The sequence below is a fragment of the Streptomyces sp. NBC_00461 genome (assembly GCF_036013935.1).
Lineage (GTDB): Bacteria > Actinomycetota > Actinomycetes > Streptomycetales > Streptomycetaceae > Streptomyces.
Map to the genome: position 1 here is coordinate 1,645,001 of NZ_CP107902.1, position 115,343 is coordinate 1,760,343.

At 71.2% G+C, this 115,343-nt stretch carries 97 protein-coding genes and 1 riboswitch (2 of these 98 running past the window's edge); of the genes, 32 read left to right on the forward strand and 65 right to left on the reverse strand.

All coding sequences use genetic code 11. The features are described 5' to 3' along the window. Positions 1–712 carry the final stretch of a phosphoenolpyruvate--protein phosphotransferase gene (gene ptsP, locus OG870_RS08035; RefSeq protein ID WP_266586124.1) on the forward strand. Its footprint begins 959 nt before the window's first position, so the window shows 712 of its 1,671 coding nt (coding positions 960–1,671); the start codon falls outside the window, past its left edge; the stop codon is at positions 710–712. Between the two features lie 76 nt (positions 713–788). Here the strand turns inward: ptsP and OG870_RS08040 are convergent, their stop codons facing one another. Both OG870_RS08040 and OG870_RS08045 read right to left on the reverse strand, forming a co-directional pair. After that, positions 789–1,682, reverse strand: coding sequence for a hypothetical protein (locus OG870_RS08040; protein ID WP_266530647.1), 894 nt, complete (start codon positions 1,680–1,682; stop codon positions 789–791). A gap of 22 nt (positions 1,683–1,704) precedes the next feature. Next, on the reverse strand, positions 1,705–2,919 hold the full coding sequence (locus OG870_RS08045) for an MFS transporter (RefSeq protein ID WP_327690790.1): 1,215 nt from the start codon (positions 2,917–2,919) through the stop codon (positions 1,705–1,707). Between the two features lie 111 nt (positions 2,920–3,030). Here OG870_RS08045 and OG870_RS08050 point away from each other — a divergent pair, with 111 nt between their 5' ends. Next, a complete protein-coding gene (locus OG870_RS08050) occupies positions 3,031–4,350 on the forward strand; it encodes an aminotransferase class I/II-fold pyridoxal phosphate-dependent enzyme (RefSeq protein WP_266530651.1) in 1,320 nt (439 codons plus the stop codon). 9 nt (positions 4,351–4,359) lie between these two features. On the opposite strand, the gene OG870_RS08055 is transcribed toward OG870_RS08050, so the two are convergent. After that, a complete protein-coding gene (locus OG870_RS08055; RefSeq protein WP_266586120.1) occupies positions 4,360–6,336 on the reverse strand; it encodes an acetoacetate--CoA ligase in 1,977 nt (658 codons plus the stop codon). 213 nt (positions 6,337–6,549) lie between these two features. Between OG870_RS08055 and OG870_RS08060 the strand changes: the two genes are divergently transcribed. Next, entirely contained in the window at positions 6,550–8,916 is a 2,367-nt protein-coding gene (locus OG870_RS08060; protein ID WP_266586118.1) for a glycoside hydrolase family 31 protein, read from the forward strand. A 1-nt stretch (position 8,917) separates the two neighbouring features. On the opposite strand, the gene OG870_RS08065 is transcribed toward OG870_RS08060, so the two are convergent. After that, on the reverse strand, positions 8,918–9,454 hold the full coding sequence (locus OG870_RS08065) for an NUDIX domain-containing protein (RefSeq protein WP_266530657.1): 537 nt from the start codon (positions 9,452–9,454) through the stop codon (positions 8,918–8,920). A gap of 47 nt (positions 9,455–9,501) precedes the next feature. Next, the gene (locus OG870_RS08070) at positions 9,502–10,314 is read right to left on the reverse strand and encodes a M15 family metallopeptidase (protein ID WP_266841463.1); all 813 of its coding nucleotides are present in this window, start codon (positions 10,312–10,314) and stop codon (positions 9,502–9,504) included. A gap of 245 nt (positions 10,315–10,559) precedes the next feature. Here OG870_RS08070 and OG870_RS08075 point away from each other — a divergent pair, with 245 nt between their 5' ends. From OG870_RS08075 to glpK, 4 genes are all read left to right on the forward strand, one after another. Then, complete coding sequence (locus OG870_RS08075) at positions 10,560–10,985, forward strand: Zn-ribbon domain-containing OB-fold protein (protein ID WP_266842254.1); 426 nt, start codon at positions 10,560–10,562, stop codon at positions 10,983–10,985. Continuing rightward, complete coding sequence (locus OG870_RS08080) at positions 10,982–12,172, forward strand: lipid-transfer protein (protein WP_266530660.1); 1,191 nt, start codon at positions 10,982–10,984, stop codon at positions 12,170–12,172. The genes OG870_RS08075 and OG870_RS08080 overlap by 4 nt, the downstream gene beginning before the upstream one ends. Before the next feature lie 199 nt (positions 12,173–12,371). After that, positions 12,372–14,024, forward strand: coding sequence for a GGDEF domain-containing protein (locus OG870_RS08085; RefSeq protein WP_266586112.1), 1,653 nt, complete (start codon positions 12,372–12,374; stop codon positions 14,022–14,024). Positions 14,025–14,597: 573 nt separating this feature from the next. Further along, positions 14,598–16,109 carry a glycerol kinase GlpK gene (gene glpK, locus OG870_RS08090; protein WP_266530663.1) on the forward strand — a complete coding sequence of 504 codons (1,512 nt, stop codon included), beginning with the start codon at positions 14,598–14,600 and terminating at the stop codon, positions 16,107–16,109. Between the two features lie 77 nt (positions 16,110–16,186). Here the strand turns inward: glpK and OG870_RS08095 are convergent, their stop codons facing one another. From OG870_RS08095 to OG870_RS08115, 5 genes are read right to left on the reverse strand one after another with little or no spacing between them, the layout of a single operon-like run. Next, the gene (locus tag OG870_RS08095; protein ID WP_266586110.1) at positions 16,187–16,792 is read right to left on the reverse strand and encodes a GTP-binding protein; all 606 of its coding nucleotides are present in this window, start codon (positions 16,790–16,792) and stop codon (positions 16,187–16,189) included. After that, positions 16,773–20,396: a hydantoinase B/oxoprolinase family protein gene (locus tag OG870_RS08100; RefSeq protein ID WP_266530667.1), complete on the reverse strand. Its 3,624-nt coding sequence runs from the start codon at positions 20,394–20,396 to the stop codon at positions 16,773–16,775. The genes OG870_RS08095 and OG870_RS08100 overlap by 20 nt, the downstream gene beginning before the upstream one ends. 24 nt (positions 20,397–20,420) lie before the next feature. After that, the gene (locus tag OG870_RS08105) at positions 20,421–20,816 is read right to left on the reverse strand and encodes a DUF742 domain-containing protein (RefSeq protein ID WP_266530668.1); all 396 of its coding nucleotides are present in this window, start codon (positions 20,814–20,816) and stop codon (positions 20,421–20,423) included. A gap of 9 nt (positions 20,817–20,825) precedes the next feature. Next, positions 20,826–21,263, reverse strand: coding sequence for a roadblock/LC7 domain-containing protein (locus tag OG870_RS08110; RefSeq protein ID WP_266530669.1), 438 nt, complete (start codon positions 21,261–21,263; stop codon positions 20,826–20,828). Then, complete coding sequence (locus OG870_RS08115) at positions 21,260–24,187, reverse strand: nitrate- and nitrite sensing domain-containing protein (protein ID WP_327692300.1); 2,928 nt, start codon at positions 24,185–24,187, stop codon at positions 21,260–21,262. The genes OG870_RS08110 and OG870_RS08115 overlap by 4 nt, the downstream gene beginning before the upstream one ends. Positions 24,188–24,606: 419 nt before the next feature. Here OG870_RS08115 and OG870_RS08120 point away from each other — a divergent pair, with 419 nt between their 5' ends. Next, positions 24,607–25,209, forward strand: a complete 603-nt coding sequence (locus tag OG870_RS08120) for a hypothetical protein (RefSeq protein WP_327690791.1) — start codon at positions 24,607–24,609, stop codon at positions 25,207–25,209. A 61-nt stretch (positions 25,210–25,270) separates the two neighbouring features. Here OG870_RS08120 and OG870_RS08125 read toward each other — a convergent pair whose 3' ends face one another. From OG870_RS08125 to OG870_RS08140, 4 genes are all read right to left on the reverse strand, one after another. Further along, the gene (locus tag OG870_RS08125; RefSeq protein WP_327690792.1) at positions 25,271–29,893 is read right to left on the reverse strand and encodes a hypothetical protein; all 4,623 of its coding nucleotides are present in this window, start codon (positions 29,891–29,893) and stop codon (positions 25,271–25,273) included. Positions 29,894–29,930: 37 nt separating this feature from the next. Next, the gene (locus tag OG870_RS08130; RefSeq protein WP_266530674.1) at positions 29,931–30,818 is read right to left on the reverse strand and encodes a hypothetical protein; all 888 of its coding nucleotides are present in this window, start codon (positions 30,816–30,818) and stop codon (positions 29,931–29,933) included. A gap of 106 nt (positions 30,819–30,924) precedes the next feature. Then, positions 30,925–32,451, reverse strand: coding sequence for a hypothetical protein (locus OG870_RS08135; protein ID WP_266530676.1), 1,527 nt, complete (start codon positions 32,449–32,451; stop codon positions 30,925–30,927). A 132-nt stretch (positions 32,452–32,583) separates the two neighbouring features. Then, complete coding sequence (locus tag OG870_RS08140; protein WP_266841452.1) at positions 32,584–33,285, reverse strand: GntR family transcriptional regulator; 702 nt, start codon at positions 33,283–33,285, stop codon at positions 32,584–32,586. A gap of 173 nt (positions 33,286–33,458) precedes the next feature. Here OG870_RS08140 and OG870_RS08145 point away from each other — a divergent pair, with 173 nt between their 5' ends. The 5 genes from OG870_RS08145 to OG870_RS08165 are packed head-to-tail and all read left to right on the forward strand — an operon-like array spanning position 33,459 to position 37,826. Next, positions 33,459–34,754, forward strand: coding sequence for an MFS transporter (locus OG870_RS08145; protein WP_266586102.1), 1,296 nt, complete (start codon positions 33,459–33,461; stop codon positions 34,752–34,754). Beyond that, the gene (locus tag OG870_RS08150; protein WP_266530682.1) at positions 34,751–35,572 is read left to right on the forward strand and encodes a putative hydro-lyase; all 822 of its coding nucleotides are present in this window, start codon (positions 34,751–34,753) and stop codon (positions 35,570–35,572) included. The genes OG870_RS08145 and OG870_RS08150 overlap by 4 nt, the downstream gene beginning before the upstream one ends. A gap of 18 nt (positions 35,573–35,590) precedes the next feature. Continuing rightward, positions 35,591–36,349: a LamB/YcsF family protein gene (locus tag OG870_RS08155; RefSeq protein ID WP_266530684.1), complete on the forward strand. Its 759-nt coding sequence runs from the start codon at positions 35,591–35,593 to the stop codon at positions 36,347–36,349. Next, positions 36,346–36,963, forward strand: coding sequence for a 5-oxoprolinase subunit B family protein (locus OG870_RS08160; protein ID WP_266530686.1), 618 nt, complete (start codon positions 36,346–36,348; stop codon positions 36,961–36,963). The genes OG870_RS08155 and OG870_RS08160 overlap by 4 nt, the downstream gene beginning before the upstream one ends. Further along, entirely contained in the window at positions 36,960–37,826 is an 867-nt protein-coding gene (locus OG870_RS08165; protein ID WP_266586100.1) for a biotin-dependent carboxyltransferase family protein, read from the forward strand. Before OG870_RS08160 ends, OG870_RS08165 begins: the two co-directional genes overlap by 4 nt. 90 nt (positions 37,827–37,916) lie before the next feature. Here the strand turns inward: OG870_RS08165 and OG870_RS08170 are convergent, their stop codons facing one another. From OG870_RS08170 to OG870_RS08190, 5 genes are all read right to left on the reverse strand, one after another. Beyond that, complete coding sequence (locus OG870_RS08170; RefSeq protein WP_266841448.1) at positions 37,917–38,765, reverse strand: SGNH/GDSL hydrolase family protein; 849 nt, start codon at positions 38,763–38,765, stop codon at positions 37,917–37,919. Then, positions 38,762–39,919, reverse strand: coding sequence for a glycosyltransferase (locus OG870_RS08175; protein WP_266530691.1), 1,158 nt, complete (start codon positions 39,917–39,919; stop codon positions 38,762–38,764). Before OG870_RS08175 ends, OG870_RS08170 begins: the two co-directional genes overlap by 4 nt. Next, complete coding sequence (locus OG870_RS08180) at positions 39,916–41,061, reverse strand: glycosyltransferase family 4 protein (RefSeq protein WP_266586096.1); 1,146 nt, start codon at positions 41,059–41,061, stop codon at positions 39,916–39,918. Before OG870_RS08180 ends, OG870_RS08175 begins: the two co-directional genes overlap by 4 nt. 186 nt (positions 41,062–41,247) lie before the next feature. Continuing rightward, positions 41,248–42,666 (reverse strand): HEAT repeat domain-containing protein, encoded by a 1,419-nt coding sequence (locus OG870_RS08185; protein ID WP_266530693.1) that lies wholly within the window; start codon positions 42,664–42,666, stop codon positions 41,248–41,250. Positions 42,667–42,967: 301 nt separating this feature from the next. Continuing rightward, positions 42,968–43,360 (reverse strand): ankyrin repeat domain-containing protein, encoded by a 393-nt coding sequence (locus OG870_RS08190; protein ID WP_266586094.1) that lies wholly within the window; start codon positions 43,358–43,360, stop codon positions 42,968–42,970. A 259-nt stretch (positions 43,361–43,619) separates the two neighbouring features. On the opposite strand from OG870_RS08190, the gene OG870_RS08195 reads away from it, so the two are divergent. Together OG870_RS08195 and OG870_RS08200 are read left to right on the forward strand one after the other, a co-directional pair. Continuing rightward, entirely contained in the window at positions 43,620–43,814 is a 195-nt protein-coding gene (locus OG870_RS08195) for a hypothetical protein (protein ID WP_037742059.1), read from the forward strand. A 40-nt stretch (positions 43,815–43,854) separates the two neighbouring features. Continuing rightward, positions 43,855–45,507 carry an ATP-binding protein gene (locus OG870_RS08200; RefSeq protein WP_266586092.1) on the forward strand — a complete coding sequence of 551 codons (1,653 nt, stop codon included), beginning with the start codon at positions 43,855–43,857 and terminating at the stop codon, positions 45,505–45,507. Between the two features lie 918 nt (positions 45,508–46,425). Here the strand turns inward: OG870_RS08200 and OG870_RS08205 are convergent. Next, positions 46,426–47,934, reverse strand: coding sequence for an SCO1417 family MocR-like transcription factor (locus OG870_RS08205; protein ID WP_266586090.1), 1,509 nt, complete (start codon positions 47,932–47,934; stop codon positions 46,426–46,428). Positions 47,935–48,033: 99 nt separating this feature from the next. Between OG870_RS08205 and yczE the strand changes: the two genes are divergently transcribed. The 4 genes from yczE to OG870_RS08225 all read left to right on the forward strand — a co-directional run bounded on the left by yczE (position 48,034) and on the right by OG870_RS08225 (position 51,492). After that, a complete protein-coding gene (gene yczE / locus OG870_RS08210; RefSeq protein ID WP_266530702.1) occupies positions 48,034–48,687 on the forward strand; it encodes a membrane protein YczE in 654 nt (217 codons plus the stop codon). Then, positions 48,684–49,451, forward strand: a complete 768-nt coding sequence (locus tag OG870_RS08215; RefSeq protein WP_266530704.1) for a glycerophosphodiester phosphodiesterase — start codon at positions 48,684–48,686, stop codon at positions 49,449–49,451. The genes yczE and OG870_RS08215 overlap by 4 nt, the downstream gene beginning before the upstream one ends. A gap of 64 nt (positions 49,452–49,515) precedes the next feature. Continuing rightward, positions 49,516–50,850 (forward strand): MFS transporter, encoded by a 1,335-nt coding sequence (locus tag OG870_RS08220; RefSeq protein WP_266586088.1) that lies wholly within the window; start codon positions 49,516–49,518, stop codon positions 50,848–50,850. 267 nt (positions 50,851–51,117) lie between these two features. Continuing rightward, positions 51,118–51,492, forward strand: coding sequence for an RNA polymerase-binding protein RbpA (locus tag OG870_RS08225; RefSeq protein WP_003977404.1), 375 nt, complete (start codon positions 51,118–51,120; stop codon positions 51,490–51,492). Positions 51,493–51,722: 230 nt separating this feature from the next. On the opposite strand, the gene fxsA is transcribed toward OG870_RS08225, so the two are convergent. The 4 genes from fxsA to OG870_RS08245 form a co-directional block, all read right to left on the reverse strand. Continuing rightward, the gene (gene fxsA, locus OG870_RS08230; RefSeq protein WP_266586086.1) at positions 51,723–52,280 is read right to left on the reverse strand and encodes an FxsA family membrane protein; all 558 of its coding nucleotides are present in this window, start codon (positions 52,278–52,280) and stop codon (positions 51,723–51,725) included. Positions 52,281–52,382: 102 nt separating this feature from the next. Then, positions 52,383–53,177 (reverse strand): polyprenol monophosphomannose synthase, encoded by a 795-nt coding sequence (locus tag OG870_RS08235; protein WP_266530713.1) that lies wholly within the window; start codon positions 53,175–53,177, stop codon positions 52,383–52,385. Positions 53,178–53,713: 536 nt separating this feature from the next. Further along, positions 53,714–55,327, reverse strand: a complete 1,614-nt coding sequence (locus tag OG870_RS08240) for an amidohydrolase (protein ID WP_266586084.1) — start codon at positions 55,325–55,327, stop codon at positions 53,714–53,716. A 47-nt stretch (positions 55,328–55,374) separates the two neighbouring features. After that, positions 55,375–55,815, reverse strand: coding sequence for an Lrp/AsnC family transcriptional regulator (locus OG870_RS08245; RefSeq protein WP_039932055.1), 441 nt, complete (start codon positions 55,813–55,815; stop codon positions 55,375–55,377). Between the two features lie 268 nt (positions 55,816–56,083). Here OG870_RS08245 and OG870_RS08250 point away from each other — a divergent pair, with 268 nt between their 5' ends. Beyond that, the gene (locus OG870_RS08250; RefSeq protein WP_266530720.1) at positions 56,084–56,518 is read left to right on the forward strand and encodes a hypothetical protein; all 435 of its coding nucleotides are present in this window, start codon (positions 56,084–56,086) and stop codon (positions 56,516–56,518) included. Between the two features lie 21 nt (positions 56,519–56,539). Here the strand turns inward: OG870_RS08250 and OG870_RS08255 are convergent, their stop codons facing one another. Then, positions 56,540–57,646 carry a phosphotransferase family protein gene (locus OG870_RS08255; protein ID WP_266586080.1) on the reverse strand — a complete coding sequence of 369 codons (1,107 nt, stop codon included), beginning with the start codon at positions 57,644–57,646 and terminating at the stop codon, positions 56,540–56,542. 12 nt (positions 57,647–57,658) lie between these two features. Continuing rightward, entirely contained in the window at positions 57,659–58,759 is a 1,101-nt protein-coding gene (locus OG870_RS08260; protein WP_266586078.1) for a hypothetical protein, read from the reverse strand. Between the two features lie 139 nt (positions 58,760–58,898). Here OG870_RS08260 and OG870_RS48130 point away from each other — a divergent pair, with 139 nt between their 5' ends. Continuing rightward, positions 58,899–59,144, forward strand: a complete 246-nt coding sequence (locus tag OG870_RS48130; protein WP_266586076.1) for a hypothetical protein — start codon at positions 58,899–58,901, stop codon at positions 59,142–59,144. Here OG870_RS48130 and OG870_RS08265 read toward each other — a convergent pair. Beyond that, positions 59,107–60,279: an acyl-CoA dehydrogenase gene (locus OG870_RS08265; protein WP_266530725.1), complete on the reverse strand. Its 1,173-nt coding sequence runs from the start codon at positions 60,277–60,279 to the stop codon at positions 59,107–59,109. The two genes, OG870_RS48130 and OG870_RS08265, sit on opposite strands and share 38 nt — an antisense overlap. Positions 60,280–60,628: 349 nt before the next feature. Here OG870_RS08265 and OG870_RS08270 point away from each other — a divergent pair, with 349 nt between their 5' ends. Beyond that, entirely contained in the window at positions 60,629–61,861 is a 1,233-nt protein-coding gene (locus OG870_RS08270) for a glycoside hydrolase family 18 protein (RefSeq protein WP_266923413.1), read from the forward strand. Positions 61,862–61,912: 51 nt separating this feature from the next. Here the strand turns inward: OG870_RS08270 and OG870_RS08275 are convergent, their stop codons facing one another. The 5 genes from OG870_RS08275 to OG870_RS08295 all read right to left on the reverse strand — a co-directional run bounded on the left by OG870_RS08275 (position 61,913) and on the right by OG870_RS08295 (position 67,016). Beyond that, positions 61,913–62,572, reverse strand: a complete 660-nt coding sequence (locus tag OG870_RS08275) for a TetR/AcrR family transcriptional regulator (protein ID WP_266530729.1) — start codon at positions 62,570–62,572, stop codon at positions 61,913–61,915. Positions 62,573–62,694: 122 nt separating this feature from the next. Next, a complete protein-coding gene (locus OG870_RS08280; protein WP_266586070.1) occupies positions 62,695–62,835 on the reverse strand; it encodes an SCO1431 family membrane protein in 141 nt (46 codons plus the stop codon). Positions 62,836–62,978: 143 nt separating this feature from the next. Next, a complete protein-coding gene (locus OG870_RS08285) occupies positions 62,979–64,322 on the reverse strand; it encodes a peptidase C39 family protein (protein ID WP_327690793.1) in 1,344 nt (447 codons plus the stop codon). Between the two features lie 214 nt (positions 64,323–64,536). Then, positions 64,537–66,048 carry an amino acid permease gene (locus OG870_RS08290; protein WP_327690794.1) on the reverse strand — a complete coding sequence of 504 codons (1,512 nt, stop codon included), beginning with the start codon at positions 66,046–66,048 and terminating at the stop codon, positions 64,537–64,539. Positions 66,049–66,065: 17 nt separating this feature from the next. Beyond that, entirely contained in the window at positions 66,066–67,016 is a 951-nt protein-coding gene (locus OG870_RS08295; protein ID WP_266586064.1) for a hypothetical protein, read from the reverse strand. A gap of 285 nt (positions 67,017–67,301) precedes the next feature. Here OG870_RS08295 and OG870_RS08300 point away from each other — a divergent pair, with 285 nt between their 5' ends. Further along, on the forward strand, positions 67,302–67,922 hold the full coding sequence (locus OG870_RS08300; protein WP_266588518.1) for a uridine kinase family protein: 621 nt from the start codon (positions 67,302–67,304) through the stop codon (positions 67,920–67,922). A 426-nt stretch (positions 67,923–68,348) separates the two neighbouring features. Continuing rightward, on the forward strand, positions 68,349–70,214 hold the full coding sequence (locus OG870_RS08305) for an AAA family ATPase (RefSeq protein WP_266841438.1): 1,866 nt from the start codon (positions 68,349–68,351) through the stop codon (positions 70,212–70,214). 128 nt (positions 70,215–70,342) lie between these two features. Here the strand turns inward: OG870_RS08305 and OG870_RS08310 are convergent, their stop codons facing one another. The 9 genes from OG870_RS08310 to OG870_RS08350 all read right to left on the reverse strand — a co-directional run bounded on the left by OG870_RS08310 (position 70,343) and on the right by OG870_RS08350 (position 77,674). Continuing rightward, the gene (locus OG870_RS08310; protein ID WP_266586060.1) at positions 70,343–71,428 is read right to left on the reverse strand and encodes a hemolysin family protein; all 1,086 of its coding nucleotides are present in this window, start codon (positions 71,426–71,428) and stop codon (positions 70,343–70,345) included. After that, a complete protein-coding gene (locus OG870_RS08315) occupies positions 71,425–72,750 on the reverse strand; it encodes a hemolysin family protein (protein ID WP_266530742.1) in 1,326 nt (441 codons plus the stop codon). The genes OG870_RS08310 and OG870_RS08315 overlap by 4 nt, the downstream gene beginning before the upstream one ends. A 188-nt stretch (positions 72,751–72,938) precedes the next feature. Continuing rightward, positions 72,939–73,382 (reverse strand): PH domain-containing protein, encoded by a 444-nt coding sequence (locus tag OG870_RS08320; protein WP_266530744.1) that lies wholly within the window; start codon positions 73,380–73,382, stop codon positions 72,939–72,941. A gap of 27 nt (positions 73,383–73,409) precedes the next feature. After that, complete coding sequence (gene hisG, locus OG870_RS08325; RefSeq protein ID WP_266530746.1) at positions 73,410–74,267, reverse strand: ATP phosphoribosyltransferase; 858 nt, start codon at positions 74,265–74,267, stop codon at positions 73,410–73,412. 49 nt (positions 74,268–74,316) lie between these two features. Further along, positions 74,317–74,589, reverse strand: coding sequence for a phosphoribosyl-ATP diphosphatase (locus tag OG870_RS08330; RefSeq protein ID WP_266530748.1), 273 nt, complete (start codon positions 74,587–74,589; stop codon positions 74,317–74,319). A 34-nt stretch (positions 74,590–74,623) separates the two neighbouring features. After that, a complete protein-coding gene (ribH, locus tag OG870_RS08335) occupies positions 74,624–75,109 on the reverse strand; it encodes a 6,7-dimethyl-8-ribityllumazine synthase (RefSeq protein ID WP_266530750.1) in 486 nt (161 codons plus the stop codon). A gap of 35 nt (positions 75,110–75,144) precedes the next feature. Further along, the gene (locus OG870_RS08340) at positions 75,145–76,434 is read right to left on the reverse strand and encodes a bifunctional 3,4-dihydroxy-2-butanone-4-phosphate synthase/GTP cyclohydrolase II (protein WP_327690795.1); all 1,290 of its coding nucleotides are present in this window, start codon (positions 76,432–76,434) and stop codon (positions 75,145–75,147) included. Further along, positions 76,431–77,072, reverse strand: coding sequence for a nicotinamide mononucleotide transporter family protein (locus OG870_RS08345; RefSeq protein WP_266586055.1), 642 nt, complete (start codon positions 77,070–77,072; stop codon positions 76,431–76,433). The genes OG870_RS08340 and OG870_RS08345 overlap by 4 nt, the downstream gene beginning before the upstream one ends. After that, on the reverse strand, positions 77,069–77,674 hold the full coding sequence (locus OG870_RS08350) for a riboflavin synthase (RefSeq protein ID WP_266586053.1): 606 nt from the start codon (positions 77,672–77,674) through the stop codon (positions 77,069–77,071). The genes OG870_RS08345 and OG870_RS08350 overlap by 4 nt, the downstream gene beginning before the upstream one ends. Positions 77,675–77,819: 145 nt before the next feature. After that, positions 77,820–77,950: riboswitch (FMN riboswitch) on the reverse strand. Between the two features lie 249 nt (positions 77,951–78,199). Between OG870_RS08350 and OG870_RS08355 the strand changes: the two genes are divergently transcribed. Together OG870_RS08355 and OG870_RS08360 are read left to right on the forward strand one after the other, a co-directional pair. Then, on the forward strand, positions 78,200–79,087 hold the full coding sequence (locus OG870_RS08355; RefSeq protein WP_266586051.1) for an RNA polymerase sigma-70 factor: 888 nt from the start codon (positions 78,200–78,202) through the stop codon (positions 79,085–79,087). Between the two features lie 91 nt (positions 79,088–79,178). Further along, a complete protein-coding gene (locus tag OG870_RS08360; protein WP_266586049.1) occupies positions 79,179–79,919 on the forward strand; it encodes an SDR family oxidoreductase in 741 nt (246 codons plus the stop codon). Positions 79,920–80,046: 127 nt separating this feature from the next. On the opposite strand, the gene OG870_RS08365 is transcribed toward OG870_RS08360, so the two are convergent. Next, positions 80,047–81,294, reverse strand: a complete 1,248-nt coding sequence (locus OG870_RS08365; protein WP_266586047.1) for an ROK family transcriptional regulator — start codon at positions 81,292–81,294, stop codon at positions 80,047–80,049. Between the two features lie 153 nt (positions 81,295–81,447). Between OG870_RS08365 and OG870_RS08370 the strand changes: the two genes are divergently transcribed. Then, positions 81,448–82,659, forward strand: coding sequence for an MFS transporter (locus OG870_RS08370; protein WP_266586045.1), 1,212 nt, complete (start codon positions 81,448–81,450; stop codon positions 82,657–82,659). A 186-nt stretch (positions 82,660–82,845) separates the two neighbouring features. Here the strand turns inward: OG870_RS08370 and OG870_RS08375 are convergent, their stop codons facing one another. Beyond that, complete coding sequence (locus tag OG870_RS08375) at positions 82,846–84,105, reverse strand: alginate lyase family protein (protein WP_266586043.1); 1,260 nt, start codon at positions 84,103–84,105, stop codon at positions 82,846–82,848. Between the two features lie 138 nt (positions 84,106–84,243). On the opposite strand from OG870_RS08375, the gene OG870_RS08380 reads away from it, so the two are divergent. Continuing rightward, on the forward strand, positions 84,244–85,623 hold the full coding sequence (locus OG870_RS08380; protein ID WP_266586041.1) for a uracil-xanthine permease family protein: 1,380 nt from the start codon (positions 84,244–84,246) through the stop codon (positions 85,621–85,623). On the opposite strand, the gene OG870_RS08385 is transcribed toward OG870_RS08380, so the two are convergent. Beyond that, a complete protein-coding gene (locus tag OG870_RS08385) occupies positions 85,602–86,717 on the reverse strand; it encodes a glycoside hydrolase family 6 protein (RefSeq protein WP_266588516.1) in 1,116 nt (371 codons plus the stop codon). The genes OG870_RS08380 and OG870_RS08385 overlap by 22 nt on opposite strands. A 174-nt stretch (positions 86,718–86,891) precedes the next feature. Between OG870_RS08385 and OG870_RS08390 the strand changes: the two genes are divergently transcribed. Together OG870_RS08390 and OG870_RS08395 are read left to right on the forward strand one after the other, a co-directional pair. Beyond that, entirely contained in the window at positions 86,892–87,578 is a 687-nt protein-coding gene (locus OG870_RS08390; protein ID WP_266586039.1) for a DUF5995 family protein, read from the forward strand. 62 nt (positions 87,579–87,640) lie between these two features. Further along, the gene (locus OG870_RS08395; protein ID WP_266510588.1) at positions 87,641–88,570 is read left to right on the forward strand and encodes an LLM class F420-dependent oxidoreductase; all 930 of its coding nucleotides are present in this window, start codon (positions 87,641–87,643) and stop codon (positions 88,568–88,570) included. A gap of 56 nt (positions 88,571–88,626) precedes the next feature. On the opposite strand, the gene OG870_RS08400 is transcribed toward OG870_RS08395, so the two are convergent. The 12 genes from OG870_RS08400 to rpe all read right to left on the reverse strand — a co-directional run bounded on the left by OG870_RS08400 (position 88,627) and on the right by rpe (position 102,276). Then, positions 88,627–90,327, reverse strand: a complete 1,701-nt coding sequence (locus OG870_RS08400) for a flavin monoamine oxidase family protein (protein WP_266510590.1) — start codon at positions 90,325–90,327, stop codon at positions 88,627–88,629. A 74-nt stretch (positions 90,328–90,401) separates the two neighbouring features. Then, a complete protein-coding gene (locus OG870_RS08405) occupies positions 90,402–91,190 on the reverse strand; it encodes a carbon-nitrogen hydrolase family protein (RefSeq protein WP_266510592.1) in 789 nt (262 codons plus the stop codon). A 535-nt stretch (positions 91,191–91,725) separates the two neighbouring features. Continuing rightward, on the reverse strand, positions 91,726–92,106 hold the full coding sequence (locus tag OG870_RS08410) for a DUF742 domain-containing protein (RefSeq protein ID WP_266586037.1): 381 nt from the start codon (positions 92,104–92,106) through the stop codon (positions 91,726–91,728). Continuing rightward, complete coding sequence (locus OG870_RS08415) at positions 92,103–94,064, reverse strand: sensor histidine kinase (RefSeq protein ID WP_266586035.1); 1,962 nt, start codon at positions 94,062–94,064, stop codon at positions 92,103–92,105. The genes OG870_RS08410 and OG870_RS08415 overlap by 4 nt, the downstream gene beginning before the upstream one ends. 59 nt (positions 94,065–94,123) lie before the next feature. Continuing rightward, a complete protein-coding gene (locus OG870_RS08420; RefSeq protein WP_266586033.1) occupies positions 94,124–95,332 on the reverse strand; it encodes an MFS transporter in 1,209 nt (402 codons plus the stop codon). Positions 95,333–95,478: 146 nt separating this feature from the next. Then, positions 95,479–95,931 carry an Lrp/AsnC family transcriptional regulator gene (locus tag OG870_RS08425; protein WP_099927428.1) on the reverse strand — a complete coding sequence of 151 codons (453 nt, stop codon included), beginning with the start codon at positions 95,929–95,931 and terminating at the stop codon, positions 95,479–95,481. A 10-nt stretch (positions 95,932–95,941) separates the two neighbouring features. Then, complete coding sequence (locus OG870_RS08430) at positions 95,942–97,441, reverse strand: amino acid permease (RefSeq protein WP_266586031.1); 1,500 nt, start codon at positions 97,439–97,441, stop codon at positions 95,942–95,944. A 637-nt stretch (positions 97,442–98,078) separates the two neighbouring features. Further along, positions 98,079–99,521 carry a GuaB1 family IMP dehydrogenase-related protein gene (locus OG870_RS08435; protein WP_266520108.1) on the reverse strand — a complete coding sequence of 481 codons (1,443 nt, stop codon included), beginning with the start codon at positions 99,519–99,521 and terminating at the stop codon, positions 98,079–98,081. A 151-nt stretch (positions 99,522–99,672) separates the two neighbouring features. After that, a complete protein-coding gene (locus tag OG870_RS08440) occupies positions 99,673–99,990 on the reverse strand; it encodes a barstar family protein (RefSeq protein WP_266510605.1) in 318 nt (105 codons plus the stop codon). Beyond that, complete coding sequence (locus tag OG870_RS08445; protein WP_266586029.1) at positions 99,987–100,415, reverse strand: ribonuclease; 429 nt, start codon at positions 100,413–100,415, stop codon at positions 99,987–99,989. Before OG870_RS08445 ends, OG870_RS08440 begins: the two co-directional genes overlap by 4 nt. Before the next feature lie 40 nt (positions 100,416–100,455). Next, on the reverse strand, positions 100,456–101,499 hold the full coding sequence (locus OG870_RS08450; RefSeq protein ID WP_266586027.1) for a sugar-binding transcriptional regulator: 1,044 nt from the start codon (positions 101,497–101,499) through the stop codon (positions 100,456–100,458). A 90-nt stretch (positions 101,500–101,589) separates the two neighbouring features. Beyond that, entirely contained in the window at positions 101,590–102,276 is a 687-nt protein-coding gene (rpe, locus tag OG870_RS08455) for a ribulose-phosphate 3-epimerase (RefSeq protein ID WP_266510611.1), read from the reverse strand. Between the two features lie 134 nt (positions 102,277–102,410). Between rpe and OG870_RS08460 the strand changes: the two genes are divergently transcribed. Beyond that, positions 102,411–104,567 (forward strand): MMPL family transporter, encoded by a 2,157-nt coding sequence (locus OG870_RS08460; protein WP_266586026.1) that lies wholly within the window; start codon positions 102,411–102,413, stop codon positions 104,565–104,567. Here OG870_RS08460 and OG870_RS08465 read toward each other — a convergent pair. Both OG870_RS08465 and fmt read right to left on the reverse strand, forming a co-directional pair. Then, complete coding sequence (locus OG870_RS08465) at positions 104,548–105,975, reverse strand: RsmB/NOP family class I SAM-dependent RNA methyltransferase (RefSeq protein WP_266586024.1); 1,428 nt, start codon at positions 105,973–105,975, stop codon at positions 104,548–104,550. The two genes, OG870_RS08460 and OG870_RS08465, sit on opposite strands and share 20 nt — an antisense overlap. Before the next feature lie 153 nt (positions 105,976–106,128). Next, positions 106,129–107,061: a methionyl-tRNA formyltransferase gene (gene fmt, locus OG870_RS08470; protein WP_266923439.1), complete on the reverse strand. Its 933-nt coding sequence runs from the start codon at positions 107,059–107,061 to the stop codon at positions 106,129–106,131. A gap of 290 nt (positions 107,062–107,351) precedes the next feature. Here fmt and OG870_RS08475 point away from each other — a divergent pair, with 290 nt between their 5' ends. Continuing rightward, positions 107,352–107,894 carry a hypothetical protein gene (locus OG870_RS08475; protein ID WP_266510619.1) on the forward strand — a complete coding sequence of 181 codons (543 nt, stop codon included), beginning with the start codon at positions 107,352–107,354 and terminating at the stop codon, positions 107,892–107,894. Positions 107,895–108,224: 330 nt separating this feature from the next. Here OG870_RS08475 and OG870_RS08480 read toward each other — a convergent pair whose 3' ends face one another. From OG870_RS08480 to pyrF, 7 genes are all read right to left on the reverse strand, one after another. Then, positions 108,225–110,378: a primosomal protein N' gene (locus OG870_RS08480; protein WP_266923441.1), complete on the reverse strand. Its 2,154-nt coding sequence runs from the start codon at positions 110,376–110,378 to the stop codon at positions 108,225–108,227. A 188-nt stretch (positions 110,379–110,566) separates the two neighbouring features. Next, a complete protein-coding gene (metK, locus tag OG870_RS08485; RefSeq protein ID WP_266510623.1) occupies positions 110,567–111,775 on the reverse strand; it encodes a methionine adenosyltransferase in 1,209 nt (402 codons plus the stop codon). A 263-nt stretch (positions 111,776–112,038) separates the two neighbouring features. After that, a complete protein-coding gene (gene coaBC / locus OG870_RS08490; protein ID WP_327690796.1) occupies positions 112,039–113,241 on the reverse strand; it encodes a bifunctional phosphopantothenoylcysteine decarboxylase/phosphopantothenate--cysteine ligase CoaBC in 1,203 nt (400 codons plus the stop codon). A 121-nt stretch (positions 113,242–113,362) separates the two neighbouring features. After that, positions 113,363–113,635: a DNA-directed RNA polymerase subunit omega gene (gene rpoZ / locus OG870_RS08495; protein ID WP_003977348.1), complete on the reverse strand. Its 273-nt coding sequence runs from the start codon at positions 113,633–113,635 to the stop codon at positions 113,363–113,365. A 53-nt stretch (positions 113,636–113,688) separates the two neighbouring features. Further along, complete coding sequence (gmk, locus tag OG870_RS08500) at positions 113,689–114,282, reverse strand: guanylate kinase (protein ID WP_266510627.1); 594 nt, start codon at positions 114,280–114,282, stop codon at positions 113,689–113,691. 60 nt (positions 114,283–114,342) lie between these two features. Next, positions 114,343–114,666, reverse strand: a complete 324-nt coding sequence (locus tag OG870_RS08505) for an integration host factor (RefSeq protein WP_003977346.1) — start codon at positions 114,664–114,666, stop codon at positions 114,343–114,345. Between the two features lie 311 nt (positions 114,667–114,977). After that, positions 114,978–115,343 carry the end of an orotidine-5'-phosphate decarboxylase gene (gene pyrF / locus OG870_RS08510; RefSeq protein WP_266510629.1) on the reverse strand. Its footprint extends 480 nt past the window's final position, so 366 of the gene's 846 nt are visible here — the last part of the coding sequence; its start codon lies beyond the right edge, outside the window — the gene reads right to left on this strand; the stop codon is at positions 114,978–114,980.

The window sequence follows — 115,343 nt, forward strand, 5'->3', positions numbered from 1 at the left end:
CCGCGTCGTCGTACGGGTGCTGGACGCCGGTGCGGACAAGCCGCTGGACTTCCTGACGCCTGCCGACGAGCCGAACCCGGCGCTCGGCGTGCGCGGGCTGCGGACGCTGCTCGACCACCCGGAGGTGCTGCGCACCCAGCTGACAGCGCTCGCGAAGGCTGCCGAGGGTCTGCCGGTCTACCTTGAGGTGATGGCTCCGATGGTGGCGGACCGTGCCGACGCCAAGGCGTTCGCGGACGCGTGCCGTGCGGCGGGGCTGCGGGCGAAGTTCGGCGCGATGGTCGAGATCCCGTCGGCCGCGCTGCGGGCTCGGTCGATTCTGCAGGAGGTCGAGTTCCTGTCCCTGGGGACCAACGACCTCGCGCAGTACACATTCGCCGCCGACCGTCAGGTGGGCGCGGTGTCCCGGCTGCAGGATCCGTGGCAGCCCGCGCTGCTCGACCTGGTCGCGCTGTCCGCCGAAGCGGCGAAGGCCGAGGGCAAGAGCTGTGGAGTCTGCGGTGAGGCCGCGTCCGATCCGCTGCTCGCGTGTGTGCTGACCGGTCTGGGTGTCACCTCTCTCTCGATGGGTGCGGCGTCGATTCCCTATGTCAGGGCGACGCTGGGCAAGTACACGCTGGCCCAGTGCGAGCGTGCCGCTGCGGCAGCCCGGGCCACGGAGAGCGCCGAGGAGGCGCGCAACGCGGCTCAGGCAGTGCTGTCCGGCGAGTAGTCGGGCCGAGATCGACTGTTGTTTCGCGGCTGTTTTTGAGGGGCGCTTCCTCCATGGATGAAGCGCCCCTTTTGCTTCAGTGGTGGTGTCCCGGCTCCGGTCCCTCCTGCCCCAGGTCCGGCGGTACGCAGTAGTCCACGTCCGATTCCGGGGAGATCAGGTCTCCGGATTCGATGTCGGTGCAGTAGGCGTCGAACACCTCTCCGGCTGTGAGGGGTTCTACGCCCTCTCCGCGCAGGCGCCATCCGTAGACGCGGTCGGTGGCCCCGGGGGCGCTGGTGCGCATCACGAGTCCGCCCGGGCTCTGGGTGGCGATGCCGAGGGCCAGGACCGTGGTGAACTCGAGGGCTTCGGCCTCGTCGAGTCGCACGGCACCGTGGTCGTCCTGATCGGCGTGCAGCACGGAGAAGAGGGTTTCCGGCGTTGCGAAGACGCTGCACACGAGGTGGCGATTGCCCGGTCCTGCCGTGTCCAGGATGCGTACGAGGAGGTGCGAGGCGCGGGTGAAGGCCGCGCGGCCGATGTCCTCGCCGCAGGAGGCGCATGCGCCGAGGCGGGCGAGGAGTGTGGAGGCGTACTCCCGGGTGGCCTGGCGAACGGCTTCGTCGACAAGGGCCGGGACGAGGTCGGCCAGGGGCTGGCCTTCGTAGGGAAGGAGGGGTCCTGTGGTGGCCAGTTCGGCGGTGAAGCGTGTGCGGCTGGACTGGACGTCGGGGTCGAGGCCGGTGTCCTCGCAGAATGCGGCGTACTCCTGCGGGTCGAAGAGGGCAACGGTGGTGTGGCTGCCTTGGGCGGCGCGCGTCTTGAGGAGCGCCTCCACTTGCTGGAGATAGCTGGTGTGGTTGTCGAAGGCGAAGCTGCGATAGCGCCGCATGGCGCGAAAGTCGTGTTCGTCGGTGAGCAGGCCGATGGTGCCCGCGATTTCGCGCCGCAGGACGCGTCGCATGGTCTGGTGGTCGGTGTGCGCCATCTTTCCCCCTGTGCACGGTCGATCAATGCTCACTCACAGTAACCGACGGCACTGACAATGACTTCTGGGTCAGGGGATCGCGGACCAGGCGATGCTGAACTATGCAGGTCAAGGCGATGGCGGCGCCGAAGCAGGCCCAGCCGACCGGGCCGGCGGCTATGGCCGCGGTGACTGCGAGTGGTCCGATGCTGCGTTGGGCGGACTGGGCCAGGCCGTGCACACCTAGGTAGGCGCCATGCGCCGTGCCGGGGGCGAGAGCGACGGACAGTTCCCAGGAAATGGTTGCGTGGAGCATCTCGGCCACCGTGAAGGCGGCGGCCGCGGCGGTCAGGAACAGGGTCGCGGTGATGGCGCCGCTCGTGGCCGAGAACGCCATGGCAAGGCCGCCGAGGGCGAAGGCGGCCGACAGCGGGACGAGGAGTCTGCGAGCGGCCGCAGTCGTGGTCCCGAAGCGGGCCAGGGGGACCTGGAGGGCCACCACCATCACGTTGTTGAGGACCAGCAGCAGGGGCGCGAGGCCGTGTGGTGCGGTGCCCGTGTGCGCGATCCAAAGAGGCAGGCCGATTTTGAAGACCGCGTCATCGAGGAAGAGAACGGTTTCGGTGGACACGTAGGCGAGGTAGGTGCGGTCGCGCCAGGGGCTTGCGCTTGTCGGCTTGGTTTTCGGTGCCGGGGACTTCGAGGTGGTCACCGTGCGGGTCGGGGACGGGGGTTCGCCGCAGCGCAGGGTGAGCAACGCGGAGGCGAGGAACGACACGGCGTCGCCGGCCAGGAGCCACTGGTAGGCCGCTGAGGTGCCGAGCGTCAGGGCCGCGGCGGCGGCGAGGCCTCCCAGGGCCCAGCCCGCGTTGGCGACGGTGCGCTGGACGGCCTGGTAGCGGACACGGTCCGGTCCTGCCACCCGGGTGGCGTACAGCCTGGTGAGGACGCTCGCCGCGCGGTCGCCGAGGCCGCCCACGGCGGAGAAGGCGAGGAGCAGGGCGAAATCGTTCGTGGTGAGGAGCGCCAAGGAGGCCAGCGCGCGCAGGAGTTGGACGACGAGCAGCACGCGGGTGAGCGGGAACCGGTCGGCGATGCGACCGCCAAGAGGTGCGCCGGCGATGCCGATGGCTCCGGCGGTCGCGGCGAGCGTGCCGACCTGACCGACCGAGAGGCCCGAGACGTAGGTGAGGTACAGGACTGACACGGAGGCCCAGAGTCCGCTGCCGGTCCGGTCGACGAGCGCGATGACGAGCATTCTGCGTCCGTCGCGCCCTCCGGGTATCCGGCTCGACCATGCGGCTGCGCGGTACGTCCGATGCACTGCTCCCCCTTGCCTTCGATTATGTACTGATACATAATTTCCAACGTGGCAACACAATATGGGATCACTGGTACGACGGCCAAGGGAATTGCCGCGTCCGTCGAACGGGCCGTGACGGAGGGATCGTTGGGGCCCGAGGCCGCGCTGCCTCCCGTGCGACGGCTCGCGGACGACCTCGGGGTCAGTCCCGGTACGGTCGCCACGGCCTACAAGGAGCTGCGCCGGCGTGGAATCGTCGTCACGCGCGGGCGGGGCGGGACCGTGGTGGCGCCCGCTCCCGCGGTGGCGTCACGCCGGCCGCCCAAAGTGCCGGAGGGCCTGCGGGACCTGTCCGGCGGGCACCCCGATCCCTCGCTCCTTCCCGCTCTCGTACCGCCGTCTCGTCTGTCACCCGGCGTCCGGGCACATCGCTCGATGCCCAGACTCGCGCGGCTGGAGGAGGTCGTGCGCGACTGGATCGGGCCCGAGGGTGTGCCGGTGGAACACGTGACCTTCGCGCACGGAGCGCTGGATCTGATCGGCCGGCTTCTGTCCGTGGAGCTGCGGCCCGGCGATGCCGTGGCCATGGAGGACCCCGGATATCACCATCTGCTGGATCTGGTCACTGCCCTGGGGCTGCGGATCGTCCCGGTGGCCGTGGACGACGAGGGTCTGCGTCCCGACGCCGTGCGGGGGGCGCTGCGGGCGGGTGTCCGGGCCCTGGTGTGCAGTCCACGGGCGCAGAATCCGTACGGCGGCTGTTTCTCGGCTGCGCGCCGGGAAGCGCTTCTGGAAGTGCTCCGTGCCGAGCCCGATGTGCTGGTGGTCGAGAACGACCACGCGTCGGAGGTCTCCGGTGCTCCCCTCCGCTCGCTGACCGGCGATGGATTGACGCGCTGGGTGCACGTGCGGACGGTGAGCAAGTTCCTGGGCACCGACCTGCGGTGGGCGGCGGCGGCTTGCGACGCGACCACGCTGGCCCGCCACGACGGCCGGCTGCTGCTGACGTCGGGCTGGGTCAGTCATCTCCTCCAGGAGATCGTGCACGGGCTGCTGACGGATGTCGCCACGCGCGCGTTGGTGACCGCCGCTCAGGAGACGTACGCGCTGCGCCGCGGCGCTCTGCTCGCCGAGCTGGGCGGGCGCGGAATCGATGCCCATGGGGCGAGCGGAATGAATCTGTGGGTGCCCGTGCAGGACGAGTCTGCCGTGGTGAACGGGCTGCGCTCGTACGGCTGGTGGGTCGCGGCCGGGGCCCGGTTCCGTTCGTCGTCGCCACCAGGGGTGCGGATCTCCGTGGCCGCGCTCGCGCCGGCCGACGCGGCGCGGCTGGCCTCGGACTTCGCTGCCGTGCTCGGCGAGTCCGAGGCCACCTACGGTGGTTGAGCCGGCGTCTCAGGAACGCTTGCGGGCGAGGTCCTCGTAGAAGTGCAGCAGATCCAGGTTGTCGATCGAGCCGGGGTTGACGGCCTTCTCCAGAGGAGTGCCCTGGAGGAGGCGCTTGACCGGGACCTCGATTCGCTTTCCGGTGAGGGTGTGCGGAATGCCGGGGACTTCGATGATCTCGTCTGGGACGTGGCGCGGTGAGAGCTGTTCCCGGATGGTCTGCTTGATACGGCCCAGCAGGGCGTCGTCCAGGGGTGTGCCGGGGGCCAGATGCACGAAGAGGGGCATCCAGTAGCCGCCGTCGGGCTGTTCGACCCCGATGACGAGGGATTCCCTGATCTCGGGGAGGCGCTCGACGGCCTCGTAGATGTCCGCGGAGCCCATGCGCACGCCCTGGCGGTTGAGGGTGGAGTCGGAGCGGCCGTGGATGACGACGGAGCCGCGGGAGGTGACGGTGATCCAGTCGCCGTGGCGCCACACGCCGGGATACGTGTCGAAGTAGCTGTCGTGGTAGCGGCTGCCGTCGGGGTCGTTCCAGAAGCGGATCGGCATCGACGGCATGGGGTTGGTGACCACGAGCTCGCCGACCTCGTCGATCACCGGTCTGCCGCTCGGGTCCCAGGACTGCAGATCGGTGCCGAGGCCGGGGGCCTGGAGCTCGCCGATGTACACCGGGAGGGTCGGTACCGCTCCCGCGAAGCAGGAGCACACGTCCGTGCCTCCGCTGACGGACGCGATCCACAGATCGGCCCCGCTCTCCGCGAACTCGTCGTGCAGCCAGCGGAAGCCGTCGGGTGGCAGCGGGGATCCGGTGGTGGCGACGCACTTCACCCCGGAGAGGTCGAAGTCTCGCGCCGGGTGCACGCCGGCCTTGCGGCAGGCCATGACGTACGCCGCCGAGGTGCCGTAGAGGGTGGCTCCGGTCCGTTCGGCGATGCGCCACTGGGCGCCCGTGTCCGGGAAGCCGGGGCTGCCGTCATAGAGCACGATCGTCGTTCCGGTGAGGAGGCCGGAGACGAGGAAGTTCCACATCATCCAGCCGGTCGACGTGTACCAGAAGAAACGGTCCTCCGGACCCAGGTCGCAGTGCAGGCCGAGCTGTTTGAGGTGTTCGATCAGGATGCCGCCCTGGGACTGGACGATGGCCTTGGGGAGTCCGGTCGTGCCCGAGGAGTAGAGCACCCAGAGGGGGTGGTCGAAGGGGACCTGTTCGAAGACGGGTTCCACGTCGGCACCGGTCAGGGCCGACCACTCCAGGGCGTCCTCGGGGGGTTCGGTGCCGAGGAGCGGGATGTGGACGACGGCACGCAGCGTGGGCAGTTCTTGGCGCAGCTCGGCGACGGTGTCGCGGCGATCGTGCTCCTTGCCGCCGTAGCGGTAGCCGTCAACGCTGAACAGGACGACCGGTTCGACCTGCTGGAAGCGGTCGAGGACGCTGCGGGCGCCGAAGTCGGGGGCGCAGGACGTCCAGACGCCGCCCACCGCCGCTGTGGCGAGGAAGGCGACGACGGCCTGCGGGATGTTCGGGAGGTAGCCGCTGACGCGGTCCCCGGGGCGTACGCCGAGGGCGCGCAGCTCGGCTGCCAGGGAGCCGACCTGTCGGCGCAGCTCCGACCAGGTCACCGGGCGCGGCTCGTGTGTCTCGTCGACGTACAGGAGGGCGGGTTCGTCCGCGCGGGTCGCGGCGGCGCGCAGGGCGTGCTCCGCGTAGTTCAGCGTCGCTTCGGGGAACCACTGCGCACCCGGCATCGAGCGGTCGCCGAGCACGCGCGCGTAGGGAGTCGAAAACCGTACGTCGAACCACTGGGTGACGGCTTTCCAGAACGTGTCCAGTTCGTCGACGGACCAGCGGTGCAGTGCCGCATAGCCACCCTCGGCCGGGGCGCCGTGGTGCTCGGCCGCCCAGGCCTGGAATTCTGTGACCTGCGCCTGGGCACGGCGTTCCGGATCTGGCTGCCAGAGTGGCTGGGGGTTCACGGTCGACATGGGGCGGCTCCCGGACTGTGCGCGTCGTGTGCGTCTGGCGCGCACGTGCTGGGGTGTGCGCGTGACGCGGCTGACACGGACGATGCCATGTGATCGACTTCTACACTAGGGCGCGACCCACATAGTCCGTGCCGTGAAGATGTGGTCCCGGCACGGGTGAACGGCAGTTGAACGGCACACATGTGTGGGGCGTTCAATGGCAGGGTGAGCAGCATGGACGGTCGTGACCTGGTGCGTTCGATAAAAGCGGTCGGTTCTTCGGGGGCGGCCCAGAGGTTGCGTATCGTGCGAGCCGCATGGCGCAGGAGGCGTGCGGACGCCTCCGCCCTGCCGTCGCGAGGCGCCGAGCGCGCGCGGGTGCCCGGGCCCGTGCAGGAGGTGGAGCCCGGCCCGGGTGGTGGCGTCGTCCGGTTCAGCCGGTCCGAGCTGCGCATCGTCGTAGCGGTGAACGGAGCGGTCTTCTGGGGCTGGGACGGGGCCTCTCCCGAGCCGTCGTACGCGTTGGCGGGCCGCTGCCCGGAGCCGGATCCCCGGGCGGTCCTGGAGCCGGACAAGGACGGTGGCTGGCGGGTCGTGGCCGAGCGGGTGACGGTCGTCATCTCGCGGCACGGAGCCGTCGAGGTGTGTACGCCCGGTGGTGTGACCCTGCGCCGAGATCTGCCGCCCCGGTGGTGGGAGCCGGTGGACGGTGGCACGGCACGCTGGATGCAGCGGTCGGAGGTGGCCGCGGACGCGCGGTTCTTCGGGCTCGGGGGGCGGTCGTCGGGCCCCCGGCTGCGCGAGGGCACGTACCGCTTGTGGAACACGGATCCGGGCCACGCGTTCGGTCCCGGAGACGATCCCCTGTACATCACGATGCCCGTGCAACTGGTGGCGGCGGACGCGGCGACGCATCTCGTGTTCCACGACACCTCCTGGGACGGCACGGTGACGCTGCGGGAGGGCGAGGAGGGCGCCGGTTCCGGGCACGACCGGGCAGGGACCTCCGAACTGCGCATGGACGGCGGCCCGTTGCGCTGCTGGGTGATCGTGGGCACCCCCGCGCGCGTGCTGCTCGTCTGGGCCTCGCTGACGGGTGCACCGGCGCTCCCGCCCGCCTGGGCGCTGGGTCATCACCACGCGCGCTGGGGCTTCGGCAGTGAGCAGGAGGTACGGCGGATCGTCTCCGGCTACCAGGAGCGCGGGCTGCCGCTCGACGCCGTCCATCTGGACATCGACCACTTCGACGAACACCAGGTGTTCACTGTCGACCACGAGCACTTTCCGAAGCTGCCGGTGCTGGCCGAGGAGCTGCGGCGGGACGGGATCCGGCTGGTGTCGATCGTCGACCCTGCGGTCGGAACCGCCGAGGGCAACGCGGTGTACGACAGCGGGACGGCCGAGGACTCGTTCGTGCGGGACGCCTCGGGGCGGGTCGTACGAGGGGTTGTGTGGCCTGGGGAGGCGGTGTTCCCGGACTTCACCCACGCGCGCGTGCGGGCTTGGTGGGGTCGTCTGTACAAGGAGCGGCTCGGCCAGGGGTTCTCGGGGTTCTGGCACGACATGAACGAACCCACGTCGTTCACCGCCTTCGGGGAGACGACGCTGCCTCGGTCGGCCAGGCACGCGCTCGAAGGCCGAGGCGGGGACCACCGGGAGGCGCACAACGTCTATGCGCTGTGCATGGCAAGGGCAGGCTACGAAGGGCTGCGCGAACTGGCTCCCCAGGAGCGGCCGTTCATCTTCTCGCGCTCCGGTTGGGCCGGCATGCAGCGGTACGGGGGCGCGTGGTCCGGTGACGTGGCCACGGGCTGGCCAGGGCTGCGGGCGTCGTTGTCGCTGGTCATGGGGCTCGGGCTGTGCGGGGTGCCGTATTCGGGCCCGGACGTGGGCGGTTTCGACGGGAGTCCGTCACCCGAGCTGTACCTGCGATGGTTCCAACTGGGCTCGTATCTGCCGCTGTTCCGGACGCACGCGAGTCTGCGTGCGGGGCGCAGGGAGCCTTGGGAGTTCGGTGCCGAGGTGCTGGAGCACGCGCGTGTGGCGCTCGTCGAACGGCGGCGGCTGCTGCCGTACTTCATGACGCTCGCGCACCTGGCCCGCCGCACGGGAGCGCCCTATGTGAGGCCGCTGTGGTGGTCGACGCCGGAAGACCGTGCGCTGCGCGACTGTGAGGACGCCTTCCTGCTGGGCGACTGCCTGCTGGTGGCGCCGGTGCTTGATCCGGGCACGGACCGGCGTGCGGTGCAGCTGCCCCGTGGGCGCTGGTACGACACGGTGACGGAGCAGGTGTACGAGGGGCCGGGACAGGTGCTCCTCGATGCCCCCTTGTCGCGGATTCCGGTGCTCGCGCGCGCGGGTGCCGTCGTCCCCGTACGCGGGGACGACGGCGGGTTGGAACTGGAGGTGTGGGCGCCCGCCCAGGGTCGGACCGGGAGCGGACTGGTGGTGCAGGACGCGGGCGACGGGTGGGACGAGCCGGAACTCGAGCGCTACGTCGCCCGTTGGACGGGGGGACGGCTGGTGGTCGAGCGGGAGGACGAGGGCGGCGCGAGCGAGCCGCCCTACCCGGTGCGCGTGCGCGGGCTCAAGGAGAGCTGACTCAGATGTACCGGCCCTCGAACCAGGCCCGCACGGCCAGCGTGTGCAGAGGGAAGGCGAGTTCCTCCGCCCTGCGCAGGAGGTGCCAGCCCTCCGTCTCGTCCGTGGGCGCAGACTGCGGAAGGCCCTCGGCCGATCGCTCCGGGAGGAGCCCGAACAGCAGCAGATGCCCGTCCGGGGAACTCATGGCGTCGATGAGCCGGACGTCGCGGCTCGCCGCGTCGATGCCGGTCTCTTCCTTGAGTTCGCGGACGACGGCCTGCCGCCAGTCCTCGCGGTCGTCGATGTAGCCGCCGGGCAGGGCTATGCCCCCGCGCGCGGGGACGATGGTTCGGGTGATGACGACGAGGGCGGTGCCCTGCGTGTCGTACACGGGTTGGAGCGCGATCGCCACCGGCAGTGGGTTGCGGTAGGCCACCGCATGGCAGGCCGGACAGGTGCGGGGCCAACCGGTGACGCCCTCCCCGTAGGGCGCTCCGCAGCTCGAACAGTGGGAGTCGGGCGCGGAGTTGGGGGTTGAGGCTTGAGTTTCGGACACGAAGCGGAATGTATCCGATCACGGGCGGGGCGTCTCCGGCAGGCCGCTCAGTAGCCGCTGGTGAGCGACTTCCAGGACACGGGGAAGTCGAAATAGGTGTCCGGGTAGGGCTCGGGCTTGTACGTGTAGTGCCACCACTCCTCTGCGAGGTTCACGAATCCGAGCCCCTCGAGGGTGCCCTTGAGGAGCAGCCTGTTGGCGCGCTGATCTCCCTGGATGCGCGGGTCGAGCGTGTGGGCGAGGGTGTCGAAGCAGTCGAAGCCGGTGCCCATGTCGACGGAGTTGTCGGGGAAGCGTTCGCCCTTGGGCCCGTAGCAGGGGACGAGGGGGTCTCCGGAGTGGTACGGCCGGGTCGGCTTCGCGGGGAGCCTCGCGATGGTGAGGTCCATGGTCGAACCGCGGCTGTGGCCGGATTTCTCCGCGATGTAACCGTCCTCGAACAGCCGGGTCTTGTCGACCTTCGGGTAGAACTCTCCCTTCATCGCCTGGTCGTCGAGGTCCTCGGCCCAGCGGACGAAGTGGTTGACGGCGCGTTGCGGTCGGTAGCAGTCGTACACCTTGAGGGTGTAGCCCTTGCGCAGCAGCCTCGTCTGGGCCCTGTGGAGCGCTTCGGCGGCCGGCCTGGTGAGGATGCAGATCGGCTGCCGATAGCCGTCGATGCGCTCACCGACGAAGTTGTGCGGAGTGAAGTAGCGCATCTCCTGGATGATCGTCGGGTCCACCGTTCTCAGGGCCACGAAGTCTTTCGGTGCCCTGGGTCCCGTCGTTCTGGCCTGGGCGGTGGCGGATGCGGCGGTCACGGCCAGCAGGGCGGCGAGTGCGGTAATTGCACCGCGTAGTGCACGGGAGAGACGTGTCATGTCTCCTGCATCTATCAGGAAGGCGTTACGTCCGGGAAGCGATCGGATGCGGTTCACCCCGGATCGGGAAAGGACGGCCGGAACCACCCCCGTGGACCCCGGCCGTCCCTTCCGTAACGACGACGCACCAAGGACCGGTTCGGTTCGATCGAGCGCACTGCCGATTTCCGGATGCCCGTGGCAGACTTCTGACGTTCCGTCAGATTCCTTGGCGAGGAGGAACTTTGTCGCGCACACGCACGCCTGTGGTCGCCGGGTGGTTCGCCGGCGACGGGGACGGCTTCAGGCTCCTCGGGACGCGCTGTGCGGCGTGCACCTCGCTCTTCTTCCCCCGCGAGGACGCGCACTGCCGCAATCCCGGGTGCCCGGGCGGAGATCTGGAGGAGGTGCCCCTGTCACGGCAGGGGCGCGTCTGGTCGTACACGGACAGCCGCTATCGACCTCCGTCACCCTATGTGACCGATCCGGAACTTTCGTGGGCGCCGTACACGTTGATCGCTGTGGAGCTGGAGCCCGAGCGAATCGTGGTGCTGGGACAGGCGGCTCCGGGGATCACCGTCGCCGACCTGGCGGTGGGCATGGAGGTGGAGGTCGTCCCCGGAGTGCTCCATGAGGACACGGAGACGATCTGGACGACCTGGCACTGGCGGCCGACGGGGGTGAAGGCATGACGGGTGAGGTGGCGGTGCTCGGCGCGGGCATGCACCCGTGGGGCAAGTGGGGGCGCAGTTTCGTCGAGTACGGGGCTGCGGCTGCCCGTGCGGCGCTCGCCGACGCCGGGCTCGAGTGGCGGGACGTCGGCTCGGTGGTCGGGGCCGGCACCGTGCGCGGCGGCTATCCGGGGTATGTCGCCGGTGCGACCTTCGCAAAGGCACTGGGCTGGCAGGGGGCCCGGGTAGCGAGCGTGTACGCCGCCTGCGCGTCCGGAGCGCAGGCCGTCAACACCGCGCGGGCGCAGATACTTTCGGGGCTCGCGGACGTGGTCCTCGTGGTGGGCGCCGACGCGGCACCCAAGGGATTCTTCCGGCCCGCGGGCGGAGACCGGCCCGACGATCCGGACTGGCTTCGCTTCCGGGTTCTGGGGGCGACCAATCCCACGTACTTCGGGCTGTACGCCCGCCGTCGCATGGCCGTGCACGGGGACACACTGGAGGACTTCGCACAGGTCAAGGTGAAGAACTCGGCGCTGGGGGAGCTCAATCCGAACGCGCGCTACCGCAAGCGGGTCACCGCCGATGAGGTCGCCGCCTCCGCCGTGGTCGCCGATCCGCTGCGGCTGCTCGACATCTGCGCGACGTCGGACGGAGGTGCCGCCGTGGTGCTGTCCAGCATGGAGTTCGCGCGCCGGCACGCGACGAATCGGCCGGTGCGGATCCGGGCCGTGTCCACGGTGACACCCCGCTACCCCAACACGGTGCTGGATCTGCCCGACATCGCGACGGACTCGGCAGCCGCCCTGGAGCCGGCCGCCGACCCGTTCCGGGCATCGATCGCGCGAGCGGCCTACGAGGAGGCGGGCGTCGGACCCGAGGACCTCTCCCTCGCGGAGGTGTACGACCTGTCCACGGCCCTGGAGTTGCAGTGGTACGAGGATCTGGGGCTGTGCGGGCAGGGAGAGGGCGCGAAGCTGTTGCGGGAGGGCGTGACGGCCCCGGGCGGCCGCATACCGGTGAACGTCAGCGGTGGGCTGGCCTCCTTCGGCGAGGCGGTTCCGGCCCAGGCGATCGCTCAAGTATGCGAGCTGACCTGGCAGTTGAGAGAGGAGGCGGGTGAGCGGCAGGTCGCGGGGGCGCGCGTGGGGATCACGGCGAACCAGGGATTGTTCGGGCATGGGTCGGCGGTGATCGCAGTGCGGTGAGCGTGGTGCGGTGACCGTGACGCGGTGGGGTGGTGCGGTGAGCGCAGCGCGGTGAGCGGCCGTTCGGGGACGGGTCCGAGGAACATGGCCGCCGCGCGGCGCAAGCCCTTTCTCCTACGCTGCGTGACCGCTCCGGAATCCTGTGTGAACGTCTCATGAACTGGCCCTGAGCGTGCTTCGGTGGAGCCATCATGCTCCCGTGCGCTCCTGGACGGATACTCTCCGCTTCGCCTTCCAACCGGTGGTCAACCTGACCACCGGCGGAGTCGCGGGGCTGGAGATACTCGCCCGCCCTGAGGCCGGCGACATCCTGGCCGAGGCTCGCCGGGACCCTGAACTCGACGGCCGGCTGGCGGTGTTGGCGGTCCGTGCGGCGGCGCGCAAGGAGACCTTGCTACCGCTGCACGTCAACGTGTTCGCCGGTACCCTCGCCGACCTCGGCGGCCTCACTCCGCTGCACGACGCCGTGCGCGCGGCTGGACGGCTGCCGTGGGAGGTGACGATCGACATCGGACCGCCGTACACCCACGTCCCCCACCAGGCTCTGCTGGAGGCGGTGGGCGCGCTGCGGGCCCAGGGCTTCCGGATCAGCGCGGACGGCGTCGGGGACGGTGACGTACCCCTGCGATTGCTCACCGACATGGGGCCCGACCTGGTGAAACTGGACGCGTCGCTGCTGGCTCGGCCTGCGGCGGTGATGGCCATGCGGACACTGTGCGAGCAGTTGGGAGCGCTCCTGTCCGTCGAGGGCGTGGAGACGGAACTGCAGTGCGGGGCCGCGATCTCGGCCGGAGCCCAGCTGGCCCAGGGTGAGTTGTTCGCGCCGCCGGCCCGGCTGCCCGCGGCGGACGTATACGTTCCGCCCCGCTCCCCCGGTGCCGTGACGGTTCCCAGGTCGGGACCCTCGGTGCGACAGTTCGTGCGGCCCGCGGCGCTGCTGCCGGCCACCGCGTCGGCCGGTCAGGTGCGGGCACTGCTGACCGGGTCGCCTGAGGTGTCCGGCGTACTGCTCGTCGACCAGCACGGGCTCCCGGTCCGTTCCGTGCACCGTTCGCGCTTTCTGCTGTCGATGTCGGGGCGCTACGGCCATGCGCTGTACGCCGACCGGCCCGCCGTCAAGCTCGGGGACCACCCTCGGACGGTGGGCGTCGACGCCACCGCCTGGGAGGTCCTGGACGTGGTGGCCGTCGGCGACCGCAGCCGTACATCGGACGATGTGGCGGTCGTGGACCGGCACGGGCGGTGCGTCGGTGTCGTACGGCTCGCAGACCTGGTGCGGGCGCTGGCCGAGAGCCGGGTCGAGGAGGCGGCCGGGCTCAATCCGCTGACACGGCTGCCGGGTTCGGACGCCATCACCGGCGAAGTGGACCGACGCATCGCGGACGGCCGGACGTTCGCGCTGAGCTGGCTGGACGTGGATCACTTCAAGCAGGTCAACGACGGAGCCGGATTCGCGGCGGGCGACGAGCTGATCCGGTCGGTGGGCAGGGCACTGCAGCACGCGGCGTCCGGAAGCACCCGGGTGGGCCACATCGGCGGGGACGACTTCCTGGTGCTCGCCGAGCCGGAGTGGCTGGATCCGCTCGCTGCCTCGGTGCTGGACGCGCCCTGGTCGGCCGGCGGGCGTCCCGTCACGTTGTCCCTGGCCACCGTCCTGTGTCCGCCGGGCAGTGTGCTGGACCACCGTCAGGCGGCCGCGTGTCTGGCGCCGCTGAAGAAGGCCGCGAAATCGCTCCAGGGAGCGAGTTGGGTGCTGGGCCGAGCGGGGCTGGCGGGCCACGAGATCCGGCGCGGCTCGGGGGCGGCGCCCGCCCAGGCCGGGTGCGCGGTGGCGGAACCAGGCCTAGGCTGATCGTCATAACCGACGGACGTTCCTCCTTCGCACGGACACCGCGGCGGCTGTCACCGTTGCCGTCGGCGACCTTGACGCTCTGTGGGCGCCGGTGAACACTTCCGGTGTCAGTCGACATCGCCGTACATAAACGGTGTATCCAGGCACGCGCCGCGCGGGCCCCGCCTGAAGAACAGGCCCGTTCCCCACCGGCGATTCGGCTGCGACGGCACGCTCGTCACGGACGCCGTGCGGGGCGCGGGAGCTTCCCTGCCTTCGGCTGAAGTCGCCACGGGAAACGCACCCTGCACGGAGGACCGGGGCCGATCACCCCGGGGACAGGGCCTAGGAGCCGCCATGAGCAACGGAGACATCCACGGCGAAGGCCGCGCCTGCGGCGTCGGTGGACCGCCGCACGGCGGGCGCACGGGCCATGCCGTCACCGCGACCCGTGGCCCGGGACCATGCCGGGACCGGAGTCACTCGCGGATCCCGGTTGTCGGACCGCTGATCGGCGGGGCACTTTCCGGGCTCATCCTCAAAGCAGCCTTCTGATCCAAAGCAGCCTCCCGAAGGAACGACGAAGGGGACGTCATGACGGACAAGTTCGTCGCCGCTATCGACCAGGGCACCACCTCCAGCCGCTGCATCGTCTTCAACCAGGACGGCGCGATCGTCGCCGTCGACCAGCGCGAGCACCGCCAGATCTTCCCGAAACCGGGCTGGGTGGAGCACGACGCCACGGAGATCTGGTCCAAGGTGCAGGCGGTGGTCGCCGGAGCGATCGCCAAGGCCGGACTGCGCGCCGATCAGCTCAGCGCGCTCGGCATCACCAACCAGCGCGAGACCACGCTCCTGTGGGACCGCGCGACGGGCAAGCCCGTGCACAACGCCATCGTGTGGCAGGACACGCGCACCGCGGGTCTCGTCAACCAGCTCGGCGGCGCGGACGGGCAGGACCGATTCCGCGAGCAGACCGGGCTGCCGCTGGCCACCTACTTCTCCGGCCCGAAGGCGGCCTGGCTGTTCGACAACGTGCCCGGCCTCCGGGCCCGGGCCGAGAACGGCGAGATCGCCTTCGGCACCATGGACTCCTGGCTCATCTGGAACCTGACGGGCGGCACCGACGGCGGACAGCACGTCACCGACGTGACGAACGCCGGGCGCACCATGCTGATGAACCTGGAAACCCTCCAGTGGGACCCGTCCATCCTCTCCGCGATGAACATCCCCGAGGCCGTCCTGCCCGAGATCAGGTCCTCGGCCGAGGTGTACGGCAGTGCGGTCGGCCAGCTGGCCGGAGTGCCGGTCGCGTCGGCCCTCGGCGACCAGCAGGCGGCCGTGTTCGGGCAGGCCTGCTACGACGTGGGCACCGCGAAGAACACGTACGGCACGGGCTCCTTCCTGCTGCTCAACACGGGCAACCGGCCGGTGGCGTCCAAGAGCGGGCTGCTGACGACGATGGGCTACAAGATCGGGACTGAGGCACCGGTCTACTGCCTGGAGGGGTCGATAGCCATAACGGGCGCCCTCGTGCAATGGTTCCGCGACCAACTGGGCATCATCCGTACCGCCGACGAGATCGAGCCCCTGGCGGAGAGCGTCGACGACAACGGAGGGGCGTACATCGTGCCCGCCTTCTCCGGCCTCTTCGCACCGTACTGGCGCTCCGACGCGCGCGGTGTCATCACGGGGCTGACCCGCTACGTCACCAAGGCGCATCTCGCACGGGCCGTGCTGGAGGCGACGAGCTGGCAGACCCGTGAGGTCGTGGACGCCATGTACCAGGACTCCGGGGTGCAGATCACCACCCTGAAGGTGGACGGCGGCATGACCAAGAACAACCTGCTGATGCAGCACCAGGCGGATGTGCTCGACGTTCCCGTGGTCCGGCCGAAGGTCTCCGAGACCACGTGTCTGGGCGCCGCGTATGCGGCCGGGCTCGCGACCGGTGTGTGGAACGACCTCGACGAGCTGAAGTCCCACTGGCAGAAGGACGTCGAGTGGACGCCCGCCATGGAGGCGTCCGTACGCGACCGCGAGTACCACAACTGGCGCAAGGCCGTGGAGAAGAGCTTCGGCTGGGAGGAGGACGGCGAGAACTAGGCACACGCGCGCGTGCGTGAGCCGTAGGCAGCGGCCCGTACCCCGGTCGGCGGGGGTACGGGCCGCCTCCGCGCGGTTCAGGTGGCGACGGGCTCCCGTCGGCCGGCCGCGTGCGCCATCGCGTGCTCGACCACGCCGATGAGGACCTCCTTGACGGATTCCCGGTCACGGGCGTCCGTCAGCACGACCGGTACGTCGTCGTCCAGGTCGAGGGCCTGGCGGACGTCCTTGGCGGGGTAACGGGCCGATCCCTCGAAGCAGTTGACGCCGACGACGAAGGGTATGGAACGCCGCTCGAAGTAGTCGACGGCGGCGAAGCAGTCCTCCAGGCGGCGGGTGTCGGCGAGCACGACGGCGCCGAGGGCCCCCTCGGAGAGTTCGTCCCACATGAACCAGAACCGCTCCTGACCCGGCGTGCCGAACAGGTACAGCACGAGATCCTCGCGCAGTGTGATGCGGCCGAAGTCCATGGCCACGGTGGTGGTGTGTTTGCCCTCCACGCCGCTCGTGTCGTCGATCGGGCGGCCGGCCTCGGTGAGCAGTTCCTCGGTGCGCAGCGGCCTGATCTCACTGACCGCGCCGACGAGGGTGGTCTTGCCCACGCCGAAGCCGCCGGCCACCAGGATCTTGAGCGTGACGGGCTCGACCGGTGGCTTCCCGCGCTCAGAACGCCCGAAGATCATCGATCTCTTCTCCTGCTTGATGGGGGTGGGACGACGGCAGACCGTAGCCTCCGCCGCCTGGGGTTTCGATGACGAGTACGTCGTCGGGTCCGACCTCGGCGGAGTCGCTGCCGCCGAGCGCGGTGACCGTGCCGTCCGCGTGCTCCACACGGTTGGCGCCGAGCGCGCCGGGTTCGCCGCCCGCCATGCCGTACGGCGGGACCCTGCGGTGCTGGGACAGCGTGGAGACCGTCATGGGCTCGTGGAAGCGGATGCGGCGCACCGCACCGTCTCCGCCGTGCCATCGTCCGGCGCCGCCGCTGCCGTACCGGACGGCGAACTCGTCGACCCGGACGGGCAGCCGCCACTCCAGGACCTCGGGGTCGGTGAGCCGCGAATTGGTCATGTGGGTCTGCACGACGGGCGCGCCGGGGAAGCCCTCGCCCGCGCCGGACCCGGAGGCCACGGTCTCGTAGTACTGGTGGCGCTCGTTCCCGAAGGTGACGTTGTTCATGGTTCCGGAGCCCTCGGCCTGGACGCCGAGCGCGGCGTAGAGGGCGCCGGTGATGGCCTGGGAGGTCTCGACGTTGCCCGCGACGACGGCGGCCGGCGGCTCGGGCGCCAGCATGGAGCCGGGCGGCACGACGATGTCCAGGGGGCGCAGACAGCCGTCGTTGAGCGGGATGTCGTCGGCGACGAGCGTGCGGAACACGTACAGGACGGCCGCGTTGACCACGGCGAAGGGCGCGTTGAAGTTGCTCGTCAGCTGCGGTGACGTACCGGTGAAGTCCACGGTCGCGGAGCGGTTTTCGCGGTCCACGCGCACGCGTACCCGGATGACTGCGCCCGAGTCGGTCTCGTAGGCGTACTCGCCGTCGTCGAGGGTGTCGACGACCCGGCGTACGGCCTCCTCGGCGTTGTCCTGAACGTGCTTCATGTACGCCTGGACGACGTCGAGGCCGAAGTTCTCGATCATGCGGCCGACTTCGTCGACGCCCTTCCTGTTGGCGGCGATCTGGGCGCGCAGGTCGGCGAGGTTGGTCCTGGGATTGCGGGAGGGGTAGGGCGCCTCGGTGAGCAGGCGGAGAGTCTCCGCCTCGCGGAAACGGCCGTTCTCGGCGAGCAGCCAGTTGTCGAAGAGGATGCCTTCCTCCTCGATGCTGCGGCTGTTCGCGGGCATGGAGCCCGGGGCGATGCCACCGATCTCGGCGTGGTGGCCGCGGGAGGCGACGTAGAAGAGGAGTCGGTCACTCTGCGTGTCGAAGACGGGGGTGATCACGGTGACGTCGGGCAGGTGGGTGCCGCCGTGGTACGGGTCGTTGACGGCGTACGTGTCTCCGGGCCGCATCGAGGTGCCCCGGCGCCTGATGACCTCCTTGACGCTCGTACCCATCGAGCCCAGGTGGACGGGGATGTGTGGGGCGTTGGCCACCAGGTTTCCGTCCGGGTCGAAGAGGGCGCAGGAGAAGTCGAGCCGCTCTTTGATGTTGACGGACTGGGCGGTGGACTCCAGCCGGGCGCCCATCTGTTCGGCGATCGACATGAAGAGGTTGTTGAAGACCTCAAGGAGAACCGGATCGGCATCCGTGTCGAGATCGGAACTCTGCGTAATCGTCACGCGTTCCATGACCAGATGCCCGTCGTCTCGTGCCACGGCCCGCCAGCCGTCGTCGACGACGGTCGTCGCGCCGGCCTCGGCGATGATCGCGGGGCCGGTGACGGTGTCGCCGGGAGGGAGGTCCTCGCGGCGGCGGAGGGGCACGTCGCGCCAGGCGCCGCCGGTGTGGAGGCGGACGGACGCGGCCGAGCCGCCCGAGCGGGCGGCTTCGTAGGGGGCGAGCACGGAGAGATCGGGGGGTTGTGTGATGCCGGTGGCTTCGACGGAGAGGGCCTCGACGACGATCGGGCGCTCCAGCGTGAAGGAGTACGTGGCGCGATGACGTTCTTCGAAGGCGTGACGCATCGTGTCGGGCTCGGTCAGCTCGACGGTGAGAGGGGTGTCGGTGCCGTCGTAGCGCACCTGCGCGCGACGGGTGATCCGGATGCGCTCCTCGGGGATGTCCTCGGCCAGAAGTTCCGCGCGGGCGGCTCCCTCCAGGTCGTCGGCCGTCTTGAGGACGGCCGGCATGGACGCCGGCTCCAGGGGTGCCTCCACGGACTGTTCGCGCATGGCGGTCGTGTCGGCGAGACCGATGCCCAGCGCGGACAGGACGCCTGCCATGGGCGGTACGAGGACCGTGCGGATGCCGAGCGAGTCGGCGACCATGCACGCGTGCTGGCCACCCGCACCACCGAAGGTGGTGAGGGCGTAGCGGGTGACGTCATGGCCCTTCTGGACGGAGATCCTCTTGACGGCGTTGGCGATGTTGGCGACGGCGATCTGCAGGTAGCCCTCGGCGACCTGCTCGGGCGTGCGGTCGTCTCCGGTCCTGGTGCGGATCTCGCGCGCGAGGGCGGCGAAGCGGTCGCGGACGAGCGGTGCGTCGAGAGGCTGGTCGCCGGCCGGGCCGAACACCTTGGGAAAGTGCGCGGGTTGGATCCGGCCGAGCATGACGTTGGCGTCGGTGACCGCGAGCGGGCCGCCGCCGCGGTAGCAGGCGGGCCCCGGGTCCGCGCCCGCCGAGTCCGGCCCTACGCGGTAGCGGGATCCGTCGAAATGGAGGACCGAGCCGCCGCCGGCCGCGACGGTGTGGATGTCGAGCATGGGGGCGCGGAGTCGGACACCGGCGATCTGTGTGGTGAAGACGCGCTCGTACTCGCCGGCGAAGTGCGAGACATCGGTGGAGGTGCCTCCCATGTCGAAGCCGATGACGTGGTCGAAGCCGGCCAGCTGCGACATACGGGCCATGCCGACGATGCCTCCGGCCGGCCCGGAGAGGATGGCGTCCTTGCCACGGAACTGACCGGCTTCGGCGAGTCCTCCGTTGGACTGCATGAACATCAGCCGTACGCCCCGGAGTTCGTCGGCGACTTGCTGGACGTAGCGGCGCAGCACGGGCGACAGGTAGGCGTCGACGACCGCGGTGTCCCCGCGCGGCACGAGCTTCATCAGCGGGCTGACCTCACTGGACAGCGAGATCTGCGGAAAGCCGATGCGGGCGGCCAACCTGCCGACGGCCTGCTCATGGGCGGGATGCAGGTGGCTGTGCATGCAGACGACGGCGACGGCGCGGATGCCGTCGCCGTAGGCCTCCCGAAGGGGGCCGACGAGGGCGTCCAGGTCGGGGGCGCGCAGGACGGTGCCGTCTGCGGCGATGCGCTCGTCGACCTCCACGACGCGCTCGTGGAGCAGTTCGGGGAGGTCGATGCGGCGGGCGAAGATGTGCGGGCGGTTCTGGTAGGCGATGCGCAGGGCGTCCCGGAAGCCGCGGGTGACGACCAGCAGGGTGCGTTCGCCCTTGCGTTCCAGGAGCGCGTTGGTGGCGACCGTCGTGCCCATGCGGACGGCCTCGACGGGGTCCTGGGAGCCGGCCAGCAGTTCGCGGACGCCCGCGACCGCCGCGTCGGAGTAGCGCGCCGGGTTCTCCGACAGCAGCTTGTGCGTCACCAGGCGGCCGTCGGGGCGTCGCGCGACGATATCGGTGAACGTGCCGCCCCGATCGACCCAGAACTGCCAGCCAGCCACCTCAGTACCCCGATTCCGCGCCGCTCACAGTGCCCGGAGGCCGTTGATCACGTCGCGCAGAATACTCTCGTCCGGCAGTTCGGCAGGGGGTACGGGCCGGGTCACATGGACGAATTCGCCGGCCACGAGGTCGCCGATGAGGACGCGCACCACTCCGATGGGCAGATCGAGTTCGGCGGCGAGTTCGGCGACCGACTGGGGCGCGGCACGGCACAGATCGACGATGTCCACGTGTTCCGGGGACAGCATCGCGTCGGCGTCCGGGTCGTCCGCCTGCGGCTCCGTGACGACCACCGCGATCAGGTCGAGGCGATGCTGGCCCTCACTGGTGGTACGGCCGCGCGTCATGGCGTACGGACGGACGACCGGTCCGGCCTCGTCGTCGAACCAGTGGCTTCTTCCCTGACCGTCAGCGTTCATGACATCTCACTACCCGCCTGCGGACAGATCGGTGCGCGGGGCAGCGCCCAGATGCACCCCGACCCGCTTCACCAGGAGCGTCATCTCGTAAGCGACCTGGCCGACGTCCGAGTCGGCGTCCGAGAGGACGGCCAGGCAGCTGCCGTCGCCGGCGGCCGTCACGAAGAGGAAGGCCTCGTCCAGCTCGACGACCGTCTGCCGGACGTTACCGGCCTCGAAGTGGCGGCCCACGCCCTTGGCGAGGCTGTGGAATCCGGAGGCGACGGCGGCGAGGTGCTCGCTGTCCTCCCGGGTCAGGTCCTTGGACACACCCGTCGGCAGGCCGTCGCCGGACAGGACGATGGCCTTGCGGATGCTCGCGACGCGGTCCACCAGGTCGTCCAGGAGCCAGTTGAGCTCCCCGGACTTGTTGGTCGTGGTGTGGCCGGTCGTCTTCGGTGCGGTCATCGACCGTCCCCCCTTGTCGTTCGTTGTGGTGCTGTGCCGCTCTGGGCGTCGTCACCCGCGGCATTCTCGTCGCGGCCGCGCTGCCAGCCGCGCTGGAGCGAGGCCATCCGGCTGCGGACCTCGTCGGCGTCCCGCTCCACGGGCTCCGGGGCGCGCTCCGTGTCCCGCCGGTTCTGCTTCAGCTGCGGGGCCAGGTTGGCCTGGCGTACGCGCCGGGGCAGCGGGCCCGAGCCGGAGCCGGTCTCCTGCGGGGCGGTGCCGGGGCGCCCGGCCGCAGTGCCCTCGCCCATGGTGATCGCGGCGGGACGGTTGCGCATGGGGAGGGCGGGAGCCTGCGGGCTTTCACCGGGACTCGGTCGCTCGGGTGCCGGGGACACAGCGCCCTCACCGGGCCGGCCGGGTCCACCCGCACCCGGGCGCAGCGGTGAGGCTCCGCGCCGCCGTGTCGGCAGCGGTGGCGCGGCTCCCTGGTCGGGCCTGCTCGTACCGCGGCCGCCCGCGGGCTCGTCGCCCCGGCGGCGCGAGGGCGATGGTGCGGCGGCCTCCGGCTCGGGTCGGCCGCCCGGGCTGGTCGGCGGTTCCTCGGCGGCGTCCTCGCGGCGGGAGCGCTGCTCGGTGACCGGGCGTCCGTGCGAGCTGACCAGCTTGGGTGTGCGGCGGCGGGGCAGCCGGACCGGCTCGCCGATGTCGTCGGCAGCGTCGATGCGGGCCGGTTCATGGATGCCGGAGTCGTCGTGGAGGGGACCGTCGCTGCGGCCGGTCGTCTCGTCGTGCGCGAGGGCGATGGAGCGGCGAGGGCGGAAGATGCCGCCGCGCTCGCTGTCCTCGTCGTCGAGCGCACCCGGGAAGTCCTCGACGGCGTCGAGTTCGACCGGCGCCTCCAGTTCGACCGGGCCGTCCAGAAGGGCGGCGGGCCGACCGGGAAGGGGTACGGGCATCGGGGAGAGCGCGGTGCGGCGGCTCTCCTCCAGCTCGGCCTCCTTCGTCGGGTGGGGTCGGTCGAGGCGGAAGCCGATGCCGTTGGTGTCGGGGACGTCGTCCGTCAGCAGCGCGTCGGGGACGAAGAGGACCGCGGTGGTGCCGCCGTACGGGGACGGCTGCAGCGAGACTCGGACGTTCTGCCGCTGGGCGAGCCGGCTGACCACGAACAGGCCGAGCCGGTCGGTGTCGGACAGTTCGAACTCCGGTGTCTCGGCGAGCCGGAGGTTGGCATCCAGAAGAGCGTCGGCGGCCATGCCGAGGCCGCGGTCGTGGATCTCCAGGGTGAAGCCGTTGGCGACCCGCTCGCCCAGGACCTGGACGGCCGTGTGCGGTGGGGAGAACACCGTGGCGTTCTCCAGGAGTTCGGCCACGAGGTGGGTCAGGTCGGCGACGGCTGGACCGGTGACGGCGATCCGCGGCAGGCGGCGGACCTCGATGCGTTCGTAGTCCTCGACCTCGGCGACCGCGGCCCGGACGACGTCCATGAGCTGGACGGGCTTGCGCCACTGCCGGGAAGGGGCGGCGCCGGAGAGGATCACGAGGCCCTCGGCATGCCGTCGCATACGGGTGGTCAGGTGGTCGAGGCGGAACAGGTCGGCGAGCTCGTCGGTGTCCTCGGTCCGGCGTTCCATGGTGTCGAGGAGGGTGAGCTGCTTGTGCAGGAGGACCTGGCTGCGCCGGGCGAGGTTGACGAACACCTCGGAGACCCCGGCGCGCAGTTCCGCCTGTTTGACGGCGGCCTCGACGGCGGCGCGCTGCAGGGTGTTGAGTGCCTGGCCGACCTCGCCGATCTCGTTCTTGTCGTACTCGAGGCGCGGCACTTCGGTCTCCACGTCGACCTGTTCGCCCGCGGACAGGCGCCGCATGACACTGGGCAGGCGCAGGCCGGACGCCTCGTGGGCCTCCAGTCGCAGTTGCCGCAGGTCGCGGATGAGGGCGCGGCCGACCCGCACGGACAGGAAGAGCGAGAGCAGCAGGGCGACCAGGCCGAGTACGCCTGCGACGGCCGCCTTGGCGATGACTCCCACGGCGACCGGGCGGACGCGGTCCTGATAGCGGTCGCCCGCCTGGTCGTTGAGGGTGCCGAGTTTGTCGAGCACGTTTCCGGCGGAGGTGTCCCAGCTCTGCGCGGTGACCTCGCCGGGCTTGCCGTCGGCGGAGGAGACGGCGTCCTGCTCGGCCACGCGCAGCGGGGCGGTGGCGGCGTTCTTCCAGAACCGCTCGTAGCGTTCGCGGTCCGACGAGGGCAGCAGCGGCAGGTTGACGTCGTACATCAGGCTGCGCTGGGCGACGAGGTCGGAGATGTCGCGGCTCTCGTCGCGTGTGAGCTTGCCGACGATCAGCGAGGAGCCGAGGAGGGCGTCCTCGCGGGAGAGCAGTTCGCGGGCCCGGGCGAGGTTGACGAGTGCGCGGTACTGCTTGTCCATCTCGACGTTGTCGACGACGTGAAGATTGGCGAGCAGGACATAGCAGGGGTCGACCAGGCGGTTGTAGAGGTCGAGGGTCTGGGCGCGGTCGACGGTGCCGTCCTCGACGCTGCGGCGCAGGGCCTCGATGCCGTCGAAGGCGTCCAGCACGGCCCCCAGACGCTCACCCGTGCCGTCGCCCATCGCGTCGCGCACGTCGGGGTTCTTGGCGTTCTTCCGGATCTCGGCGACGGCCTTGTCCGTGGCGGTCCGGCTGCGCCTGAGATCGGCGAGGCCGTCGGCGGCCCGGGGGTCCGCCAGGTAGACGAGGGTCTGTCGGCGTTCCTGCTGCAGGACACGGACGGTGTCCTCCATCGGATACCCGATCTTCTCCACCACGTCCGACACGTTGAACAGATCTTCTGCCTCGCGTCCCGTGAGCACCGTGGCGAAGCCCCAGATCGCGGTCAGGGACACCAGCGGCACGAGAAGCAGCGCCACGATCTTCCGGCGGATCGACTTCCCGCGAAAGCGCATGGCCTCCCCCAGCTCGACCCCCATCAGTCGGGGGTACACATGTACGTCAACAAACGGCGCGAGCCTACTACCGACGCACAGGTATCTCGAAGAGCAGTCCGGAAGCTGAACTTCCGCGCGGGCGACGAGACATGGGGAGTTGTCCGCTCATTGCGGGAGATTGCCTCCCCGATTCCCTGGACGACCGCAGAAACGTATCCGGCCGACCTACCCGGCCAGTTGGCCTGAAATTTACGCTCCGTGGGAATCTTCGGGACGCCTCGTTCGTCCTTCTCCACGGGGAATGGGTGCGGAATGAGCCACAGGAGCCGTATCCCGCACCCCGGCGGCGTAAAACAGCGCAAGCCGGGCAGCCACTGGGGAGCCGTGCCATCGGGCACGGGGCGAGCGGTCTGCTGGCGGTGGGGAGTGACACGTTGATGGGCACGGCGGAGCGGCGCGAGGCGCCCGGGGACGGCTTGGCGGCACAGCTGACAGGGCAGCCGGGCCAAGAGGCACGGGATCGCGACATTCCAGCAGACACGCACGGGGTGAGAGACAGCAGCGGCGTGCCGGCGGGTGCGGGTGGCGGGGCGGCAGAGTCCGCGGGCACCGCGGCTGCTGCACCGGGGAGGGACGAAGCGCGGTCGCGTTACGGGCCGTTGTGGGTCGAGGAGCCGGCGCGGCGGCGTCGGATGCCCGATCCGGTGCGTACGGCGGCGGTGCGAGCGGTGATCATCATCGCTGTGACGCTGATACAGGCGATGGTGGCCTTCCTCTGCACCATGGCGGGATCCTGGCTCGCCTTCCCGATGGTCATCAGCAGCGTCGTCAGCACGGTGGTGGCCACCTGGGGCGCCCTCGACGTCTGGGTGACCCGTCAGGTCTGGAACCAGCGCAACGGCGTGGTATCGACACCCAGCAGCAGCGCCAGGACCCTGCGCCGCGAGCGTCGCCGGGCCCGACGGCAGCTGAAGGCCACCGAGCGGGCCCAGGAGCGGATACGTCGGCGCGGCGGGTCCGGGCAGTTGTCACACTCCTGACCCGCGCCGCCTGCACGGCGCCGGGTGGCGGATGGCGGGTGGCGGGTGGCGGGTGGCGGGCCTACGGGACGCTGGGGGCCGGGCGTTTGAACATCCGTGTCGCCGTGATCTCACTGTGCACCGCTTCGCCCTCTCCGGCCGGGGTCTGCTGCGGCAGACCCGGACGGAGGTGTTCCTCCACGCTGATGTACTTCAGCCCGGCCCGCAGGTCGGCGTCGTTGCGCAGCCGGATGACCAGGGGGAACTCCGCCAGCGCGGTCGTGTCGAACAGGCCGGTGGTGTACAGGAGTTGGACGCCGAGCGCGTCGGACACGGCCCGCTGGAGTTCCAGGAGGTACGTGGCGTTGGCGCGCCCGATGGGGTTGTCGAGGAACAGCGTGCCGGCGTGCCGGTGCTTGTCGCGGCCCCGGTCGTTCGACCGCAGCGCGGCCATCGTGCAGTACAGGGCGATGGCCGCGGTGAGCAGCTGGCCGCCGGAGAACACGTCGCCCATCTGCCCGACGGGCACCCGCTCGGCGCGCAGCACGGCGTCCGGCTTGAGGATCTCCACGGCGACGCCCTTGGGCTGAAGTGCCGCGCCCACGCCCCGCAGCAGCAGGGACATCCCGTCACGGCGCAGGTCGGAGTTCTTCTTGACGGCCGCCCGGGTCGCCTCGTCGATGACCTCGCCGAGCCGTTCGGTCAGAGTGGCCTGGTCGGGCTCCTCGAAGCGGATGCGCAGGAACTCCTGCCCGGACCACTCCCCCAGCCCCTCGGGCAGCCTGGAGAGCCGCTGAGCGGACCGCAGGGTGGCCAGTGCCGACTCCACGAGCCCGCGCAGCCGGTCCACGATCGAGTCCCTGTTCCGCTCCAGCTGCACCAACTCGTCGGTGAGGACACGAAGTCGGGGCGCGAACGCGTCGGCCCACTTCTGGGCGTGCTCGGGCAGTGCGGAGGCGGGCAGCTCGCGGATCTGCTGCCGTGCCGGGGTGCGGACCTGCTCGTAGCGTGTGGAGTTGGCGTGCCGGACGAGAATGTCGCTCGCCTCGCGCACGGTTGCCTCGGCGGCCGACAGGTCGGCGGCGCAGCCGCGCAGGGAGCGACGGGCCTCGGCGGCAGCGTGCCGGGCCTCCTCCAGGCTGCCGGTGTACGGCTCCGGCTCGTCCTGCTCCTCCTCGAAGACGTGTTCGCGCAGCAGGTCGCGGAGCATCGCGGTGATCTCGTCGAAGCCGCCTGCCGCGTCCTCGGCCGCACGGTGCGCATCGAGGAGTTCGGCGTGGGCTTCCCGGGACCGGGTCAACGCATCGGTGCGGGAGGCGAGTTCGGCCATCGCCGTACGCAGCAGTGCCTGTGCGTGCTCGGCGTCGCGCGGCTGGAGCTCCTCGGGCAGCTCGGTGTGGGCCTCGCCGTCCTCGGGCGCGTGCCGCTCGGTCTCGCCACGCAGCCGTCCGAGCTGTTCGCTCGCGGTCGACATCCGGGTCTCCAGGAGCTGCACCAGCTCCTCGGCCCGCGCGGCGGCGGCCTGTCGGGAGGGTCCGTCGGAGCCGTCCGGCGACTGCAGCAACTGCTCCGCGCGCGTACGGACCTTGTTGCTGAGCCGGTCCAACTCGGTGCGGGCCGCGCTCTCGTCGCTCTCCGCGCGTGCCTGCTCGGCGCGCAGGTCGGCGCCGACGCCGACCTGCTCGTAGAGCTGGGATGCGGCGCGGTAGGCCTCACGGAGGGCGGGCAGCGACGGCTTGGCGGCTGACTCGTCGTCCTCCGGTACGCCGTCGGGGGCGCCCGCGATCTCCGCGCGCTCGGCGCGCAGTGCCCGGGCCGTGCGGCGGGCGTCGTCGGCGGCGCGCTGGGCGCCGCGGCGGTCCTCGTCGGCGGCGCGGGCACGCTCCAGACAGGCCTGGGCGCGAGCCTCCGACTCGGCGCCCTCGTCGGCCAGTTCGCGCAGTTTGACCTGCCATCCGGCCCGCTCACGCAGTCGGAAGGCGAGCCCGGCGAGGGCGTCGGCCGCGCGCCGGGCCTTCTGCGCGGCCTCCTGCCGCTCGTCCCGCACCTGCGCTGCCTCGGCGGCGACCTCGTCGGCCTCGGCCCGCACCGTGCGCGCCTCGGCCAGCTCGGCCTCGGCCTCCTCGGCGAACGCCCCCGCGTCGTGCGCGGCCCGGGCCAGCTCGACGAGCCGCCCGGCCGGGCAGCCGGTGCGCCAGGAGGCGAGCCGCGCCGCCAGCTCCCGGTCCTTGCCGAGGCGCGCGGCCAGCGTCCTGATCTCCTCGTCCCGCTCGCCCGCCCGCGCGCGCAGCGTCTGCCTCTCCTCGTCGGCGGCGTGCTCGTCGTGCATGGCCGGGTTCGGCGGTACGAGGAAGACGCTGCTGTCGCCCGCGTCCGCGGCCGGGGTCGGTGCGAGCAGGGCTGCTGCCGTGCCGACGGCCACGGCGGAGCGCGGCAGCAGCGCGGCCTCGTTGAGGGCCTCGCGGGCCCGTGCATGCGTGTCGGGATCGGTGATGATCACGCCGTCGACCAGTTCCGGCCGCGCCGCGAGCACGCGCGCGTGGTCGGCGGGGTCCACGGCCTGGGCGAGATAGCGCCAGCCGGGCAGCGCAGGAATGCCGTGCTCACCGAGGAACTCCACGGTGGCCAGCACGTCCGGCCCGGGCGGCAGCAGTCCTCCGTCTCCGAGCGCGCCGAGGATCCGGGAGTCGTCGGCCGCAGCGGTACGCAGCTCGAAGAGCTGCCGCTCGGTGGACGAGACGGAGTCGTCGAGCAGCTCGCGCAGTTCGTCGGCGAACCGGTCGAGCTCTTCGGGGCTGAGGGCCGGCCTGCTGTCGTGCGTCTCGTGCCGGGGCTGCGGGACCAGAGGCCGTGTGTCGCTGCCGGAGACGCTCAGCAGCTCCGCCAGCCGTTCTTCCGCGGCCAGAGCCTCGGCGATGCCGCGCTCGGCCTCGTACGACCGCTGGGTCGCCGTCGCCGCGTCCGCCGCGCGTGCCGCCGTCAGCTCCGCGCGGGATTCCGCCGAGGCCGCCTCGCGCGCGTGTTCCGTGGCCTTGCGCGATGCCTCGCGCGCCGTGTCCCAGGCGGCGACCGCCGTCTTCTCGGCGTCGCTGGCCGCGAGGGCGGCGCGAGCCGGGTCGGCGTCGGGCGCGCTGTCGTCGAGCCAGCCCGCGCGCACCGCTTCGGCGGTCTCCTGCTCGACCTCGGTGAGGCGCTGCCGCAGATGCCCGACCTCACTGCGGGCCCGCTGTGCTTCGGTGGCGGCGGCGGTCGAGTCCCGGTGGGCGGCCTCGCTCACCTCCTGGAGCGCGGCGGACCGCTCCTCCTCCTCGTTGGCGAGGCTCTCGGCGCTTCCCGCGGCCGCGTGCAGGGCCCGTACGAGATCCACGGCGGCCTTGGTGCGGGCCGCGAGCGCGGGGGCCGCGTCGCGCTCGGCCTCCTGGATCGCGGCGGCCACCCGCGCGACCCGGTCGGCGGCGGCGCGATGGCGCAGCACGGCCTCGGCGGCCTGCCAAGCGGAGTGCAGCGTGCGCGCGTCGGCGAGCTCGCGCTTGTGCCCGGCGGCGGACTTCTCGGACGCGGCGAGCGCCAGCGAGGCGTTGCGGTAGGCGAGTTCGGCCGCGATCAGCGCGCTGCGCTCCCGGCCCGCTTCGGCGTGGGTGACCGCGTAGGCGGCCGCGGTGACGCGCTGGGCGAGGTCGGCGGCCCGGACGCGCTCCTGCCCGCTCCGCGCCGACAGGCGCCGTGCCAGTGCGCGGGTACGGCGCTCGGCGGCGGTGTGGATGTCACGCGCGCGTGAGCGGGCGTCGGCGGCCTCGACGATCCGGCCCAGGAGGTCCGCCGATCCGGCGGTGAAGTCCCGTTCGGCGATCAGTTCGGCCCGGCGGCCCAGCTTGTTGCCGAAGCCGCTGACCAGGTCGGCGAGCCCGTCGGTGTCCCGTGTGTCGGTGACGGCGCGCAGCAGCAGGTCGGTGAAGTCGGAGTCCTTCTTGACCGCGAAGAGGCCGGCGGCCTCGCCCTCGTCGGCGTTCATCTCCCGCTGGTAGCGGAAGAGTTCGGGGTCGAGACCGAGGTCGCCGAGGTGCTCGATCCACCGGTCGTGGATCTCCTCCCAGTGCACCTCCAGATGCGGATACGCCTTGCCCGCGTCGGTGAGGGCGTCCCTGAAGCCCTTCATGGTGCGCCGGCGGCCCTGCGCGCCGGACTGGCCCTCGACGGCCGGCCGTACGGACGTGGCCTCGGCGACGGGCAGGTTGTCCAGGGACAGCCCGGGGCCGGGCCGGAAGGAGTACCAGGCCTCGGCGAACTTCCGCGGGTCGTTGGAGACCTGGCGGCCTCGCCACTCGCTGACCTTGCCGACGACGACGCACTCGCCGGTCAGCGTGTGCTGCCACTCCAGGGCGACGTGCCCGCAGTCGTCGGCGAGCAGGAACTTGCGCAGCACGCCGGAGCTGGCGCCGCCCAGGGTGTTGCGGTGACCGGGCAGCATCACGGAGAAGATCAGCTTCAGCAGCACGGACTTGCCGCCGCCGTTCTCCAGGAAGAGCACGCCCGCGGGTGCGGGGCGGCGCGGGGGGCCGACTGGCTCCTCCTCGAAGAACTCCGCCTGGGCGGGCGCGGGGTCGGGCACGGGCTCGCCCACGCCCCGCAGGTCAAGCACGGTGTCGGCGTAGCGCGCACCGGCGGGACCGATGGAGTAGAGGCGGACCCGGGACAGCTCGTACATGGCGGACTCTCGTAAGTCTTCGGCAGGTCGGAAAAGTTCAGGAGCTGGACGCGTGGAACGGCAGCCCGGCGTCGGCCACCGGCTCCAGGTCGTCCGTGTCCTCGGCGGGCAGCAGCGTGGGCGTGCCGTCGGTCACCGGGACCACGCCCAGCTCCAGCAGCTCGGCCATCGCGGCACTGCCCGCCATGTCCCGTACCTGGAGCTGGTAGCGGGCGGTCGTGCGGTAGGTGCCGCCGTTGTCGTCACCGGTGCGCTGCAGGAACCCGGAGTCGGTGAGGAAGGCGGCCGCCTTGCCCACAATGCCGGTTGTCGAACCGGCGAGTCTGCGCGCGTCCTTGGTGGCACCGGCGGCGCTGCGTCTGGCCCAGATCCGCCACGCGGCCTCCAGCCCGGGCGCGTCGGTGGCCGGGTCCGTGTTGTCGCCGTGCTCCTCGGCCCGCTCCTCCAGGCGGCGGCAGGCCTGCCGTACGAAGGCGTCGACGCCGTTGACGGTCACGCGCCCGATGTATCCGTCGTCGGCCAGGTCCTCGGGGCGCGGGAACGCCATGGCGGCGACGGCGAGGTGGGCCAGCCCGTGCAGGAACCGGTCTCCGCCGTCGGCGGAGGTACGGCGCGCGTAGTCGCCCATGCGGACGGCGAACACCGAGTCCTCGGCCGCCGTCACGGCCATCCCCGCGCGCGGGGACACCTCCAGCACGACGAGCCCGAGCCCGGCGGCCACGGCGTCCGCGAGGCGCGCGAACGGCGGGTCCTCGCGGTACCGGCGCAGCAGGTCCGCGTACTCCTGGTCCCGCGCGGGCTGCAGCTTGGGCTGCAGCCCGAACGCGACGAGCCGCGCCGCGTCGGCGGCGTCGGCGGGCGTGACGGCGGCGGTCGCCGACGGGGCCGGGGCCTCCGTGTCACTCCACTCGACGTGCTCACTCACGACTGCAACTCCTTGGTCTGATGATCGGGGGTGCCGGGATGCGCCCCGACAGGTGCGCGGGGCACTGCGCGACCAGCCACAACAAATTCGGGGCCGGGAGACCGCATCACGCCGCCTCCGTCCTGTCCGCCGCCATCCCCACCGCGTCCAGCAACGCTGTCCCCACGATGAGATCGGCCCCGCCGAACTCCAGGTCGTCCAACTCCGTCCCGTCGTCCACGGCGAACAGCAGCTTTCCCTCACCTTGCCGGTAGGCGGTCCCCACCGCCGGACTCGCCGCGTGAACGGCCAGCAGGGCCACGAGATACGGCAGATCCGGATCCTGCCGCCGGGCCTCGGCAAGCAGCCCGGAGAGCCGACGGGGTGCATCGGCCGGCAGATCCAGGAGCTGCGTCGCCGCCGCCAGCTGCTCCTCGCTGAAGCGGCTGTCGTCCGGCGTGGCGATGAGGTCCGGCTCGGGCATCTCGGCACCCAGGTGCTCCCGCTCCACCGGCGGTGTCAGCAGGATGTCGACCAGGTCGGTCACCCGCACCGACACCGGCGTACGCAACCCGGTACCGCGCGCGAAGAAGGCGTCCGTGACGCGCACCGCCTGCTCCAGCGGCAGCGGCAGGATCGGTGAGACCAGCTGCCCGTACAGGTCGATGCCCGACGATGTCATCGGCGTGGCGAAGGCCTGCCGGTCCTGCTCGGCGCGGAACAGGGGTCCCGCCTCCAGCAGCCGGGACTGCAGCTGCGTGTGCCGCCGGATGCAGTCCTTGACGATGTCGACGAGCTCCGCGGCGCGCCGCTTGTGCTCGGCGTCCTCTGTCTCGTCCCGCGCCTTGCGGATGTTGGTGAGGATCGCGTTCTCGTGGCGGTACCGGTCGGCCACGTGGTCCAGTGCTTCGGCGATCATGTCGGGCACGGAGTTGAGCCAGTCCACCGCCCGGACGTTGCGCCGGGTCGCGTCCAGGGCTCTGCGGAGTGTCTCCGAGTACTGCACGGTCCGGTAGCGGGCCTGCTCGGCCGCGAGTTGGGCGTCGGCGAGGCGGCCCCGGTTGATCAGGACCTCCAGCTTGACCTCGGCGGCGATCTGCGCGCTGGTGACGTCCGTGTCGAGGGCGCCGACCAGGACGTTGACCGCCTCGTCCGTCGTGCGGAGGTAGACGGTGCCGCCGGGCCCGGGCACCTCCTCGATCAGCTTGAAGTCGTAGTCACGGCGGACGTAGCTGCCGTCGGTGGTGAACGTGCCGTAGACGGCCCTGAAGCCGCGGTCGACACTGCCGACGTTGATCAGGTTCTCCAGGACCCAGCGGGCCACGCGCTCGTGCTCGGCGACCGGTCGCTGCGGGGCCTGGGCGGCGATGCGCGGGATGAGGCGCGCGACTATCTGGTCGTGGTCGGCACCCGTGTCGAAGTCCATGTTCAGGGTGACCAGGTCGATGGCCGCGAGGGCCACCTCCGCCATGCCGTACACCGAGTACTCACCCGCGAGGTTCGCCTTGCGCGCGTCGAGGTCGTGCAGCGGCGCGGTGCAGGCGAGCGCGCGCAGACGCCGCGCCAGACCCTCGTCGGCGGCCGGGCCCGGTGCGGGGCGCGGCCCCGCGCTGAGCTGGGGCGGAACACGGTCCGTCGTTGCAGGCGAAGTCACGGTGCACAGACTAGGTCCTCGGTCTGACAACGACCCAAACGGCACGGAACGCCTCCGGCGGTTGGGCGGGCGGCTACCGGTTGTGATTCGTGTGCGGGCCGTCCGTGGCTGATCGCGCAGTTCCCCGCGTCCCTATAGGCCGCTGTCCTCGCCGACCCTTCGCCTGTACACCTCGACCACGCGTTGCAGCGAGTCGTCGAGGTAGACGGCGAGCAGCCGTTCCGCCCCGGCCCTGTCGGCTGCCTGGAGCGCTTGGAGGATCTGCTGATTGCGGGCCAGGTACGGCTCGTGCAGGGCTTTGGGGTCGTCCACGAGGTGGAAGGCGAGGCGCAGTTCGGCGAAGACGCTGCGCATCAGCTCGTCGGTGCGGGCGCTCCCGGCGAGGGCCACCAGCTCCCGGTGGAAGTGGATGTTGGCGGTACCCACGCCTTTCCAGTCACCTTCGCGCGCTGCCCGCTGCCCCTCCTCGACCACCCCGGCGAGCGCGTCCAGGCCGTACGGTGGCTCGCCGAGCCCGCGGACGACGGCGCACTCGACGAGGCCGCGGGTGCGGTAGATGTCCTCGACGTCCTCGACGGTGAGGACCCGGACGAAGACGCCCCGGTTCAGCTCGTGGACGAGCAGGCGTTCGTGCGTGAGCAGCCGGAACGCCTCGCGCAGCGTGTTGCGGGAGACCCCGAGCGCGCCGCCGATGCTGTCCTCCGCGAGCCGGGTCCCGGGTGGGAAGAACCCCTCGGCGATACGACCCCTGAGGATGTCCGAGACGCGCTCGGCGGTGCTCGTGCGCCCCAGGAGAGCCCGGTCGTCGGCCAGTCCCGTCAGCTGCTCTGCCATGCCCGGAATTCAATCGCAGATCCAAGAACGCATCAACAGGGGTATTGAAGGATCGTTCAACGATCCTCTACCTTGCTACGCACGGCGCCGTCTTCCGCACCGAGGCGCCGACCGCTCCCGCACGGCACGGCTCATCCCTGAAGCACCCTCCGTCCTCCGTCTGCGAGGTGCCCATGAGCACGACCCCTCCACCACAGGCCCTGACCGAACACTCCGAAGCGGATCAACACGGACTCGACGACGGCGCGTTGGGCTGGCTGCGCGCTCTGGGGCCGCGTGGCCGCCGCGCGTTCGCCGGCGCGTTCGGCGGCTATGCCCTCGACTCGTACGACTACTTCACCCTGCCGCTGAGCATGGTCGCGCTGGCTGCGTACTTCGGCCTGGACAGCGGCCAGACCGGCCTCTTCACGACGGTCACGCTCGTGGTCTCCGCGGTCGGCGGCGCCGTCGCGGGGGTGGTGGCGGACCGGGTCGGCCGGGTCAGGGCACTGATGATCACGGTGATCACCTACGCGGTCTTCACCGTGGCTTGCGGCTTCGCGCCCAACTACGAGACTCTGCTGGTCTTCCGGGCGCTCCAGGGCCTCGGTTTCGGCGGTGAGTGGGCGGTCGGCGCGATCCTCGTCGCCGAGTACGCGAGCGCCAGACACCGGGGCCGTACCCTCGGCGCGGTCCAGAGTTCGTGGGCCGTGGGCTGGGCGCTGGCCGCGATCGTCTACACGCTGGTCTTCTCCTTCGCCGGCGCCGACCTGGCGTGGCGCATCATGTTCTGGACGGGCGCGCTGCCGGCGCTGCTGGTGATCTGGATGCGGCGTCGGGTGCAGGACGCCCCGGAGGCGACCGCCGTACGCGAACGGAGCACCGAGAAGGGCTCGTTCACGGCGATCTTCAAGCCCGGCCTGCTGCGCACCACGATCTTCGCCGGGTTGCTCTCCACCGGCGTACAGGGCGGCTACTACACACTCGCCACCTGGGTGCCGACCTATCTGAAGAGCGAGCGCGGTCTGTCGGTCGTCGGCACCGGTGGCTATCTGACGTTCCTGATCTCCGGCGCGTTCCTCGGCTATCTGACCGGCGGTTACCTCACCGACCGGCTGGGCCGCAGGCGCAACATCTGGCTGTTTGCCCTGCTGTCGGCGGTCTGCATCCTGGCGTACGCGAACATCCCCAGCGGCGCCAACACCCTGCTCCTGGTGCTGGGTTTCCCGCTCGGGTTCTGCATGTCGGCGATCTTCAGCGGCTTCGGGTCCTACCTGAGCGAGCTGTACCCGACGGCGGTACGCGGTACGGGACAGGGCTTCACGTACAACACCGGGCGCGCCGTGGGCGCCGTCTTCCCCACGACCGTCGGTTTCCTGGCCGACAGCTGGGGCGTGGGCGGCGCGCTGGTGTTCGGCGCGATCGGCTACGGCATAGCGGCGCTGGCACTGCTCGGCCTGCCGGAGACCCGCGGAAGGGAACTCGCGTGAACCAGACGGAAGACCGCCCTGTGACCGTCGTCGACGAGCACGCGCACGCGTGGAGCCCGAAAACCGCCCGGGCCCGCTTCCGGGACGGGCTCACCGGCCCCACCGCCGGAGTCGCGGCCGGCCACACCCAGGTCAACCTGATCTCGGTGCCCGCCGACTGGGCGTACGACATGCTGCTGTTCTGCCAGCGCAACCCCAAGCCATGTCCGGTGCTCGACGTGACGGACGCCGGCTCCGTCACGACCGTCCTGGCGGACGGAGCGGATCTGCGCACCGATCTGCCGCGCTACCGGGTGTGGCGGGACGGCGAGTTGGTCGACGAGCCGACGGACGTACGTGAGCACTGGCGCGACGATCTGGTGTCGTTCCTGATCGGCTGCAGCTTCACCTTCGAGTGGGCGCTGGCCGGGGCGGGCGTCCCGATCCGCCACGTCGATCAGGGTCGCAACGTCCCGATGTACGTGACCGACCGTCAGTGCCGTCCGGCCGGGCGGCTGCACGGCCCGCTGGTGGTGTCCATGCGGCCGGTGCCGCCGGTGCACCTGGCGGCGGCGATCCGGGAGAGCAGCCTGCTCCCGGCGGTGCACGGCAGCCCCGTGCACTGCGGCGATCCCTCGGGGCTCGGCATCGTCGACCTCGGCAGCCCCGACTTCGGCGACCCGGTGGACGCGGAGCCGGACGACATCCCGGTGTTCTGGGCCTGCGGGGTGACCCCGCAGGCGGCGGTGATGGCCTCGCTGCCGCCCTTCGCCATCACGCACGCACCGGGACAGATGTTCCTGACCGACGCCCGCGACGAGCAGTACCGCGTGGCCTGAGACGTGAACGAAGGATCCATGACCTCGATCGACCTGAACGCCGACCTCGGCGAGGGCTTCGGCCGCTGGCGGCTGACCGACGACGAGCAGTTGCTGTCCGTCGTCACCAGCGCCAACGTGGCCTGTGGCTTCCACGCCGGGGACGCGGCCACCATGCGGCGGGTCTGCCAGCTCGCGGCCGAGCGCGGCGTCCGGATCGGCGCCCAGGTCTCCTACCGGGACCTGGCCGGGTTCGGGCGGCGCGCGATGGACGTGCCGCCCGCGGAACTCGCGGCCGAAGTGGCGTACCAGATCGGTGCGCTGGAGGTCTTCGCGCGCGCCGCGGGCACGCGCGTGTCGTACGTCAAGCCGCACGGCGCGCTCTACAACCGCGTCGTGCACGACGAGGAGCAGGCCGGCGCGGTCGTGGACGGCGTACGGCTCGCCGACGCCACGCTGCCCGTCCTCGGCCTGCCCGCCTCGCGCCTGCTGGAGTTCGCCGGGAAGGCGGGCCTCCCTGTCGTCACCGAGGCGTTCGCGGACCGCGCGTACACCCCGGAGGGCACGCTCGTGCCGCGCGGCCACGACGGTGCCCTGGTCACCGACCCGGAGGCGGTCGTGGAACGCTCCGTGGGCCTGGCCCGCTTCGGTACGGTCACCTCCCACTCCGGTGTGCGAGTCGAGGTACGCGCGCGTTCCCTGTGCCTGCACGGGGACACGCCGGGTGCCGTGGAGCTGGCCCGGCGGGTGCGGGAACGCCTGCAGGCGTCCGGAGTCCGGGTGGAGGCCTTCGTATGAGGGTGCTGCCCGTCGGAGACGGCGCCCTGCTCGTCGAGGTTTCCTCCGGTGACGAGGCCCAGGCGCTGCACGCGGAGTTGCTGCGCCGCCGCGCGGAGGGCCTCCTCACGGTGCGCGAGATCGTTCCCGCGGCGCGCACCGTCCTGCTCGACGGCCTCGACGACCCGGTCGGTCTGGCTTCCGAACTGACCTCCACCGAAGTGCCCGTCGCGGCCCGCGGCGAACAGGACGCCGTGGACATCCCGGTGCGCTACGACGGTCCCGACCTGGCCGACGTCGCCGCCCACTGGGGTGTCCGCGAAGAGGACGTGGCCCGTGTCCACGCGGCCGGCGAATTCACCGTCGCCTTCTGCGGGTTCGCCCCCGGCTTCGGCTACCTCACCGGTCTTCCGCCGCGGTACGACGTCCCGCGCCGGGCCACCCCTCGCACGTCGGTCCCGACGGGGTCGGTGGCGTTGGCGGGCCCGTACACGGGCGTGTACCCGCGTTCGTCGCCGGGCGGCTGGCAGCTGATCGGGCGCACGGACACCGTGTTGTGGGACCACGCGCGCGTACCGGCCTCGCTGCTGTCGCCCGGCACGCGCGTGCGCTTCGTCCCGGTGGAGTGCTCATGACGGACCGGGCGCTCGTCGTCGTACGGGCCGGGGCGCTGACCACCGTGCAGGACCGGGGACGCCCCGGGTACGCGCATCTCGGTGTACCCCGCTCCGGAGCGCTCGACGGCCCCGCGGCGCTGCTCGTCAACCGGCTGGTCGGCAACCCGGTTGAGGCTGCAGTCCTGGAGACGACGGTCAACGGCTGTGCCCTGCGGCCGCGATCCTCCGTGACGGTGGCCGTCGGGGGCGCCCCTTGTCCGGTCACCGTGGACGGCCGGCCGGTCGCCTGGGGAGCGCCGGTGCGCGTGCCCTCCGGGGCGCTCCTGGACGTGGGAACGGTCGTCTCCGGAGTGCGCAGCTACGTGGCCGTCTCAGGTGGCATCGCTGTCGACCCGGTGCTCGGCAGCCGCTCCACGGACCTGCTGTCCGGCCTGGGCCCGGCACCCCTCACGGACGGCATGGTGCTGCCCCTGGGGACGCCGTACGGTGTCCACGCGCGCGTGGACGTCGCCCCCCAGCCGGCACCTCCGGCCGAACTCGTCCTCCGGGTGACTCTCGGTCCACGCGACGACTGGTTCACTCCGGGGGCAGTGCGCACCTTCACGTCCAGTACCTATCGGGTCTCCTCCGCCAGCAACCGGATCGGCCTCCGCACGGAGGGGCCCGCCCTGGAGCGAGCCCTGCCGGGCGAACTCCCCAGCGAGGGCATGGTGCTCGGCGCGGTCCAGGTGCCTCCGGACGGCAGACCGGTCGTCTTCCTGGCCGACCACCCGACCACCGGGGGCTATCCGGTGATCGGCGTCGTCCGCGCCCAGGACCTCGCAGCAGTGGCCCAAGCGGCACCGGGCACCCCGGCCCGCTTCATCAGGACACGCGGCTGACAGCACCCCGAAAAGGGCGCCGGGAACTGCACGACCGGCCACAACGGACCGACACCGACCCGTCGGCCGTAACGACCCCCGGCGCACCGCTCACGCCACGTCCGGCTGGTCCACGACCGACACCGCGGCCAACGCCGCAGAGACCGCGGCAGCGGCCCGCAGATCCAGCCGCGCACTGGTCCCCCGCACCCGGTGCCGCATCTCGTCGGCGGCGAGACGCAGGAGCTGCGGCAGCAGGTCGGTGCACCGCCGGGCGACCCACGCGGTGCCCGCCGTGGCCAGCCACACCATGCTCGCCGACCTGGTGGGCACGGGGAACTCCGGCTCGGATGAGGGCGCGGTGCCCGTGGCACGGTCCTCATCCGCCAGCAGCGAGTGGAAGCGCGCGGCCAGCTGCCGGTGCCCCCGCTCGCCTGGGTGCAGCCGGTCCGCGCTCCACATCGCACGGTCCGTGATCCAGTCCTCCTCGGCCGCGTGCAGATGGACGGCCCCGTAGCGTTCGGACAGCGCGTGGACCACCCGGTTGACCGCCCGCTGCCGCCGGGCCAGCGGACGGGCCAGCGAACCCGGCAGGCCGAGCATCGAGCCCGGGTCGGGCAGACAGGCCGTGAGCAGGGTCGCGCCCTGCCCGGTGAAGGCGGCGTACACCTTGTCGAGCCGTTCGGCGACGGCGTGGATGTCGAACGTGCACCGCAGGGTGTCGTTGACGCCGATCACCACGGACGCGACGTCCGGCTTCAGTGCGAGGCCGGCCGGCGTCTGGTGTTCCAGCACCTCACGGGTCTGCGCCCCGCTCACGGCGAGGTTGGTGAACTCGACGGACTCCGCGGCCAATCCGCCGGCGAGCAGCGCGGCCCAGCCGCGCCACCCCTCCCCGACGGGATCACCCACGCCCTCGGTCAGCGAGTCCCCGAGGGCCACGAAACGTACCGATCTCATGCCACGCCCCCGGGCACGAAACGACGCACCGGTACCGTCGCGTCGTGCGCTGCGAGGAAGGCGTCCACGGCCGTGTTCCAGCCGAAGCACTCCGCACGCGCGCGTGCCGTCTCACGCCGCTCCCGCTCGGGGAGGTCGAGCAGCATGTCGACGGCGTCCGCGAACGCGTCCCCGTGGTCCGCCGCGACGGCGCCGGCGGATCCGATCACCTCAGGCAGCGCGGACGACGTGCTCACCACCACGGGAGTAGCGCAGGCCATCGCCTCCAGCGCGGCCAGCCCGAACGTCTCGGCGGGCCCGGGCGCCAGGCACACGTCGGCGGAGGCCTGGAGCGAGCCCAGCTCGCCACGGTCGGAGACATGTCCCAGGAAGGTGACGGGCAACCCGCGCTCACGCGCCCGCTGTTCGAGCCGCGGGCGCAGCGGCCCGTCCCCGGCCACCACCAGCACCGCCCGCCTGCCGCGCCTCAGCAGCGCCTCCAAGGCGTCCAGCGCCGTGCCGGGCCGCTTCTCCACGGACAACCGCGTGCAGGTGACGAGCAGCGACTCGTCCGCGCGCGCGTACCGTGCGCGAAGCCCCGGGTCGTGCAGTGCGGGATGCCGCTCGACGAGGTCGACGCCCAGCGGGGCGCGTACGACGTTGCGGGCGCCGATCCGCACGAACTCGCGCTCGGCGAACTCGGTGGTGCACACCACGCGCGCGTACGTGTGTGCCGTACGGACGTTGAGGGCGTCGGCGGCGCGCCGGGCCGCCCCCTCCGGCAGGCCCCAGGTGCGCAGCACACCGTCGGCGGTCTCGTGGGAGACCATCACGGCGGGCACACGGGCGCGCCGCGCCCACTTTCCGGTCCACCTGAGGGTCGTACGGTCGGAGACCTCCAGGCGGTCGGGCGCCAGCTCCTCCAGGAGCCGGGCCACGCGCCGCTTGTCGGTGAGCACCCGATACCCGCCGGTTCCGGGCAGCAGCGGCCCGGGCAGGGTGATGACACGCCCCTGCTCGGTGTCGCGGTCGTCGGCACGCTCACCGGGGACGATGAGCACCGGCTCGTGCCCGGCCGCCTTGAAGCCCTTGCCCAGCTCCCGCAGGGCGGTGCGCAGACCGCCGGAGGAGGGAGCGACGAAGTTCGCGAGGCGCACGATCCGCAGTGAGTTCATGCCGCCACCGCCGTCTTCTTACGCGCGGCGAGCACATCCGCGTAGTGGCCGATCAGCTGATCACCCACGGCCGCCCAGGTGCGGCCCTCGACCGTGGCGCGTGCGGTGGCACCGAAGGCGGCCCGGCGTGCCGGGTCGGCGGCAAGGGACTGTACGGCGTCCCGTACGGCGTCGGCGTCGTGGGGCGGCACCAGCAGCCCGGTGCGCCCGTGGGCGACCAGGTCGAGGGGCCCGCCGGCGGCGGGTGCGACGACGGAGACGCCGCTCGCCATGGCCTCCTGCACGGTCTGACAGAAGGTCTCGAAGGGACCGGTGTGCGCGAAGACGTCCAGCGAGGCGTAGATCCGGGCGAGGTCGTCGCCGGTACGGCGGCCGAGGAAGACCGCCCCCGGCAGGGCCTCGGCCAGGGTCGGCTGGCTCGGACCGTCGCCCACGACGACGACCTTCACTCCTTCGAGGCCGCACACGCCGGCCAGGAGCTCTATGTGCTTCTCGGGGGCGAGACGGCCGACGTAGCCGACGATCACCTCGCCGTTCGGGGCGAGTTCGCGGCGCAGGGCCTCGTCGCGCAGCTCGGGGCGGAAACGGACGGTGTCCACGCCGCGCTGCCACAGCTTGACCCGCGGCACGTCGTGGGTCTCCAGGTCGTGCATCGAGGCGCTGGAAGGGGCGAGGGTGAGGTCGGCGGCGGAGTGGACTGAACGGATGCGCCGCCAGGCCGCGGCCTCGCCGGCGCCCATGTAGGTACGGGCGTATCCGGCCAGATCCGTCTGGTAGACAGCCACGGCCGGGACGCCGAACCGGGCGGCGACCGCCATACCGCGGACACCGAGGACGAAGGGGCTGGCCAGGTGGACGACGTCGGCCCGGTGCTCGACGACGGCCGCGGCGAGGCGGCGGCTGGGCAGAGCGACACGGACCTGGGGGTAGCCCGGGAGCGGCAGGGAGGGGACTCGGACGACGGGGCACGGCGCCTGAGCATCGGGCCCGGTACCGGCCCGCCCGATGAGGGCGGTGCTGGCCGGGGCGACAACGAGCGGAGAGTGACCGCGATCTACGAGGTGCCGGGCGGTCTGGAGCGCGCAGTGGGCCACGCCGTTCACGTCGGGGGGAAAGGATTCGGTCACGATGACGACACGCATACCCGTGTTCTCGCCGTGCTGGACGTGGTCGCGTCAACGTGGATCTTTGCGAACGATGAACGTCCCGTGAGCGTTCCCCCGCACACCCGAGCAGGTCAGGCCGTGTCCATGACCGCCTGACCCGCGGGTCATCCGCTGTTCATCCGGCAGCCGTGCCGCCACCTTGCGTACATCTGCGTGACCGGTTCAGACAGCGGGTCCCTCAGGTGCGATGCGGCTTCGTACGGCCGTCTGCACTTCGGCTTCCTCGGCCGGATCGGCGGCGAGCCGGCGAAGCTGCTCGACGACCCGGGCGTCACCGGTTTCGGCGTGCCGGGCGGCGATCTCGCGGGTGGTCTCCTCGCAGTCCCAGAGGCACTCGACGGCGAAGCCCGCCGGGAAGGAGGGATCGGTGGCCGCGAGGGCGCGGGCGGCCCGGCAGCGGAGATGGGAGGAGGCGGTCTCGCGGTAGATGTGGCGGAGCACGGGGGCGGCGCAGGCGATGCCCAGTCGGCCGGTGCCGTCCACGAGGGTCCACAGGGTCGGGGCGTCCGGCCCCTCGCCCCGTACGGCTTCGCGCAGCGCTCCGAGGACCAGGTCCTTGTCCTCCATGCCGCCCCGGCAGGCGAGCATGCGGCCGGCGGCGGCGCCGAGGGGGTCGGGCCGGTGTGCCCAGCCGCGGGCCCGGTCGACGGCGGCGACACTGCGCATCCGTTCGAAGGCGTCGACAGCGGCCTCCACTACGGCCGCCGAGCCGGTGACCACGGCGACCTCGATCAGGTCGAGGGCGTCCGGATCATTGCTGTCGGCCAGATAGCGAAGCGCTGTGCAGCGGGCTCCGTCGGTGCCGTCCTTGGCGGCCCGCACGATCTCGGGCCGGTCCTCGGGGCCGGCGACGGCGGTGAGGCAGCGGGCGGCCGGGACGTGCAGCGCGGCGCCACGTTCGATGCCCTGCTGGGCCCACTCGAACACGGCCTGCACGCTCCACCCCGGACGGGGCCCGGATGGTCGCATCTGGCGCTGCCAGCGGTCGAAGCAGCCGGTCTCCTGGGCGGCACGCACCCGCGTGGAGATCGATTCGCGCGGATCCTCGGCCCACAGCCGCCACGGCCGGGGCTCGAAGGAGTCGCGGACGACGGCGGCCAGCTCGGCCTCACCCTCGGCATCGGTGGCGAAGCGGGCCAGCACGGGCGCCGCGAGGGCCCGCAGGCCGGCGTCGTCGTCGCGCAGCGCCAGCTCGTCCAGCGCCCAGGCCCAGTTGGAGCCGGAGGCGGCGTAACGGCGCAGCAGTTCGAGCGCGTCCAGCCTGCCGTACGAGGCGAGGTGGCCGAGGACGGCCAGCGCAAGCCCGGTGCGGGACTCCTCGGTGTCGAAGACGTCCTCGACGTCGAAGAGGTGCGCCTCGATCTCGTCCAGCTCGCCGTTCAGGTCGAGGTAGAGACGGGCGTAGTAGAGGGAGCGGTTCTCCACCTGCCAGTCGTGGCGGGGATCACGCAGCACGCAGTGGTTCAGTGCCGCGAGCGCCTCGGCGCGCGGTGCGGTGAGCGCGTGCAGCGTGCCGTCGCCGCGGCCCCTCTGGAGGAGGCCGAGCAGGGTACCGCTGGGCGCTATGACCGGATCGAACATGGGAAACAGCCTCACATCAAGCGTCGACGCAACCGGGGACCGCGCACTACCAGGCCGCGTGACACAACGTCGGGGCGCCCGCCGTCTCTTGCTTGCTGTAGACCATGTTCCTCTGCCTCTCGTCGGTGGCCCATGCGGACCGCATCACGGTCCGCGCGGTGCGGCAACGCCTGCCCGGCCATCACGTCCGTGAATCACGACGTCATGATGACTCGGCACTTCGACCTGCCGCGACCGAAATTTCGGCGGCCCTGTACCGCCTCCCCCGTTTTCTGTGTTGTCGCTGGTCAGAACACTCGGATCAGTGTGCGCCGAACAACTCGAGCAGTTCCGTCTTCCCGAACATCCGTGCGGTGTCCACGGCCGACGGAGTGCCCTCGGAGGGGTCGGCGCCCCCCTCCAGAAGCACTCTGATCACTTCTGCCTCACCCTTGAAGACGGCCCCGGCGAGCGGGGTCTGGCCCCGGTCGTTGACCCGGCCGGCCTCCGCGCCACGGGCGAGCAGGGCGCTCACCGCGTCGGCGTGCCCGTGATAGGCGGCGAGCATCACGAGCGAGTCACCCCGGTCGTTGGTGAGGCCGGCCGGAACGCCCGCATCGACGTACGCCACAAGCGCCTCGGTCTGTCCCTGCCGGGCCAGATCGAAGATCTTGGTCGCCAGCTCCACGACCTCGGGGTCGGGGGCTTCAGTCATCGGCCGGACCGCCTCTCCATGCAACCGTTCAGGTGAATCGCAAGGGTACTGGCTCGCGCCTTACATGACCCGATCCGCCGGAGGTAAAGATCACCACAGCCCCGATCGGACGCAAGGAGCGCGCGACACACCCGAGACACACCACCATCCGAGGGAAATTCACCGAATTTCACCCAGTTGCACCTTTTATAGTATGGATACATGCTGTGATCCTGGAAGTACTCATGGTGACTGTCCCCGTGAAACCAGGAGAACTCAAATGATTCTGTCCATCTCAGGTGTCGTCCTGCTCGGCATCATCGTCTTCCTCTTCTTCCGCAAGGACGGACTCAAGGCGTCACACGCCATGGTCTCGGCCCTGTTCGGCTTCTACCTCGCGAGCACGGCCATCGCCCCGAGCATCAAGGCCGGCGGCGAAAGCCTCGCGAGCCTCCTCGGCGGCATCAAGTTCTGACGCCGTTTCTCCCGTCCGTACGCACCAACAGGAGACAGCAGTGGCTCGGCGCCCCCTCCCCCGCATCCTGAGCACAGGCAGCGCGCAGATCGCCAGAAGCCGGGATCTGGCCCGGACGGCGGCCGACAGCGCCACCGACGTCCTCCATCCGCTGATCACGATCACCCGCGGTCTGCGCCGGCTGGCTGTGGCCGGGCGACACAGGTGGGCCGACACTCCCAAGGACAGACGCGGGCCGCTGCTGTTCCTGGTGGCCTCGGTGGTCCTGGTCGTGGCGCTGGCGCCGTACGGACCGCTGCTCGCCGCCATCACCCTGATGGCGGCGGCAGCCTGGCAGGGCCGGGAGGATCGCAAGCCGTCGAAGCCCGAAGGGCCCGACGAGTCCCAGACCGAGCGCCTGAAATCGCTGTACGAGGCCCTGGTCCCGTACTTCTCGCTCGCGGGGGACCCCTCCCCCCTCTACGCCCACGGCGGCGAGTGGGAGAAGGCGTTCCCCGCGTACGAGTTCGACGGATCGGGCCGTGTCACCCACCTCGTGATCCGCTACCCGGCGTACTTCACGGACGGCGAGGTCGACTCCCGCACCCGGATCGAGCAGCTGCTGCACGCCAAGTCGGGCCGCGGCCGCGAATACCACTTCACCTGGGACGAGGAGGGCAACCGGCTCACCGTCACCGTGCTGTCCCCGCTGCCCACCGACATCGCCGCCCAGCGATTCGTCACGACGCCGGGCGAGACGGTCCTCGGCTTCACCGACCCCACCCAGGTCCAGCGCACCCTTCCGCTGAGCTACGGCGAGGAACAGCGCGACGTCCCGCCGGTCGTCTGGCGCACCGGAATCCGCTCCACCGAGCCGCACCTTCTGATCATGGGCCAGCCGGGCAGCGGCACCTCGACCCTGATGCGCTCCATCGCCCTCCAGGCGCTCCAGCACGGCGACGTGGTGATCGTCGAGGGCGGCACCGGCGAGTACGCGTGCCTGACCGGCCGGGACGGCGTCCTGGCCATCGAGTGCGGGCTGGCCGGGGCGCTGGCGGCCCTGGAGTGGGCCGCCCACGAGACGGAGCGGCGCCTGATCGCCGCGAACCGCGCCCGCCAGGCCGGCCACCCGCCGCCGGAGGACACCAAACGCCCCCTGTGGCTCCTCCTCGACCGCCCGAGCGCCTTCGCCCACCTGGCGGCCGCGGACGGCCGCAAGGACCCGCAGTCCCTGCTCCAGGTCCCCCTCCGGCACGGCCGCGCGGCGAACGTGACGGTGGTGGTGGCCGACCAACTGGACAACGCCGACGCGCTGAGCGATGCCGTACGACAGCACACACGCGCGCGTGTCGTTCTCGGTCCCGCCACGGCCGACCAGTTGGCAGGGGCCCTGGGGGCTCTCCCGGCCACGACGCCGGCCGCCGACGTCCCGCCCGGCCGCGGGTACGCACGCCTGGGCGCGGGACCGGTGCACCGGCTTCAGGTGCCGTCGACCCCCGACCCGTACGACGACGCGACCAGCGACACGGACAGGCAGGCCGTGCTGGCGCTGCTGCCGCCCCACACCACCCCGGCGGACGCGAAGCCGGTCGAGGCGACACCTGCCGAGACGAAGGCTGCCGCTGCGAAGGCCCTCGAAGCGGAGTCCGCCGAGGAGGAGCAGACCGAAGCGGAACCGGTGCCCGCGGAAGCCGTGGTGGCGGAGGCACCGTAGGCCGCGCCGCTCCGGCTCTGCCGCACGGCCACCCCGACCACGCCCCCCCCCACAGTCAGGACCGCCCGCAGCGGCGACGGCTACGGCAGCCCGACGGCTCGGGCCGACAGCCCGACACCCGGCGAATCACCGGCCCGACGGTTCCACGCCCCACCGACCTAACGACCCGGCAGCCCGAAGGCCCGGCCGTACGGCGGCTCGGCAGCCCGGCCCCCCGGCAGGTCGAGGCGGCGCCGGCGCCCGCGGAAACCGTGGCGGCGGAGGCACCGCAGGCCGCGTCGCTTCGGCCCTGCCGCACCCGGACGGCCGCCCCGACCACGACCGCCCCACGGCCAGGACCGCCCGCAGCAGCGACGGCTACGGCAGCCCGACGGCTCGGGCCGACAGCCCGACACCCGGCGAATCACCGGCCCGACGGTTCCACGCCCCACCGACCTAGCGACCCGGCAGCCCGAAGGCCCGGCCGTACGGCGGCTCGGCAGCCCGGCCCCCCGGCAGGTCGAGGCGGCGCCGGCGCCCGCGGAAACCGTGGCGGCGGAGGCACCGCAGGCCGCGCCGCTTCGGCCCTGCCGCACCCGGACAGCAGCCCGGCGGCTCGACCCCCGGCGAACAACAGCCCCGACGATGAGGGCCAGCGGCTCGACACCTGTGGCGAGCCCGCGAGCCAACAGCCCGAGCCAACAGCCCAACGGCTCGGCGCCCCGCCGGCGAACCGGCCCGGCTACCCGAAGGCCCGGCCGTCCAGCGGCTCGGCAGCCAGCCGCCCCGCCGCCCAAGCGGCTCGATACCTGGCGAACCGACGGCCCGACGATTCGACGACCCGCTGGGCAAGGGACCCGGCAGCCCGAAGGCCCGAACCTCCGGCCGTCCGGCGCTCGGCCCGGTAGCCCAGCGGCCCGACGCCCAGCGGCCCAGCGCCTACGCCACAAACGTCCGCGGCGGCTCGCTGCCCCCCGACGCCCCGCTCTCCACCAGCCGCGCCGCCGCGGCCAGCCGTGCCGCTGCCTCATCCGCCACCGCGCCGCCCACCGTGAAGGGCAGCCGCACATAGCCCTCGAAGGCGCCGTCGACCCCGAAGCGCGGCCCCGACGGGACGCGTAGTCCTACCCGCTCCCCCACCTCGGCGAGACGGGAGCCCGACAGCCCTCCGGTGCGCACCCACAGCGTGAGCCCGCCCCTGGGCACCTCGAACTCCCAGTCGGGCAGCTCGCGGCGTACCGCGGCGACCAGCGCGTCCCGGTTCTCCCGGGCCTGCTCGCGCCGGATCTCCACGGCCTGCTCCCAGCCGCCCGTGCTGAACAGCCAGTTCACGGCGAGCTGCTCCAGCACCGGGGTGCCCAGATCGGCGTACGCGCGCGCGGCGACCAGGCTGCGGATCACGTCCGGTGCCGCGCGGACCCAGCCGATGCGCATGCCCGCCCAGAAGGCCTTGCTGGCCGATCCGACGGTGATCACTGTGGATCCGGCGGGGTCGAAGGCGCACACGGGCCGCGGCATCGTCGTCTCGTCGAGGTCGTCGTCCAGCCACAGCGCGCTCATCGTCTCGTCGGCGATCAGCACCGTCCCCGCCGAGCGGGACGCCTCCACGAGCTGCCGCCGCTGGTCGTCGCCGGCGAGCGCGCCGGTCGGGTTGTGGAAGTCGGCGACGATGTACGCGATCCGGGGCGCGGCGTCCCGCAGCACCTGCCGCCACCGGTCCAGGTCCCAGCCGGTCAGTCCCTCGGCCATCGCGACGGGCACGAGCCGCGCGCCCGCCTCCCGCATCAGCTGGAGGATGTTGGCGTACGACGGCGACTCGACGGCGATGCGTTCGCCGCGGCCCGCGAACAGGTGACAGATCGCGTCGATCGCGCCCATGGCCCCCGTGGTCACCATGATCTGCTCGGGCATCGTGGGGATCCCGCGCGCGGTGTACCGGTCGGCGATCATCGAGCGCAGCGCGGGCAGCCCGGCCGGATAGTCCCCGTGGGTGTGGGCGTACGGGGGCAGTTCCTCCAGGGCGCCCTGGACGGCACGGGTCAGCCATGGCTCGGGCGCGGGGAGCGCCGCGCAGCCCAGGTCGATCATCGACCCCAGGGCTTCCGGCGGAAGGGGTTCCAGGCCGCGCGCGGGGAGCGGGTTACCGGCCGGTACGGCCGTCCAGCTGCCGGCGCCGCGCCGGGACTCCAGGAATCCCTCGGTGCGCAGCGCCTCGTAGGCCGCAGCCACCGTCGTACGGCTGACGGCCAGGGCCAGGGCCAGTTCACGCTCGGCGGGCAGCCGGGCGGCCACCGGGACACGGCCTTCCAGCACCAGCAGCCGGATGCCGTCGGCCAGCGCGCGATAGGCGGGCGGACGGCGCGTGCCGGGGCCCGCAGGCCGGTTCTGCTGGGAGTTGAGCAGCCGGGCGAGCTGCGCCGCACCCATCGCCGAGGTCCACTGCGCCATGGAAATCAGTCCACCTTCCTCGAATTGGCCATGGATGATGCTTCTATCCAAGCCACAGGGTGTCATGAGTCAGGCCACTACCACCACTGGGGGCACCTCTTGTCCACGCAGAGCCGTCTCGGGCGACGGTTGATCCAGCTGTACACCGGCCTCGCGCTGTACGGCGCGAGCTCCGCGCTCCTCGTCGAGGCGGGCCTGGGCCTCGAGCCCTGGAACGTGCTGCACCAGGGCCTGGCCGAGCTCACCGGCCTGACGATCGGCGTCGTGTCGATCATCGTGGGCGCGGCGGTGCTGCTCCTGTGGATCCCTCTGCGCCAGCGCCCGGGCCTCGGCACGGTCTCCAACGTCTTCGTCGTCGGCCTCGCCATGGACGGCACCCTGGCCCTGGTGCCGGAGGTGCACTCCCTGGCCGTCCGCATCCCGCTCCTGCTGGCCGGAATCCTGCTCAACGGCGTGGCGACCGGCCTCTACATCTCCGCCCGCTTCGGACCCGGCCCGCGGGACGGGCTGATGACCGGCCTGCACCGGCACACCGGCCGCTCGATCCGGCTGATGCGTACGGCGATCGAGGTGGCGGTCGTCGCGACCGGCTTCGCGCTCGGCGGCACCGTCGGCATCGGCACCGTCCTGTACGCGGTGTCGATCGGCCCGCTCGCCCAGTTCTTCCTGCGGATGTTCGACGTCCCACCGGCATCCGACGGCAGCACGGTCGTTGCCGAAGGGCAACCGCAGGGAGCGATACTGCGTCCGTGACCACGCGGATACGCCACCCCTATCTGGACCATCCCGGCCCGATCGCCTTCGCCCACCGGGGCGGGGCCGCGGACGGTCTGGAGAACACCGTGCTGCAGTTCCGGCGGGCGGTGGCGACGGGCTACCGCTACATCGAGACCGACGTCCACACGACGGCGGACGGCAAACTGGTCGCCTTCCACGACGCGACCCTGGACCGGGTGACGGACGGGGCGGGGCGGATAGGCGATCTGCCGTGGCGGGACGTCAGCCACGCGCGAGTGGCGGGCAAGGAGCCGGTGCCGCTGTTCGAAGAGCTGCTGGAGACCTTTCCCGAGGTGCGCTGGAACGTGGACCTCAAGGCGGAGGCCTCGCTGCACCCCTTCCTGGACCTGATCGAGCGCACGCACGCGTGGGACAGGATCTGTGTCGGCTCGTTCTCCGAGGCCCGCGTGCTGCGCGCCCAGCGGCTGGCCGGGCCGCGCCTGGCCACGTCGTACGGCACCCGGGGCGTCCTCAACCTGCGGCTGCGCTCCTGGGGCGTCCCGGCGGCGCTGCGCGCATCCGCGGTCGCGGCGCAGGTGCCCGAGTCCCAGTCCGGTATCCAGGTCGTCGACCGGCGCTTCGTCCGCGCCGCCCACGCGCGCGGGCTGCAGGTGCACGTGTGGACCATCAACGAGCCCGATCGCATGCACCGGCTCCTGGACCTGGGAGTGGATGGCATCATGACCGATCACATCGACACGTTGCGCAAGGTCATGGAAGAACGCGGCGTCTGGGTCTGAGCGCCCGGCGGCCCCCGCCCCCCGATCCTTGGCACGGCACTTCAGCGGGGAAGCGAGGGCACGGGTGAGCGCCGACACCGTGCGGACGGAAGTCATCGACCGGCAGCGCGAACAACGCGGCTGGTACTTCTACGACTGGGCCTGCTCGGTCTACTCGACGAGCGTGCTCACCGTGTTCCTGGGTCCCTATCTGACGTCGGTGGCCAAGTCGGCGTCGGACGCGGACGGGTTCGTGCACCCACTGGGGATCCCGGTGCGGGCCGGTTCGTTCTTCGCGTACTGCGTCTCCGCGTCCGTGATCGTTTCGATCTTCGTGATGCCGCTGGTGGGCGCGGCCGCGGACCGCACCGGGCGGAAGAAGCCGATGCTCGCCGCCTGCGCCTATGTCGGGGCGGCGGCCACGACCGGCCTGTTCTTCCTGTCCGGGGACCGCTACCTGCTGGGCGGCCTTCTGCTGATCGTCGCCAACTCGGCGGTGGCGGTCTCGATGGTCGTCTACAACTCCTACCTCCCCCAGATCGCACCGCCCGAGGACCGTGACCGGGTCTCGTCCAGGGGCTGGGCCTTCGGCTATGCGGCCGGCTCCTCGATGCTGATCGTGAACCTGGTCCTGTTCACGGCACACGACTCCTTCGGGGTCTCCGAGTCGACGGCCGTCCGCATCTGTCTGGCCTCCGCGGGGCTGTGGTGGGGCGCCTTCACCCTCGTACCGCTGAAGCGGCTGCGCGACCGCCGCACTACGTCCACGGCGCCCGCGGTCCACGGATGGCGGCAGCTGGCGGCCACCCTCCGGGGCATGCGGGGCAAGCCGCTCACGCTGGCCTTCCTCCTCGCCTACCTCATCTACAACGACGGCATCCAGACGGTGATCTCGCAGGCGTCGGTGTACGGCTCCGAGGAACTGGGCCTGAGCCAGTCCACGCTCATCACGGCCGTCCTGATGGTCCAGGTGCTGGCGGTGGCGGGCGCACTGGGGATGGGGCGGCTCGCCCGGACGTACGGAGCCAAGCGGACGATCCTCGGCTCACTGGTGGCCTGGACGCTGACTCTGGCCGCCGGATACTTCCTGCCGGCCGGGGCACCGGTGTGGTTCTTCGTCCTGGCTTCCGGCATCGGTCTCGTCCTGGGCGGCAGCCAGGCCCTGTCCCGGTCCCTCTTCTCCCATCTCGTCCCGCCCGGCCAAGAGGCCGAGTACTTCTCGGCGTACGAGATGAGCGACCGGGGTATGAGCTGGCTCGGCCCGCTACTGTTCGGGATCACCTACCAGCTGACGGGAAGTTATCGCGACGCGATCATCTCGCTCGTGGCCTTCTTCGTCATCGGGTTCGCCCTGCTCGCAAGGGTTCCGGTGCGGCAGGCGATCTTGGAGGCGGGCAATCCGATTCCTGAGAGGATTTAGCATCCGCGGCGAAAGGGCTGTAGTGTACGCGTTTGGCCTGCCAGGCGTACCGTTACTGCGCGTCAAAGATGACGAAACGCTGGGTGACATCTGCTAACAGATGTGACAAACCGGGCGGCGGTGGGTACAACAAGGGGCGGCTACGACGGCGACGCACGACCCGGAACGGGACACGGAACGGGAATCTTTACCGCCGACCGGACGTTGACCGGATGACGACGACAGCGACACCTGTCCTGTGGGCGACAAGCCCGGGAGGCACGATTCATGAGTGAGCGAGCTCTTCGCGGCACGCGCCTCGTGGTGACCAGCTACGAGACGGACCGCGGTATCGACCTGGCCCCGCGCCAGGCCGTGGAGTACGCATGCGAGAAGGGCCATCGCTTCGAGATGCCCTTCTCGGTCGAGGCGGAGATCCCGCCGGAGTGGGAGTGCAAGGTCTGCGGGGCCCAGGCACTCCTCGTTGACGGCGACGGCCCTGAGGAAAAGAAGGCCAAGCCCGCGCGTACACATTGGGACATGCTGATGGAGCGGCGCACCCGCGAGGAACTCGAAGAGGTCCTCGAGGAGCGCCTGGCCGTTCTCCGTTCGGGCGCGATGAACATCGCGGTCCACCCGAGGGACAGCCGCAAGTCGGCTTAGTTCCATCGGGGTCGAACGGACATACAACGCACACAAGCAAGTTGACTGCGGGCGCCTACGTGAATTCACGTAGGCGCCCGCAGTCGTGTGTTCGGTGCGTCGTGTGCCCGGTGCGTCTGAGCCCTGTACGTCGTGCGTCCGGCACGTCGTGCGTCCGGCACGTCGTGCATCCGGCACGTCGTGCATCCGGTGCTCGACCGTGCTCCACAGCCGATCGCCCTACGGTTTGCTCACCGGGTCAGCGGCGGCCGCGGCTCCTGCGGGGTGTCGTCGCCCGGCTCGTGCTGGATGACCTCGCCCTGGACGACCTTGCCGTCGGGGCGGTGGATACGGGCCTGCTGGAAGGCGTCACCGAAGCTGCCCGCACCGGCCTCACGCAGCTTGCGGTCGAGGGTGCGCTCGGTGAGGCGGCTCAGCGCCTTCTGAACCGGCGGGATCAGCAGGAGCAGGCCCACCGCGTCCGAGATCAGGCCCGGGATCATCAGGAGCAGGCCGCCGAGCATCAGCAGGCCGTTGCCCCCGCTCTGCTGCGGGGTGCCGCCGCGCTGCAACGCCTCGTTGAGGTTCTGGAAGGCGCGTCGGCCCGCCTTCTTGATCACCGCCGCGCCGAGCACGAAGCCCGCGAGCAGCAGCAGGAACACGACGAACCCGCTCGCCGCACCCGCGACCACGGTCAGCAGCCAGATCTCCAGCACCAGCCAGGCCGCGACGCCGAGCGGCAGGAACGTCCGCAGCCGGGAGCGGCGGGGCCGGGCGGGGTAGGTGGGGGTCGGTGCACCAGTCGTCATGCGTCCAGTGTGCCTGGGCCCGGCTCAGCGCGGGATAAGTGAATGATCAACGAGGCCTGTGAACCCCGTACGCGAGGCCTGTGCGGGCGGACGAGACGGCCGTCAGGACTTCTTGCCGCGGCCCGTGACCTTGCCGAGCCGCTCCCCCACGCCCCACGCCGTGACCCGCCACAGGGCCTCCACGAGGATGTCGCGGCTCATCTTGGAGTCGCCGAGTTCGCGCTCGACGAAGGTGATGGGCACCTCGACGACGTGATAGCCGGCCTTGACCGCGCGGCGGGCGAGGTCGACCTGGAAGCAGTAGCCCTGGGAGGCGACCTCGTCCAGGCCGAGACCTTCGAGGGTCTCGGCGCGGAAGGCGCGGTAGCCGCCGGTGATGTCCTTCAGGGGCAGGTCGAGGGCGAGGCGGGAGTAGAGGCTGCCGCCGCGGGAGATGACCTCGCGGCTCCTGGGCCAGTTCACGACCCGGCCGCCGGGTACCCAGCGGGAGCCCAGGACCAGGTCGGCGCCCTTGAGCGCGGTGAGCAGCCGGGGCAGTTCCTCGGGCTGGTGGGAGCCGTCGGCGTCCATCTCGACGAGCACGCCGTAGCCCTTTTCCAGGCCCCAGCGGAAGCCCGCGAGGTAGGCGGCGCCGAGGCCCTCCTTGCCCTTGCGGTGCAGGACCTGGACGTGGTCGTCCTCGACGGCGAGTTCGTCGGCGAGCTTGCCGGTGCCGTCGGGGCTGTTGTCGTCGGCCACGAGGACGTGCGCCTCGGGGACGGCCTTGCGTACCCGGCCGACGATGGACTTGATGTTCTCCGCCTCGTTGTAGGTCGGAATGATCACCAAGGCCGTGCCGAGCGGGCCGAACTGCCTCGCCTGGGCCTTTGCCCCGAGAGTCCCGTCGCCGTCGTTCACTACTGCCCCTTCATGTCCGTCCGCAGACGTCCACCATAGTGGCCACGGCCTGCGATGACGCGACAGCACGTTCGTATCGTGGTGTCGATTCCACAAGAGCGGGGTAAGAGCGCGCTTTCGGGCACTTTGGCGAACTACGGATGGGGGCCCGGCGCCCTTCGGGCCGACCTGGGACCCGCTGGCTGCGGATCGACCGAAAGCCGTTGTCTACTGAGCGCCCGGGCCCCACCCGGGTCACACCTCCCCGACCGGCCGGAACGTTCCCTCGTCGCGGCGCGGGCGCTGAGCCTGGCTCCCAGTGGCGGTGCCCCGGTGCGGCACACCGTCCTGACGCAGCGGCGCCGCGACGAGTGCGCGGAAGTTCCCCGGTCGGGCGTCCGGTGGTGGACTCGGCCGAACCTACCGGCCCCCTGCCATCGGCTGTCAACAGCCGTTTGACCTGCGGTTCTTTCGACAATGCCCTGGTCAGGCCGGAGGATACGCAGGTCGCGCGGCGCGGTGGCGGGCGGTGATCGGCGCCGCGCCACCCCGGGAGATCACTCGCCCGGCCCTACGAACACCGTACGTCCGCCAACCACGGTGCGCAGGCATACGGGGAGGTCGCGGCCCGGGGTGAGGTCGGGCAGGCCGGGGGTGCCGGAGCGGGGGTCGGTGGACCAGCGGGCGACCCGGTCGTCCGGGGCCTGGACCACGAGTTCGTCGGTGCGCCACACCGCGTAGTCGGCGGGTGCGCCCGGCACCAGGACACCCGCGTCGTCCCGGCCGATCGCCCGCCAGCCGCCGCGCGTATGGGCGGTGAACGCGGCACGCACGGAGACACGGTGCTCGGGCGTGCGGTGGAAGGCGGCGGCGCGGACCGTGCCCCACGGGTCGAGGGGCGTGACCGGGCTGTCGGAACCGAAGGCGAGCGGGACGCCGGCCCTGAGCAGGGCCGCGAAGGGGTTCAGGGTGCGGGCCCGGTCGGCGCCCAGGCGCTGGGCGTACATACCGTCCTCGCCGCCCCACAGCGCGTCGAAGGCGGGCTGGACGGAGGCTGTCAGGCCCAGCTCCGCGAAGGCCGCGATCGTCTCCGGGGTGAGCATCTCGGCGTGTTCGACGCGGTGGCGGGCGGCGCGGACGCGGGCCGGGCCGACCTTCTCGGCGGCGGCGCGCACGCCCTCGACCACCGCGGTCACGGCGGCGTCACCGATCGCGTGGAAGCCCGCCTGGAGGCCCGCCTCGGTGCACGCCGTGACGTGCGCGGCGACGGCGTCGGCATCGAGGTAGGCGGTGCCGGAGTGCCCGGCGTCGCTGTACGGCGTGTGCAGGCACGCGGTGTGCGAGCCGAGCGCGCCGTCGACGAAGAGGTCCCCGGCGGCGCCGGCCGCGCCCAGCTCGCGCACCTTGTCCACGTCCTGCTCGGCCCAGTACCCGATGACTCGAGGGCCCAGCCCCGCTGCGGCCAGGCGCAGAAGATCCGTGAAGTCGTCCTCCGAGGAGATGTCCGGCCCGGCGCATTCGTGGACCGAGCCGATGCCGAGGGAGGCGGCGTGCGCGAGGGCGGTGCGCTGGGCCTCGGCGCGCTGGGCCGGCGTCACGGCTGCGAACGCGGCGGCGCGTACGGCGTGATGGGCGCCGGCTGTCAGCGGGGCGTCCGGTGTGCCGGGTCCCGTGCCGAGTGCGGGGGCCATGTCGAGCAGGGCCGTGGTGACGACGGCCGAGTGGACGTCGATGCGGGAGAGGTAGAGCGGGCGGCCTGCGGCCGCCTCGTCCAGTTCCGCGCGGGTCGGGGGGCGGCCGCCGGGCCAGCGGGCGGCGTCCCAGCCGTGCCCGAGCAGCACCTTGTCCTGCGGGCGGGCCGTGGCGAAGTCCCGTACGAGGGTGAGGGCCGCATCCAGGGAGGGTGCGTCGGACAGGTCGAGGCCGGTGAGCGCGAGGCCGGTGGAGGTGGTGTGCACATGGGCGTCGGTGAACGCGGGGGTGACGAGGGCGCCGTCCAGGTCGACCACCTCGTCGACGCCGTCCGCGAAGGCGTCCGCGGCGCCCTCGGAGCCGACCCAGGCGACCTGGCCGCGCTCCACGACCATCGCGGTCGCGAAGGGGTCGGCGGGGCTGTGGACCTCTCCGCGGCGGAGCAGGACGGTCTTCGGGTCGGGGGTGCGCTCACTCATGGGGAACAGTCTCGCGCCTCACCGAGGCAGCCCTGCACGCAGGTGTGTCAGATCCGCGGCGGCCGGGCCTCGTACGGTGTCGAAAGGACCACCGTCGTCCGCGTGGAGACGCCGGCCAGGCTCCGCACCCGCGCCAGCAGTTCCTCCAGTTCGTGCGGGGTCGCCACCCGCACCTTGAGGATGTAGTTCTCGTCGCCCGCGACGCTGTGGCAGGCCTCGATCTCCGGTACCCCGGCCAGGCGCTCCGCGATGTCGTCGGGGGCGCTGGGGTCGAACGGTTTGACCGAGATGAACGCGGTCATGGGCAGACCGACGGCCTCGGGGTCGACCACCGCGGCATAGCCGCGGATGACGCCACGCTGTTCCAGCCGGCGCACCCGCTGGTGCACGGCCGACGTGGACAGGCCCGTGGCCTTGCCCAGGTCTGTGTAGCTCATCCGCCCGTCCTTGACGAGCAGCTGCACGATTTGACGGTCCAGCTCCTCCATGGCGCAAGAACCTACAGTGCTCCTGATCTCCTCGGATACCTGAGCAGCCCAGGTCATACCCGGTTTGTGATGTGGCCGGGAGCGGTCCGTGTGCCGTCCGGGGGACAAAACGTCCACCATCGGCATCTGCGGCGGGCATGTGACGAACGCCACACCAGTCGAGACGTCTCCGTGATGGTCTCGCGATTACCGCCGTGAGCGGGCGGGAAGTGCTTGCTGTGGTCGAGGCCGCAGTGCCTTACGGCCCAGCCCGAGGGGGAGTTAATCCATGCAGAGTCTTAAGCGCCCTGGTCGTACCGCGCCCAAGCGGCTCCAGGCAGTTGTCGAGCCCGAGCCGGAGGGCGTCGAACCCGACGCCTTCGAGGACGAATTCGACGCCTACGACACCTTCGAGATGTACCGGGTGATCTGCCCGGACTGCGTGCAGCCCATCGCCCTGCTCGCGGACGAGGAGGTCCTCCCGGAGCACGCGCTGTGTGCCTCGCCGTGGAACCCGTTCGGCCTCACGGTCTGCGACGGCACCGGCCGCCGGGCAGCCGAGGCCCGGTCCGCGGACGAGTCGGCGGAGCCCCAGGAGCAGGGCACGGCACTGCTGTTGACGCTCCCTCAGGGGCTTGACTGGCGGACGCAGCCGTTCTCGCATGTCGGCGGCCCGGGCTCGCGCCCGATGAGGGTCCCCGTCATACGGCGCCACGCCGCCTGAGCAACCTTCACCCGGCTCGGTTCAAGGCATCGCCCGATCCCAGTAGCTGCCCTGCACCATGGCCCGCAGGCTGCCGTGGTGCAGGATCAGTGTGTCCGGATCCGGCGGGACGGCGGCCTCACCGAAGCGCACCTGCCGGTAGGCGATACGCAGCATGACGATCGCGTGCCGCAGGGCGGCGTACAGGGTGTGGAAGTCCATGTCGCGCGGTGCGTGGCCGGTGAGTTCGGCATAGCGTGCCTCGACCCGGTCGCGGCGCAGGAAGTCCGGGAGGCCGGGCTGTCCGAAGGTGACCGTCAGGTCGTGGAAGAAGCGGTGCAGGTACACGGTCCAGCCGAGGTCGACCTCGCGCGGGGCCAGGGCCGCCATCTCCCAGTCGAGGACGGCCGCGGGTTCGAAGCCGTCGTAGACGACGTTCCCGATGCGCGCGTCGCCCCAGGTGAGGACCGGTGCGCCCGGGTCGTGGGGCCAGAGCTCCGCCAGCCGGTCGAAGGCGGCCTCGATGAGGGGTGAGCGGGCGCGTCCGTCGACGACCCATTCGTAGTAGGCGTGTTGGGCGCTGACATGGCGGCGCAGGGCGTCGCCCTCGCCCGGCAACGCGAGGAACTCGGCCTCCTCCGGCGGCACTTGGTCGTGCAATAGGGCCAGGATCCCGACCGAGGCCGCCTCCAGGTGCTCGCGCTCGGCGTCGCTCGCCGCGTGCAGCCAGTTGCCCTCGTAGGTGTAGGGCATCACGTCGGGCGGCACGCGCCCCTCGACGCGCTCCATCACGAAGAACGGCGCTCCGAGCGGGCCGGGGTCCTCCTCCAGCCACAGCACCTTCGGCACGGGCAGGTCCGAGTGCTCCGCCACGACGCGCATCGTGCGGTACTGGCGCGGCATGTCGTACACCGGGAAGACGGTGTACGCCGCCGGGTCCGCCGCCAGTCTCAACGCGCAGGCCCGCACTGGTGGTTCTGGGTGCTCGATGTCGAAGAGCAGGGTCTCGCTGGACATGCCGTTGGACTCGGGGACGGTGATCCCGACCGCCTTGGCGCCGGGCAGGCGGCTGCCGAGCCAGCTCGTGAGACGGCGGGCGATGTCCTCGGGGTCGCGGGTGCTGGTACGAGGGCGGGGTGCCGCGGCCATGTCACAAACCCCCTATGGCGCTACCGAGTTGAAGTCCGTGAACCCGCTCGGATCGTGCCGGCCGAACGAGCCGTGCTCGAAGATGCCGTGCCCGACCCGGCCGTCCAGACGGAAGCGGGCGGCATGGTCGGTGACCCCGTAGGCGGCCAGGGCGTGCGGCTGCGACAGGTCGTAGGTGCGCCGGTCCGTCCAGCCGCGGCCGCGCCAGGTGCCGTGCTGCCAGTCGTCGGCGGGCGGGTAACCGGCCCCGATCGCGAGCGGGGAGGAGGTGAGGATCTCGACCTCCAGCTCCTGCGGCTTGCGGACGTCGCCCAGGTGGATGAGGGCGCGGTCGGGGTGACGGGTACCGGTGCGGTAGGTGATCTCGGGCTGGGGCCAGCCGAGTTGGCGGTCGCGGTGGCCGGGGTGGACGAGCGTGGCGTCGTTCAGGGAGCGGTACCCGTCCGCGTCCTCCTGGACGATCACCATCAGGAAGCGGTCCTCGAAGCGCACCGGGCACCACAGCCAGTGGAAGCCCTCGGTCGGGTGCTCCTCGGCCGACCGTCCGCCCTCCTCCCCCGGTATCGGCCGCACACCCCAGCTGCGGTCGCGGGTCCCGGTCCACTCGGTGGCCGTGACCCGGAACTCCTCACCGCCGGCGCGCACGACTCCCTCCACACCGCCCGCCTGGACGAAGCGGCGCCCTTCGATGGTGAGCCGGTCGCCGCGGCGCTGGAGGTGGTGGGGTTCCCACAGGGCGGGGAATTCGGCGGTCCAGGTGAGGTCGTACGACAACGACTCGTCGTCCGACACCAGCCGCAGCCGGCGCAGCGGCTCCTCGGCCTCGATCCTGAGCGGGCCGACGGCGAGCCGCATGCGATCGTCGCCGAGGGCGTCGGAGGCCCGTACGGCGTGCAGCGTGTCCCCGGTCCGCAGGGTCGCGTACGCGTCGATCACACCGACGTTCGGATAGACGCCCAGGCCCACGATGAGCAGCGCGCGCCCCTCGTGGTCGAGGACGTGGAAGATGCAGCGGTCGTAGGCGTTCCGGTCCCCGGTCGCCAGGTGCTTCATGGACAGGGGCACCTGGTGGACGGGGTACTCGTCGAGCGGTACGGGGCGGTCGTCAGCCACGCCAAACCTCCCTGGAGACGGCTGGGCTGACGGTACGTCAGACAGCTGGCGGTGGCCAGAGGGGGCGTCGGACGTCCGCGAACTCACGGTCGATTTCGCGGGTGGGTGACCTGTCCGCCTAGCTCCGCGTTGCCCTGGTATGACCCCCACCTACACCGCGCTTGGGCGTCAGCGCCTCGCGTTCGTCCCGCCGCCCGCAGGAACGGTTCCGCCTGCGCCGCAGCTCCAGGACCCGCCGATCTACCGCGATCTGCTGCGCATCTGGGCCGACCGGGGCCGCACCCTGCCGGGCCGCCACGACCCGGAGTGGGTCAGGCTGGCGGCCCCGCAGGTCGCACCGGGACAGTTCAGCGGGTTTCAGGACCCGCGAGGTGACGGGCGATGACCATCCGCTGAATCTGGTTGGTGCCTTCGACGATCTGCAGGACCTTGGCCTCGCGCATATGGCGCTCGACCGGGAAGTCCGCGGTGTAGCCGTATCCGCCGAGGACCTGGACGGCGTCCGTGGTCACCTTCATCGCGGTGTCCGTACAGTGCAGCTTGGCCATGGCCGCCTGCTTGGCGAACGGCCGCCCCGCGTCACGCAGCCGCGCCGCGGCCAGATACAGCGCCCGGCCCGCCTCGATCTGGGTCGCCATGTCGGCGAGCATGAAGCGCAGCCCCTGGAAGTCGGCGATGGGCCGCCCGAACTGCTGCCGCCCGGTGGCGTACGCGACCGCCTCGTCGAGTGCCGCCTGGGCGAGGCCGATCGCGCAGGCCGCGATGCCGAGGCGGCCGGAGTCGAGCGCGGACAGGGCGATCGCGAAGCCCTGCCCCTCCTCGCCGATGCGCCGCTCGTCCGGCACGCGCACACCGTCGAAGTGGACCTGCGCGGTCGGTGAGCCCTTCATGCCCATCTTCTTCTCGGGCACCGCCCCACTCAGCCCATCGGCGTCGCCGGGGACCAGGAAGGCGGTGATGCCACGGGGGCCCTCCTCGCCGGTGCGGGCCATGACGGTGTAGAAGTCGGCGATGCCGCCGTGTGTGATCCAGGCCTTGGTGCCGGTGATCACCCACTCCTCGCCCTCGCGCACGGCCTTCGTCCGCAGGGACGCGGCGTCGGATCCGGAGGACGGCTCGGACAGGCAGTAGGCACCCAGCAGGCCGCCGCCGAGCATCGCGGGCAGGTGCTCGACCTGCTGCTGCTTGGATCCGTAGGCGGCGAGCGCGTACGAGGCGAGGGTGTGCACGCTGACGCCGAGGCCCACGGTGAGGCGGGCCGCCGCGAGCTCTTCGAGCACCTGGAGGTAGACCTCGTAGGGCTGGTCACCACCGCCGTACTCGGAGTCGTAGGGCAGGCCGAGCAGACCGGCCTCCGAGAGCAGCGTGAAGACCTCGCGCGGGAACCGTCCGGCGTCCTCCTCCTCGGCCGCCTTCGGCGCGATCTCCCGCTGGGCGATGTCACGGACAAGCGAGATCAGATCCCGGGCCTCGTCTGTGGGCAGTTGACGGTCCACCGGCTGCGCGGCGCGGTCGGGCATGGCGACGCTCTCCTCCCTGTTCGGGCACATCGGCGATGCGCGCCCTGGGTGGGGGCGGCTCCGCCGGGTCGTACTGACGCCTGGCCGATGCTCGCTCTCCCGGGTCTCGGAAGCTGCTGACCAGCGGCTGTGCGCTGTGAGTATGCCCGATCGGAGGCATCACGTCACCAGTTAACGACCGCTCACTTCAAGAATATCCCGACCCACCGGAAAGCCCTCGCGAATCCTTGGGAAATTGGTCCGCACCATTGACCGCACTGGTCTAGTCCTCCTACTGTTCCTGACCAACGCTTTACCGCGTTCATGCCAATCGGCGCGCGTTCCCCTCTCCCCCACGAGGAGACACCCGATGCACATTCCGCACCGTCCCCGCGCCTCGTTCCGGGCGCTCGTCTCCGCCGCGTGTTGCGCGGTCCTCGGCGCCGGGCTGCTGGCCGGCGCGGGCACCGCCGCCGCCGAACAGTCGTCCCGGCAGGCCGCCGGGTCCAAGGTCGTCGGCTACTTCACCGAATGGGGCACCTACGACCGCAAGTACTACGTCAAGAACGTCGAGACGTCCGGTTCGGCGGCCAGGCTCACACACATCAACTACGCCTTCGGCAACGTCACCGGCGGCAAGTGCGCGATGGGCGACTCCTACGCCGCGACCGACCGCGCCTACACCGCGGCGGAATCGGTGGACGGGGTCGCCGACACCTGGGACCAGCCGCTGCGCGGCAACTTCAACCAGCTCCTGAAGCTCAAGAAGAAGCACCCGGGTCTCAAGGTCCTGTGGTCCTTCGGCGGTTGGACCTGGTCGGGCGGCTTCGGCGAGGCCGCGAAGAACCCCGCCGCCTTCGCCCAGTCCTGCTACGACCTGGTGAAGAACTCCAAGTGGGCGGGCGTCTTCGACGGCATCGACATCGACTGGGAGTACCCGAACGCCTGCGGCAACACCTGCGACACCAGCGGCAAGGAGGCCTTCAAGAACCTGATGGCGGCGCTGCGTTCGAAGTTCGGCAGCAGCGCGCTGGTCACCGCGGCGATCACCGCGGACGCCACCAGCGGCGGCAAGATCGACGCGGCGAACTACGCGGGGGCGGCACAGTACGTCGACTGGTACAACCCGATGACGTACGACTACTTCGGCGCCTGGGACTCGGCCGGCCCGACGGCCCCGCACTCGCCGCTGAACTCCTACTCCGGCATACCGAAGGCCGGCTTCCACACCTCGGCGACCATCGCCAAGCTCAAGGGCCTCGGCATCCCGGCCTCGAAGCTGTTGCTCGGGATCGGTTTCTACGGCCGCGGGTGGACCGGTGTCACACAGGCGGCGCCCGGCGGCACGGCCACCGGCCCGGCCGCGGGGACGTACGAGCAGGGCATCGACGACTACAAGGTGCTCAAGTCCAAGTGCCCGGCGACCGGCACGGTGGGCGGCACCGCGTACGCCAAGTGCGGGAGCGACTGGTGGAGTTACGACACGCCGTCGACCATCGGCACGAAGATGACGTACAAGAACCAGCAAGGTCTGGGCGGCACGTTCTTCTGGGAGCTGAGCGGGGACACCGCGAACGGTGAGCTGATCAAGTCGATCAACTGACCTCGGGAGTACGGTGGTCGGGGCGGGGGCGCGGGAGCCTCCGCCCCTCGCTCATGCGCCCCGGCGGGCGGGGACGGGAGTGGGGTAGGCCGGGTCCATCTCCTCGATGGCCCGCATGGTGCCGCCAAGCGTCTTGACCAGGAGCTCGCGCAGCTGGTCGCGGGAGAGCTGGGGGCGGTCGATCCAGTCGAGGGTGGCGCCCTCGACGCTGCACACCCAGGAGAACAGGCCCATGCGGGCGAGCGGGGCGATGTCCGTGCGGCCGTACGCCCCTTCGGCGACGGTCGCGACGATCGCCTCGCGCACCCCGTCCCGGATGGCGTGCACCTCGGCGTCGAAGCCGACACCACCGCTGACGATCGCGCGGAAGGCGGCCTGGTTGTGCTCGGCGTAGCGCAGATAACCGTCCATGGTGCGGTGGACCCGGTCCACCTGCTCCAGTTCCAGACCGCTGGCCGCGTAGGTGATCAGGTCGTCGACGGAGTCGTGGATGATCGCCAGGTAGTAGCCGCGCTTGGACTGGAAGTAGTAGTAGATCAGCCCCTTGGCGACGCGTGCCTGCCGTGCGATGTCATCCATCGAGAGCGCGTCGTACGAGGTGTCGGCAAACAACTTCCGCCCGATGGTGATGAGTTCGGCGCGGCGCGCCAGCGAGCGCTCGGTGCCGCGCGCCCGGGGGCGGTTGGTCTCGCTCTGTTGGCTGATCTTCAATTTCGACCCTGGTCTCCAGCGGGCGGCGGGACATCCGCAGTATGTCAGAACAACCATGCCCACTCGTTCGAGTCTGATCGACTGTGGTGGGTGCAGCGGGAGCCGGGCCGGTACGGGTCAGATCACAGCAGGCCGAGCTGGGCGACGAGCATCGCAACGACCACGACGAGGGCCCAGCCCATGACGTGCTCGAGGATCTTCGGGCCCTCGTCCTTGGGGCCGCCGGTGCGGGTGCGGGCGGCGGTCGCTGAGTGTGCGGTCATGGCATCTCGCTGAGGTCGGACGGGCGGTGGACTCCCCCTACGGCTTTGTCCACCTTGCCACCTGGAACGGCTTTTGCGGCAGAGACGTTGGTCACAGGCGAAAGGCCCCGGTTTCCCGGGGCCTTCGCACGGTCCGGGACGGCTCAGCGCACGCCGACCGCCGCCAGCGCCTTGCGCTGGTGTGCCGTGGGACGCGCCGGGAAGTACAGGTAGCAGACGCCGCCGGTGCCGGAGACGACCTTGCCGGTGGCGTTGTAGCGCTTGGTGCGCAGCCAGATGTTCTCCCACTCGCGCCGCTTGTAGACGCGCCGCACGGCGGAGTCGTCCTGCGAGGCCGGGTCGTTCGCGATCACATCGCCCTCGGCGGTGAACCCTATGACGGTCATCAGATGCCCCGAGGTGCCGTAACCCGCCCCCGTCAGCTCCTCCTTGAGGAACGACTGGGACGTTATGGCCGGGATACCGGCCGCGATCAGCGTCTCCAGGTCGGTGAGCGAGCCCAGCCGGGTGACCACGCCCTGCAGACCCTTGTACGTGGCCGCGTAGGCAGCGTTGAACGGCCAGTTGCCGCAGCCCTCGTACTGGTAGTCGTAGGTGAAGCGGGCGGCCTGGCACACCTGCGGGTCGGCGAACGCCGGGTCCACCCAGGCCAGTTGCTCGGGGCTGAGCCGGCCGCCCCAGTACTCGATGATCATCTGCGAGGAGGTGGGGCTGCACCAGGCCTCGCCGCCGTTGTCGTACTCGGGGTACTGGCCCTTGTGGATCTCCTGCGAGTAGCGCGGGACGGCCAGCTCCTTGGCGAGACCGGGCGTGGAGGCCGGGACCGTGAAGCGGTCCGGGACGTCCGAGCCCATCGCGCCCACGCGCCACACGGTGGGGGTGAGCTTGGTGCCGGGCCTGCGGTGGAGGGTGAGGCGCAGACGGTACGAGACCAGACGCAGGCCGGTCGTCGCGTCGTCGATGGCGAAGGTGTCCGTCCAGATGGTGCTCTTGCTGTCGGTCTGGCCGTCGACCGAGGTCCGCTTGATGTCCTGGTCGCCGGCCGCCCAGCGGCCCATCACGTACCAAGGGGTCTCGGTGCCGTCGGAGTAGGTGCCGTGCAGCTCGATCTGGAGCCAGGTGCCGGCCGGGGTGTGCGCGTTCCACGAGGCGATGACCTCGGTGGCGGGGACGCGGAGCCGGTGGACGGGGGACGTCCAGGTCGCGTACTCCCAGGCAGCCGTCGTGCCGGTGTGCGGGTCGGTGTAGTCGGTCGTGCCGGCGGGGGTGGCGATCACCACGCCGGGCCGGGCGCCCACGACGGTACGGGTGCCCTTCGCGGTGCCGGCGCGCCAGTCGGGAACCCTGGTCCAGGCGTGGTGGTCGACGGGGCCCGCCGGGGACCTCGCGGCCTGGGCCACGCCGGCGGTGACCATGGGGGCCACCACTGACGCGGCGACCGCGGCGGCCAGGACGTTTCTGCGGGACGGCTGTTCGGCTCTGCCCATGGGCGGAACGACCCCCAAGTGTCCGAGTCGGGACGGATGCAAAGGCACTCCTGCGCCGCACGTGGTGCAGCGCAGGACGCCAACTATGGCCGCAGGCGGTACGTCCTGCCAGCACTTCGGCCCATGCCACGCCCACGAATATTGGTCTCCACCAGTGGCATGACCTGCTGCGCGATCCGGCCCGGCGCACGGTGGGGTGCGCCGGGCCCGGGACTCAGATCAGGTCCATCGCCGCGACCTCGTCGGGGCGGCCGTAGCTGACCGGCCCCTGGAAGCGGCGGCGGGCGGTGGCGAACCACCAGACCGTGGCGACGACCAGCACGACGGCGAGGGCGATCGGCGCGTAGTTGAAGGAGTCGACGGTGATCGGTGAGGCCTGCGGGAGCATGAACAGGACGCTGCTGAGCAGGATCCAGGCCACCGCGACCACGCCGACGGGTCGGCTCCAGCGGCCCAGGTGCCACGGTCCCGGCTGGAACTCCGCGCCCAGGCTCAGCCTGAGCAGGATCGGCACGCCGTAGGCGAGGAAGAGTCCGACGACGTTGACGCTGACGATGGCGGTGAACGCCGTGTGCGACCACCAGCCGGGCAGGACGAGGGCCAGCGAGCAGCCGACCGCCAGCCAGACCGCCTTGACGGGGGTGCGGGTGCGCGGCGAGACCGAGTGCCACAGGCGGGAACCGGGCATGGCGCCGTCGCGGGAGAAGGCGAAGATCTGCCGGGTGTTGCTGGTGAGATTGGCGAGACCGCAGAAGAGCATCGCGCCGATCACGATCAGCAGGAGCACCTTGGCCGTGCCCAGGCCGAGTCCGTCGATGAGAATCTGGACGGGCGGAGCGGATGCGCTCGCCACATGGTCGTAGTCGTGAATGCTGTAGACCAGTGCGAGCATCAGGATCAGTCCGGTGATCGCCGAGTAGCCGATCGCGCGGGTGATCCCCTTCGGGGCGTTCACCGTGGCCCGCACCGTTTCCTCGGACATGTGGAAGCTGCCGTCGAAGCCGGTGAAGGTCCAGCTGGTGACGAGCAGGCCGAGCATCCCGCCGTAAAGCCCGTTGGTGAAACCGGTGTTGTTCGCGAAATGCGTGACGAAGGACGCCGACTGATGCTGGTCGGGTCCGACGGTCAGGGCGCCCACGATCACCACGAGCCCGACCAGCAGCCACCACACGGAGATCCGGTTGAGGAGCGCGACCAGCTGGATGGTGTAGGTGTTGGCGAACCCCTGCAGCACGATCAGCAGCGCCGTGATCAGCACCGTCTGGTGCGCGGTCGGCACGTACGAGGACCACTGCAGGGCGATGAAGGCCTGGATGAAGGTGGCCGCCGCGTAGCCGGTGGCGGCCGTGCCGCCGATCTGACCCACGAAGTTCAGCCAGCCCGTGTACCAGGACCAGGCTCCCTTGTGCCGTTTGGCGAGTTTACCCGCGGAGAAATAGAGCGCGCCGCTCGTGGGATAGGCGGAGGCGACTTCGGCCATGGCGATACCGACGAAGAGCACCATGATGGAAACGCCTATCCAGCCGAACACAAGAATGCGGGGACCACCGGCGTTCATGCCGAATCCGAAGCTGGAGAAAATGCCCGAGATGATGTTGATGATGGTGAAGGAGATGGCGAAATTGTCGAAGGCCTTGAAGCGGCGCGTGAGTTTTCTCGGGTAACCCATCGCGTGCAGGGTGGCGTCGTCGTCGAGCGCCTTCCGTTCTGCTGTTCGTTCTGACATCTGCCGGGCCTTTCTCTCTATGGGGGGACAGGGAGACCGCAGGTGCGACGAGCCCGGGACAGCTGGTCGGCCGGCTCCCCGAAGGCCGACCAGGGCATGCGCGAGGCGTACGGTCCCATCGCCGCGAAGACCGCCCGCGCCTCGAACTCGCGCTTGCCCATGACCAGGGCGTGTGCGAGATAGGCCAGGTCGAGCACCGGCGTGTAGCGGTAGCCCGCCACCGTGGGCAGCCAGTTCTGGTAGATCGCGAGGGCGGTGGAGCGCCACTGCGGCTGCTCCCAGACGCGGTCGGCGAGCAGCTGGGTCGGGTTGTAGCTCTCGACGAGGGAGACGAGCGGCAGCAGTCGCAGCGGGGAGTCGGCGGGGGCGCGCTGGCCGAGGAAGGCGGCGACGTCCCAGGCGGCGTTCACCGAGCCGCCGTGGCGGGTGAAGAAGCAGGCCAGGAAGCGGTGGTGGGCCTCGCGGTGCCACGGGTCGAGGGACAGCACGTGCGCGAACAGCCGCCATGGCCCGGGCGGTGCGGTGAGCAGCCCCCGCGGGGCGGGGTCGTTCAGCCGGTGCAGTCTGGCCATGGCCAGCCGGGCCGCCCAGGGCGTGGGATCGGCCGGGTTCGCGGCGGCCGCCCGGTCGCAGGCCGCGAGCGCGATCCGCTCCAGGGCCCCGGCCCGCTCGTCTTGCGCGTCGGCCGCGCCCAGCGCCCGCAGCACCGCCACCCGCGCCCACAGCAGCGCGGCCTCGGGCGTCGGCTCCTCGGCCAGCCAGTGCTCGGCGAGATCGGAGTCCGCGGCCTCCGAGGCGAGGACCAGGGAGCGGTGGGAGCGCAGCCCGAAGTCGTCGCGGGTTTCGGTGAGAGCTTCGTGTGCGCTCCGATAGCGGCCCGCGCGGATGTCGACGCATACGCTCGCGAGCAAGCGGTCGTCGGCCGCCGGATGCCAAACATACTGCCCTTCGAATAACCCCGCGGCCATCTGCTCCCGTCTCCCCGTACGACGTCGCACACTTGTGCACCTGGCACCCTACTCAGCCCAGAGCGCAACCGGAACGCTGTTTTCGAGAAGGCGTGTCGAGGTTTCGGCGCGGGAATAACACTGGCTCGCAGCCAGCCAACGACTAGTTCAATGCGACACTATTTTCCGGGCCCCATACGCGGACCCCATACACGGCCCCGATACGGCCCCCATACGCCCCGATTTCACCCACCACTAGAATGTTCCCGCCGAATATGCCCACCCGCGCCGCACAAGGAAACGACCATTCAAGACCTCGCCTCCCGGCTCCGCCGCCTGCCGCCGTCCTGCGGCCCGGTCCGCCTGATCGGCGTCGACGGACACGCCGGCTCCGGAAAGTCCACGTTCGCCGGGCAGTTGGCCCGGGCGCTGGACGGGGCGCCCGTGCTGCACCTCGACGACATCGCCAGCCACGACGAGTTGTTCGAGTGGAGCGGGCGCCTGCTGACCGAGGTGATCGAACCGCTGGGCCGCGGCGAGAGCGCCCACTACTCCGTCTACGACTGGCACACCCGCCGCTTCGGACCGCCCCGCACGCTGCCGCCCGCACCGGTGATCCTCGTCGAGGGTGTCGGCGCCGGCCGCCGCGCACTGCGCCCGCATCTCGCGGCCCTCCTGTGGATGGAGTTGCCGCACGAGGAGTCCTGGGCGCGCGGACAGCAGCGTGACGGGGAGGAGCAGAGGGAGTTCTGGGCCGGGTGGGTCAGGGCAGAACGACGGCACTTCGCCGAGGATCCCTCGCGACCGTTCGCGGACCTTCTGGTGCGGCAGTCGAAGGAGGGGTACGAGGTGCTGCCGGGGCCTGCGACGACGGTTGGACCGGACCAGAAAATCACGCACGGTGACGGACCAACGGCAGTGTGCTGAACTCGTGAAGACCGCCTCCGGAGAACTTCCCGGAGTGCCTCAACTCGGCTTGACCGACGAGCCGTACAGGACTTACGTTCTGAATGTGCGGCCGTTCGAAGCCGCCCGCAGTCGCGAAGCCCCCGGTTGTTCCCCCGTGATCGGGGGCTTCGTTCTGCCCTCACCCCACTTTTCCGGACGCCGCGCGGCGGATTTTGCTCACCCACGGTCACCGTCCGAAGTGCGCCCCGTCTGCTCCCACCTCGCCAAACGGCCTGTGCGGCACCCTTCGGCGGGTGACACCTGCGCAGGTACGATGCCCTCGGTGCGACCTTCGGACGGCTGCGCGCACCGCAACTCCGGTCCGCGCTACGGCGGTTCGATCTAGGAGGCCGACGGCGACGGTCCGGCGGTCAACCGACGGGGGCACGGTTTGTGGGGGACGTGATGGATTTCGGCATGCAGGGCCCCGAGGCCCCGGCCGACCTCGCCTGGCTGCGAGGTGTGGATGCCTACACGATGGGCGCCTATCCGCAGGCGGAGGAGGAGTTCCGGGCCGCGGTCCGGATGGATCCCGGGATGGCCGACGGCTGGCTCGGACTGCACGCGCTGCGCGTCGACACGACGACCGCGCTGTTACGGATGTTCCGGCACCGGGACCGCTTCGGGGAACAGCGCGCCCGGCACCGCCGGGCCCTCAACTCCTGGTACTGGCTGGGCTGGTGGGTGCAGCCCGTGCTGGAGAGCCCGCGTGATCTGCTGCTCGCGCACGCCTCGCACTGGCTGGACGGCCGCCATGTTCCCGAGCTGGACCGGGCGCTCGCGGCCCTGCCGCCCGTGGACACCGACCCGCAGGTCCGCTTTCTGCACGCCTGCCGCGCCTATCTCGTCAAGGACTGGGACCAGCTCGTCCGCCACACCGACCCGCTGATCGACGACGCCCTGCTCGGCATCGAGGCGGGCCTGTTCGGCGGCATGGCACGGGTCCGCCTGGAGATGTACGGACAGGCCGAACCCCTTCTGTCCACAGCCCTGATGCGCTGCCGCAGCGAGCAGCCGCAACGCAAGGAACTGCGCTACTGGCTCGCGCGGGCCCACGAGGGCACCGGCCGCTCGGCCGCCGCCCTCCCCCTCTACCGCGCCGTGCACCGCGTCGACCCCGCCTTCATGGACACCTCGGCCCGGCTCGCGGCGATCTCGGAGGGCGACGGGTACGACGAGTCCACCGACCTCGCGGCGATCACGCTCTCCGGCGGCCAGGACGCGCTGGAGGGCCCCGACACCCTGGACCCGCTGTTCGGCGCCGAGGGCCGGGACCTGAGGTTCTCCGAGTCCGACCTGCCGCCGGTGGGCTCGCTGCCGTCGGCGATCGACCCTTCGGCGCGCCACAAGGCCGTCGGCCCTGCCGGGTCCCCGCTGCCCGCCGGACCCACCGACCCGGACCTGCTCGAAGAGGCGCTCGCCGAGCTGGAGCGCATGGTGGGCCTGGAGCCGGTGAAGCGCCAAGTCAAGGCGCTTTCCGCTCAGTTGAACATGGCGCGGCTGCGCACGGGCCAGGGACTGCCGGTGCAGCCGCCCAAGCGGCACTTCGTCTTCTCCGGCCCCTCGGGCACCGGCAAGACCACGGTGGCCCGCATCCTGGGCCGTGTCTTCTACGCCCTCGGACTGCTCGGCGGCGACCACCTCGTGGAGGCCCAGCGGGCCGACCTGGTCGGCGAGTACCTGGGCCAGACAGCCGTGAAGGCCAACGAGCTGATCGACTCCGCGATCGGCGGTGTGCTCTTCGTCGACGAGGCCTACTCGCTCTCCAACTCCGGCTACGGCAAGGGCGACGCGTACGGCGACGAGGCGTTGCAGGTGCTGCTGAAGCGGGCCGAGGACAACCGCGACCACCTGGTCGTCATCCTGGCCGGCTACCCGGAGGGCATGGACCGTCTGCTGGCCGCCAATCCCGGCCTCTCCTCCCGCTTCACCACCCGCGTCGACTTCCCGTCGTACCGGCCCCTCGAACTCACCTCGATCGGTGAGGTGCTGGCCGCCGAGAACGGCGACGTGTGGGACGAGGAGGCCCTGGACGAGCTGCGCTCGATCGCCGGGCACGTGGTGGACCAGGCGTGGATCGACGAGCTCGGCAACGGCCGGTTCCTGCGGACGCTGTACGAGAAGAGCTGCGCTTACCGGGATCTGCGGTTGTCGACGTATCCGGGGCTGCTGTCCCGGGACGACTTGTCGACACTGCGGCTGCCGGATCTGATGCAGGCGTACGGGGAAGTGTTGTCCGGGCGGGGGCCGCAGGATCCGTCGGGGTTGTGAGCCGCGCCCACTGACTCGGTCGCTTCTGAGGTCTTGCCGAGCGGGTCCGTTGTGGCTGGTCGCGCCCACGCGGCGGAGCCGCAGATCGATACAGCCCCGCGCCCCTTTCGGGGCACGGGGCCACCGTGTCAGCCCGCCAAGGCCTGTTCCGGCTCCCCACTGGCCCGCGGCTCGGTCACCTTCACCTCCGGCACCTCCCGGTGGGCGGGGTCGGTGACCTCACCGACCAGGAGCTCCAGTACGTCCTCCAGGGCGACCAGGCCGAGCACCTTGCCGGACGCGTCGGCCACCTGGGCCAGGTGCGTGGCGGCGCGGCGCATGACCGTCAGGGCGTCGTCCAGGGGGAGTTCGGAGCGCAGCGTCGTCATGGGGCGCCACAGCTGCTGCGGCACCGCCCGGTCCGAGTCCTCCAGGTCCAGTACGTCCTTCACGTGCAGATAGCCCATGAAGGCGCCGTTCTCCGCGGCGATCGGGAAGCGCGAGTAACCGGTGCGGGCGGTGAGCTCGACGATCCGGCCCGGCGTCACCGACGGCGCGACCGTCACCAGGGACTCCCGCCCCAGGAGCACGTCCGTCACCGGGCGGGAGCCCAGTTCCAGCGCGTCCTCCAGGCGTTCCTGCTCCTCGGGGCCGAGCAGGCCCGCCTGGCCGGCGTCCTCCACCAGGCGGTTGAGCTGTTCGCTGGTGAAGACCGCCTCGACCTCGTCCTTCGGCTCGACCCTGAAGAGCCGCAGGATGCCCTGGGCACAGGCACCGAGGGCGATGGTGATCGGCTTGCAGAGGCGGGCGAAGGCGACCAGGCCCGGCGCGAGCCACACCGCGGCCTTCTCCGGGGCCGCCATCGCGAGGTTCTTCGGGACCATCTCGCCGATGACGAGGTGGAAGAAGACTACGGCGGCGAGCGCGATGACGTATCCCAGCGGGTGGATCATCCCGTCCGGGAGGTGGACCCATGCGAAGACCGGTTCCAGCAGGTGCGCGACGGTCGGCTCGGCGACCGCTCCCAGGGTCAGCGAGCAGACCGTGATGCCGAACTGGGCCGCGGCCATCATCTGCGGCAGCCGCTCCAGGCCGTAGAGGACCTGGCGGGCCCGGGCGGTGCCGAGCGGTTCGATCTGGCTGCGGCGGACCGACACGAGGGCGAACTCGGCGCCGACGAAGAAGCCGTTGGCGAGGACGAGCAACCCGGCGAACAGGAGTTGGATCACGCTCATCGGGTGACCTCCACGACCGGTCCGGTCCGCACCAGGCGGACACGCTCGGCGCGGTAGTGCCCCACACGGCGCACGGTCAGCCGCCAGCCGGGCAGTTCCGCCCTGTCGCCGACGGCCGGGATCCGGCCGAGCCGGTCGGCGACCAGCCCGGCGACGGTCTCGTACGGCCCCTCGGGCACGTCGAGACCTATGCGCTGCAGGATGTCGACGCGGCAGCTGCCGTCGGCATCCCAGGAGGGCCTGCCGTCCTCCGGCGGGGCGGCGGCGAGTTCGGGCACGTCCTGCCCGTCGTGCTCGTCGCGGACCTCGCCGACGATCTCCTCGACGATGTCCTCCAGGGTCACCACGCCCGCCGTGCCGCCGTACTCGTCGACGACGACCGCGATGGGCTGCTCGCTGCGCAGCTGGGCGAGGAGGGGCTGGACCGGCAGGGTCTCGGGGACCAGCAGCGCCGGGCGGGCGATACGGCCGACGGGGGTACGCAGGCGGTCGTGGACCGGGACGGCCAGCGCGTCCTTGAGGTGGACCATGCCGACGATTTCGTCGATCCGCTCCTTGTAGACCGGGAAGCGGGACAGGCCGGTGGCGCGGGTGAGGTTGACCACGTCCTCGGCGGTGGCCGTCGACTGCAGCGCACTCACCTTCACGCGCGGGGTCATGACGTGCTGCGCGGTCAGCTCGGCGAGCGACAGCGTGCGTACGAAGAGGTCGGCCGTGTCCTGTTCCAGGGCGCCGGCCTGCGCGGAGTGCCGGGCCAGCGAGACGAGTTCGCCGGGGGTACGGGCTGAGGCCAGCCCCTCGGCGGGCTCCACGCCCATGGCTCGGACCAGGCGGTTGGCGACCGCGTTCAACGCTGCGATGACCGGTCGGAACAGGAGGGCGAACCTGTGCTGCGGGCCGGCGACGAAGCGCGCGACCTGCATCGGCTTGGACACCGCCCAGTTCTTGGGCACGAGTTCGCCGATGACCATCTGCACGGCGGAGGCCAGCAGCATGCCGACGACCACCGCGACGCCGGAGACGGCGCCCTCGGGGATGCCGATCGCGCTGAACGGGCCGTGCAGCAGCTGCGCGAGCGCGGGCTCGGCGAGCATGCCGACGACGAGGGAGGTGATGGTGATGCCGAGCTGGGTGCCGGAGAGCTGGAAGGACAGCTCCCTGAGCGACTCGGCGACCCTGAGGGCCCGTTTGTCGCCTTCGGCTGCGGCCTTCTCGGCGTCCGTCGACTCGACCGTGACCAGGCCGAACTCGGCGGCCACGAAGAAGCCGTTGGCCAGGATCAGCAGGAGGGCCGCTCCAAGGAGCAGCAGGGGGGTGGTCATGATGCCGCCGCCTCGATGGGTCGTGAGGTGGCGGCGCAGGTACTACAGGACGATCCGTCCATCGCTGGAGGGAGTCACTCCTCGGGTAGCAGGGGGCCTCTGAGGACCGGCGGAAGACCGGCGGGGACATCAGCGGCGGAGGCGCAACGAAAACGCCTCCGCCAACAGATTAATCAAGACATGGGTCTCTACGGCAGATCCCTCGTCGAGCGGGACTCGGCGAGGGCACGCAGGGCGCGTGCGTCGGCGATGGCACGCTCCTTGGCGATGCCCGGCTGGATGCCGAGCGCGGGCAGGCTGGTGCCGTCGCTGAGGTCGAGGAAAACCCAGGGATCGCCGGGGCGCAGGTTCACATGGAGGATCTCGGCCCACTCCAGGTGCCGCCGGGAGGCGATGTTGACGACGGTGACACCTCTCTCGTCGGCGACGACCCGCACCCGGGCGAGCAGGGCCAGCACCCCGAACAGGATCGCCCCCGTGAAGACGAAACTGAGCTTCTCGCCGGGGCTGAGCTGCTCCAGGAGCAACGCGACGGTCGTGATCACCACGAAGATCGCGGCGCCGCTCGTGAGCAGGACGACCCGGGTGCGGCCCGGCCGGAACGTGACGGGGAGGGTAGGCAGATCGGACATCTTCCGGTGTCTCTCGGTCGCCGTCCGTCAGAGACGGCAGGCGTGGATGGCCGTGGTCAGGATGGCCCGCGCGCCGATGTCGTACAGGTCGTCCATGATCCGCTGGGCTTCCTTGGCCGGGACCATCGCACGGACGGCGACCCAGCCCTCGTTGTGCAGCGGGGAGACGGTCGGCGACTCAAGGCCCGGGGTCAGCGCGACGGCCTTCTCCAGCTGCTCGACGCGGCAGTCGTAGTCCATCATCACGTACGTCCGCGCCACCAGGACGCCCTGCAGACGGCGCAGGAACTGCTGAACCTTTGGCTCGGCAGCCTCCTCGCCGTCGGCGCCGGTGCGGCGGATGACGACGGCCTCGGACTTCATGATCGGCTCGCCGAAGACCTCCAGGCCGGCGTTGCGCAGGCTGGTGCCGGTCTCGACGACATCGGCGATGACCTCGGCGACGCCCAGCTCGATGGCGGTCTCGACCGCGCCGTCCAGGTGGACGACGGAGGCGTCGACGCCGCTGTCGGCGAGGTGCTTGGCGACGATGCCCTCGTAGGAGGTGGCGACCGTCTTGCCCGTCAGGTCCTCGATGCCGTTCGCGGTGCCCGGCTTGGACGCGAAGCGGAAGGTGGAGCGGGCGAAGCCCAGCGGGAGGATCACCTCGGCGTTGGCGCCGGAGTCGACCAGCAGGTCGCGGCCGGTGATGCCGATGTCGAGGCGGCCGGAGGAGACGTAGATCGCGATGTCGCGGGGGCGGAGGTAGAAGAACTCGACCTCGTTGGTCGGGTCGACGATCCGCAGCTCCTTGGACTCACGGCGCTGCTGGTAGCCGGCCTCATGCAGCATCTCCGCCGCAGGGCCTGACAGGGAACCCTTGTTGGGGACGGCGATGCGCAGCATGAGGTCGGCTTCCTTTGTTCGTTCGTACGGGATGGGGTGCGCGTGCGGCTCAGAGGTGGGCGTAGACGTCGTCCAGGGAGATCCCGCGGGCGACCATCATCACCTGTACGTGGTAGAGCAGCTGCGAGATCTCCTCGGCGGCCGCTTCCTTGCCCTCGTACTCGGCGGCCATCCAGACCTCGGCGGCCTCTTCGACTACCTTCTTGCCGATGGCATGGACGCCCTTGCCGACCAGTTCTGCGGTGCGGGAAGTGGCGGGGTCGCCGTGGGCGGCCTTCTGCTGGAGCTCGGTGAAGAGCTCCTCGAACGTCTTATTGGACATGGTGGCGCTCACTTTACGCGGTGTGCCGACCGGCCTAGCGCCATGGTTCGGATACTGAGCGGAGGGTTGCCGCGGTCGCCACCGCCGCCGTCACCGCCTCGTGCCCCTTGTCCTCGTTCGAGCCCTCGATTCCGGCCCGGTCCAGGGCCTGCTCCTCGGTGTCGCAGGTCAGCACGCCGAAGCCGATGGGGACGCCGGTGTCGACGGAGACCTGGGTGAGGCCCAGGGTCACGCCCTGGCACACGTACTCGAAGTGGGGGGTGCCGCCCCGGATCACGACGCCGAGGGCGACGATCGCGTCGTAGCCGCGGCCCGCGAGGACCTTGGCGACGACCGGGAGTTCCCAGCTGCCGGGGACCCTGAGCAGGGTCGGCTCGTCGATCCCCAGGTCGTGCAGGGCGCGCAGGGCGCCGTCCACCAGGCCGTCCATCACCTTTTCGTGCCACTGCGCCGCGATGACGGCGACCCGAAGGTCACCCACGTTGCGTACGGACAGTTCCGGTGCGCCCTTGCCGCTCACGTTCTCTTGTCTCCTCGGTGACGTCTGACGGTCGTTTACTGGGTGCTGCAGGTGGACACGGGAGCCGTGTCCAGCCAGGGCAGGTCGTGTCCCATCCGGTCCCGCTTGGTGCGCAGGTAGCGGAGGTTGTGCTCACCCGCCTGTACGGGCATCGGCTCGCGGCCGGTGACCTTGAGTCCGTGGCGGACGAGCGCGTCGGTCTTGGCGGGGTTGTTGGTCATCAGGCGCAGGCTGCGGACGCCGAGGTCCTCCAGGATCTGCGCGCCGGCGCCGTAGTCCCGGGCGTCGGCGGGCAGGCCGAGTTCGAGGTTGGCGTCGAGGGTGTCACGGCCGCGCTCCTGGAGCTCGTAGGCGCGCAGTTTGGACAGCAGGCCGATGCCGCGCCCCTCGTGGCCGCGCAGATAGACGACCACTCCCCTGCCCTCGGCCTGGATGCGCTCCAGGGAGGACTCCAACTGAGGGCCGCAGTCGCAGCGCAGGGAGGCGAAGATGTCGCCGGTCAGGCACTCGGAGTGGATGCGGACCAGGACGTCCTCACCGTCGCCGAGCTCACCGTGGACGAGGGCGACGTGCTCGACGCCGTCGACGGTGGAGCGGTAGCCGTAGGCCGTGAACTCCCCGTGGGCGGTGGGCAGTTGGGTCTCGGCCTCGCGGCGGACGGTGGGCTCGGCGGTGCGGCGGTAGGCAATCAGGTCCTCGATGGAGATGATCGTCAGGCCGTGCTTGCGGGCGAACGGGATCAGCTCGGGCAGGCGCAGCATCCGGCCGTCCTCGCCGGCGATCTCGACGATCGCGCCGGCCGGCCGCAGCCCCGCGAGGCGGGCGAGGTCCACGGCGGCCTCGGTGTGGCCGTCACGGGTCAGGACACCGCCGGGCCTGGCGCGCAGCGGGAAGATGTGGCCGGGGCGCACGAAGTCACTCGCCCCGGCCTCGCCGCTCGCCAGCAGCTGGAGCGTGGTCGCGCGGTCGGCGGCCGAGATGCCGGTGGTGACGCCGTGCGCGGCGGAGGCGTCCACGGAGACGGTGAACGCCGTCTTCATCGACTCGGTGTTGTCCGCCACCATCTGCGGGAGTTCGAGCCGGTCCAGCTCCTCGCCCTCCATGGGGGCGCAGATCAGGCCGCGGCACTCGCTCATCATGAAGGCGACGATCTCGGGGGTGACCTTCTCGGCGGCGACGACCAGGTCGCCCTCGTTCTCACGGTCCTCGTCGTCGACGACCACGATCGGGCGGCCGGCCGCGATGTCGGTGATGGCCTGCTCGATCGGGTCGAGCGACCAGTCCTCGATGCCGTCTGTGGTGTAGAGAATCGGTGCCGATGTCATGCCGGCGCTCCTTCCAGGACGGGCCGCGCGGCGTTGCGGGAGCGCAGCCACCAGTCGCGCATGCCCCACAGGACGAGCGCGCCGTAGATGACGTAGACGAAGCCGGAGAAGGCGTAGCCGTTGGCGAAGTTGAGGGGGACGCCGACGAGGTCGACCAGGAGCCAGGCGATCCAGAACTCGACCATGCCGCGGGCCTGGGCGTACATGGCGACGATGGTGCCGACGAAGATGTAGGCGTCCGGCCAGGGGTCCCAGGACAGGGACGGGTAGGCCTTGAAGAGCAGGGCGACCGCGACCGTGCCGGCGCCGGCGGCGGCGATCATCGCGCCGCGCTCGCGCCAGGTGGCGAACCGCGGGGTGATGTGGCCGTCGGCGGACCGGCCCTTGTCGCGGTTCCACTGCCACCAGCCGTACAGGGCGACGACCATGACGACGACCTGCTTGCCGGCGCTGCCGGCGAGGTGGCCGTAGAAGGCGATGAAGAGGACCAGGCCGGAGAGGAACTGCACCGGCCAGGTCATCAGCGAGCGCCGCCAGCCGAGGGCCAGGGTGATCAGGCCGAGGATGTTGCCGATCATGTCCGACCAGATGATGTGCTGGTCGAGGAGGGTGAAGGCCTCGGAGTTCAGCCAGTTCACCGGGCCGCCCCCTGACCGCTCGCGAGCAGCCGCTCGACGTACTTGGCGACGATGTCGACCTCGAGGTTGACCGGGTCGCCGGGCTGCTTGCGGCCGAGCGTGGTCAGGGCGAGGGTGGTGGGGATCAGGCTGACCGTGAAGTAGTCGGGGCCCGCGTCGACCACGGTGAGGCTGATGCCGTCGACCGTGATGGAGCCCTTCTCCACCACGTAGCGGGTCAGGTCCGCGGGCAGCGAGACCTTCACGATCTCCCAGTGCTCGGAGGGCTTGCGCTCCAGGACCTTGCCCGTGCCGTCGACATGGCCCTGGACGATGTGGCCGCCGAGGCGCGCGCCCACGGCCATCGGGCGTTCGAGGTTGACGCGGGAGCCGACGGCGAGGGCACCGAGGCTGGAGCGGTCGAGGGTCTCCGCCATGACGTCGGCGGTGAACTCGTCGCCCTCGTGGTCGACGACGGTGAGGCAGACGCCGTTCACCGCGATGGAGTCTCCGTGCTTGGCACCCTCGGTGACGACGGGGCCTCGCAGACGGAAGCGACACGCGTCGCCGAGGTTCTCGACGGCGGTGATCTCGCCCAGCTCTTCGACGATTCCGGTGAACACTTCCCGGGTCCTCCTGCCTCTTCGGGCACGGACTCCGGGGCTGTCGATGACGACAGAATGTACGAGCGAGAACACCGGGGGCGACGCCGGACGCACCCGTCCCGAAGGACGGACCGATACGGCGGCGCGCACGAATGCCCGCCCGCCGCGCACTGCCTCCCATCCGGACTTTAACCGTCGGTCCAGGAATTTCACCTGGTCAACCGGCCGCTGGAAGCGACCGGGTCGCGGACTGTAACCGCCGGTTCGGACTTTCACCGACCCCGGAGTGCGCTGCTTCTGGTACAGGGCCAGTGTGCCACGCCTGATCGAGGTCCATACAGGCGAACGGTGTGGGCCTGCTCACAGGATGTGCCGCTGGACTTCTCAACTCCCCTGACCTGCTGGACCATTTGGTCTAGTCCTTTTGGCTCCTCATGGGCCGACCCGGCGGCGGTGACGACGGCCCTTGCCCGCCGCCGGGTCTTTTCGCCCGCGGCCGGGTGTCCGCGCCCGCCGCCATCGGCCTCTGGCAGGGTGAGTGGCATGAGCAGCGCGATCGCCGACGAGTTCGAGGCGCACCGGCCACGGCTGTTCGGCCTCGCCTATCGCATGCTGGGCTCGGCCGACGAGGCCGAGGACGCGGTCCAGGACGCCTATCTGCGCTTCAGCGGAGCGGACCGCACGGGCATCGAGTATCCGGCGGCCTGGCTCGCCAAGGTCGTCACCAACCTCTGTCTCACCCGGCTGACCTCGGCGCGGGCCCGCCGCGAGCAGTATGTCGGGCCCTGGCTGCCCGAGCCCGTGGTCACCTCCGACGGCACCCTCGGCCCGCTGGAGTCGGCCGAGCAGCGCGATGCCGTGTCGATGGCCGTGCTGGTCCTGCTGGAGCGGCTCAGCCCTACCGAGCGCGCGGTGTACGTGCTGCGGGAGGCGTTCGGGTACGGGCACCGGGAGATCGCCGGCGTACTGGATCTGACGGAGGCCAACTGCCGTCAGCTGTACCGGCGGGCGGTGCAGCGTGTCGGTGAGGACCGGTCGCGGTTCGAGCCGGTGCCGCAGCGACAGCAGGAGCTGGTCGCGTCGTTCATCACGGCGGCCCGCGAGGGCGATCTGGCCGGGCTGGAGAAGCTGCTCGCGGCGGACGCGACCTGGTGGAGCGACGGCGGCGGCAAGGTCAGTGCGGCTCGGCGGCCGGTCCATGGGCGCGAGAAGGTCGGCCGGCTGGCGCTCGGCGCGTACGAGAAGTGGGCGGCGGGGGTGGAGTTCACGATGGCCGAGATCAACGGTGCGAGCACGCTCGTGGCGTGGGCCGGCGACACGCTCGTTGCGGTGCTCGCGCTGGACCTGCGTGAGGGTCTGATCACGGACGTGTGGGCACAGGTGAATCCGGACAAACTGGAGTTCCTGCGGCGCCGGCTGACGCGTCCCTAGGAGCGTGTCACGTTTCGCCGGGGCTGTTCAGTCCTAGCTGGCGTAGGGCGTTCCACTCGGGGGCGTCCGGACTCCGAAGGGGCTGAACAGCATGACCACGATCCTGGTGACCGGCGGTACCGGAACCCTCGGCCTTCTCGTCACCGAGCGGCTGCGCGCGGACGGGCACGAGGTGCGGGTGCTCAGCCGGCACACCCAGCCGTACGCCGTCGACCTGCGCGAGGGCGGGGCGGGGCTGGACGCTGCGGTCGCGGGCGTGGACACCGTCGTGCACTGCGCGACCACGCAGACCGGCGGTGACGAGAAGGCCGCCGGGAACCTGGTCGCGGCGGCCCGGCGGGCGGGGGTGGGCCACCTGGTCTACATCTCGATCGTCGGCGTCGACGCGGTGCCGTTCCCGTACTACCGGACCAAGCTCGCCGTCGAGAAGCTGATCGAGGAGTCGGGGCTGGGCTGGACCGTGCTGCGTACGACGCAGTTCCACGACCTGCTCGTGAGGCTGCTCAAGGGGCTGGCCAAGCTGCCGGTCGTGCTGCTGCCTGCCGGTGTCCGCGACCAGCCGATCGAGGTGGCGGAGGTCGCGGCGCGGCTGACCGAGCTGGCCGTCGGGGCTCCCGCGGGGCGGGTGGAGGACATGGGCGGGCCCGAGATCCGGACGTTCGAGTCGCTGGCCCGCACCTATCTGAAGGCCACGGGGCGCCGGCGGCCGGTGCTGAACGTGCCGCTGTGGGGCAAGGCGTACCGGGCCTTCGTCGGCGGAGGGCACCTCACGCCGGAACTCGCCGTCGGGAAGGGGACGTTCGAGGAGTACCTGGCCGGGCGGCGCGGATAGCCGACGCGACCGGCTCCGCATGGGCGGCTCCGCACGGGCGGCCCGGGACTGCTCGCCCGTACGCGTCATCCGTACTCCCGCTGAGCCACCGCTCCAGAGACGTGAACGCGCCCTCCGCGGGCGCGGGTTACCGCTCGGGAGGAGCGAACAGGTCGTCCTGAGCTCCGTCCCGTGCGGTGAGCAGTGCCCCGCGAAGTACGGCACCCCCACCGAGGGCGCTCGCCCTGACCTCGGTGGGCAGCGGTGACATGCGCCGGACCCGCTCGGCCACGCGGCCGGCGAGTTCGTCCCCGCCGGCCTGGCCGACCTCGCCGCCCAGCACGAGGCATCCGGGGTCGAGGATCGCCACCACGGAGGCGACACCGACGGCAAGTCGGTCGGCGAGGGCGTCGAGGAAACGGGCGGCCGACCCGGCCTCCGGTACGGCGATGCCGGCTCGCGTCGGCGCTGCTCCCGCCTCCCCCGCCGCCCGCACAACCCGGGCCACCGCCGTCCGTACCACCCCGGCGGCCGCCGGCTCATGTGCCGTGCCCTCCACCGTCACGCCATGCTCTCGCGCCAGTTCCACGATCGCCGCCGACCCCGCCAGGGAGTGGAATCCCCCCTCGCAGTCCGTCGCCGAAGGCAGTGCGGTCGTTCCCGGTACGGGCAGGAAGCCGATTTCACCGGTGCCGCCGGAGGCACCGCGGCGTAGTGCGCCGTCCAGGACCACGGCCGCGCCGGTGCCGTGGCCGAGCCAGAGGAGGACAAAGGTGTCGCGGTCGCGCGCGGCGCCGTCGCGCTGTTCGGCGACGGCGGCGAGATTGGTCTCGTTGTCGACGCTGACACGGGCTTCGGGCAGGCGTTCCTGGAGGGCCGCGACCAGGCGACGGTGCCACTCGGGCAGGCCCGAGGAGTCGCGGAGTTCCCCGGTGGCCGGGTCGATCAGGCCGGGCGCGCCGATCCCGACGGTGTGCAGGCGGTCCGCCCCGGCTTCCTTCGCCACCCGTTCGACCATCGTGACCGCCTGCTCGACCGCAGGTCCTGTCCCGGTGTCGTCGGCGATCGGCACGGAGGCCTCGGCGAGCACCCGGCCGAGCAAGTCGGAGACGATCACGGAGACACCCTCGGTCCGGACGTCGAGGGCGGCGAGATGCGCGCGGTCGGCGACGATGCCGTACAGCTTCGCGTTCGGCCCGCGCCGCTGCTCTCCCGCCTCCCCGACCACGGTGATCAGAGCGGAGGCGGTGAGCCGCTCCACGAGATCGGCGACCGTCGGCCGGGACAAGCCGGTCAGCTGCTTCAACTGCCCTGCCGTCAACGGGCCCTCCTGCTGCAGCAGACGCAGGGCGAGCCGGTCGTTGATGGCCCGGGCGGTGCTCGGAGATGCGGGCATGCCGGGATCCTCCCAGATCGGCCGGGACGCGCAGGACAAGACCGGCGACCCCGGCTCCGCACCGCACGGCCAGTAATCCCCTATCTATCAGGCAGGGTTCCTGATAGTTTACGCGATGCCAGTGGGGAAACACAGGAATCGGGAGGGCCGAGAATGAGCGACGTGGTCTGCGACCTGCGCGAGGTGAGGCGGGCCCGGTACGCCGTGGCCGCCGTGTTCGCCGTGCACGGAGCCGTCACCGGCTCGTTCGCGACCCGTGTGCCCTGGGTCCAGGACCATGCCTCGCTGAGTGCGGGACAGCTCGGCTTCGCCCTCGCCTTCACGGCGTTCGGCGCCTCCTGCGCCATGCCGCTGGCCGGCCGGATCAGCCACCGCTTCGGCAGTCGCGGGGCTCTGCGCGGCCTCATCGCCCTGTGGACGATGGCCCTGGTCCTGCCGTCGCTCGCGCCGAACATGCTGACCCTGTGCCTGGCGATGTTCGCGTTCGGCGCGAGCGCGGGCATGGCCGACGTCGCGATGAACGCGCTCGGCATCGAGGTGGAGCGACTGCTCGGCAGGTCGATCATGACGAGCCTGCACGGCATGTGGAGCGCGGGCGCCCTGACCGGCTCCGCGGCGGGCACGCTCGCCGCGCACCTCGGTTCCGACGCCCGCCTGCACTTCGCGCTGGCGGCGGCCACCCTCACCCTGCTCGGGACGGTGGCCTGCCGCTGGGTGCTCGACCTGCAGCCCGCCGAGGACGAGGAACCTCCGCCGAGGTTCGCCCTGCCACCCCGGTCCGCGCTGCTCATCGGCGCCGTCGGCTTCTGTGCGGTATTCGCGGAGGGCGCCAGCCTCGACTGGTCGGCGGTCTATCTACGCGCCCAGCTCGACACGTCGGCGGGCCTGGCTGCCGCGTGCACGACCGGCTTCATGCTCACGATGGCGATCGCGCGGCTCGTCGGCGATGCGGTGGTCAACCGGTTCGGCGCGGTCCGCACCGTCAGGACCGGCGGCGCCGTGGCGGTTCTCGGCGGACTGCTCGTCGTCGTGGCGGGCGATCCGGCGGTGGCCATGGCGGGGTTCGCGCTGCTGGGCCTCGGCATCGCGGTCGTCGTGCCGCTGTGCTTCGCGGCGGCGGGCCACAGCGGCCCGAACCCGAGTCAGGCCATCGCGGGTGTCGCGACCATCACCTACACCTCGGGTCTCATCGCCCCGAGCCTGATCGGCGGGGTGGCTCAGGCGACGAGTCTGGTGGTGTCCTTCGGCCTGGTGACCGCTCTTGCGTGCGGGCTCGCGGTCTTCGCGGGCGTGCTCCGCGCAGGCGAGCGCAACCGCCCGAAGGTCAGCCCTCCGAGCGCGGCGGTTCCCGACCCGCGGCCTTGAACCGCTCGCTCCACGGCGCGGGGCGCGTCGCCTCCGGGTCCACCAGATCTGGACGCGGATGCCGTGGGCAACGGCGGGCAGCCTTGGGGGCTTGGCGGTCACAGGTGTAGCTCCTGAGCGCTGAGACGGAGCCGTGAGACGAAGCCATGGGACGCTCAGGAGCCCGGTCGGAAAGGCGGGCCCTGGTCAGCCCGCTATCGAGTCCAGTTGCTCGGCCGCCGGACGCAGCGCCCAGAGGTCACCGCCGGGCGGCGCCTCCAGCTTCCGGACCGCCGTCTGTGCCGCCCCGTCCCCCGCGTCCGCGGCCGCATGGACGACATCGCTCGCCGCGTAGCGGTGGAACTCCAGCTCCGGGTGCGGCCATGGGGCGGCCCCGGTCGCGGCCGGCAGCAGATAGTCCACCGCCTTCGACAGCCCCTGTCCGTCGGGCCCTTGATACGACCACAGATCGACGCCGACGTGCCGGCCGATCGCCGCGAGCCGGGTGTACGCGACCAGGTCGAAGGTCGAGTAGTGCCAGCTGCGTGTGCGCGCGAGTTCCTGCGGCTGACTGCCGTCGCCGGCTATCTGCGGGTCGATGCGCTTGGCGCGCGCGTCGAGCACGGTCCGCCGGGCCAGCGCCCGGTCGCCGGTCGCGTAGGCGAGGGCGGCGAGCTGCATGTCGTAGAAGGTGCCGTGGTTGTTGGCCGCCGCGCCCTCCTCCTTGCCGAAGGCGCTGTTCTTCAGCCAGCCGAGGAAGTCGGAGTTCCAACGGGTCATCCCCGTCCGGTCGGACTTCGTCCAGCCGGGGGCGCCCGTGCCGAGGATCGCGAGGGCGTCGACGACGCTGGTGTACGACTGGGAGAAGTCGATGATGCCGATGGCCCGGCCGTCGTACTTGCACGGGATGAACTGCGCGTGGTTCAGGTTCGGGTTCATCCTGGTGGCCGGGGCGAGGAACCAGGTGCGCAGCACCTGCGCCGCCTTCTCGGCGTACGTCCGCCTGCCGGTGTAGTACCAGGCCAGGGACAGGTCGTAGGTCGAGTCGAAGACCTTCTCGACGTCCTGGCGGTCGGTGCCGGAGTCGACCTCGGGGTTGCGCTGGCCGTCCCGCTGGACGTACGGGCAGCCCCAGGGGTTGTCGGCCGTCGGGGCCGTGCTGGGCCACCAGTACGGGGCCTGGCTCAGATAGTCGTGGGCGTCGCCGCCGGGTGCCGGCTTCGGTTTGTCGACGACCGTCCAGGGGCCCTGGCCCAGCCAGTTGTCGGCGCGGGCCGTCAAGTCCCGCAGGGCTCGGTGCAGTTGTGGATCGCCTCGGTCGAGGCGGAGCTTCGTCTGCTGGAGCCGGGCGCCGTCGAGGACTGCGGTGTCGGGCGCCCTGGGTGCCGCCTGCGCGGAGGGGACGAGGACGGCTCCGAACGTCACGACCGCGGCCAGCAGGACGGCGGCGCGGGATCTTCCACTCATCAAGCACTCCGATCAGTCGAACAATCGATCAGATACGTGAACACAGTTCATGAGCAGGACCGTGCGAGCGTAGGACCCCCAGGTGCCCGTGACAATGGTCCGGACAGTCTTCACGTACAGAGAAAGCGAAACCCCACCATGGACCTCGGCGTGCGCTGGAAACTGCACGGTGACGGGCGAACGCCCGCGCCCGGAGCGGTGGTACGCCCCGACGAACGGCTCTCCTGGCCCCGCACGGTCGGCCTCGGCGCCCAGCACGTGGTGGCCATGTTCGGCGCGTCCTTCGTGGCCCCGGTCCTGATGGGCCTGGACCCCAACCTCGCGATCATGATGTCGGGCGTCTCGACCGTGATCTTCCTGCTCGCGACCCGCGGCCGGGTACCCAGCTACCTGGGCTGCTCACTGTCCTTCGTGGGCGTCGCCGCCGTGATCCGCGCCCAGGGCGGCACCAGCGCCACGGTGACCGGCGCGGTCCTCGTCGTCGGCGTGGCGCTGTTCCTGGTGGGACTCGCCGTGCAGCGCTTCGGCGCGCGGATCATCCACGCGGCGATGCCGCCGATCGTCACCGGCGCGGTCGTCATGCTGATCGGCTTCAACCTCGCGCCCGTCACGGCGTCCACGTACTGGCCGCAGGACCAGTGGACCGCCCTGCTGGTCATGGCCTTCACCGGTCTGGCCGTCGTCTGTCTGCGTGGTTTCTGGTCCCGGATCGCGATCTTCCTCGGTCTGCTCTTCGGCTACGGCATCTCCTGGGCCTTCGACCGGATCTTCGGCCGCATCCACTCGGTGGACGCGAGCGGCGAACTCACCGACCACTGGCGGCTCGACCTCTCCGGTGTCGGCAGGGCCGACTGGGTCGGCCTGCCCTCCTTCCACGGTCCGGCCTTCAACTGGTCGGCGATCCTCGTCGCACTCCCCGTCGTCATCGCGCTGGTCGCCGAGAACGCCGGGCACGTCAAGGCGGTCGGCGAGATGACCGGCGATCCGCTGGACGACAAGCTGGGTACGGCGATCGCGGCCGACGGCATCGGCTCGGTACTGTCCACCGCGGTCGGCGGCCCGCCCAACACCACGTACTCCGAGAACATCGGCGTGATGGCCGCGACCCGCGTGTACTCGACCGCCGCCTACTGGGCCGCGGCCGGTTTCGCACTCCTCTTCGGCCTCTGCCCGAAGTTCGGCGCCGTGGTGGCCGCGATCCCGGGCGGCGTCCTGGGCGGCATCACGGTCATCCTGTACGGCATGATCGGCCTGCTCGGCGCGCAGATCTGGTCCAACGCCCGGGTGGACCTGCGCAATCCGCTGAACCTGGTCCCCGCCGCGGCGGGCATCATCGTCGGCGTCGGCAACGTCACGATGAAGTTCACCGACACCTTCTCCCTCAGCGGCATCGCCCTCGGCACGCTCGTCGTCATCACCGGCTACCACGTGCTGCGGGCCTTCGCACCGGCCCACCTGAAGACTCAGCCACCGCTGCTGGACGGGGGCACGTCCTCCTACGACGAGGCCAACTCGTAGGCGTACGAGGGTGTGAACGTCCCGGGCGAACCCTTGCAGCCGTCCGACTCCCCCGGCAGCTTCACCCACAGATAGGCGTCGATCCGGGCCTCGCCGGTGCTGAGTGAGGGCGCCCGGCCGATCTTGCGGCCCGACGGGTCGCACCAGTCGCCGTCGGCCGGGGCGCCGTTGCCGTTGCGGCTGGTGTCGATGACGGCGCCCAGGCTCGCGGGGCCACCGAGGGCGGCGAGGACCCGCCGGTCGTAGGCGATCTCGTCGGGCGTGGTGTGGAAGTTGGAGACGTTGCTGAAGATCCCGTCGGAGGACGCGGCCGAAGCGGCGCCCGCCTGCTTCAGCAGACTCGCCTGCGTCGCGGCCGCGTTCCAGCCGGAGTGGCCGGCGTCGAAGTACACCCGCGCCTTCGGGTCGGCGGCCTTGAGGACCCGGCCGGCGCGGGCCAAAGAGGCGAACCGGTCGGCGCGCCCGCCCTCGGACAGACAGTCGGCCTGGGCTATGGAGTCGGGCTCCAGGATGACGACGACCTCGCCGGACCCCAGGCCCGCCGCGAACCTGTCGACCCATCCGTCGTACGCGGCGAGGTCGGGCGCCCCGCCCTCGGAGGCGCCTCCGCAGTCGCGGTCCGGTATCGCGTACGCCACCACGACCGGCACCCGGCCCTGCGCCCCGGCCCCCGACGTGACGGCGCGGACCCGGGAGGTGACGGTCGACGGGGTGAAGTCGGCGAACCACACCGCGGCCGGCTGGTCGGCGATGCGCGACTCTATGACCGAGGTGCGCGGGTCGCCCGGGTGGGAGCGGACCCAGTCGAGCACCTGGGAATCGGGGTGGCGGTACAGACTCGTGGACACCTGGGCGGGCGGCCGCTTCCTCTGCGTCCGGCTCGGGGACGGAGTGGGAGTGGGAGTGCTCCTCTTCGCCGGGGCGGAGGAGGACGGGTGGGTCGCCGACGGGGACGGGACCACCGGCAGCTGGTCCACGTGCGGCGAGCTGGTCACCCTCGGCTTCGCCTCGTCGGCGCTCCGGCCGTCGTCCAGCGCGGTCATCATGCCGGTCACGGTGCCGACGGCGACGACCACGGAGGCCGCCACGACCATGGCGCCACGGCGGGCGGCACGCCTGCGCTCGGCCCTGCGTGCGGCCAGACGCTGGGCACGAAGGCCTGACACTGTGCTGGTCCCCCTCCCGCGGCGGCGGACGCGTTCCCCCGTTCTGGGGAAGCGTCGGGCCCGCTGACACTGCCGTCAGCCTATGACTGGGACCCTTCCCCCATGGGGCAATTGGAACAGTTCACCACTTCTGTAGACGCAGTCGTCTCCCGTATGCGCGCCCTCGACGCGACGCTGCCCGAGCGGGACGGCATCGCGGTCTTCAACCGCGTCTACCTCGCCGTCACCGAGGCGGTCGACCGCCGTATCGACGGCAGTGGGTTCCCGGACGCCCGGGCCGCGATCACGCTGGACGCGCGGTTCGCGGAGCGCTATCTCGCCGCCGTCGACGCGGTGGCGGACGAACGGCGCCCACCGGCCTGCTGGCGGCCCCTGTTCCAGTTCCGCCGTCACCCCGGCGTACGACCGCTGCAGTTCGCGCTGGCGGGCATCAATGCGCACATCGGCCACGACCTGGCGCTCGCCGTCGTGGACAGCTGTCGTACGTTGAACTGCGAACCGGCCGACCTGGAGGACGAGTTCGATCGCGTGGGTGACCTCCTCGTCTCGCTGGAGGAGCGCATCCGCGAAGATCTGATGCCGGGCCCCGACCTCCTCCAGATCGCAGACCCGCTCACCCACCTGCTCGGCGCCTTCAGCCTGGAACGGGCCCGGGACGCGACCTGGTCGGCGGCGCGCGCCCTGTGGGCGCTGCGCCGACTGCCCGACGTGGCCGAGGAGTTCACCGAACGTCTGGACGCGGCGGTGGGCTTCGCGGGGCGGATGCTGCTCACGCCACTGCCGGACTGATCCGGTCGCGTTACGTTGGTCGAGGTACCGCCTGAGGCTGAACGACGCAAAGGAGCGTACGCATGCCCACTCGCCTGGGCCTGAGTCTTCCCCAAGCACGGCAGTACGACATCGGACGGGACGTGCCGGACGTCGCCCGCACCGCGGAGCGGATCGGCTACGACAGTCTCTGGGTCTACGAACGCGCCCTCTTCCCGGATCCCGCGACCCAGGGCCTGGGCGGCATGGACGGCGTCCCCTGGCCCGACCAGTACCGCGGCGTCCCCGAGCCGCTGGTGACACTGACGCTGGCCGCGGCGGCGACCGAGCGCGCCGAGTTGGGCACCAGTGTCCTGGTCGCTCCACTGCACGGCCCGTTCCAACTGGCCAGGACGCTGGGCACCTTGGACGCGGCGAGCGGTGGCCGGGTCGTGGCGGGCTTCGGCACGGGCTGGTCGCTCGACGAGTACGCGGCCGCGGGCGTGGCCCCGTTCGAGGAGCGCGGCCGTGTCCTGGACGAGATCATCGACGTCTGCCGTGCCGTGTGGGGCCCGGACCCGGTGCTCTACGAGGGCCGCCACACCAGGATCGCCTCGTCCGTGATCGGGCCCAAGCCCGCCCGCCCGATCCCGATCCTGCTGCCCTCGCACAGCAGGAAGGCGATGATCCGGCTCGTGGACCGGGCCGACGGCTGGATGCCCATCGCCATGGGGGCCGGACAACTTGCCGACCAGTGGCGGCAGTTGCAGGATCTCGCGGCCGCGCGCGGCCGCGCCCGACCGATCCGCTCGGCGGTCCGGGTGAACGCGCAGTACACCGCCAAGGCGTACGACGCCGCGGACCGGGCGGCGTTCCAGGGCAGCGTCGACCAGATCGTCGAGGATCTCGTCGCCCACGCCGAGATCGGGCTCGACGAGTTCTTCTTCGAACTCCAGGGCCACCTGCGCGACGTCCAGGAACTCAAGGACGTCGCCACGGAGGTGTACGAGAAGGCTCGCGCGGCCGGTGTCTAGTGCCCCGACAGGCGACGTTTGCGCGACGGGGCGAACCTTGCCTGTCGGGGTACCGGTCAGTCCTCCGGCAGTTCGACCGGCGCGATCTCGTCGTACACGTCGCCCGGGCCCGGGTTGGTCGTGTCCGTCCCGCCGCCGAAGTGGTGCATGACGCCCCAGACCGCGTTCAGCGCGGTCTGGATCGCGCCCTCGGCCCAGCCGGCCGTCCAGGAGATGTCGTCGCCGGCGAGGAAGATGCCCCGCTTGTCCTCGGGCAGCCGGTCCTGCATGAAGTGCGTGAACAGGCGCCGCTGGTAGCGGTAGTGGCCAGGCAGGTTGGCCTTGAACGCTCCCATGAAGTAGGGCTCGTTCTCCCAGGACACGGTCACCGGGTTGCCGATGACGTGCTGGCGGATGTCGACGTTCGGGTAGATCTCGCCGAGCGACTTCAGCATGACCTCCATCCGCTCGTTCGCTGACAGCGGCAGCCACTTCAGGCTGTCGTCGCACCAGGTGTAGGAGAGGCAGATGACGGCCGGCTTGTCCGGACCGTCGTCCAGGAGGTAAGTGCCGCGCGTCATACGGTCGGTGAGCGTCATCGACATGACATCCCGGCCGGTGACCTCGTCCTTGTCCAGCCAGAAGGGTCGGTCGACGGGCACGAACAGCTTGCTGGACTCCATGTAGTGGGTGCGCTCGATCGCCGTCCAGTGGTCGATCGGGAAGAGCGAGTCGTCGCAGGCGATCTTCGACAGGAGCATCCAGGACTGGGCGGTGAAGATCGCCGCCTGGTAGGTGCGGATGTCGCCGTTCGCGTCCGTCACGGTGATCCGGTTGCCGGCGGTGCGGTGCAGCCGGGTCACGGCGGGGCGGGGCTCGCCGTCCACGTGCAGGGACTTGAGGGAGGTCCCGTACGGCCAGTGCACGATCTTCTCCGGCTCGCGCTCCCAGAGCCGGACCGGCAGTTGCTGGGAGCCGCCGACGATGCCGCGGTGGTGGTCGTCGGCCTCGGTGTAGACGACCCGGAGGATCTCCAGGATGGAGTTCGGGAAGTCGGTGTCCCAGCCGCCTGTCCCGAAGCCGACCTGGCCGAAGATCTCGCGGTGGCGGAAGGACTTGAAGGCCTCGGAGTCGCAGAGGAAGCCGTAGAAGGTCTGGTTGTCGAGCTTCTCGACGAGCCTCGACCAGATCTCACGGATCCGCGGCACGTCCCGCTCGCGCAGGGCGCGGTTCATGTCGGAGAAGTCGGCGCCCTCTTCGAGGCAGGTGTTCCAGGCGTGGGCGACGTCCCGGTACACCTGCGGCAGGTCGTCGACCGTCTCGGCGTAGTGCGACTCGCCCTTGAGGTCGACGACCGTCGAAGGGGTCGCCTCCGCAAGGGGGTTGGGGAACGGCCGGGTCTGAAGGCCCACCAGGTCGATGTAGTGCTGGAGCGCCGTCGAGGAGGGCGGGAAGCGCATCGCGCCCATCTCGGCGGTGAGGTCCTCGGTGCCCGGGCCGTCGAAGCCGACGGTGCGCAGTCGTCCGCCGATCCTGTCGGCCTCGTACACGACCGGCTTCAGGCCCATCTTCATCAGCTCGTAGGCCGCCACGATGCCGGACAGCCCGCCGCCGATGACCGCGACCTCGGCCCCGTGCTCGGTCGCCGGTATCTGACCGAGGCCCGCCGGGTGGGCGAGGAAGTCGTCGTAGGCGTACGGGAAGTCCGGGCCGAACATGGTGATCGGCGGTTGGTGCTCGTCTGCGTGCTCGACGGCGTTGGGCACGGTGGACGTCATGGGGTACGGACTCCTTGCGGGAAAGCTGCTGAATCTGCTGGGGGCTGGGGTAAGGCTTTTCTTCGGCCGGGCTTTCAGGCCAGGGACCCGTAGAGACCGGGGCGGCGGTCCTTCAGGTACGGGTTCGCCTCGCGGGAGGCGGCGAGGAAGGCGGGGTCGGCGTCGGCGAGCACGAGTTGTTCGCCGCGTCCGGCGCGGGCGCGGGCGACGCCGTCGGGGCCGGCCAGCACGGAGAGGCCGACGAAGTCGAACTCCCCTTCCAGGCCGACCCGGTTGACGTACGCGACGTACATCTGGTTCTCGAAGGCACGCACCGGGATCATCGACTCGGCGACGAACTGGAACGGGTGCATCTGCGCGGTCGGCACGACGAGGAGGTCGGTGCCGGCCAGGGCGTGGGCGCGGACGTTCTCCGGGAACTCGACGTCGTAGCAGATCATGAGGCCGACGCGGAGGCCGTTCAGCTCGGCCTGGACGACCGGCTGCTCCCCGGGCGTGAAGTGGTCGCGCTCGAAGCAGCCGAAGAGGTGGGTCTTGCGGTAGTTCGCGAGGCGGTCGCCGTCGGCGGAGATCAGCTGGGCGGAGTTGAAGACGGTGTCGCCGTCGCGCTCCGGGTAGCCGTAGGCGATCGCGAGCCCGTGCCGGGAGGCGATGTCGGCGATCGCGTCCGCGCAGGCGCCGTCGGCGGGTTCGGCGAGGCGGCCGATGTCGTCGCCGATCGCGTACCCGGTGAGGAACATCTCCGGTGCGGCCAGCAGCACGGCGCCCGTGGCGGCGGCACGGCCCGCGGCCGCGTCGAGGACCTTGAGGTTCTCGGCGACCGAGCCGGGGCGGCCGGAGCTCTGGAGCAGGGCGGTGCGCATGCGTGTTCCTCAGCGGTACGTATGGGTTTGGGGGGCCAGATAAACGGTACGGGCGCGGGGCTCGGGCGGACAAGGCGGAGCCGTTGCGCGCCGGTGAGCGGATCGTTGCGTGCACCATCCGTCCGCCGGCGATTCGTTGCGCGCCTTCGGGCATAGCTCCGGACCTCCTTGAGGCGCAGGTCACGGACGGGTCCCCGCCGCGCGCCGGAAGCGGGGTGCCGCCTCGGGCGCGATGTGGTGGCGGCACGGCGCCGGGACAGTGGTGACCGTCCGCTTCACCTGCAGAAAGGACCGCCATGCAGCGTCGTACGATGATCGCCGTGCTCGCGGCCGTGCTCCTGCTCGCCACCGGAGCGACGGGCTCTGCCATGGCGTCCGCGACCGACAGCCGTCCGCAGCGCGAGGCCGCCGCGGTGACCGGCACCGCGAAGCTCTACCGGGTCGCCGGGGAACCTTTCGAGAAGGTCAAGAGGGGCACCGGCGACTCCAAGGTCGGGCAATGGCGGCCGGGCGTCCAGTCGGCCGGCCGCTCGCGCTACAGCTCGCGCAGGCGCTCGACGATCTCCCGGAGCAGCTCGGGGTCGGCGGCCGGGCCGCCCGGCGCCGGCCGCCGCGGGGCGTCGATCCGTACGAGACCGGCGTCGGCCAGATCGCCGAGCAGCACGCGTACGACGGTCAGGGGCAGGTCGGCGTCCGCGGCGAGCTCGACGAGGGGCCGGGGGCGGTGACGCAGGAGGGCGAGGAGGGAGCTTGCGGCGTGATCGGTGCGGTACGGCGCCTCGCTGTCGCGTACGGCTGTGACCTGCGACATCAGGTCGACGCGGTGCTGGTCGGAGGGGCGGGTGCGGCCACGGGTGACGGCGTAGGGGCGCACCAGCGCCCCCGTCTCGTCCTCGTACCAGTGCTCGTCGCTCACGGCAGTGACGCCCGTGCCGGCGCACCCTCCGCCCCCTCGGCACCGGAGCCCTCGTCCGCCAGCACTCCCTCGGGCAGCGACACCGTCGCCGTCGTCCCGCCGTAGGGCGACGGGCCCAGCGTGACCTCGATCCCGTGCCGGGCGGCGAGGCGGCCGACGACGTACAGGCCGAGCCGTTCGTGCCGGGTCGGGTCGAAGTCGGCCGGCGTCGTGAGCGTGTGCTGCGCCTCCTCCAGGTGCTCGGTGTCAAGGCCGAGTCCCCGGTCGTCGATCCGCAGGACGAAGCCGCCGCCGGACCGTGCGGTGCGTAGGGTGACGCGGGTGTGCGGCGGCGAGAACACCGTGGCGTTCTCGACCAGTTCGGCGATCAGATGGACGACATCGGCGACGGCGTCCGCCGCGATGCCCACGCGTGGCATCGGCGGCACCTCGACCCGGGCGTACGCCTCGATCTCGCCGACCGCGGAGGTGACGACGTCGGCGACGGGCACCGGGCGCCGCCATCTGCGGCCGGGTGCCGCGCCGGAGAGGATGATCAGGCTCTCGGCGTGCCGCCGCATCCGGGTGGTGAGGTGGTCGATGCGGAACAGCTCCTTGAGGACGTCCGGGTCGTCGGTGCGTCTCTCCAGCGTGTCGACGAGCTTCAGCTGCCGGTGCACCAGCGACTGGTTGCGGCGGGCGATGTTGAGGAGCACAGCGGAGAGCCCGCGGCGAAGGGTCGCCTGCCGCACGGCCGCCTCGACGGCCGCGAGCCGTGCGGCGTTGAAGGACCGTCCCACGTCGCCGATCTCGTCGGCCTCCGCCTCCCCGTCCGTCAGCGGCGGCGCCTCGGCGGCCGCGTCCACCTCCTCGCCCGCGCTCAACCTCGCCATGACGTCGGGCAGTTGACGGGTGGTGAGGAGGTCGGCCGCGTCGCGCAGCCTCTCCAGCCGGCGCGAGATCCGGCGTGCGCCCCGCACCGCGCACCACACGGACAGCGCCACGGCGACCAGCCCGAGCACCCCAACGACGGCGGCCTTGACCAGTTCCTGGCGGGCGAACTCCCGCCCGCGGTCGGCGGAGTTGACCGCGGAGCGGGTGCACAGCCGCATGTACTGCTTGACCGCCCGGTCGGTGGTGGAGCGCCAGGAGTCGGCTGACACGGCGTCGGCCGCCCTCGACGCTCCGGCCCGCAGCAGCGCGTCCTCGCCCGCCACCAGCCGGCGATGGACTTCCCCGCGTTGGAACTCCTCGAAGAGCGCCCGCGAGTCACCCGGCAGATCGGGCACGTACGTCCGCTCGAAGACGCGCCGGTCCTCGACGGTCGCCGCGAGCGTGTCGTACTGCCGGTCGGTCAGCGTCCCGGCGGCCCGCGCACCGGCGACCAGCGCGTCCTCCCGCGACACGAACTCCCGCACCCGGACCAGCTCGACGACGACCTGTGCCTCCCGCGCCAGCTGTCCGGCCTGCAGCGCGGTGAGCGTCGACTCGACGTCGAAGCCGGGTTCCACCAGGGCGCTGTACTCGCTCACCGCCCGGTCCCAGGAGACGTCCCGGGACAGCACCCGCTCTCGCAGCAGCTCAAGTCCGCCGACGCTCGTGACCATGGCGTCCAGCGCCTGCCGCTGCCGCGCGGAGAGCCGGTCCCGGTTTCCGGACCGGACCGCGTCGCGCATGGCGTTGACGGCCCGGTCGGTGCGGCGCTGCTGCTCCATCAGATCGACGACGGTCTGCGTACGGCGGCTCGTGCCCAAGTACGTCGCCGCGAGCCGCCGTTCGATCTGGATCTGCCCGATCGCCGTGTCGACGGGGGTGCCGAACTCCTCGTAGACGCCCTGCACCCGGACGAGCGAGCGCAGTTCGCCGGTGACGGACACCATGGCGAAACCCCACAGCACCAGCAGGGCGAGCACCGGAGCGAGCGCGAGTGCCACGATCCGGGCGCGGACCGTTCCGGTACGGCCGATGAGCCGGCGCATGCTCTCCCCCTGGAGTATTACTCGCCAGTGTTACCCGTCGGTAGCGATCGCCGCACAACCTACGGGATGCTCCGCCGGGACCGCAATGGCCTCCCGAGCACCAGCAGCACCGCCGTCACCAGATACGGCAGGGCGCACAGGGCGAAGGCTGTGCTGTGCGCGGTTCTCGTCTCGACGGCCGCGTATCCGCCGTACACCGCGACCGTGGCGAGGTCGCTGCCCAGGCCCGCGACCGAGGTCAGGGTGGCCCGGCGCTTGTCGTCGATGCGCTGCTGGAGCCGGACGTCGGCCAGCACGGTCGCCAGCTGGAAGCCGCCGAAGGCGAGGGCGACGAGGCCCAGCGCGAGAGGGGTCCCGGCCGCGGCGCCCACGGCCAGGGCGAGCGCGGCACCGACGAGAACGGCCGCCAGTCCCGCCGTACCCATGCGTTCGCACCTCCCGGCCAGCAGGCTCCCGGCGGTGGCTCCCGTCCAGATCAGCAGGAGCAGATAGGGGACGGTCACCTCGGCCACCCCGGTGTCCCGCACCAGCAGTGGCGTGTACTCGTCGAGCGCCTCCCACACGGACGCGACCGCCGGGACGAGCAGCAGCGCTCCGCGCAACGACCGGTTGCGAAGGACTTCGGCGAGCCCGTCCCGCAGCATCGGGGCCCAGCCGTCACCCCCGGTTTTCAGCTCCGGCCGGTCCTCCGGGAACCGGGTCGCCGTCACGGCGGTCGCCAGACAGGCCAGTACGCTCGCCGCGCCCACGGCCGGGTAGCCGCCCCAGGCGAACACGGGTCCGGCGAGCGCCAGAGCCGCCATGATCGCGACGTGCCCGGCCGCCCTGGCCCGGCCCATGATCCGGGCGTACTGCTCGGCCGCGCCGAGCCGCTCCAGTTCCTCGTACACCAGCGCCTCCAGCGCACCGGAGCCCAGCGCTCCGCGCGCGCCCCACAGGACGAAGCCGAGGGCGAAGGCCCAGTACGACGGGGTGAGGATCCACAGCGCGAAGCCGGCGGCGGTGAGCAGCGGGCCCAGCCAGAGCAGCAGCCGCCGGGAGACGGCGTCGGCCCAGGCGCCGGAGGGCACCTCCAGCACGACGCCCGTGATCGACCAGATGGCGAACAACGAGGACATCTGCCAGACGGACAGGCCGGTGTCGCTGAACAGCAGGGCGTACACCGGGTAGAGCAGGACGAAGTCGTCGAGGAACGCGTAGCCGTACAGCGTGGCCGTGAGCCGACGGACGCCGGTGCCGACGGACACGCGCGCAGGTGAGAGTGTCATGGGGCCTTCCCGCAGGGACGGATCGGATGCCGGAGGTACGGCGTCCGAGGCGGTCCTCGGGAGGCACGGCTGGTGGATCAATGTCGCCAGGTCATGTCACCGATGGTAGGCGGACCTGGCGCGTTCGTCCGGTGAATTTCCCACCCTCAGGTCGGGGACCCCGACGAGAAGCGGCGCAGCAGCGGCGACAGCACCAGCACGGACTTGGTGCGCTCGACGAAGGGCTCCCCGGCGATGCGCTCCAGGACCCGTTCGAAGTGCCGCATGTCGGAGGCGAAGACCTGGACGATCGCGTCCGCGTCGCCGGTGACCGTCGACGCGGCCACGACCTCCTGGTAGCGCTCCAGGCCCCGCCGGATGGTGTCCGGCGAGGTGTTGTGGCGGCAGTAGATCTCGACGAACCCCTCGGTCTCCCAGCCCAGGGCCCCCGGGTCCACCCGTACGGTGAAGCCGGTGATGGCCCCGGTGGCGCGCAGCCGGTCCACGCGCCGCTTCACGGCGGGCGCGGAGAGGCCGACGAGCTGCCCGATGTCCGCGTAGGAGCGGCGGGCGTCCTCGGCGAGGGCGTGCACGATGCGTTCGTCGAGATCGTTCAGCACTGCTGGTCGTTCACTTCTCTTCGGGCGTGAGAACTTCTGGCGCGAGAACTTCTGGCGCGGCAAGGCGGGATCGGCGATAGCCGTACCCGAAGTAGAACACGAGCCCCACCGCCATCCAGACCCCGAAGACGACCCAGGTGACGGCGGACAGACTGCCCATCATCCAGACGCAGAACGCGAGCCCCAGGGCCGGCAGGACCGGCGACAGCGGGACACGGAAGGTACGGGGCATGTCCGGGCGGGTGCGGCGCAGCACGACCACGGCGATGTTGACCAGCGCGAAGGCGAAGAGCGTGCCGATGCTGGTGGCGTCGGCGAGCTGGCCGAGCGGAATCGCGGCGGCGAGGACACCGCAGAAGAGGGACACGATGACCGTGTTGGCGCGCGGCGCACCGCTCTTGGGATGGACCTTCGCGAACAGCTTGGGGGCCAGGCCGTCCCTGGCCATCGCGAAGAGGATGCGGGTCTGGCCGTAGAGCACGGTCAGCACGACGCTCGCGATGGCGATGACCGCGCAGGCGGCGAGCAGGGTGCCCCAGAAGGTCTGGCCGGTGACGTCGCGCATGATCTGGGCGAGCGCGGCCTCCGAGTCGTTGAACCGCCGCCAGGGCTTCGCACCGACGGCGACGGCCGCGACGAGCACGTACAGCGCGGTGACGATGACGAGCGACAGCATGATGGCCCGCGGCAGGTCGCGCTGTGCGTTCTTGGCCTCCTCGCCTGCGGTGGAGGCGGCGTCGAAGCCGATGTAGGAGAAGAAGAGCGTGGCCCCGGCCGCGCTGACGCCCGCCATACCCAGCGGCATGAAGTGCTGGTAGTTCCCGGACCTGAAGCCCTGGATGCCGATGGCGCAGAACAGCACCAGCGCGGCGATCTTCACACAGACCATGATCGTGTTGGCGCGCGCGGACTCCCGGGCGCCACCCAACAGAAACGCCATGGCCAGCAGGACGACGATCAGTGCGGGCAGGTTGAAGATGCCCCCGTCGCCGGGCGGCGCGGACAGGGCGTCCGGGATGGTGACGCCTATGGTCCCGTCGAGCAGTTCGTTGAGGTACTCGCCCCAGCCGACGGCCACGGCGGCGACCGAGACGCCGTACTCCAGGACCAGACACCAGCCGCAGATCCAGGCGATCAGCTCACCCATCGTTGCGTATGCATACGAGTAGGAGGACCCTGCGACGGGAATGGTGCCCGCCAGTTCCGCGTACGAGAGGGCCGAGAAGAACGCCGTCAGACCGGCGATCACGAAGGACAGGGTGACGGCGGGACCGGCCTTCGGCACCGCCTCGCCGAGGACCACGAAGATGCCGGTGCCGAGGGTGGCGCCGATGCTGATCATGGTGAGCTGCCACAGCCCGAGGGAGCGGCGAAGGCTCCCTCCCTCGCCCTGGCCGCCCTCCGCGACCAGGCGTTCCACAGGCTTGCGACGCATGAGGCGCGCGCCGACGCCCGGGGACGGTGGGGCGTTGGTGGTACGGCCTTGCGGGGGTGCGCCTTGGTCGAGCACGCGCTGACTCCTTCGTCACTGCGGTCAGGGCGGCGGGGACCGGCGGCACCCCTGCGCGAGCAGGAACCCACCGAGCGGGGTCCCCGCCACGCCACGTACAGCGCATGACCCTATGCGCCATTCCTTCACGGGCGTAATGCAGCAACCTTGCACGTGTCCGCAAGATCGTTGCGTTCCTAGCGGGAGGGTGTCCATTCGTTGCGCGCGGGCTGCGGAGCGTTGCGCGCGCGGGCGCGTCACCCCGCTTCGTGCTCCCCTGCGACCGCCCTGGCCTTGGCCTCGTCGGCCAGGTCGAACCCCATCGCCCGGGTTTGCCGTACGCCCGGCCTGGGCGTCGATCCAGCGGGTGTGCGCCTCCCAGGCGGCCTGCTTGCCGGCGCCGAACGCGGCCCCGCTCTGCGACCAGGGGGCCCTGGCCTCGCGCGACGAACGGACCGTCAGCTGCCGCCCGTACGCGGCCTTTTGGGCCACGATCGCGTACCTACCGGCCGCCCCTTCTGCCGGGCGACGAGGTGGGTGCGCTCCTCCACCCCCTGCCGCGCGAAACGCCGGCCGTGGACCGAGGTTGCCGGCCCCCGATCTTCCCGACGGGACCACTTGCCGTGGGGCAACAGGGGCCGTGCGCAAGGGAGTTGGCTCAGCTCCAGCTGGCGTGCAGCGGCTTGCCCTCCGCGTAGCCGGCGGCGCTCTGGATGCCGACCACGGCCTTCTCGGCGAACTCCTCCAGGGAGCCCGCGCCGGCGTAGGTGCAGGAGGAGCGGACGCCCGCGATGATCGAGTCGATCAGGTCCTCGACGCCGGGACGGGCCGGGTCGAGGAACATGCGGGAGGTCGAGATGCCCTCCTCGAACAGCGCCTTGCGGGCGCGGTCGTACGCCGACTCGTCCGAGGTGCGGTTGCGGACCGCGCGCGAGGACGCCATGCCGAACGACTCCTTGTAGAGCCGGCCGCTCGCGTCCTGCTGCAGGTCGCCCGGGGACTCGTACGTGCCCGCGAACCACGACCCGACCATCACGTTGGACGCACCGGCCGCGAGCGCCATGGCCACGTCGCGCGGGTGGCGGACACCGCCGTCGGCCCACACGTGCTTGCCGTACTTCTTCGCCTCGGCCGCGCACTCCAGGACCGCGGAGAACTGCGGCCGGCCGACGCCGGTCATCATGCGGGTGGTGCACATGGCGCCGGGGCCCACACCGACCTTGATGATGTCCGCGCCGGCCTCGATCAGATCCCGCACGCCCTCCGCGGCCACGATGTTGCCCGCGACGATCGGGACCTGCGGATCGAGGGCCCTCACGACCTTGATCGCGCTGATCATCGACTCCTGGTGGCCGTGCGCCGTGTCGATGACGAGCGTGTCGACACCCGCGTCGAGCAACTGCTTGGCCTTGCCCGCGACATCGCCGTTGATGCCCACGGCGGCGGCGAGACGCAGCTTGCCCTGCGCGTCCACGGCGGGCGAGTACAGCGTGGCGCGCAGGGCGCCCTTGCGGGTGAGGATGCCTGCGAGCTTGCCGTCCTTGTCGACGGCGGGCGCGTAGCGGCGGTTGGCCGCGTCGAGGCGGTTGAACGCTTCGCGCGGGTCGATGTCGGCGTCCAGGAGCAGCAGATCCCGGGACATGACGACTTCGAGCTGGGTGAAGCGGTCGACACCGGTCAGGTCCTGGTCGGTGACGACGCCCACGGGGCGGCCGTCCTGGTCGACGACCACACCGGCGTTGTGGGCGCGCTTCGGCAGCAGGGCCAGCGCGTCGGCGACGGTCTGGTGCGGGGCCAGCACGATCGGGGTGTCCAGGACGTGGTGGCGGCTCTTCACCCAGGAGACGACCTCGGTGACGACCTCGATCGGGATGTCCTGCGGGATGACCACGAGGCCGCCGCGCCGGGCCACCGTCTCGGCCATGCGGCGGCCCGCGATGGCGGTCATGTTGGCGACGACCAGCGGGATGGTGGTGCCCGTGCCGTCCGGGGAGCTGAGGTCCACGCCCTGCCGCGAGCCGACGGCGCTGCGGCTCGGGACCATGAAGACGTCGTCGTACGTCAGGTCGTACGGGGGCTGGATGTCGTTGAGGAAACGCACGTGCTGCACATCCCAGTCGATCAGAGGCGGCCCCCGGACAGGTCTGCCAGAGGGAAGAGCACGTACCTCATTGTCCCATGTCGGCTGGAATGCGTTGCCCGGGCGGATCGTCCAGGCAGGTCAGAGGCTCCTTCAGAGAAACCTCCAAGCCCTATCGCGCCGCGTTCCCGAGAGCGAGCGCCACGCAGAGCGCGGGCGTCCGGTCGACGGCCTCGGAGAAGACCTCCTGAGCGGTCTGCCACTCCTCGGGCCGCGCCTTCGCGTACGGCCGCCAGTTCCGTACGACGACCAGCAGGCCCCGCTCCACCGCGCCTTCGGGCCAGACGGTGTGGTCGGAGAGGCTGTCGACGAGGGCGTCCCAGTTGCGGCCGAACCAGTCGGGCAGCCGCAGGGCACGGGCGGAGCGGTCCATCAGACCCGCCTTGTCCGTGACCCCGTCGAGGTCCAGCGTGACCACGAGTTCCGTCATCTCAACACCGCCCTGAACGATTCGTAGTGATCATCGGTGTAGTAGATCTCGCCGCCCTGCCCGGTGACAATGCGCCGGGCTCCGCGGTCGCGCGAGCCGGGAGTCCTGACGGTGTATTCGAGGTAGTAGCCACGCTGATGCCCGGGCAGCAGCCCCTCGAAGTTCCCGAAAACGACGCCGTCCCTGGCGTAGGGGAAGGGCCCGCCCTTGTCGATGAGCACGAGCGTCTGCCGCGCCTCGGCGGGGAGCGCGGACGCCTGGACGGTTGCCAGGTCGCCGACCCATGCGGGAGTGGCGGCACTTGACCGACCGCCTGTCGTCCCCGATGTCCCGGACGTCCCCGTTGTCGACGAACAACCCGTCAGAAGGACGACGAGACAGACCAGCATCCCGGCGAGCACCCGGGGGACGAACCGCAGCATCATGTCGCCGATGCTGCCACGGCCGCCCCCTTCCGACCTGCCGTCAGGGCCCGTCGGGGTCCGCCCGGTTGAGCGCCGGCTTCGGCGTCTGACCCGACGTCATCAGTACGTCCGCGGCCGACGTGTCCGTCACCAGGCTGGTGACGAGCCCGGAACGCAGCACCGCGTCGATCGCGGACGCCTTGCGCGCGCCGCCCGCGATCGCGACGACCTCGGGGACACGGCGGAGCTGGTCGGTCTTGACCGTGATGCACCGCTCGCCGAGGTCCCGTCCGACCCGGCGGCCCTGGGTGTCGAAGAGGTGCGCGGACATCTCGGCGGCGACGCCGAGCGAGGCGTAGTGCGCGCGCTCCTCGTCGCTGAGCATGTCGTGCACCGTCGAGATGCCGGGCTCCCAGGAGCCGATGGAGACACAGGCGACGGTGACCTTGTCGAAGTACTCGAAGGCCCGCGCGATCCCCGTCTGGTTGCGCAGCGCCGCCGCGGTCGCCGCGTCCGGCAGCAGCATCGGCGCGTAGATCGGGTGGGCGTCGCCGCCGGACACCTGGGCGGCGCGGCGTACGGCCTCGACGGATCCGCGCTCGGCGGTCCCGGCGTCGTACACACCCGTCAACTGCACCACCGTGCACGGCGGCAGCCGGTCGAGCGCGGCGGCCATGTGAATGGTGGAGCGGCCCCAGGCAAGGCCGAGCACATCGCCCTCGTTGACGAGTTCGCCGAGCAGGTCGGCGGCGACCTCGCCGAGGTTCTCGGGGTCGGGCGACTCCTCCGCGTCGGCAGGGGACTCCACCACGACGGCGTGCCTGAGGCCGTAGCGGGCACGCAGCGCGTCCGAGCGCTCCGCGTCCAGCTCGGCCGGGACGCGGATCTCGATCCGTACGAGATCCCGTTCGAGAGCCGTCTCCAGGACCCGGGCCACCTTGAAGCGGCTGACGCCGAACTCCTCCGCGATCTGGATCTTGGACTTGCCCTCGAGGTAGAAGCGGCGGGCCATGGCCGCCGCCTGCACCAGCTCAGCGGGTCCCATCCGCACTGCTGACCGGCCCGCCGACATACCCGACACGGCGATCTCCTCACTGCTGTTCACGCTGTGGATTCGCCGTTCATCCTTGCAGATCCGGCGTACTTGATCCGCCCCGATGGGCGGCGTTCACGTAGCTGTTCACGTTCCTGTTGGTCAGTGGTCGCATGCCCAGGACGCCTTGGCGGTCACGTTCTCCGCCTGGGTGCGCAGTGCACGTACCGCTTCGGCCGGGTCCTCGGCCCCGTACACCGCCGAACCGGCGACGAAGACGTCGGCGCCGGCCTCCGCGCAGCGCTCGATGGTGGAAGCGGAGACTCCGCCGTCGATCTGCAGCCACAGCTCCAGTCCGTGCTTGCTGATCAACTCGCGAGTGCGGCGAATCTTGGGAAGCATGATGTCGAGGAACGCCTGCCCGCCGAAGCCCGGCTCCACCGTCATGATCAGCAGCATGTCGAGCTCGGGGAGCAGGTCCTCGTAGGGCTCGATGGGCGTCGCGGGCTTCAGCGCCATGGAGGCGCGAGCGCCCTTGGCCCGGATCTCCCGGGCAAGCCGCACGGGCGCGGCGGCAGCCTCGACGTGGAAGGTGACGGACGATGCCCCCGCTTCGACGTACTGCGGGGCCCAGCGATCGGGGGCCTCGATCATCAGATGGCAGTCCAGCGGGGTGTCCGTCGCACGCGCCAGCGACTCTACGACCGGCACACCGAGCGTGAGGTTCGGGACGAAATGGTTGTCCATGACGTCTACGTGGAGCCAGTCGGCTCCTTCGACCGCCTTCGCCTCGTCCGCGAGGCGGGCGAAGTCGGCGGACAGGATGCTGGGGTTGATCTGCACGGCCATGACCCAAGCCTGCCATGTCCGGGCACGTTTGTTCGCGCCGGTCCGGACCTAAGCCGTTCATCGGATGTTGTCCGCGGACGGCGCATGCCATGCTGGGCCGCCGACCGGCACCGCGTACGGCCACGGGGGTCGCCATGAGGCAGCTCGACGTCTGGAAGCGCAACACCATCGCTTTCGTGTGCGGGCGGCGCTCCAAGTGGCTGATCGTGGCCCTGTGGCTCGTGGTCCTGGTGATCGCGGCGCCGTTCGGGATGAAGCTGAACGACGCCCAGGACAACGACGCGCAGTCCTGGCTGCCCGGGTCCGCCGAGTCCACCCAGGTCCTCGACGTCTCCGGAGACTTCAGGCCCGAGCAGATCCCCGCGGTCGTCGTCTACGCGCGGGCGGACGGGCTGACGGCGCAGGACCGGCAGCAGATCGCCCAGGACGCCCAGCAGGTCAAGGCGCTGCGCGCCCACGGCATCATCGGTGCCGAGACGAAAGGCCCGATCTACGACCGGCGGACGGCACCACGAGCCGCCCAGATCTACGTGCCGATCACCATGGACGCGCAGGGCTGGCAGCGGATCGCGCCCGCCGTCGACTCGATCCGCGACCAGGTGGGCAAGGGCGGCGGCGGACTCGCGGTGCACATCACCGGGCCGGGCGGCACGTCGGCGGACTTCTCCAAGGCCTTCGAGGGCATCGACTCGACCCTGCTGTTCTCGGCGATGGCCGTCGTGATCGTGATGCTGCTGCTCACGTTCCGCAGTCCGACGCTGCTGTTCGTGCCGCTGCTCGGGGTCGTGGTGGCCCTGTTCACGGCACAGGCGCTGATCTATCTCCTCGCACGGCACGCGGGCCTGACCGTGAACGGTCAGAGCGCCGGCATCCTCACGGTGCTCGTCTTCGGCGCGGGCACCGACTACGCCCTGCTCCTGGTCGCCCGCTACCGGGAGGAACTGCGCCGGCACGAGGACCGCCACGAGGCGATGGCGCTGGCCATGAACCGCGCGGGACCGGCGGTGCTCGCCTCCGGACTGACGGTCGTCCTGAGCATGCTGGTGCTGCTCGTCGCCGAGATGAACTCGACGCGCGGCCTGGGCCCGGTGGCGGCGATCGGCGTGACGATCGCTCTCCTGGCCATGCTCACCCTCTTCCCGGCCCTGCTGCTGATCTTCGGCCGCTGGATCTTCTGGCCGACCGTCCCGCACTTCGGGTCCGCCGATCCGACCGAACGCGGCATCTGGGCCCGCATGGGCCGTCGTATCGCCCGCCGTCCGCGCATGGTCTGGAGCATCACGGCCGCGGTGCTCGTGGCCCTGTCCCTGGGCCTGTTCCAGTTGCGTGCGGCGGGAATCGCCAACGCGGACGCCTTCACCAACACACCGGACTCCATCACCGGGCAGAAGGTGTCGGCGCGTTACTTCCCGGCGGGCTCCGGCGATCCGCTGGTGATCGTCTCCAACAAGGCGCAGGCCACGCAGGTGGGCCGCGCCGTCGCCGCGGACCGCGGTGTCGTGCCGACGAGCATCGGCATACCACCCGGCACCGCGCCCGAACACAACGGTCAGGTGCTGTTCGAGGCGACCATGCGCGCCCCGGCCGACAGCGACGCGGCGAAGGCGACCGTGCAGCGGGTGCGCCACGCGGTGCACGTCGTGCCGAACGCCGACGCCCAGGTGGGCGGCGGCACAGCCGCCCTGCTGGACATGGAGAACGCCCAGACCCACGACAACTACCTGGTCATCCCACTGGTCCTGGTCGTCGTCCTGCTCGTGCTGGGCATCCTGCTGCGCGCCCTGGTGGCACCGCTCCTGCTGATCGGGACGGTGATGCTGTCCCTGGCCACCGCGCTGGGGCTGAGCGCCCTCGCCTTCCGGCACGTCTTCGACTACGCGGGCGAGGACGTGTCCTTCCCGCTGTTCGTCTTCGTGTTCCTGGTCGCGCTCGGCATCGACTACAACATCTTCCTGACCACACGCATCCGCGAGGAGGCCTTCCACCGCGGCACCCGACCCGGGGTGGTGACGGGCCTGGCCACCACCGGCGCGGTGATCACCTCGGCCGGCCTGGTCCTGGCGGGCACGTTCGCCGCCCTGGGCACGCTGCCGATGGTGGGCTTCGCGGAGATCGGCTTCGCGGTCGCACTCGGCGTCCTGCTCGACACGTTCGTCATCCGGTCCGTGCTGGTCACCTCACTCTTCCTCGATGTGGGAAAGAAGGTGTGGTGGCCGCACCGCCTGGCCCACCAGGACGGCGGAACGCCCGCGGCGAGCGAGGCGGAGCAGGTCAGCCAGTCCTCCGAATAAGGGCCAGATACATGGCGTCGGTCCCGTGCAGGTGCGGCCACAGCTGTACGTCCGGACCGGCGCCGAGGTCCGGCACGCCCGGCAGGAGCGGGCGCGCGTCGACGAGTTCGGCGCCCGGATGCTGCTTGAGCAGGTCGTCGACGACGGCCCTGGTCTCGGCCAGGTGCGGCGAGCAGGTGGCGTAGCCCACGACGCCGCCGACCCGTACGGCGTCCAGGGCGGAGCGCAGCAGGGCACGCTGGAGCGGCCCGAACTGGTCCAGGTCCTCGGGACGACGCCGCCAGCGCGCCTCGGGCCGCCGCCGCAGCGCGCCGAGCCCCGTGCAGGGCACGTCCATCAGCACCCGGTCGAAGGAGCCGGGCCGCCACGGCGGGCGGGTCCCGTCGGCGGTGATGACCTGGTAGGGCCCGGGGTTGCCGCGCAGCGCCTTCGCGACCAGGCCGGCCCGGTGCGGCTGCTTCTCGGAGGCGAGCAGGGCCGCCCCCCGCTCAGCGGCCAGTGCCCCGAGCAGCGCCGCCTTCCCGCCGGGCCCGGCGCACCCGTCGAGCCACTTCTCGTCCGGCCCGTCCAGGGGGGCGTTGGCCAGCGCCACCGCCACGAGCTGACTGCCCTCGTCCTGCACGCCCGCACGGCCGTCCCGTACGGCCTCGATCGCGCCGGGCTCACCGCCTTCGGTGAGCCGCACGGCATACGGCGACCAGCGCCCCGCGACCGCGGCCTCCTCCCCGAGCAACTCCTCGGTCCTGGCCCGCCCGGGCCGCGCGACCAGAGTCACCTCGGGCCGCTCGTTGTCCGCCTCCAGCAACCGCTCGATGCCGGCCCGGCCGCCGCCGAGAGAGTCCCACAGCGCGGACACGACCCAGCGCGGATGCGAGTGGACGACGGCGAGGTGGTCCTCGGGGTCGTCCTCGTAGGGCGGCGCGACCTTCTCGATCCAGCCGTCGAGATCGTCCTGCGCGACCTTCCGCAGCACGGCGTTGACGAACTTGGCCCGCCCGTCACCGAGCACGACCCGGGCCAGCTCGACCGAGGCGGACACGGCCGCATGGGTCGGGATCCGCGTCCCGAGCAACTGGTGCACCCCGAGGCTCAGCACGTCCAGCACAGGCGGGTCGACCTCGCGCAGCGGCCGGTCCACACAGGCGGAGATGACGGCGTCGTAGGTCCCCTGCCACCGCAGCGTCCCGTACACCAGCTCCGTCGCGAGCGCCGCGTCCCGCCCGTCGAACGTGTCCGGTCCCTCCTTCTCCCGCGCCTTGCGCAGCAGCGGCGGCAGAACGAGGTTGGCGTACGCGTCCCGCTCGTCCACGGCCCTCAGCGCCTCGAAGGCGAGCATGCGGACGGGGTCCTTCTTGGGCCGCCGATAGGGCTTAGGGGACTTGCGGGGCGCAGGGGAGGTGTCGCTCACGAAAAAGGTGCTCCGGTATGTCTGGTCGGACTACGCACCAAGCCTACGTCCCACCCACCGCCTCGCTAGCTCCCACCCACCACCTTGCTAGCTCCCACCCACCGCCTTGCTAGCTCCCGCCCACCACCCTGCTAGCTCCCGCCCACCACCCTGCTACCCGCCGAGGCGCTCCCCGTCGGCGATCCGCACGCCCCGCGCCCAGTCCGCCGCTCGCATCGGCTTCTTGCCCTGGGCCTGTACCCACAGCAGCTCGACGGCGTACGAACCGGTGCCGACGTGCACGCTGTTCTTGCCGACGGCGAGCTGCCCGGGCGGGAGGTCGGTCCGCTCCGGCACGGGCGTGACGTGGATCAGCTTGAGCCGCTCCTCCCGGAAGGTGGTCCAGGCGCCGGGCGCCGGGGTGCAGCCGCGCACGACCCGGTCGACCCGCAACGCCGGGGTGGCCCAGTCGACCTGGGCGTCCTCGACAGTGATCTTCGGCGCTGTGGTGATGCCCTCGGCCGGCTGCGGTACGGCCTTCAGCGTGCCGTCCTCAATGCCGTCCATGGTCGCGGAGAGCAGCCCGGCGCCGGCGAAGGCCAGCCGGGTCAGCAGGTCGCCGCTGGTGTCGTTGTGCCGGATCTCCTCGGTCACCGTGCCGTAGACCGGCCCGGAGTCGAGGCCCTCCTCGATGAGGAAGGTGGAGGCCCCCGTGATCTCGTCCCCGGCCATGATGGCGTGCTGCACGGGCGCGGCGCCGCGCCAGGCCGGCAGCAAGGAGAAGTGCAGGTTGACCCAGCCCTGGGCGGGGACGTCGAGGGCGACGCGGGGCAGCAGGGCGCCGTAGGCGACGACGGGACAGCAGTCGGGGCCGATCTCCCGCAGCCGCGCGAGGAATTCCGGATCCCTCGGCTTGAGCGGCCTCAGCACCTCGATCCCGGCCTCCTGGGCCCGCTGCGCCACAGGGGACGCGACCAGCCTGCGTCCCCGCCCGGCCGGTGCGTCGGGCCGCGTGACGACGGCGGCCACCTCGTGCCGCCCAGAGGCGATGAGAGCGTCCAGAGCGGGAACGGCGACCTCGGGGGTACCGGCGAAGACGAGCTTCATGGGTGGGCGGGGCCTCTCGGACGGGGGCTGTTGCGGCGACGTACAAGTCTATGACCCCGACCGGAAAGCTCCAGGACCACACCGGGAAAGCCCACGGTCACGCATGCCGACGGGAAGGATCCGGGCGAGGTCCGCGGCGGGAACCGGCACTTGGGGGCGTAGGCATATGCCCCCACGCCCCCAGACCGTGACCCCCGAAGCAAAAACACGTTGGTCAAGAAAGATTGACCACAACGGGCCGCGATCGCGCGGCCCGGATCCTTTTCAACGCCGGTTCGAGAGGCTTGTTCATGGCCGACCACGCAACCCACGACGCCCAGGCTCGGGCCAGCCTGCACTTGCTGGTGCGGGACATCGAGCGGGTCCGCCGGCAGGTGGACGCACTGCGCACGCTCACCGCCCAGTTGGGCAACGTCTACCGCCCCCGCCGCTCGGGCCCCTCCACGGGCTTCGTCGTCTACGGACGCGCTCCCGCCCCGACCGTCCGTCTCGCGCAGGAACTGCGCGACAGTGTCGAGACCCTGGTCACGGCCGCGGTCGACTTCGACCGCTCTCTCGGCTTCTCGTGGGACGCGGTGGGTTCCGCACTCGGGGTCACCAAGCAGGCGGTGCACCGCCGTTACGGCGCGCGCCGGGCCGCGGCCCAGGCGGCCGCCGAGACCGAGCGGGCCGCCGAGCCGGCGGGATCCCTGCCGGTCGCCGTGAACACCGGTATGCCGACGGTGCCGACGGTCCCCGCCGCCCGTTCCATGCCGACCCAGCCGACGGCCGGCAGCCCCACGCTCCGCGACGAGGTCAGGCCGACAGCATTCCCCGGCCCCCGCAACGGCTGAGCCACCTTCCTCCCCTGCCCTCCCGGCACGCATCCGGGAGGGCAGACGCATGTCGGGACGCTGGGGAGACCTGTCGGGACGGCAGAGGTAGGAAGCCATGTCTGGACGTACATGGGGAGCCATGTCCCCGGACACAGTGGGGAGGCACGCCAGGACGCAGGTACGAGGCATGCCTGGACGCACGCAGGTACGGAGGCACGCCTGCACGCAGGTACGGGGCACGCATGGACGCACGCAGGTAGGGCGGCATGCGGGGACACGTCCGAGGAACTCGACCACGCCTCGCCCGACGCCACGCGCCCTCACCCGCCGCAGGACGAGCGGCCTACCTCACCCGATGTCAGGCGGATCGATCCGCACCCGAACCACCGCCTCCCCGGCCCCCCGAGCCATCCGCGCCGCCTGCGCAGCCTTCAGCGCCGACGCCAGCGCCGCCCCGCACCCCGGCGGCACCCGCACCAGGGCCCGGAGCCAGTGCTCCCCGGGAGGCGGCGCCCCCACCCGCCGCGGCCGCCCGGTCACCGTGACCGGCAACGGCACGGGCCCCAGCACCTCGGCCTCCCGCGGCAGTTCGACCGTACGCAGGAATTCGGCGACCGCCTCCCCCTCCCCGGACAGCGCCGCCATCCGCGACACCGGCGGAAAGCCGAGTTCGGCCCGCTCGGCGAGTTCCCGCACGGCATGGCCGACGGGGTCCCAGCGCACCAGCGCCTGCACGGGCCGCAGAGTCGGCTCTGCGACGACGACCACGGTGCCGTCGGCGCCCTGCGGCCGGACGAGCGAGGCGGCCGCCATCCATCGTCGCAGCGCGTCCTCACCGGCGCGCAGATCGGGCCGCCCGAGCATGGCCCAGCCGTCCAGCAGCAGCGCCGCCGCGTATCCGCCCTCGGCGACGGGCTCGGCCCCCGGCGTGCTCACGATCAGCGCGGGTGCGTCCGGCACGGTGTCCAGCACATGCTCACGTCCGGAGGTCCGCACCGGCACGGCGGGAAACGCCCGCCCCAGTTCCTCGGCCGTCCGCCGCGCCCCCACGACCTGCGCCCGCAACCTGAACCCGCCGCACTCCGGACAGTGCCAGCCGCTCTCGTCCCGTCCGCACCATCCGCAGCGCAGCGCGGCGCCCGCCTCCTGTCCCTCCATCGGCCCGGAGCAGTGCCGGCAGCGCGCGGGCGCCCGGCAGTTGGCACACGCCATCCGGGGGACGTACCCGCGCCGGGGCACCTGCACGAGCACCGGCCCGTGCCGCAACCCGTCTCTGACGGCCTGCCAGGCCAGGGTGGGCAGCCGGGCCGCCCGGGCGGCCTCGTCCCGCGCGAGATCCTGGTCCCCGACGGTCCGTACGAGCGGAGCGGCCGCCCGCACCTGTTCGCGTACGGCGACGAGCGGCAGGGCCCAGCCGCTCTCGACCAACTGCGCGGCCTCCACGGTGCAGCTCCAGCTGCCCAGCAGGAACCCGCACTTGTCCAGTGCGGCCCGCAGCAGCAGGACTTCCCGTGCGTGCGGCTGGGGCGCGTGCTGCTCGCTGTGGCTGTCGTCCCCGTCGTCCCAGATGGCGACGAGACCGAGATCCTGGACCGGTGCGAACATGGCGGCGCGGGTCCCGATGACGGCCCGCACCGCTCCCCGCCGCACCGCGAGCCACTCCCGGTACCGCTTCTCGGGTCCGGCGTCGGCGGTGAGCACCGCGTGCCGGCCCTCCCCCAGCAGCGCGGTCAGCGCCGCGTCGACCCGCGCGACCGCCCGCCCGTCCGGCAGCACGACCAGCGCGCCCCGACCGGAGGCCAGGGCCGCCGCCACGGCACGCGCCAGCTCGTCGCTCCACTCGGGTCCTGGCAGCGCGTTCCAGACCGCGCGGGGCGCGCCTCCCGACGCCAGCGACTCCAGAAACGCGGCCCCCCGCTCGTACCGCACCCAGGACCCCGCCTCCGGGATCCCCGGCGCCGGCAGTGGCTCGGGCGAGGGCCGCTGCTCGGCCCGCGCGCTGCGGGGCGGCACGGCCAGCTGAAGCACATCGGCAAGGCTTCCCGCGTACCGATCGGCAACGGCACGGGTCAGCCCCAGCAACTCCTCGCTCAGCACCCGCTCGGGAGAGACGACCTGGGCCAGCGCGGCCAGCGGCCCGGAGTAGTCGGACTCCGCGAGCCGCTCGACGAGAAACCCGTCGATCAACCCCCCGCCCTCACGCCGCCCGTCCCTCACCCGATGGCGCCCGGCCCCGAAGCGCACCCGCACCCGCACGCCGGGCTGCGCGTCCGCGTCCAGCTCCTCGGGCACGGCGTAGTCGAAGTACCGGTCAAGATGCAGCACGCCCTTGTCGACCAGGACCCGCGCGACGGGCAACTCCTTGGCCAGCGCGGCCCCTCGCCACGTCCGTGGCTTGGCCTTGGGCACCTCAGCCTTGCGCACACTCTCCCGGATCAACGCAAGCTGCTCGGGCGGCGCGCCCTCGGCCCCGCCGTCCACCGCCCCGTCCTCGCTGCTCACACCTGCATTCTTACCAAACGGCACTGACAACCGACGGCGGCCCAAGATCATGCGGACGGCGCATCACGACCCACGCATCCCGCCCCCGCATCATGATCTGCGCATCGCGAACTGCGCGCCACATGCGCCACAGACACACCGAGGCCCGGCCCCCCAAGGGAACCGGGCCTCGCCAAGCGTCGCGGAGCTTAGAGCCCCGCCGCCTTGCGCAGTGCGTCCACGCGGTCCGTCTTCTCCCAGGTGAACTCCGGGAGCTCGCGGCCGAAGTGGCCGTAGGCCGCGGTCTGGGCGTAGATCGGGCGGAGCAGGTCGAGGTCGCGGATGATCGCGGCCGGGCGGAGGTCGAAGACCTCGTCGATGGCCTTCTCGATCTGCTCGGTGTCGACCTTGGCGGTGCCGAAGGTCTCCACGAAGAGACCGACCGGCTCGGCCTTGCCGATGGCGTACGCGACCTGGACCTCGCAGCGGGAGGCCAGGCCGGCGGCGACGACGTTCTTCGCCACCCAGCGCATCGCGTACGCGGCGGAGCGGTCGACCTTGGACGGGTCCTTGCCGGAGAAGGCGCCGCCGCCGTGGCGGGCCATGCCGCCGTACGTGTCGATGATGATCTTGCGGCCGGTGAGGCCGGCGTCGCCCATCGGGCCGCCGATCTCGAAGCGGCCGGTGGGGTTGACCAGGAGGCGGTAGTTGTCCGTGTCCAGCTTGATGCCGTCGTCCAGGAGCGCCTTCAGCTCCGCCTCGACGACGAACTCGCGGATGTCGGGCGCCAGCAGCGACTCGAGGTCGATGTCGGAGGCGTGCTGCGAGGAGACGACCACCGTGTCGAGGCGGACGGCCTTGTCGCCGTCGTACTCGATGGTGACCTGCGTCTTGCCGTCGGGGCGCAGGTAGGGGATGGTGCCGTTCTTGCGGACCTCGGAGAGGCGCTTCGACAGGCGGTGCGCCAGGAAGATCGGCAGCGGCATCAGGGTGGGGGTCTCGTCGGTCGCGTAACCGAACATCAGACCCTGGTCGCCCGCGCCCTGGCGGTCCAGTTCGTCCTCGTCGCCCTCGACACGGTTCTCGTACGCCGTGTCGACGCCCTGCGCGATGTCCGGGGACTGCGCGCCGATGGACACCGAGACGCCGCATGAGGCGCCGTCGAAGCCCTTCTTGGAGGAGTCGTAGCCGATCTCGAGGATCTTGCTGCGGACCAGGGTCGCGATGTCCGCGTAGGTCTTGGTGGTGACCTCACCGGCGACATGGACGAGGCCGGTGGTGATCAGCGTCTCGACGGCGACCCGGGAAGTCGGGTCCTCGCGCAGAAGCGCGTCGAGAATGGTGTCGCTGATCTGGTCAGCGATCTTGTCGGGGTGACCCTCGGTCACGGACTCCGAGGTGAACAGGCGACGGGACACAACGCTCCCTGGGGTTGCAGCGGCTGCTGGCTGATCATTGGCGGACGGGCCCGGGGGCTGCGCCCGGCATCGTCCGAGAACAGTTTATCGGTCGTACTCGGTCATCGGCCTCCCTGTCTCGCCTCTCGGGAGGGCTGTGACCTGCGGCACGGGCATTCTGCCCAATTACGTGCGGCCTTGGCCAGGGCCGCCACGCCCCGGTGTCAGAGGTTTTCACGCCTCCGTGACAGAGGTTTGAGGGGACCGGGAAGCGACTGAAACATTCACCCGAGGCGTTCCGCCACCAGGTCCCAGACGGTTTCGGCCAACCTTTCCTTAGGACCGTGCGGTACGGGGGTCTCGGTGCCGTCGGCGCCCAGCACCACGGCCTCGTTCTCCTCGGAGCCGAAGGTCTTGCGCTCCCCCACCTCGTTCACCACCAGCAGGTCGCAGCCCTTGCGCTCCAGCTTGGTACGGCCGTTGGCCAGGACGTCGTCGGTCTCGGCGGCGAAGCCGACGATCACCTGTCCGGGGCGGGCACGCTCCGCCGAGATCTCCGCGAGGATGTCCGGATTCCGCACCAGCACGATGGGGTCCGGGTCCTGGCCGTCCTTCTTCTTGATCTTTCCGGCGGCGTATGTCTGCGGGCGGAAGTCCGCGACCGCGGCCGCCATCACGACGGCGTCGGCCTCAGGGGCCGCCTTCAGGACCGCCTCGCGCAGCTGCACGGCCGTGCCGACCTGAACGACGTCCACACCGGCCGGGTCGGGCAGCATGGTGTTCGCGGCGATGAGCGTGACGCGGGCGCCTCGCGCGGCGGCGGTGCGGGCGAGGGCGTAGCCCTGCTTGCCGGAGGAGCGGTTGCCGAGGAAGCGCACCGGGTCGAGGGGCTCGCGGGTGCCGCCGGCGCTGACCACGACGTGCCGGCCGGCGAGGTCTGGCTCCCGCACTCCCCTGGCGAGCACGCGGCGGCACACCTCGAAGATCTCCGCCGGGTCGGGCAGCCGCCCCTTGCCGGTGTCGACACCGGTCAGGCGGCCGACGGCCGGTTCGATGACGACGGCGCCGCGCCGCCGCAGAGTCGCCACGTTCTCCTGGGTGGCCGGGTGCTCCCACATCTCCGTATGCATGGCGGGCGCGAAGACGACCGGACAGCGGGCCGTCAGGAGCGTGTTGGTGAGCAGGTCGTCGGCCAGGCCGTGGGCGGCCTTCGCGAGGATGTCCGCGGTCGCCGGGGCGACGACGACCAGATCGGCATGCTGTCCGATGCGGACGTGCGGGACCTCGTGCACGTCGTCCCAGACCTCGGTGGAGACGGGATGGCCGGAGAGCGCGGACCAGGTGGCGGCGCCGACGAAGTGCAGCGCGGAGGCAGTGGGAACGACGCGGACGTCATGGCCCGACTCGGTCAGTCTGCGCAGCAGCTCACAGGCCTTGTAGGCGGCGATACCGCCGCTGACCCCCAGAACGACCTTCGGCCTGTCCACAGCGCCTCCCCGCACTCGACATCCGCACGCCACGGCTCCCGGCGCACGCACCCATCACACACCACAGGCCCGACAGTCGCGCTGCCGGGCCTGTGGAAAAGCCAACTGCAAACCGAAAATACTACTGCGCGGGGCCTTCGATGGCCTCGGACGTCAGCAGTCCGGCGTTGATCTCGCGCAGGGCGATCGAGAGCGGCTTCTCGTGGACGTGGGTGTCGACGAGCGGACCGACGTACTCGAGGAGGCCCTCGCCGAGCTGCGAGTAGTACGCGTTGATCTGGCGGGCACGCTTGGCCGCGTAGATCACGAGGCTGTACTTCGAGTCGGTGGCCTCGAGGAGCTCGTCGATCGGCGGGTTGATGATGCCCTCGGGCGCGGAGATGGAAGAGGACACGCTCTACCTTCCGATGGATGGGAAAAGATCGGTCGTGATCACATCACTTGTGATCACACAACATCCATCAAGGCTAGCAGCTCGCGAGCCACGTCCTCGACGGAGGTGTTGACCAAGGTCATGTCGAACTCCGGCTCGGCCGCCAGCTCGATCTTCGCCGCGTCAAGACGGCGCTCGATCACCTCGGGCGGCTCGGTTCCCCGCCCGGTGAGCCTGCGCACCAGCTCCTCCCAGGAGGGCGGAGCCAGGAACACCAGCCGGCCCTCCGGCATGGTCTCGCGGACCTGCCGGGCGCCCTGGAGGTCGATCTCCAGGAGAACGGGCACACCGTCCTCCAGGTGCTCCAGCACGGCGGCACGCGGGGTGCCGTAGCGGTTTCCGGCGAACTCGGCCCACTCCAGCAGCTCACCGTTGGCGATCAGCTTGTCCATCTCCTCGTCGGTGACGAAGAAGTAGTGGACGCCGTGCTTCTCGCCGGGGCGTGGCGCACGGGTCGTCGCCGACACCGAGAGCCAGACCTCGGGGTGTTGCCTGCGCATATGGGCGACGACCGTGCTCTTGCCGACCCCTGAGGGGCCGGAGAGCACGGTCAGCCGCGGACGTACGTCCGGGGGCTCGGGGGTCGTCCCCCGGAATGTTGCAGCCATACAGCGATTATTCCAGCAATCCCGGAGTGCCCGGGACTCCTGGTCCGGAGTAAGCCGGACTCAGGAGCCGGTGCTGCCGAACTCACGCTCCAGAGAGGCGATCTGGTTGGAACCGAGACCACGCACACGGCGGCTCTCGGAGATGCCCAGTCGCTCCATGATCTGCTTGGCGCGGACCTTGCCCACGCCCGGCAGCGACTCGAGCAGGGCGGAGACCTTCATCTTGCCGATGACGTCGTTTTCCTGGCCCTGCTTGATGACCTCGTGCAGGGAGGCGCCGGAGTGCTTGAGTCGATTCTTGACCTCGGCCCGCTCCCGGCGAGCCGCGGCGGCCTTTTCGAGCGCGGCTGCGCGCTGTTCAGGGGTAAGGGGCGGAAGAGCCACGCCTACGTCACCTCGGATGTCGAACTGTCGGATACGGACCGGTGAGGAACCTAGTCGCCCCACACCTGGGGAGCCACGAGCAACACGCTTGCCCGTTGACTCTCGTCGGAGACTAGCGGGCAAGTCCGCCAGAGTCAGCGAGAACAGCGGAAAAGTCCTGGTCAGCCTCCGTCAGGCCGGACATTTAGGACATAATGCCCAGGATTTGAGGATGTATTCAGACTCAAGCGGGCCTCGCACCACTCCTCCGACCACTCGTCGAAGGAGTCGAGCGAGCGTCTCGAACGCCTAAGACGACCGTCACGAACGTCTCATACGGTCGCCACGGCGGCCCTGATCTCCTCCGCGAAGCGGTCCGCGGCCGCGCGCAGCGCCCCGGCGTCGGGACCGTGCCGCAGCACCCCCCGGCTGACGTTCGGCACGACGTTGCGCACCGCCGCCCCGAAGACGCCGGGAAGGTCGGCCGCGGTGGCGCCCTGAGCTCCGATGCCGGGAGCCAGGAGCGGCCCGTTGATACCCAGGTCGTAGGACGACAGATCGCCCAGCGTGGCGCCCACGACGGCCCCGAAGGACCCCAGGGGCTCCTCCCCCTCGTTCTCGGCGGCGAGGTGCGCGAGCATCGTCGCTCCGACGTTCCGTCCGTCCGCGCGCATCGCGTGCTGCACCTCACCGCCCTC

What these genes read in the sequence shown, in the direction of transcription:
- OG870_RS08040 (WP_266530647.1), bottom strand. Translation starts at nt 1,682, where the DNA reads ATGGCGCACACCGACCACCAGACCATGCGACGCGTCCTGCGGCGCGAA.
- OG870_RS08045 (WP_327690790.1), bottom strand. Translation starts at nt 2,919, where the DNA reads ATGCTCGTCATCGCGCTCGTCGACCGGACCGGCAGCGGACTCTGGGCC.
- OG870_RS08055 (WP_266586120.1), bottom strand. Translation starts at nt 6,336, where the DNA reads ATGTCGACCGTGAACCCCCAGCCACTCTGGCAGCCAGATCCGGAACGC.
- OG870_RS08060 (WP_266586118.1), top strand. Translation starts at nt 6,550, where the DNA reads ATGGACGGTCGTGACCTGGTGCGTTCGATAAAAGCGGTCGGTTCTTCG.
- OG870_RS08070 (WP_266841463.1), bottom strand. Translation starts at nt 10,314, where the DNA reads ATGACACGTCTCTCCCGTGCACTACGCGGTGCAATTACCGCACTCGCC.
- OG870_RS08080 (WP_266530660.1), top strand. Translation starts at nt 10,982, where the DNA reads ATGACGGGTGAGGTGGCGGTGCTCGGCGCGGGCATGCACCCGTGGGGC.
- glpK (WP_266530663.1), top strand. Translation starts at nt 14,598, where the DNA reads ATGACGGACAAGTTCGTCGCCGCTATCGACCAGGGCACCACCTCCAGC.
- OG870_RS08095 (WP_266586110.1), bottom strand. Translation starts at nt 16,792, where the DNA reads ATGATCTTCGGGCGTTCTGAGCGCGGGAAGCCACCGGTCGAGCCCGTC.
- OG870_RS08105 (WP_266530668.1), bottom strand. Translation starts at nt 20,816, where the DNA reads ATGAACGCTGACGGTCAGGGAAGAAGCCACTGGTTCGACGACGAGGCC.
- OG870_RS08110 (WP_266530669.1), bottom strand. Translation starts at nt 21,263, where the DNA reads ATGACCGCACCGAAGACGACCGGCCACACCACGACCAACAAGTCCGGG.
- OG870_RS08115 (WP_327692300.1), bottom strand. Translation starts at nt 24,187, where the DNA reads ATGCGCTTTCGCGGGAAGTCGATCCGCCGGAAGATCGTGGCGCTGCTT.
- OG870_RS08120 (WP_327690791.1), top strand. Translation starts at nt 24,607, where the DNA reads ATGGGCACGGCGGAGCGGCGCGAGGCGCCCGGGGACGGCTTGGCGGCA.
- OG870_RS08125 (WP_327690792.1), bottom strand. Translation starts at nt 29,893, where the DNA reads ATGTACGAGCTGTCCCGGGTCCGCCTCTACTCCATCGGTCCCGCCGGT.
- OG870_RS08140 (WP_266841452.1), bottom strand. Translation starts at nt 33,285, where the DNA reads ATGGCAGAGCAGCTGACGGGACTGGCCGACGACCGGGCTCTCCTGGGG.
- OG870_RS08145 (WP_266586102.1), top strand. Translation starts at nt 33,459, where the DNA reads ATGAGCACGACCCCTCCACCACAGGCCCTGACCGAACACTCCGAAGCG.
- OG870_RS08155 (WP_266530684.1), top strand. Translation starts at nt 35,591, where the DNA reads ATGACCTCGATCGACCTGAACGCCGACCTCGGCGAGGGCTTCGGCCGC.
- OG870_RS08160 (WP_266530686.1), top strand. Translation starts at nt 36,346, where the DNA reads ATGAGGGTGCTGCCCGTCGGAGACGGCGCCCTGCTCGTCGAGGTTTCC.
- OG870_RS08165 (WP_266586100.1), top strand. Translation starts at nt 36,960, where the DNA reads ATGACGGACCGGGCGCTCGTCGTCGTACGGGCCGGGGCGCTGACCACC.
- OG870_RS08170 (WP_266841448.1), bottom strand. Translation starts at nt 38,765, where the DNA reads ATGAGATCGGTACGTTTCGTGGCCCTCGGGGACTCGCTGACCGAGGGC.
- OG870_RS08175 (WP_266530691.1), bottom strand. Translation starts at nt 39,919, where the DNA reads ATGAACTCACTGCGGATCGTGCGCCTCGCGAACTTCGTCGCTCCCTCC.
- OG870_RS08180 (WP_266586096.1), bottom strand. Translation starts at nt 41,061, where the DNA reads ATGCGTGTCGTCATCGTGACCGAATCCTTTCCCCCCGACGTGAACGGC.
- OG870_RS08185 (WP_266530693.1), bottom strand. Translation starts at nt 42,666, where the DNA reads ATGTTCGATCCGGTCATAGCGCCCAGCGGTACCCTGCTCGGCCTCCTC.
- OG870_RS08190 (WP_266586094.1), bottom strand. Translation starts at nt 43,360, where the DNA reads ATGACTGAAGCCCCCGACCCCGAGGTCGTGGAGCTGGCGACCAAGATC.
- OG870_RS08195 (WP_037742059.1), top strand. Translation starts at nt 43,620, where the DNA reads ATGATTCTGTCCATCTCAGGTGTCGTCCTGCTCGGCATCATCGTCTTC.
- OG870_RS08205 (WP_266586090.1), bottom strand. Translation starts at nt 47,934, where the DNA reads ATGGCGCAGTGGACCTCGGCGATGGGTGCGGCGCAGCTCGCCCGGCTG.
- OG870_RS08225 (WP_003977404.1), top strand. Translation starts at nt 51,118, where the DNA reads ATGAGTGAGCGAGCTCTTCGCGGCACGCGCCTCGTGGTGACCAGCTAC.
- fxsA (WP_266586086.1), bottom strand. Translation starts at nt 52,280, where the DNA reads ATGACGACTGGTGCACCGACCCCCACCTACCCCGCCCGGCCCCGCCGC.
- OG870_RS08240 (WP_266586084.1), bottom strand. Translation starts at nt 55,327, where the DNA reads ATGAGTGAGCGCACCCCCGACCCGAAGACCGTCCTGCTCCGCCGCGGA.
- OG870_RS08245 (WP_039932055.1), bottom strand. Translation starts at nt 55,815, where the DNA reads ATGGAGGAGCTGGACCGTCAAATCGTGCAGCTGCTCGTCAAGGACGGG.
- OG870_RS08250 (WP_266530720.1), top strand. Translation starts at nt 56,084, where the DNA reads ATGCAGAGTCTTAAGCGCCCTGGTCGTACCGCGCCCAAGCGGCTCCAG.
- OG870_RS08255 (WP_266586080.1), bottom strand. Translation starts at nt 57,646, where the DNA reads ATGGCCGCGGCACCCCGCCCTCGTACCAGCACCCGCGACCCCGAGGAC.
- OG870_RS48130 (WP_266586076.1), top strand. Translation starts at nt 58,899, where the DNA reads ATGACCCCCACCTACACCGCGCTTGGGCGTCAGCGCCTCGCGTTCGTC.
- OG870_RS08265 (WP_266530725.1), bottom strand. Translation starts at nt 60,279, where the DNA reads ATGCCCGACCGCGCCGCGCAGCCGGTGGACCGTCAACTGCCCACAGAC.
- OG870_RS08270 (WP_266923413.1), top strand. Translation starts at nt 60,629, where the DNA reads ATGCACATTCCGCACCGTCCCCGCGCCTCGTTCCGGGCGCTCGTCTCC.
- OG870_RS08280 (WP_266586070.1), bottom strand. Translation starts at nt 62,835, where the DNA reads ATGACCGCACACTCAGCGACCGCCGCCCGCACCCGCACCGGCGGCCCC.
- OG870_RS08285 (WP_327690793.1), bottom strand. Translation starts at nt 64,322, where the DNA reads ATGGGCAGAGCCGAACAGCCGTCCCGCAGAAACGTCCTGGCCGCCGCG.
- OG870_RS08290 (WP_327690794.1), bottom strand. Translation starts at nt 66,048, where the DNA reads ATGTCAGAACGAACAGCAGAACGGAAGGCGCTCGACGACGACGCCACC.
- OG870_RS08295 (WP_266586064.1), bottom strand. Translation starts at nt 67,016, where the DNA reads ATGGCCGCGGGGTTATTCGAAGGGCAGTATGTTTGGCATCCGGCGGCC.
- OG870_RS08305 (WP_266841438.1), top strand. Translation starts at nt 68,349, where the DNA reads ATGGATTTCGGCATGCAGGGCCCCGAGGCCCCGGCCGACCTCGCCTGG.
- OG870_RS08310 (WP_266586060.1), bottom strand. Translation starts at nt 71,428, where the DNA reads ATGAGCGTGATCCAACTCCTGTTCGCCGGGTTGCTCGTCCTCGCCAAC.
- OG870_RS08315 (WP_266530742.1), bottom strand. Translation starts at nt 72,750, where the DNA reads ATGACCACCCCCCTGCTGCTCCTTGGAGCGGCCCTCCTGCTGATCCTG.
- OG870_RS08320 (WP_266530744.1), bottom strand. Translation starts at nt 73,382, where the DNA reads ATGTCCGATCTGCCTACCCTCCCCGTCACGTTCCGGCCGGGCCGCACC.
- hisG (WP_266530746.1), bottom strand. Translation starts at nt 74,267, where the DNA reads ATGCTGCGCATCGCCGTCCCCAACAAGGGTTCCCTGTCAGGCCCTGCG.
- OG870_RS08330 (WP_266530748.1), bottom strand. Translation starts at nt 74,589, where the DNA reads ATGTCCAATAAGACGTTCGAGGAGCTCTTCACCGAGCTCCAGCAGAAG.
- OG870_RS08340 (WP_327690795.1), bottom strand. Translation starts at nt 76,434, where the DNA reads ATGACATCGGCACCGATTCTCTACACCACAGACGGCATCGAGGACTGG.
- OG870_RS08355 (WP_266586051.1), top strand. Translation starts at nt 78,200, where the DNA reads ATGAGCAGCGCGATCGCCGACGAGTTCGAGGCGCACCGGCCACGGCTG.
- OG870_RS08360 (WP_266586049.1), top strand. Translation starts at nt 79,179, where the DNA reads ATGACCACGATCCTGGTGACCGGCGGTACCGGAACCCTCGGCCTTCTC.
- OG870_RS08365 (WP_266586047.1), bottom strand. Translation starts at nt 81,294, where the DNA reads ATGCCCGCATCTCCGAGCACCGCCCGGGCCATCAACGACCGGCTCGCC.
- OG870_RS08370 (WP_266586045.1), top strand. Translation starts at nt 81,448, where the DNA reads ATGAGCGACGTGGTCTGCGACCTGCGCGAGGTGAGGCGGGCCCGGTAC.
- OG870_RS08375 (WP_266586043.1), bottom strand. Translation starts at nt 84,105, where the DNA reads ATGAGTGGAAGATCCCGCGCCGCCGTCCTGCTGGCCGCGGTCGTGACG.
- OG870_RS08380 (WP_266586041.1), top strand. Translation starts at nt 84,244, where the DNA reads ATGGACCTCGGCGTGCGCTGGAAACTGCACGGTGACGGGCGAACGCCC.
- OG870_RS08385 (WP_266588516.1), bottom strand. Translation starts at nt 86,717, where the DNA reads ATGGTCGTGGCGGCCTCCGTGGTCGTCGCCGTCGGCACCGTGACCGGC.
- OG870_RS08390 (WP_266586039.1), top strand. Translation starts at nt 86,892, where the DNA reads ATGGGGCAATTGGAACAGTTCACCACTTCTGTAGACGCAGTCGTCTCC.
- OG870_RS08395 (WP_266510588.1), top strand. Translation starts at nt 87,641, where the DNA reads ATGCCCACTCGCCTGGGCCTGAGTCTTCCCCAAGCACGGCAGTACGAC.
- OG870_RS08400 (WP_266510590.1), bottom strand. Translation starts at nt 90,327, where the DNA reads ATGACGTCCACCGTGCCCAACGCCGTCGAGCACGCAGACGAGCACCAA.
- OG870_RS08405 (WP_266510592.1), bottom strand. Translation starts at nt 91,190, where the DNA reads ATGCGCACCGCCCTGCTCCAGAGCTCCGGCCGCCCCGGCTCGGTCGCC.
- OG870_RS08415 (WP_266586035.1), bottom strand. Translation starts at nt 94,064, where the DNA reads ATGCGCCGGCTCATCGGCCGTACCGGAACGGTCCGCGCCCGGATCGTG.
- OG870_RS08420 (WP_266586033.1), bottom strand. Translation starts at nt 95,332, where the DNA reads ATGACACTCTCACCTGCGCGCGTGTCCGTCGGCACCGGCGTCCGTCGG.
- OG870_RS08440 (WP_266510605.1), bottom strand. Translation starts at nt 99,990, where the DNA reads ATGACGGAACTCGTGGTCACGCTGGACCTCGACGGGGTCACGGACAAG.
- OG870_RS08445 (WP_266586029.1), bottom strand. Translation starts at nt 100,415, where the DNA reads ATGATGCTGCGGTTCGTCCCCCGGGTGCTCGCCGGGATGCTGGTCTGT.
- rpe (WP_266510611.1), bottom strand. Translation starts at nt 102,276, where the DNA reads ATGGCCGTGCAGATCAACCCCAGCATCCTGTCCGCCGACTTCGCCCGC.
- OG870_RS08460 (WP_266586026.1), top strand. Translation starts at nt 102,411, where the DNA reads ATGAGGCAGCTCGACGTCTGGAAGCGCAACACCATCGCTTTCGTGTGC.
- fmt (WP_266923439.1), bottom strand. Translation starts at nt 107,061, where the DNA reads ATGAAGCTCGTCTTCGCCGGTACCCCCGAGGTCGCCGTTCCCGCTCTG.
- OG870_RS08475 (WP_266510619.1), top strand. Translation starts at nt 107,352, where the DNA reads ATGGCCGACCACGCAACCCACGACGCCCAGGCTCGGGCCAGCCTGCAC.
- gmk (WP_266510627.1), bottom strand. Translation starts at nt 114,282, where the DNA reads ATGGCTGCAACATTCCGGGGGACGACCCCCGAGCCCCCGGACGTACGT.